The sequence below is a fragment of the Paenibacillus jamilae genome (genome assembly GCF_050482105.1).
GTDB lineage: Bacteria > Bacillota > Bacilli > Paenibacillales > Paenibacillaceae > Paenibacillus > Paenibacillus jamilae_B.
In genome coordinates, this window is record NZ_JBCNHI010000020.1 from 173,015 (window position 1) to 288,357 (window position 115,343).

The 115,343-nt window shown below is 44.7% G+C and carries 110 protein-coding genes, 2 tRNA genes and 1 pseudogene (1 of these 113 cut by a window edge); 90 read left to right on the plus strand and 23 right to left on the minus strand.

The features are described from left to right. Nucleotides 1–81: 81 nt before the first annotated feature. The 6 genes from pstC to ABEW32_RS19660 all read left to right on the plus strand — a co-directional run bounded on the left by pstC (nt 82) and on the right by ABEW32_RS19660 (nt 5,236). Nucleotides 82–1,014: a phosphate ABC transporter permease subunit PstC gene (gene pstC / locus ABEW32_RS19635; RefSeq protein WP_430190907.1), complete on the plus strand. Its 933-nt coding sequence runs from the start codon at nt 82–84 to the stop codon at nt 1,012–1,014. Further along, complete coding sequence (gene pstA, locus ABEW32_RS19640) at nt 1,014–1,910, plus strand: phosphate ABC transporter permease PstA (RefSeq protein ID WP_430191992.1); 897 nt, start codon at nt 1,014–1,016, stop codon at nt 1,908–1,910. The genes pstC and pstA overlap by 1 nt, the downstream gene beginning before the upstream one ends. A 17-nt stretch (nt 1,911–1,927) precedes the next feature. Next, on the plus strand, nt 1,928–2,770 hold the full coding sequence (gene pstB / locus ABEW32_RS19645) for a phosphate ABC transporter ATP-binding protein PstB (RefSeq protein ID WP_430190909.1): 843 nt from the start codon (nt 1,928–1,930) through the stop codon (nt 2,768–2,770). Nucleotides 2,771–2,977: 207 nt separating this feature from the next. Continuing rightward, nucleotides 2,978–4,186 carry a pectate lyase gene (pelA, locus tag ABEW32_RS19650; RefSeq protein WP_430190911.1) on the plus strand — a complete coding sequence of 403 codons (1,209 nt, stop codon included), beginning with the start codon at nt 2,978–2,980 and terminating at the stop codon, nt 4,184–4,186. A gap of 136 nt (nt 4,187–4,322) precedes the next feature. Then, the gene (locus ABEW32_RS19655; RefSeq protein ID WP_430190914.1) at nt 4,323–4,841 is read left to right on the plus strand and encodes an acyl-CoA thioesterase; all 519 of its coding nucleotides are present in this window, start codon (nt 4,323–4,325) and stop codon (nt 4,839–4,841) included. After that, nucleotides 4,838–5,236, plus strand: a complete 399-nt coding sequence (locus tag ABEW32_RS19660; protein ID WP_081276763.1) for an FxsA family protein — start codon at nt 4,838–4,840, stop codon at nt 5,234–5,236. The genes ABEW32_RS19655 and ABEW32_RS19660 overlap by 4 nt, the downstream gene beginning before the upstream one ends. A gap of 29 nt (nt 5,237–5,265) precedes the next feature. Here ABEW32_RS19660 and ytvI read toward each other — a convergent pair whose 3' ends face one another. Further along, a complete protein-coding gene (ytvI, locus tag ABEW32_RS19665; RefSeq protein ID WP_430190917.1) occupies nt 5,266–6,384 on the minus strand; it encodes a sporulation integral membrane protein YtvI in 1,119 nt (372 codons plus the stop codon). Nucleotides 6,385–6,728: 344 nt separating this feature from the next. On the opposite strand from ytvI, the gene citZ reads away from it, so the two are divergent. The 15 genes from citZ (at nt 6,729) to ABEW32_RS19740 (ending at nt 23,601) form a co-directional block, all read left to right on the plus strand. After that, complete coding sequence (citZ, locus tag ABEW32_RS19670; RefSeq protein WP_430190919.1) at nt 6,729–7,841, plus strand: citrate synthase; 1,113 nt, start codon at nt 6,729–6,731, stop codon at nt 7,839–7,841. A 147-nt stretch (nt 7,842–7,988) separates the two neighbouring features. Then, nucleotides 7,989–9,284, plus strand: coding sequence for an NADP-dependent isocitrate dehydrogenase (gene icd, locus ABEW32_RS19675; protein ID WP_016819629.1), 1,296 nt, complete (start codon nt 7,989–7,991; stop codon nt 9,282–9,284). A gap of 16 nt (nt 9,285–9,300) precedes the next feature. After that, entirely contained in the window at nt 9,301–10,242 is a 942-nt protein-coding gene (gene mdh, locus ABEW32_RS19680) for a malate dehydrogenase (RefSeq protein WP_430190922.1), read from the plus strand. Between the two features lie 404 nt (nt 10,243–10,646). Beyond that, nucleotides 10,647–11,063, plus strand: a complete 417-nt coding sequence (locus ABEW32_RS19685) for a hypothetical protein (protein ID WP_430190925.1) — start codon at nt 10,647–10,649, stop codon at nt 11,061–11,063. A 215-nt stretch (nt 11,064–11,278) separates the two neighbouring features. Beyond that, entirely contained in the window at nt 11,279–12,148 is an 870-nt protein-coding gene (locus ABEW32_RS19690; RefSeq protein WP_025364514.1) for an SDR family oxidoreductase, read from the plus strand. A gap of 120 nt (nt 12,149–12,268) precedes the next feature. Continuing rightward, entirely contained in the window at nt 12,269–14,071 is a 1,803-nt protein-coding gene (pnpS, locus tag ABEW32_RS19695; RefSeq protein WP_430190928.1) for a two-component system histidine kinase PnpS, read from the plus strand. Between the two features lie 127 nt (nt 14,072–14,198). Further along, complete coding sequence (locus tag ABEW32_RS19700) at nt 14,199–14,930, plus strand: response regulator transcription factor (protein WP_013370356.1); 732 nt, start codon at nt 14,199–14,201, stop codon at nt 14,928–14,930. Nucleotides 14,931–15,087: 157 nt separating this feature from the next. After that, nucleotides 15,088–16,212, plus strand: coding sequence for a methyl-accepting chemotaxis protein (locus ABEW32_RS19705; protein WP_430190932.1), 1,125 nt, complete (start codon nt 15,088–15,090; stop codon nt 16,210–16,212). Nucleotides 16,213–16,339: 127 nt separating this feature from the next. Further along, nucleotides 16,340–17,098 (plus strand): phosphate ABC transporter ATP-binding protein PstB, encoded by a 759-nt coding sequence (pstB, locus tag ABEW32_RS19710; RefSeq protein ID WP_013370358.1) that lies wholly within the window; start codon nt 16,340–16,342, stop codon nt 17,096–17,098. A gap of 39 nt (nt 17,099–17,137) precedes the next feature. After that, nucleotides 17,138–17,797: a phosphate signaling complex protein PhoU gene (gene phoU / locus ABEW32_RS19715; protein WP_430190935.1), complete on the plus strand. Its 660-nt coding sequence runs from the start codon at nt 17,138–17,140 to the stop codon at nt 17,795–17,797. 174 nt (nt 17,798–17,971) lie between these two features. After that, on the plus strand, nt 17,972–20,626 hold the full coding sequence (polA, locus tag ABEW32_RS19720) for a DNA polymerase I (protein ID WP_430190938.1): 2,655 nt from the start codon (nt 17,972–17,974) through the stop codon (nt 20,624–20,626). A gap of 71 nt (nt 20,627–20,697) precedes the next feature. Next, nucleotides 20,698–21,528, plus strand: a complete 831-nt coding sequence (mutM, locus tag ABEW32_RS19725) for a DNA-formamidopyrimidine glycosylase (RefSeq protein ID WP_430190940.1) — start codon at nt 20,698–20,700, stop codon at nt 21,526–21,528. A gap of 111 nt (nt 21,529–21,639) precedes the next feature. Continuing rightward, nucleotides 21,640–22,434, plus strand: coding sequence for an MntP/YtaF family protein (locus tag ABEW32_RS19730; protein ID WP_430190942.1), 795 nt, complete (start codon nt 21,640–21,642; stop codon nt 22,432–22,434). A 10-nt stretch (nt 22,435–22,444) separates the two neighbouring features. Beyond that, nucleotides 22,445–23,041 (plus strand): dephospho-CoA kinase, encoded by a 597-nt coding sequence (gene coaE / locus ABEW32_RS19735; protein ID WP_430190945.1) that lies wholly within the window; start codon nt 22,445–22,447, stop codon nt 23,039–23,041. After that, entirely contained in the window at nt 23,038–23,601 is a 564-nt protein-coding gene (locus ABEW32_RS19740) for a lytic transglycosylase domain-containing protein (RefSeq protein ID WP_430190947.1), read from the plus strand. Before coaE ends, ABEW32_RS19740 begins: the two co-directional genes overlap by 4 nt. A 119-nt stretch (nt 23,602–23,720) precedes the next feature. Here the strand turns inward: ABEW32_RS19740 and ABEW32_RS19745 are convergent, their stop codons facing one another. Beyond that, on the minus strand, nt 23,721–23,945 hold the full coding sequence (locus ABEW32_RS19745; RefSeq protein ID WP_430190950.1) for an alpha/beta-type small acid-soluble spore protein: 225 nt from the start codon (nt 23,943–23,945) through the stop codon (nt 23,721–23,723). Nucleotides 23,946–24,050: 105 nt separating this feature from the next. Here ABEW32_RS19745 and nrdR point away from each other — a divergent pair, with 105 nt between their 5' ends. The 5 genes from nrdR to ABEW32_RS19770 all read left to right on the plus strand — a co-directional run bounded on the left by nrdR (nt 24,051) and on the right by ABEW32_RS19770 (nt 26,576). Continuing rightward, nucleotides 24,051–24,518, plus strand: coding sequence for a transcriptional regulator NrdR (nrdR, locus tag ABEW32_RS19750; protein WP_430190953.1), 468 nt, complete (start codon nt 24,051–24,053; stop codon nt 24,516–24,518). 128 nt (nt 24,519–24,646) lie between these two features. Next, a tRNA-Ala gene (locus tag ABEW32_RS19755) sits at nt 24,647–24,722 on the plus strand. 12 nt (nt 24,723–24,734) lie between these two features. Then, nucleotides 24,735–24,807 (plus strand) — tRNA-Lys (locus tag ABEW32_RS19760). Nucleotides 24,808–25,229: 422 nt separating this feature from the next. Further along, entirely contained in the window at nt 25,230–25,496 is a 267-nt protein-coding gene (locus ABEW32_RS19765; RefSeq protein WP_430190956.1) for a CD3324 family protein, read from the plus strand. A 153-nt stretch (nt 25,497–25,649) separates the two neighbouring features. Beyond that, a complete protein-coding gene (locus tag ABEW32_RS19770) occupies nt 25,650–26,576 on the plus strand; it encodes a GNAT family N-acetyltransferase (RefSeq protein ID WP_430190959.1) in 927 nt (308 codons plus the stop codon). On the opposite strand, the gene ABEW32_RS19775 is transcribed toward ABEW32_RS19770, so the two are convergent. From ABEW32_RS19775 to ABEW32_RS19785, 3 genes are read right to left on the minus strand one after another with little or no spacing between them, the layout of a single operon-like run. Further along, nucleotides 26,573–27,577 carry an alpha/beta hydrolase family protein gene (locus ABEW32_RS19775; RefSeq protein WP_430190962.1) on the minus strand — a complete coding sequence of 335 codons (1,005 nt, stop codon included), beginning with the start codon at nt 27,575–27,577 and terminating at the stop codon, nt 26,573–26,575. The two genes, ABEW32_RS19770 and ABEW32_RS19775, sit on opposite strands and share 4 nt — an antisense overlap. Then, entirely contained in the window at nt 27,574–28,227 is a 654-nt protein-coding gene (locus ABEW32_RS19780) for a GNAT family N-acetyltransferase (protein WP_430190964.1), read from the minus strand. The genes ABEW32_RS19775 and ABEW32_RS19780 overlap by 4 nt, the downstream gene beginning before the upstream one ends. Then, nucleotides 28,224–29,003 carry a helix-turn-helix domain-containing protein gene (locus tag ABEW32_RS19785; protein WP_430190967.1) on the minus strand — a complete coding sequence of 260 codons (780 nt, stop codon included), beginning with the start codon at nt 29,001–29,003 and terminating at the stop codon, nt 28,224–28,226. The genes ABEW32_RS19780 and ABEW32_RS19785 overlap by 4 nt, the downstream gene beginning before the upstream one ends. A 169-nt stretch (nt 29,004–29,172) precedes the next feature. Here ABEW32_RS19785 and ABEW32_RS19790 point away from each other — a divergent pair, with 169 nt between their 5' ends. Next, a complete protein-coding gene (locus tag ABEW32_RS19790; RefSeq protein WP_430190970.1) occupies nt 29,173–30,051 on the plus strand; it encodes a radical SAM/SPASM domain-containing protein in 879 nt (292 codons plus the stop codon). Nucleotides 30,052–30,291: 240 nt separating this feature from the next. After that, a complete protein-coding gene (locus ABEW32_RS19795) occupies nt 30,292–31,986 on the plus strand; it encodes a methyl-accepting chemotaxis protein (RefSeq protein ID WP_430190972.1) in 1,695 nt (564 codons plus the stop codon). A gap of 124 nt (nt 31,987–32,110) precedes the next feature. Here ABEW32_RS19795 and ABEW32_RS19800 read toward each other — a convergent pair whose 3' ends face one another. The 4 genes from ABEW32_RS19800 to ABEW32_RS19815 form a co-directional block, all read right to left on the minus strand. Continuing rightward, entirely contained in the window at nt 32,111–32,521 is a 411-nt protein-coding gene (locus ABEW32_RS19800) for a DUF4183 domain-containing protein (protein ID WP_430190975.1), read from the minus strand. A gap of 89 nt (nt 32,522–32,610) precedes the next feature. Next, nucleotides 32,611–33,423, minus strand: a complete 813-nt coding sequence (locus ABEW32_RS19805; protein ID WP_430191994.1) for a DNA alkylation repair protein — start codon at nt 33,421–33,423, stop codon at nt 32,611–32,613. An 89-nt stretch (nt 33,424–33,512) separates the two neighbouring features. Next, nucleotides 33,513–34,163, minus strand: coding sequence for a peroxiredoxin-like family protein (locus ABEW32_RS19810; RefSeq protein ID WP_430190978.1), 651 nt, complete (start codon nt 34,161–34,163; stop codon nt 33,513–33,515). A 96-nt stretch (nt 34,164–34,259) separates the two neighbouring features. Beyond that, on the minus strand, nt 34,260–34,955 hold the full coding sequence (locus ABEW32_RS19815; protein ID WP_430190981.1) for a Crp/Fnr family transcriptional regulator: 696 nt from the start codon (nt 34,953–34,955) through the stop codon (nt 34,260–34,262). Nucleotides 34,956–35,153: 198 nt separating this feature from the next. Between ABEW32_RS19815 and ABEW32_RS19820 the strand changes: the two genes are divergently transcribed. After that, complete coding sequence (locus ABEW32_RS19820; protein ID WP_430190985.1) at nt 35,154–36,236, plus strand: ankyrin repeat domain-containing protein; 1,083 nt, start codon at nt 35,154–35,156, stop codon at nt 36,234–36,236. 88 nt (nt 36,237–36,324) lie between these two features. On the opposite strand, the pseudogene ABEW32_RS19825 reads toward ABEW32_RS19820, so the two are convergent. Next, nucleotides 36,325–37,211: pseudogene (locus tag ABEW32_RS19825) on the minus strand (LysR family transcriptional regulator). A gap of 126 nt (nt 37,212–37,337) precedes the next feature. Between ABEW32_RS19825 and ABEW32_RS19830 the strand changes: the two are divergent. The 4 genes from ABEW32_RS19830 (at nt 37,338) to ABEW32_RS19845 (ending at nt 42,024) form a co-directional block, all read left to right on the plus strand. Beyond that, nucleotides 37,338–38,009: an O-methyltransferase gene (locus ABEW32_RS19830; RefSeq protein WP_430190987.1), complete on the plus strand. Its 672-nt coding sequence runs from the start codon at nt 37,338–37,340 to the stop codon at nt 38,007–38,009. Between the two features lie 358 nt (nt 38,010–38,367). Further along, entirely contained in the window at nt 38,368–39,114 is a 747-nt protein-coding gene (locus ABEW32_RS19835; RefSeq protein WP_430190990.1) for a DeoR/GlpR family DNA-binding transcription regulator, read from the plus strand. A gap of 2 nt (nt 39,115–39,116) precedes the next feature. Then, nucleotides 39,117–40,028 (plus strand): 1-phosphofructokinase, encoded by a 912-nt coding sequence (gene pfkB, locus ABEW32_RS19840; protein ID WP_430190992.1) that lies wholly within the window; start codon nt 39,117–39,119, stop codon nt 40,026–40,028. Between the two features lie 67 nt (nt 40,029–40,095). Next, entirely contained in the window at nt 40,096–42,024 is a 1,929-nt protein-coding gene (locus ABEW32_RS19845) for a PTS fructose transporter subunit IIABC (RefSeq protein ID WP_430190995.1), read from the plus strand. Nucleotides 42,025–42,129: 105 nt separating this feature from the next. Here the strand turns inward: ABEW32_RS19845 and ABEW32_RS19850 are convergent, their stop codons facing one another. Next, on the minus strand, nt 42,130–43,038 hold the full coding sequence (locus ABEW32_RS19850) for a LysR family transcriptional regulator (RefSeq protein ID WP_430190998.1): 909 nt from the start codon (nt 43,036–43,038) through the stop codon (nt 42,130–42,132). A 112-nt stretch (nt 43,039–43,150) separates the two neighbouring features. Between ABEW32_RS19850 and ABEW32_RS19855 the strand changes: the two genes are divergently transcribed. The 8 genes from ABEW32_RS19855 (at nt 43,151) to ABEW32_RS19890 (ending at nt 51,283) form a co-directional block, all read left to right on the plus strand. Then, nucleotides 43,151–43,537, plus strand: coding sequence for a tautomerase family protein (locus ABEW32_RS19855; protein ID WP_430191001.1), 387 nt, complete (start codon nt 43,151–43,153; stop codon nt 43,535–43,537). Continuing rightward, nucleotides 43,534–43,869, plus strand: a complete 336-nt coding sequence (locus ABEW32_RS19860; protein ID WP_430191004.1) for a carboxymuconolactone decarboxylase family protein — start codon at nt 43,534–43,536, stop codon at nt 43,867–43,869. The genes ABEW32_RS19855 and ABEW32_RS19860 overlap by 4 nt, the downstream gene beginning before the upstream one ends. 244 nt (nt 43,870–44,113) lie before the next feature. Further along, nucleotides 44,114–44,971 carry a BglG family transcription antiterminator LicT gene (gene licT, locus ABEW32_RS19865; RefSeq protein WP_430191007.1) on the plus strand — a complete coding sequence of 286 codons (858 nt, stop codon included), beginning with the start codon at nt 44,114–44,116 and terminating at the stop codon, nt 44,969–44,971. A 183-nt stretch (nt 44,972–45,154) separates the two neighbouring features. Beyond that, a complete protein-coding gene (locus tag ABEW32_RS19870) occupies nt 45,155–47,035 on the plus strand; it encodes a beta-glucoside-specific PTS transporter subunit IIABC (RefSeq protein ID WP_430191010.1) in 1,881 nt (626 codons plus the stop codon). Between the two features lie 72 nt (nt 47,036–47,107). After that, nucleotides 47,108–48,517, plus strand: a complete 1,410-nt coding sequence (locus tag ABEW32_RS19875) for a glycoside hydrolase family 1 protein (protein ID WP_430191013.1) — start codon at nt 47,108–47,110, stop codon at nt 48,515–48,517. Nucleotides 48,518–48,652: 135 nt separating this feature from the next. After that, on the plus strand, nt 48,653–49,555 hold the full coding sequence (locus ABEW32_RS19880; RefSeq protein ID WP_044785462.1) for a LysR family transcriptional regulator: 903 nt from the start codon (nt 48,653–48,655) through the stop codon (nt 49,553–49,555). A 124-nt stretch (nt 49,556–49,679) separates the two neighbouring features. Next, nucleotides 49,680–50,819 (plus strand): 5-methyltetrahydropteroyltriglutamate--homocysteine S-methyltransferase, encoded by a 1,140-nt coding sequence (locus ABEW32_RS19885; protein WP_430191016.1) that lies wholly within the window; start codon nt 49,680–49,682, stop codon nt 50,817–50,819. A 194-nt stretch (nt 50,820–51,013) separates the two neighbouring features. Further along, nucleotides 51,014–51,283 (plus strand): YciI family protein, encoded by a 270-nt coding sequence (locus tag ABEW32_RS19890; RefSeq protein ID WP_430191019.1) that lies wholly within the window; start codon nt 51,014–51,016, stop codon nt 51,281–51,283. Between the two features lie 147 nt (nt 51,284–51,430). Here ABEW32_RS19890 and ABEW32_RS19895 read toward each other — a convergent pair whose 3' ends face one another. Beyond that, nucleotides 51,431–51,769, minus strand: coding sequence for a helix-turn-helix domain-containing protein (locus ABEW32_RS19895; protein WP_430191022.1), 339 nt, complete (start codon nt 51,767–51,769; stop codon nt 51,431–51,433). 145 nt (nt 51,770–51,914) lie between these two features. On the opposite strand from ABEW32_RS19895, the gene ABEW32_RS19900 reads away from it, so the two are divergent. The 3 genes from ABEW32_RS19900 to ABEW32_RS19910 all read left to right on the plus strand — a co-directional run bounded on the left by ABEW32_RS19900 (nt 51,915) and on the right by ABEW32_RS19910 (nt 53,261). Continuing rightward, nucleotides 51,915–52,313 carry a hypothetical protein gene (locus tag ABEW32_RS19900; RefSeq protein ID WP_430191025.1) on the plus strand — a complete coding sequence of 133 codons (399 nt, stop codon included), beginning with the start codon at nt 51,915–51,917 and terminating at the stop codon, nt 52,311–52,313. 175 nt (nt 52,314–52,488) lie between these two features. Further along, nucleotides 52,489–52,587 (plus strand): hypothetical protein, encoded by a 99-nt coding sequence (locus ABEW32_RS19905; RefSeq protein ID WP_014599622.1) that lies wholly within the window; start codon nt 52,489–52,491, stop codon nt 52,585–52,587. A gap of 224 nt (nt 52,588–52,811) precedes the next feature. Continuing rightward, complete coding sequence (locus ABEW32_RS19910) at nt 52,812–53,261, plus strand: DUF6386 family protein (RefSeq protein ID WP_430191028.1); 450 nt, start codon at nt 52,812–52,814, stop codon at nt 53,259–53,261. A 136-nt stretch (nt 53,262–53,397) separates the two neighbouring features. On the opposite strand, the gene ABEW32_RS19915 is transcribed toward ABEW32_RS19910, so the two are convergent. Further along, nucleotides 53,398–54,528: a phosphodiester glycosidase family protein gene (locus ABEW32_RS19915; protein WP_430191031.1), complete on the minus strand. Its 1,131-nt coding sequence runs from the start codon at nt 54,526–54,528 to the stop codon at nt 53,398–53,400. Between the two features lie 132 nt (nt 54,529–54,660). On the opposite strand from ABEW32_RS19915, the gene ABEW32_RS19920 reads away from it, so the two are divergent. The 7 genes from ABEW32_RS19920 (at nt 54,661) to nspC (ending at nt 62,307) form a co-directional block, all read left to right on the plus strand. Continuing rightward, nucleotides 54,661–55,134: a DUF7716 domain-containing protein gene (locus ABEW32_RS19920; RefSeq protein ID WP_430191034.1), complete on the plus strand. Its 474-nt coding sequence runs from the start codon at nt 54,661–54,663 to the stop codon at nt 55,132–55,134. A gap of 54 nt (nt 55,135–55,188) precedes the next feature. Next, nucleotides 55,189–56,490, plus strand: a complete 1,302-nt coding sequence (locus ABEW32_RS19925) for a WD40 repeat domain-containing protein (protein ID WP_430191037.1) — start codon at nt 55,189–55,191, stop codon at nt 56,488–56,490. 153 nt (nt 56,491–56,643) lie between these two features. Beyond that, a complete protein-coding gene (locus tag ABEW32_RS19930) occupies nt 56,644–57,267 on the plus strand; it encodes an SMI1/KNR4 family protein (RefSeq protein WP_430191040.1) in 624 nt (207 codons plus the stop codon). A gap of 181 nt (nt 57,268–57,448) precedes the next feature. Next, nucleotides 57,449–59,329, plus strand: a complete 1,881-nt coding sequence (gene htpG, locus ABEW32_RS19935; RefSeq protein ID WP_430191043.1) for a molecular chaperone HtpG — start codon at nt 57,449–57,451, stop codon at nt 59,327–59,329. A 158-nt stretch (nt 59,330–59,487) separates the two neighbouring features. Further along, a complete protein-coding gene (locus tag ABEW32_RS19940) occupies nt 59,488–59,748 on the plus strand; it encodes a bacteriocin immunity protein (protein WP_430191046.1) in 261 nt (86 codons plus the stop codon). A 211-nt stretch (nt 59,749–59,959) separates the two neighbouring features. Continuing rightward, nucleotides 59,960–61,159 carry a saccharopine dehydrogenase family protein gene (locus ABEW32_RS19945; RefSeq protein ID WP_430191048.1) on the plus strand — a complete coding sequence of 400 codons (1,200 nt, stop codon included), beginning with the start codon at nt 59,960–59,962 and terminating at the stop codon, nt 61,157–61,159. A gap of 8 nt (nt 61,160–61,167) precedes the next feature. Then, nucleotides 61,168–62,307: a carboxynorspermidine decarboxylase gene (gene nspC, locus ABEW32_RS19950; RefSeq protein WP_430191051.1), complete on the plus strand. Its 1,140-nt coding sequence runs from the start codon at nt 61,168–61,170 to the stop codon at nt 62,305–62,307. A 145-nt stretch (nt 62,308–62,452) separates the two neighbouring features. Here the strand turns inward: nspC and ABEW32_RS19955 are convergent, their stop codons facing one another. Further along, a complete protein-coding gene (locus tag ABEW32_RS19955) occupies nt 62,453–62,950 on the minus strand; it encodes a hypothetical protein (protein WP_430191054.1) in 498 nt (165 codons plus the stop codon). A gap of 325 nt (nt 62,951–63,275) precedes the next feature. Continuing rightward, a complete protein-coding gene (locus ABEW32_RS19960; protein WP_430191056.1) occupies nt 63,276–63,773 on the minus strand; it encodes a hypothetical protein in 498 nt (165 codons plus the stop codon). Between the two features lie 300 nt (nt 63,774–64,073). Between ABEW32_RS19960 and ABEW32_RS19965 the strand changes: the two genes are divergently transcribed. Together ABEW32_RS19965 and ABEW32_RS19970 are read left to right on the plus strand one after the other, a co-directional pair. Further along, nucleotides 64,074–64,589, plus strand: coding sequence for a hypothetical protein (locus ABEW32_RS19965; RefSeq protein WP_430191059.1), 516 nt, complete (start codon nt 64,074–64,076; stop codon nt 64,587–64,589). 70 nt (nt 64,590–64,659) lie between these two features. Beyond that, the gene (locus ABEW32_RS19970; protein ID WP_430191061.1) at nt 64,660–65,169 is read left to right on the plus strand and encodes a GNAT family N-acetyltransferase; all 510 of its coding nucleotides are present in this window, start codon (nt 64,660–64,662) and stop codon (nt 65,167–65,169) included. A gap of 103 nt (nt 65,170–65,272) precedes the next feature. Here ABEW32_RS19970 and ABEW32_RS19975 read toward each other — a convergent pair whose 3' ends face one another. Beyond that, nucleotides 65,273–65,707 carry an N-acetyltransferase gene (locus ABEW32_RS19975; protein ID WP_045243915.1) on the minus strand — a complete coding sequence of 145 codons (435 nt, stop codon included), beginning with the start codon at nt 65,705–65,707 and terminating at the stop codon, nt 65,273–65,275. 500 nt (nt 65,708–66,207) lie between these two features. Here ABEW32_RS19975 and ABEW32_RS19980 point away from each other — a divergent pair, with 500 nt between their 5' ends. Further along, nucleotides 66,208–67,947 (plus strand): SGNH/GDSL hydrolase family protein, encoded by a 1,740-nt coding sequence (locus ABEW32_RS19980; protein ID WP_430191063.1) that lies wholly within the window; start codon nt 66,208–66,210, stop codon nt 67,945–67,947. Here the strand turns inward: ABEW32_RS19980 and ABEW32_RS19985 are convergent. Next, nucleotides 67,944–68,249 (minus strand): AraC family transcriptional regulator, encoded by a 306-nt coding sequence (locus ABEW32_RS19985; protein ID WP_430191066.1) that lies wholly within the window; start codon nt 68,247–68,249, stop codon nt 67,944–67,946. The two genes, ABEW32_RS19980 and ABEW32_RS19985, sit on opposite strands and share 4 nt — an antisense overlap. 90 nt (nt 68,250–68,339) lie before the next feature. On the opposite strand from ABEW32_RS19985, the gene ABEW32_RS19990 reads away from it, so the two are divergent. The 9 genes from ABEW32_RS19990 (at nt 68,340) to ABEW32_RS20030 (ending at nt 82,678) form a co-directional block, all read left to right on the plus strand. After that, nucleotides 68,340–71,207: a glycosyl hydrolase 115 family protein gene (locus tag ABEW32_RS19990; RefSeq protein WP_430191069.1), complete on the plus strand. Its 2,868-nt coding sequence runs from the start codon at nt 68,340–68,342 to the stop codon at nt 71,205–71,207. A gap of 119 nt (nt 71,208–71,326) precedes the next feature. After that, entirely contained in the window at nt 71,327–72,850 is a 1,524-nt protein-coding gene (locus tag ABEW32_RS19995) for a response regulator transcription factor (protein WP_430191071.1), read from the plus strand. A gap of 34 nt (nt 72,851–72,884) precedes the next feature. Beyond that, entirely contained in the window at nt 72,885–74,723 is a 1,839-nt protein-coding gene (locus ABEW32_RS20000; RefSeq protein WP_430191074.1) for a sensor histidine kinase, read from the plus strand. Beyond that, nucleotides 74,713–76,257 (plus strand): response regulator, encoded by a 1,545-nt coding sequence (locus ABEW32_RS20005; RefSeq protein ID WP_430191077.1) that lies wholly within the window; start codon nt 74,713–74,715, stop codon nt 76,255–76,257. The genes ABEW32_RS20000 and ABEW32_RS20005 overlap by 11 nt, the downstream gene beginning before the upstream one ends. Before the next feature lie 107 nt (nt 76,258–76,364). Next, nucleotides 76,365–78,050, plus strand: coding sequence for a sugar ABC transporter substrate-binding protein (locus tag ABEW32_RS20010; RefSeq protein WP_430191080.1), 1,686 nt, complete (start codon nt 76,365–76,367; stop codon nt 78,048–78,050). A 74-nt stretch (nt 78,051–78,124) separates the two neighbouring features. Then, nucleotides 78,125–79,099 (plus strand): ABC transporter permease, encoded by a 975-nt coding sequence (locus tag ABEW32_RS20015; protein ID WP_430191083.1) that lies wholly within the window; start codon nt 78,125–78,127, stop codon nt 79,097–79,099. Between the two features lie 17 nt (nt 79,100–79,116). Continuing rightward, nucleotides 79,117–80,052: a carbohydrate ABC transporter permease gene (locus ABEW32_RS20020; protein ID WP_430191996.1), complete on the plus strand. Its 936-nt coding sequence runs from the start codon at nt 79,117–79,119 to the stop codon at nt 80,050–80,052. Beyond that, entirely contained in the window at nt 80,053–81,612 is a 1,560-nt protein-coding gene (locus tag ABEW32_RS20025) for a glycoside hydrolase family 43 protein (RefSeq protein ID WP_430191086.1), read from the plus strand. 40 nt (nt 81,613–81,652) lie between these two features. Next, nucleotides 81,653–82,678 (plus strand): endo-1,4-beta-xylanase, encoded by a 1,026-nt coding sequence (locus ABEW32_RS20030; protein ID WP_430191089.1) that lies wholly within the window; start codon nt 81,653–81,655, stop codon nt 82,676–82,678. Between the two features lie 361 nt (nt 82,679–83,039). Here the strand turns inward: ABEW32_RS20030 and xynC are convergent, their stop codons facing one another. After that, nucleotides 83,040–84,713: a glucuronoarabinoxylan endo-1,4-beta-xylanase XynC gene (xynC, locus tag ABEW32_RS20035; protein WP_430191091.1), complete on the minus strand. Its 1,674-nt coding sequence runs from the start codon at nt 84,711–84,713 to the stop codon at nt 83,040–83,042. Between the two features lie 700 nt (nt 84,714–85,413). Here xynC and fabV point away from each other — a divergent pair. Then, complete coding sequence (gene fabV / locus ABEW32_RS20040; RefSeq protein ID WP_430191094.1) at nt 85,414–86,586, plus strand: enoyl-ACP reductase FabV; 1,173 nt, start codon at nt 85,414–85,416, stop codon at nt 86,584–86,586. 104 nt (nt 86,587–86,690) lie between these two features. On the opposite strand, the gene ABEW32_RS20045 is transcribed toward fabV, so the two are convergent. Further along, nucleotides 86,691–86,894 carry a hypothetical protein gene (locus ABEW32_RS20045; protein ID WP_430191097.1) on the minus strand — a complete coding sequence of 68 codons (204 nt, stop codon included), beginning with the start codon at nt 86,892–86,894 and terminating at the stop codon, nt 86,691–86,693. A gap of 168 nt (nt 86,895–87,062) precedes the next feature. Between ABEW32_RS20045 and ABEW32_RS20050 the strand changes: the two genes are divergently transcribed. Then, nucleotides 87,063–88,214 carry a sn-glycerol-1-phosphate dehydrogenase gene (locus ABEW32_RS20050; RefSeq protein ID WP_430191099.1) on the plus strand — a complete coding sequence of 384 codons (1,152 nt, stop codon included), beginning with the start codon at nt 87,063–87,065 and terminating at the stop codon, nt 88,212–88,214. Between the two features lie 188 nt (nt 88,215–88,402). Next, the gene (locus tag ABEW32_RS20055; RefSeq protein WP_430191102.1) at nt 88,403–89,509 is read left to right on the plus strand and encodes a GntR family transcriptional regulator; all 1,107 of its coding nucleotides are present in this window, start codon (nt 88,403–88,405) and stop codon (nt 89,507–89,509) included. A gap of 702 nt (nt 89,510–90,211) precedes the next feature. Here ABEW32_RS20055 and ABEW32_RS20060 read toward each other — a convergent pair. After that, the gene (locus ABEW32_RS20060) at nt 90,212–90,796 is read right to left on the minus strand and encodes a helix-turn-helix domain-containing protein (RefSeq protein WP_013370447.1); all 585 of its coding nucleotides are present in this window, start codon (nt 90,794–90,796) and stop codon (nt 90,212–90,214) included. A 299-nt stretch (nt 90,797–91,095) separates the two neighbouring features. Between ABEW32_RS20060 and ABEW32_RS20065 the strand changes: the two genes are divergently transcribed. From ABEW32_RS20065 to ABEW32_RS20155, 19 genes are all read left to right on the plus strand, one after another. Further along, on the plus strand, nt 91,096–91,800 hold the full coding sequence (locus tag ABEW32_RS20065; protein ID WP_430191104.1) for a hypothetical protein: 705 nt from the start codon (nt 91,096–91,098) through the stop codon (nt 91,798–91,800). Continuing rightward, the gene (locus tag ABEW32_RS20070; RefSeq protein ID WP_430191998.1) at nt 91,790–93,298 is read left to right on the plus strand and encodes an RHS repeat-associated core domain-containing protein; all 1,509 of its coding nucleotides are present in this window, start codon (nt 91,790–91,792) and stop codon (nt 93,296–93,298) included. The genes ABEW32_RS20065 and ABEW32_RS20070 overlap by 11 nt, the downstream gene beginning before the upstream one ends. A gap of 148 nt (nt 93,299–93,446) precedes the next feature. Then, nucleotides 93,447–94,097, plus strand: coding sequence for a hypothetical protein (locus ABEW32_RS20075; protein ID WP_430191107.1), 651 nt, complete (start codon nt 93,447–93,449; stop codon nt 94,095–94,097). A gap of 363 nt (nt 94,098–94,460) precedes the next feature. Next, complete coding sequence (locus ABEW32_RS20080) at nt 94,461–94,715, plus strand: RHS repeat-associated core domain-containing protein (protein ID WP_430191110.1); 255 nt, start codon at nt 94,461–94,463, stop codon at nt 94,713–94,715. Nucleotides 94,716–94,783: 68 nt separating this feature from the next. Continuing rightward, nucleotides 94,784–95,638: a polymorphic toxin-type HINT domain-containing protein gene (locus tag ABEW32_RS20085; protein ID WP_430191112.1), complete on the plus strand. Its 855-nt coding sequence runs from the start codon at nt 94,784–94,786 to the stop codon at nt 95,636–95,638. 81 nt (nt 95,639–95,719) lie between these two features. Continuing rightward, nucleotides 95,720–95,953 carry a hypothetical protein gene (locus ABEW32_RS20090; protein ID WP_430191115.1) on the plus strand — a complete coding sequence of 78 codons (234 nt, stop codon included), beginning with the start codon at nt 95,720–95,722 and terminating at the stop codon, nt 95,951–95,953. 170 nt (nt 95,954–96,123) lie between these two features. Then, nucleotides 96,124–96,645: a hypothetical protein gene (locus ABEW32_RS20095; protein ID WP_430191118.1), complete on the plus strand. Its 522-nt coding sequence runs from the start codon at nt 96,124–96,126 to the stop codon at nt 96,643–96,645. A 482-nt stretch (nt 96,646–97,127) separates the two neighbouring features. Further along, complete coding sequence (locus ABEW32_RS20100; protein WP_430191120.1) at nt 97,128–98,264, plus strand: polysaccharide deacetylase family protein; 1,137 nt, start codon at nt 97,128–97,130, stop codon at nt 98,262–98,264. A 211-nt stretch (nt 98,265–98,475) separates the two neighbouring features. Further along, nucleotides 98,476–98,901, plus strand: coding sequence for a phage holin family protein (locus ABEW32_RS20105; protein ID WP_430191123.1), 426 nt, complete (start codon nt 98,476–98,478; stop codon nt 98,899–98,901). An 81-nt stretch (nt 98,902–98,982) separates the two neighbouring features. Beyond that, complete coding sequence (locus tag ABEW32_RS20110) at nt 98,983–99,270, plus strand: Dabb family protein (protein ID WP_013309679.1); 288 nt, start codon at nt 98,983–98,985, stop codon at nt 99,268–99,270. Nucleotides 99,271–99,294: 24 nt separating this feature from the next. After that, complete coding sequence (locus tag ABEW32_RS20115) at nt 99,295–99,735, plus strand: DUF86 domain-containing protein (RefSeq protein WP_430191125.1); 441 nt, start codon at nt 99,295–99,297, stop codon at nt 99,733–99,735. 8 nt (nt 99,736–99,743) lie between these two features. Next, nucleotides 99,744–100,391 (plus strand): helix-turn-helix transcriptional regulator, encoded by a 648-nt coding sequence (locus ABEW32_RS20120; RefSeq protein WP_430191127.1) that lies wholly within the window; start codon nt 99,744–99,746, stop codon nt 100,389–100,391. Between the two features lie 97 nt (nt 100,392–100,488). Then, nucleotides 100,489–100,812, plus strand: a complete 324-nt coding sequence (locus tag ABEW32_RS20125) for a YtxH domain-containing protein (protein WP_430191129.1) — start codon at nt 100,489–100,491, stop codon at nt 100,810–100,812. A 209-nt stretch (nt 100,813–101,021) separates the two neighbouring features. After that, on the plus strand, nt 101,022–101,831 hold the full coding sequence (gene racE / locus ABEW32_RS20130; protein ID WP_430191131.1) for a glutamate racemase: 810 nt from the start codon (nt 101,022–101,024) through the stop codon (nt 101,829–101,831). Between the two features lie 119 nt (nt 101,832–101,950). Continuing rightward, nucleotides 101,951–103,207 (plus strand): M14 family zinc carboxypeptidase, encoded by a 1,257-nt coding sequence (locus tag ABEW32_RS20135; RefSeq protein WP_430191133.1) that lies wholly within the window; start codon nt 101,951–101,953, stop codon nt 103,205–103,207. A gap of 136 nt (nt 103,208–103,343) precedes the next feature. Then, nucleotides 103,344–103,610 carry a hypothetical protein gene (locus ABEW32_RS20140; protein WP_058711182.1) on the plus strand — a complete coding sequence of 89 codons (267 nt, stop codon included), beginning with the start codon at nt 103,344–103,346 and terminating at the stop codon, nt 103,608–103,610. A 203-nt stretch (nt 103,611–103,813) separates the two neighbouring features. Further along, on the plus strand, nt 103,814–104,116 hold the full coding sequence (locus ABEW32_RS20145; protein WP_013370462.1) for an iron-sulfur cluster assembly accessory protein: 303 nt from the start codon (nt 103,814–103,816) through the stop codon (nt 104,114–104,116). Nucleotides 104,117–104,139: 23 nt separating this feature from the next. Continuing rightward, nucleotides 104,140–104,361 carry a YuzB family protein gene (locus ABEW32_RS20150; RefSeq protein ID WP_430191136.1) on the plus strand — a complete coding sequence of 74 codons (222 nt, stop codon included), beginning with the start codon at nt 104,140–104,142 and terminating at the stop codon, nt 104,359–104,361. 93 nt (nt 104,362–104,454) lie between these two features. Further along, on the plus strand, nt 104,455–104,724 hold the full coding sequence (locus ABEW32_RS20155; RefSeq protein WP_430191138.1) for a hypothetical protein: 270 nt from the start codon (nt 104,455–104,457) through the stop codon (nt 104,722–104,724). Nucleotides 104,725–104,848: 124 nt separating this feature from the next. Here ABEW32_RS20155 and ABEW32_RS20160 read toward each other — a convergent pair whose 3' ends face one another. After that, nucleotides 104,849–106,831, minus strand: a complete 1,983-nt coding sequence (locus ABEW32_RS20160; RefSeq protein WP_430191140.1) for an LTA synthase family protein — start codon at nt 106,829–106,831, stop codon at nt 104,849–104,851. A gap of 187 nt (nt 106,832–107,018) precedes the next feature. Then, complete coding sequence (locus ABEW32_RS20165; RefSeq protein ID WP_430191142.1) at nt 107,019–108,179, minus strand: THUMP domain-containing class I SAM-dependent RNA methyltransferase; 1,161 nt, start codon at nt 108,177–108,179, stop codon at nt 107,019–107,021. Nucleotides 108,180–108,335: 156 nt separating this feature from the next. On the opposite strand from ABEW32_RS20165, the gene ABEW32_RS20170 reads away from it, so the two are divergent. Continuing rightward, nucleotides 108,336–108,980, plus strand: coding sequence for an O-methyltransferase (locus ABEW32_RS20170; RefSeq protein WP_430191144.1), 645 nt, complete (start codon nt 108,336–108,338; stop codon nt 108,978–108,980). Nucleotides 108,981–109,086: 106 nt separating this feature from the next. On the opposite strand, the gene ABEW32_RS20175 is transcribed toward ABEW32_RS20170, so the two are convergent. Then, on the minus strand, nt 109,087–110,307 hold the full coding sequence (locus ABEW32_RS20175; protein ID WP_430191146.1) for an MFS transporter: 1,221 nt from the start codon (nt 110,305–110,307) through the stop codon (nt 109,087–109,089). A 230-nt stretch (nt 110,308–110,537) separates the two neighbouring features. On the opposite strand from ABEW32_RS20175, the gene hemE reads away from it, so the two are divergent. From hemE to ABEW32_RS20195, 4 genes are all read left to right on the plus strand, one after another. Further along, a complete protein-coding gene (hemE, locus tag ABEW32_RS20180; RefSeq protein ID WP_430191148.1) occupies nt 110,538–111,584 on the plus strand; it encodes a uroporphyrinogen decarboxylase in 1,047 nt (348 codons plus the stop codon). 30 nt (nt 111,585–111,614) lie between these two features. Next, entirely contained in the window at nt 111,615–112,556 is a 942-nt protein-coding gene (gene hemH / locus ABEW32_RS20185; protein ID WP_430191150.1) for a ferrochelatase, read from the plus strand. Between the two features lie 7 nt (nt 112,557–112,563). Continuing rightward, on the plus strand, nt 112,564–114,009 hold the full coding sequence (gene hemY, locus ABEW32_RS20190) for a protoporphyrinogen oxidase (RefSeq protein ID WP_430191151.1): 1,446 nt from the start codon (nt 112,564–112,566) through the stop codon (nt 114,007–114,009). A 137-nt stretch (nt 114,010–114,146) separates the two neighbouring features. Beyond that, nucleotides 114,147–115,343 carry the 5' portion of a CapA family protein gene (locus ABEW32_RS20195; protein WP_430191153.1) on the plus strand. 228 nt of this gene lie beyond the right edge of the window, so 1,197 of the gene's 1,425 nt are visible here — the first part of the coding sequence; it begins with the start codon at nt 114,147–114,149; its stop codon lies off the right edge, out of view.

Here is a 115,343-nt window from a genome sequence, read left to right on the forward strand (position 1 = left end):
AACGCAGCTAACGCGAGTATATTCACGAAGAAGAGGCGGACTAGCGTCCGGCCTCTATTCTTCGGTTAAAGGAGTTACAGTATGGAACCAATTGAAGGGAAGGCATACATGGAACAGAATAAACGATCCCGAGTTATGAAAGAAAGACATTACTGGGAAGAATGGACCGGCCGCATCTATACGTCGGTTTGTGTCGTTTTTTTAGTTGCAGTTATCGTCTCCATTGTATATTTTGTTGCCTCCAAAGGTGTAGCTACATTTGCGGTGAATGGAGTCAGTCTGCGAGAATTTTTCTTTGGTACCAAATGGAGCCCGGATGGCGAGCCCAATTCCTTCGGTGCGCTGCCGTTCATTACGGGGTCTTTTGCCGTAACTATTTTAGCAGCGTTAATTGCCAGTCCGCTTAGCTTGTGCGCAGCTTTGTTTATGACAGAAATCGTGCCGAAATCGGGTAAACGGATCCTTCAGCCTGCCATTGAATTGTTATCTGGCATTCCGTCGGTTGTTTATGGCTTTGTCGGCTTGACCGTAATTGTCCCGTTGCTGCGAAACGTGTTCGGGGGACAAGGCATCGGCATTCTCGCAGGTTGCCTTGTGCTGTCAGTTATGATTTTACCGACGATTACGAGTATTATGGCGGATGCGTTGTCTTCCTTGCCGGGGGGTCTGCGTGAATCCTCTTATGCGTTGGGTGCTACCCGCTGGCAGACAATTGCCCGCGTTATTATACCAACGTTGCTGCCTGCTCTTTTAACAGGAATTATTCTCGGGATGGCTCGTGCCTTTGGAGAAGCGTTGGCTGTGCAGATGGTCATCGGGAATGCTCCGCACATACCGCATTCTTTGCTGGAATCCGCTTCGACCTTGACCAGCGTTATTACACTTAGCATGGGCAATACAGCGATGGGCTCCGTTCATAACAATGCACTCTGGAGCATGGCACTTGTTCTTCTGCTCATGACATTCATTTTCGTGCTGCTGGTAAGGCTGCTTGAAAGGAGAAACCGGGTTTGATGAAAGCTAAAACGACCGACAAGATCGCTACATTTTTAATCTGTTTCTTCGCCTTGTTTATTGTTGCACTTTTGGTGGGATTACTAGGCTTCATTTTGGCTCGTGGAGTGAGTCATATTTCTTTTGATTTTCTAACCAGTGCTCCGCAAACGTTGCGTGCAGGGGGCGGTATTGGCCCGCAATTATTTAATTCGGTATTTTTGCTAATTCTAACTTTGATTATTACCATTCCAATTGGCTGGGGCGCTGGTATTTACATGGCGCAATATGCAAAGCCGGGGAAAATTACAGACTTCATACGACTTGTCGTCGAAGTATTGTCCTCATTCCCGTCGATCGTCATTGGATTGTTCGGACTATTACTTATCGTCAATACATTTAATTTTGGTTTTTCCCTCTTGTCTGGGGCTCTGGCTTTGGCCGTATTCAATCTGCCGCTGATGGTTCGTACGACTGAGCAGGCTTTCCGTGCTGTGCCAAAAGAGCAAAAGGAGGCGGGACTTGCGCTAGGGCTGTCCAAATGGAAAATCATTACCTCCATTTTGTTGCCAGCTGCGCTGCCAAGCTTGATTACAGGCACTATCTTGGCCGCAGGCCGCATTTTCGGGGAAGCCGCCGCATTGCTGTTTACAGCAGGGATGAGTACACCGCCGCTTGATTTTACCGATTGGAATCCATTGCATGCCAGATCGCCTATTAATCCGATGCGACCTGCCGAAACATTGGCTGTTCATATTTGGAAGGTCAATAGTGAAGGCATTGCTCCTGACTCCAAAGATATCGCCGCAGGCGCTTCTGCCGTATTGGTGCTGCTCGTACTGGTCTTTAACCTGAGTGCAAGATGGTTCGGAAGAGTCGTTTATCGCCGTCTGACAGCTGCCAAACGAATGGATTAGAGAGGGGATGGAGAACAATGGAACATGTGATTACACGAACGGCAAAAACCGCCGCACCAGCAACATCTGTACAATCTGCACATTCAAAACAACTTGTGGGGCAGCAGCCACACCCGTTCAGTACCGAGGATTTGAGTATTTATTACGGAAGCTTTGAGGCTGTGAAAAAAGTAAATTTAGCTTTTCCGGAACAGACCGTGACCGCCCTGATTGGGCCTTCCGGCTGTGGTAAATCAACTTTTTTACGCTCCCTTAACCGAATGAATGATGAGATTGCGTCTTCATCGACGACAGGACATATTTGGATGGATGGACAGGATTTGACTGCGCCGGAGACGGACGTGATCAAGCTTCGTCAGCAAATAGGCATGGTGTGGCAGCGGCCGAATCCTTTTTATAAATCAATTTATAATAACATCGCCTTTGGTCCCAAATATCGCGGAGTGCGCAAAAAGAAGCAGCTTGATGAAATCGTCGAAAGCAGCCTGCGCAAGGCGGCATTATGGGATGAGGTCAAGGATCGTCTTCACGATTCTGCTCTCGCTCTGTCTGGTGGGCAACAGCAACGGCTTTGTATTGCACGTGCACTTTCCGTTCAACCGAAGATTCTATTGCTTGACGAACCGGCTTCCGCGCTGGACCCTGTGTCTACAGGCAAGGTGGAAGAGCTCATTACTGAATTGAAAAAAGAGCTGCGCATCGTTATTGTGACGCACAATATGCAGCAGGCTGCACGGATTTCCGATTATACTGCCTATTTCTATGTCGGAAGTTTGGTTGAACATGGGAAAACCAACGATATATTCACGAATCCTGAAAACGAGTTGACTCAAGAGTACATCATGGGTCGCTTTGGGTAAGCCGCGCAGTTTGACGACTTGTTATAAATATAGAGCAGGGTAAAACATCTTACTAATCTAGTATTAGTAAGATGTTTTTTTATTAGTTTAGTAAACTCTTACATTTGTATATAATAAAATATATTGATTATTTGGTTATATTTTCATATAATACATGTGTTTAATAGTTCTTGTAATGCCACAATCCAATTAAAGGAGAGGTTTGGAATGAGGTTTAACGTTAAAAAATCTGTCAAATGGATTGCTTTTACTGGTATGGCTATTACCTTAACAACAGGGCTTGTCACCCCTTCATGGGCGGCAGCAGAGCAGGATATGACTGATGCGGGGGCGAGTGTAACTCAAGCTGTATACAAAGATGAAAACGTTTACAAAAATACTATTGTTCCTTTGGCTAATGTGAATGTGAGCAGTTTGCTGGACAAGTACCGTGATTTTAGTAAATTTTCTACTGGGAATACATCTAAGGACACTACGCTTGCCTTGAATATTGTATCCTGGCAATTGCCACATGGTGGATTCTTCAAAGCGATGGAAAAGAATTATAAATCCAAATGGGACGGCAAGACAGCGCGTTCTACATGGAAGAGCAAAGATGGGGTCGAACTCGGTACGTTTGATAACGAGGCTACAACAACCGAGATTCGCTTCTTAGCGGATGTATACAAAAAAACCAAAAATAAAGACATTAAGAACAGTGTACAAAAAGCAGTTGATTTCGTACTAACCTCTCAATATTCCTCAGGTGCTTGGCCGCAGGTTTACCCTAAACGTGGTAATTATTCCGATGCCGCAACCTACAACGATGATGCAATGGTTAGAGTGATGGTATTGGCAGATGACATTGTGAACAAAAAACAGCCGTTTGATAGCGATATTCTTGATAATACATATCGCTCCAGGCTTCAGCAGGCCCTTAATAAAGGGGTACAGTATACACTTAAAGCTCAAATTGTGAACAACGGCACACCAACGATCTGGGGAGCACAGCATGATCCGGTTACTTATGAATCTGTACCTGCGCGAGCCTTCGAGCTTGCTTCCAAAACAACGACGGAATCGGTAGGCATTACGGCCTTCTTGATGTCTCAACCGCAGACGGCTGAGGTGAAAAAAGCTGCTCAGAGTGCCTTGAAATGGTTTGACACGAATCGGATCGACGGTATGAAATACAATCGTCAAGGTCCAGAATTTTTCCAAAAGGATGCTTCAAGCGTGATGTGGTATCGTTTCTACAATGTGGAGGACAATAAGTATTTCTTCTCGGACCGGGATGGCAAAAAGTATACGGACATCATGAAAATTAGTGAAGAAAGACGACTTGGTTACGCCTGGGCGGGAAGTCAGGCGAAGAGCTTGCTGAAACTGGCTTCGGAAAGTGGATATTACAAACTGTCCAAGCCGTTGCCACAATAATAAAGCCATCATTAGTACATGCAATGAGAGGGAGGACCGGATGGTTCGGCCCTCTTTTTGTTCCCAGGCGGTAAATATGGTTTAATGGAGAGAGGGCAAAATAGAGATAAAGATGCACAAAGATAGGAGAGCTTGTATGACTCAAGAGGAGAAACAAACGCAACTACGATGGTATGGCGCACCTCTACGTGTCCGTTATCAGGAAAGCGACCAGATGGGGGTCGTGTATCATGCGAATTATTTAAACTGGTTTGAGATCGGGCGCACCGAAATGATTCGGCAGGCAGGCTTTAACTACCGGAGTATGGAAGATCGAGGAGTTTTGCTGCCGGTTATTGAAATCAATGCGAAATATGCGAGTCCTGCCCGATATGATGATTTAGTTACTATTTATACCGCTATTACGGACTTCTCCAGACTACGTCTAAACTATACTTATGAGGTTCGACGGGTAACGGAGGAAGAGCACCAAAGGAATATAGGTAAAGTATGGACGGAGGCTGACACGCTGCCAGGAGAACTGCTGGTCACAGGATCGACTCGACACGTGTGGCTAAATACCGATTGGAAGCCCGTCCGGCTGGATCAGGCACTTCCAGAGTTGTACACTGCGTTAAGGTCTGCTTTTACAGGCGGGGAGGGACAGAAGTCATGATGATGCGTAAACGTCTGTGGCTGTTGCTGCTGCTCATTCCTTTGGCGGAGCTGTACGGGTTTATATGGGTAAGTCACTGGATCGGGGCGGGAAAGACCATTCTGCTCATCATTCTGACGACCCTGATTGGCGCTGCCATGATGCAATTTGAAGGTCGCAAGGTGATTGCCGATGCCAAAAATGAAATGAACCGGGGGCAAATGCCCGGCCGTAAAATGCTGGATGGTTTATGCGTGTTTTTCGGTGGGAGCTTGCTGCTTATCCCCGGATTTCTAACAGATATTATTGGTTTTACGTTAGTGTTTCCTTTAACACGAGTATTGTACCGACGTTTTTTGTTGAAGTGGCTGGAGAAAAAAATGAAAAACGGCAGTATTACGTTTCGGCGGTTTTAACTGAGCTGCCGTTATTCTCTGTCCATGACTTAATGGACTCTTCCCGCAAGAATATAGTTGCGCAAGTCCTGAATGACATTTGCGCGATTCAGCGCATCAAGGACAATGAGGGATACAGGTCCAATAATTAACCCTAAAACGCCAAACAGCTTGAGCCCGATGAACATCCCGATAAGGGTGGGAAGCGGGTTCAATCCCACGCTACTGGCCAGCACCTTAGGCTCCACGATCTGCCGTCCAATCAATAGGATGGCGTATAGGATCGACAATCCAACCCCTAATGCCAAATTACCTGACATATATGCATATAGTGTCCACGGAATCATCACGATGCCAACCCCTAAATAAGGTAACAAGTCCACCAGCCCGATCATCAAACCGATGGTAAAGGCTGATTCCACACGCAAGATGAGTAGCCCAATGATGACGGTTAATGCCGTAATGGAAATGATAATAAACTGTGCACGCAAATAGCCGTACAATGCTTTACGCAGATCGTGCCATATATCTGACAATGGTTTGCGGATCGTATCAGGAACCGTATTCGAAAGTATTCGACTATGTCGGTCCCAATCCTTACTAATAAAAAAGGTCGCTAATACAATAACCATTAATACGGCTCCCATATTAGGCAGAGAGGTTAGCAAATTCAAAACCCCATTAAAAAATTGACCGACTAGCGTAGTAACGGCCGAACTGACGGTCTGAGTTGTTTTATCAATATTGCTATTAATGGTGTGTTGGTAATCCGGATTATCCCGAATAAAATGGTTGATTTCAATAATTATATTTTGAATCAAATCGCTTTGCGTCCAATCAATAAACAGGCTTTTAAAACGCTCGATATGTCCGTCAAAAGTCATGGCCAGCTTTATTACTTCTCGAACCATACGGGTGATTGCAGCAGACAAAATGATTGCGATTCCGCCTAAATATACAAATAATGAGACCGTGACAGCCGCCCAGCGTGGCATACGAGCTTTGTTACGCAAAAAAACGACCAGTGGATTCATCGCATAGGCCACAAGCCAGGCGAATAGGAAGGGATAAACGAGAGGAAACAGCACATATATGCCCAGCAACAGAGCTACAATTACGATTACGACCCATAAAGCACGGAATATGCGATTCAGGATTAACCGGCTCAAGCGCTCACGACTCCTTTCTTTGCGATGGCATCCCTTAAGATGAGTGCTCTACTATACTTATGCGGGAAGGGGGTAAGACAAGACCTGTGTAAAAAAGTGCAAATAAACTCGTATTTTTTGTAAGGGGTTTCAAAAATTTCTTTATAGTAGTGATAAAACATTTGAATGTGTTGGAATAGCCCTCAATGTTCACATAAACGACAAAATCCAGTATAGTGAAAGAAGGTTTAAATATTGACATATGGCGTTAACATTACTCAGCTATTTAAAAGGCATATCTTACTTTTGAAAATGTTTACATTGCAAGTCCGTTCACAATGTTTTTACAAAGGAGAGATGTAACGATGACAGCGACCAAAGGTCTGGAAGGGATCGTAGCGACCACTTCCTCCATAAGCTCTATCGTAGATGGCGTTCTCACGTACCGGGGTTATAACATTGATGATTTGGCTGTTAACGCCGATTTTGAAGAGGTAGCTTATTTGTTGTGGTTTGGGAAATTACCCGACCAAGAGCAATTGCAGGAACTTCGCAGCCAGTTAAGCGAATATGCTGCTATTCCCGATGAGATTATTACTCAATTAAAGTTATACCCGAAAGAATTGAGCACGATGGCTGCCTTGAGGTCGGCTGTATCGTCTCTTGCTTTGTATGACTCAGAAGCGGATGATATGTCAAGAGAGTCCAATGTGACTAAAACCGTCAAGCTTCAGGCGCAATTGCCCACAATTGTGGCAGCCATAGCACGTATACGCGAAGGCTTGGAACCAATTGCGCCTAAAAAAGGTGTTTCCATTGCTGAAAACTTTTTGTATCAGCTGACTGGCAATGATCCGGAGGAGACGGCTATAAAAGCGTTCAATCAGGCTCTCGTGCTGCATGCCGATCATGAATTGAATGCTTCGACCTTTGCTGCGCGTGTGACGGTAGCCACTTTATCAGATATCTATTCCGGGATCACGTCTGCCATTGGAGCCTTAAAGGGACCGTTGCATGGTGGAGCCAATGAGGCTGTTGCCAAAACGTTGGAGGAGATTGGCGGTTTGGATCAGGTGGACTCCTATATTCAGGCCAAACTGGATAACCGCGAAAAAATTATGGGCTTCGGACATCGTGTCTATAAAAACGGTGATCCGCGTGCCAAGCATCTGCACAAAATGTCCCGCGAGCTGGGAGAAATGAACGGCGACACTACGTTGTTTGATATGTCAGTTCGAATTGAGAGTATTGTAACAGGGCAAAAAGGCTTGAAACCGAATGTGGATTTTTATTCTGCCTCCGTATATACCCAACTGGGTATCAAAAGAGACCTGTTTACTCCTATCTTTGCTGTGAGCCGAGTATCGGGGTGGACGGCACATATTTTAGAACAGTATGAAAATAACCGTTTGATTCGTCCTCGTGCGGAATACACAGGTCCGATGGATCAAAAATATGTATCACCAGAGTTGCGTTAACCTTTGGAGGAAGATTGAGGTTGTATACCCTGAATTTAAAAAATAAGGTACAATAGAAGGGTCGGCGAGAGATATACGTTTTTGTCTGTGATAAAGATCATGTCTTTCGTCCTGTACCCATTCATATCTGAGGAGGAAAAGGAACTTATGGCGAAATTTGAAAAGTTTGAGCTCCCAACTGAAGGCGAAAAAATTACAATTGATAACGGTCAACTGCAGGTTCCAAACCATCCGGTAATTCCGTTTATCGAAGGTGACGGCACAGGTCGCGACATCTGGAAAGCTTCCAAGCGTGTACTGGACGCGGCTGTAGAAAAAGCATATAACGGCACGAAAAAGATTGCCTGGTATGAAGTATTCGCTGGTGAGAAAGCTTTCAATACATACGGCGAGTGGCTCCCTAACGATACTTTGGAAGCCATCCGTGAGTATATTGTAGCCATTAAAGGTCCACTTACGACACCTATTGGCGGTGGTATCCGTTCATTGAATGTGGCATTGCGCCAAGAACTGGACTTATACGTATGTCTGCGTCCTGTTCGTTACTTTAACGGTGTCCCATCCCCAGTAAAACGTCCTGAGTTGGTAGACATGGTCATTTTCCGTGAGAATACAGAAGATATCTACGCAGGGATCGAATATGCCGAAGGGTCTGAAGACGTGAAAAAAGTGATTCAGTTCCTTCAGCAAGAGCTGGGCGTGAATAAAATCCGTTTCCCTGAAACCTCAGGAATTGGGATTAAGCCAGTTTCCTCCGAGGGTTCAAAGCGTCTGGTACGGGCAGCTATTCAGTATGCCGTTGACCATGGACGCAAGAGTGTAACGCTCGTACACAAAGGTAACATTATGAAATTTACCGAAGGTGCCTTCAAAAACTGGGGTTATGAAGTAGCTGAGCAAGAGTTTGCAGATAAAGTATTTACGTGGGCTCAGTATGATGTCATCAAGGAAAAAGAAGGTGAGGATGCGGCAAATGCAGCTCAAAAAGCAGCTGAAGATGCAGGCAAAATCATTATCAAGGATGCGATTGCTGATATTGCACTTCAACAAGTGCTGACTCGTCCTTCTGAATTTGATGTCATTGCTACGCTGAACCTGAACGGGGACTATCTGTCCGATGCTTTGGCTGCTCAAGTTGGTGGAATTGGTATCGCGCCAGGTGCAAACATTAACTATGTAACCGGGCATGCTATCTTTGAAGCTACACATGGTACAGCTCCAAAATATGCAGACAAAGACGTAGTGAACCCTGGTTCCGTAATTCTGTCCGGCGTTATGCTACTTGAACATTTGGGCTGGAAAGAAGCAGCTGACCTGATTTACAAAGGGCTGGAGACGTCCATTAATAAAAAGATCGTAACTTATGACTTTGCCCGTCTGATGGACGGTGCTACACAGGTGAAATGCTCCGAGTTCGCGGACACTATTATTAGTAACCTGTAAGGAAGGGGAATACTACTTGACCATTCAACGCAAAAAAATATCCATTGTTGGCGCCGGTTTTACCGGTGCCACTACCGCATTGCTGCTGGCTCAAAAGGAGTTAGGTGATATCGTACTCATTGATATTCCGCAACTAGAGAATCCGACTAAAGGCAAAGCGCTTGATATTTTGGAAGCTGGTCCAGTGCAGGGATTTGACACCCAGATCATGGGCACTTCTAATTATGAGGATGCAGCCAACTCGGATATCGTCATTATTACAGCCGGAATCGCGCGCAAGCCGGGGATGAGCCGTGATGATTTGGTCAACACGAACGCAGAAATTATAAAATCCGTATGTGAGAATGTGAAGAAGTACGCGCCCAATGCTATCGTCATTATTCTGAGTAATCCGGTCGATGCTATGACCTATACGGCATACCAAACGCTTGGCTTCCCGAAAAATCGGGTTATTGGCCAATCAGGTGTGTTGGATACGGCTCGGTATTGTACCTTTATTGCCCAGGAACTGAATGTTTCGGTTGAAGACGTACGCGGCTTCGTTATGGGGGGGCACGGTGATGATATGGTACCGCTCGTACGCTATTCCAGCGTAGGAGGTATACCTATCGATAACCTGATTTCTCAGGAACGTATCGAAGCGATTGTACAACGTACACGAGTGGGTGGCGGAGAAATCGTTAACCTATTGGGTAACGGCAGCGCATATTATGCTCCGGCAGCTTCGCTTGCGCAAATGACAGAAGCGATTGTAAAAGATAAAAAGCGGATTATACCAGTCATTGCTTACCTGGAAGGAGAGTATGGCTATCAGGACCTGTTCCTCGGCGTACCTACACTTCTTGGCGGGAACGGCATCGAAAAAGTGTTCGAGTTGGAATTGACAGCTACAGAAAAAGCAGCGCTCGATCAATCCGCAGAAGCGGTTCGAAATGTGATTAAAATAGTGAACATTTAAGTGCATATATTTTGTCAAAGAGGTGTCTCAGAGCCTAATCAAGGCTGACGGACACCTCTTTTATTTTATGTTTTTTTAAAATATTTTATTTGTTTTCTCCTTTCTCTTATTTCTTTTAATAAGGTATACCCTATAAAATATATTCATATAAATTCGAAAATAACAGCGATGGTAGCAAATTTCGTTCACAGAGCACTCTTCAGCGCCCACCCAAGCTGAAAGTTTCCTCGTCGTTTTCCTTTGCTTTGACCCACTTCCCCGGTATAATAGAGTTCATATGCATTAATAGTTACATAGAAAAGCATGTCCCAAAACATTGCAAAGATGCTAGTCATTCATTGGAATATGATCGTTCTATGGAAAAAGAGATTTTTGTAAATAACAAGAATTGGAGGTTATAAAGAATGTTTTTTATTCACATTATTGGATCACTGGCGATGGGCTTTTATTTATTGCTCCCTTTCGTCGTGGGCAAAATCGACAAATTGGCTCCAAGCGCGCAGGAGGGGACACTATCGGTTGTGCAGCTATTAAATCGCCTGGCTCAATTTGCATTGATCCTTGTCCTTGTTAGCGGCATCTACATGATTTTTGTTTGGAGTTCTTATTCGGTGGCATGGATCGTTGTCGTGTTGCTGTTGTTTCTTGCCATTTCCGGTATCGCTGGTGCCATGGGTAAGCCATTACGGTTGTCACTGGAAGCGGTTCGTAACCAACAGCCGATTTCGCAATACGCTGGTAAAATGCGAATGTTCAGTACGCTACTGGCCGTCTTCATGATTCTAATTACGTTTTTAATGGTATACAGCCATATTATTTAATGAACCATCTTAAGCAGCTGTAATTAAATAATGATAAAGGCTAAAGTTAAATAAAGCGGTCTGTGCTTATTCTGCACAGACCGCTTTTTTGTGTGCTCATATAGTTGGATTTCTCCTTTTTCGTTTAACGGATAAGTTTGTGTGGTAAATCAGGAGTAGAGTGGATGCAAATGTTGCATCCTAAAAAATATCTGATTTTGAAGGGAGAATGTACAATGGCTAAAAGCAACCAACCTCAGCAAACCTTGCCCCCACAGCACCAGGAACAACAACCGGGGATTGAGTCCAAAATGACGCCTGCACCTCAATTTGAAAAACCAACTTACAAAGCGGCTGGTAAGCTCACAGGCAAAGTTGCACTGATTACTGGTGGAGACAGTGGAATTGGACGGGCTGTAGCTGTCACGTATGCCAAAGAAGGTGCAGACGTAGCCATCGTCTACTTGAATGAGCATAAGGATGCGGAAGAAACAAAACGTCAGGTCGAACAGGAGGGACGCAAATGCGTGTTGATTCCTGGCGATATTGGAGATGACCAATTTGCCAAAAAAGCGGTGCAACAGACGGTGAACGAACTGGGCAAGCTCGACATCGTCGTGAACAATGCGGCCGAGCAGCATCCACAGCAAAAGCTGGAGGATATCACGAAAGAACAATTGGAGCGCACGTTCCGCACGAATATTTTCGGTATGTTCTTCCTGACACAAGCGGCATTGCCGCATTTGAAGAAAGGGAGCGCGATTGTCAATACAACGTCGATTACCGCGTACGCCGGGAATAAGACACTGATTGATTATTCCTCCACCAAAGGGGCAATCACATCATTCACTCGTTCACTATCGCTCAATTTGGCGGATCAAGGCATTCGGGTGAACGCTGTAGCCCCCGGGCCAATCTGGACACCGTTAATCCCGTCCACATTTGATGCCAAGACGGTCAGCGAATTTGGAGGAGCACAGCCTATGAAGCGTCCGGGTCAGCCGGAGGAACTGGCGCCAGCTTATGTGTACCTGGCTTCAGACGACTCGTCTTATGTCAGCGGGCAGGTTATCCATATCAATGGCGGTGAAGTTGTAAACGGATAATAGGATAAGAAAAGGGTTGGGGCAGTATTATGCTCCAGCCTTTTTTTCTTTTCACAGTGGAACATAATGCAGGTAGCCTGTAGAATGAGACTTAACTTACATAAAGGATGGGCTCATTTTATGAAATCATTTCGTTTCAGGCTTACCCTGATTATGCTGGTTTTGATTGGCGTATCTGTCCTTGCTGCTGGAATTACTATGGGACAAATTTTCAAAAATTCGAATATGAAAGTGCTAGAGGAGAATATGGGCCGAGAGATCGACCTGCTTCGAGCTACTTTTCCTTTTGTTAATGCTGATGCCCTATCCAGCACGGATTACGTCTCCTATTATTCTAAGAAGGCGAAGGAAATTGCCCGTTTGACCGATTCGCGAGTGACCTTCATTCGCAAGGACGGAACGGTGGTGGGGGATTCGTTAAGCGATCCACGCAAGATGGAAAACCATGCATCCCGTGAGGAAATACGGCAAGCCACGTCGGGGGGAATCGGCCGGACGATACGCTACAGCGAAACTTTGCAACGAAACATGCTATACGTCGCTGAGCCTGTTGTATCGGACAAGGGCTTTGACGGATATATACGCTTGTCCATGAGTCTGAAAGCGGTGGAGGAGGGAATGCAGCGCGGCTGGACGGCCATCGGGATTGGCCTTGTGTTGCTGTTTATTGCTGCTGGACTGATGAGCTATCGAATTGCTCGCGGCCTTACCTCGCCCATTGAACATATTACAGGGGTAGCCAACCGCATTTCAGGACTGGATTATGACGCAAGGGTCGGTGTACAGCGCCGGGATGAGGTAGGACAACTGGGTGAAGCCATTAATCGCATGGCTGACAGTCTCCAGAACCAAATGAAAACGATACGTGACAATGAGGATCTCCTCCAGAGTGTCATGAGCAATATGACAGGCGGGATTCTGATGATTGATGCTCGTGAGTGTATTGCGCTTGTAAACCGTGAGTCTGAGCGAATGCTCGGTGTCGTGGGTAAGCGGGTGACAGACAAGCCGTATCATGAGCTGAAAAAGCACTATGAGCTCACAAAGCTAATTGAGGGCAGTATACAAAGCCGAGAAAGGCTGCATGGTGAAGTGCATCTGTATAATCCCGAAGAACGACTCGTTTTGCTGGATGGTGTCCCTATGTATGAGGATGAAGGGGGATACCGGGGGATGCTGTTCCTTTTGCAGGATATTACAGCTATTCGACGGTTGGAAAATATGCGAAGCGAATTTGTGGCCAACGTTTCCCATGAGTTAAAAACACCGATTGCCGCAGTCAAGGGTTTTGCCGAAACCTTGCTTGGTGGCGGGGTCAAAGATGAGGAAACAGCCCGTTCCTTTTTACAAATTATTTATGATGAAAGCGAACGACTGAATCGACTGATCGGCGATATTCTGGAGCTTTCCAAGATTGAGTCCAAGCGTTCCCCGCTGGATTGCTCCCCGATTCATATCTCGTCTTTCATAGAATCATTGGTGGAGAAACTGAACAATGTAGCTGCCAAAAAAAGAATTACGCTGCACATGGATATCCCGGATGAACTGTTTATGGAGGCAGATGAAGATAAGCTTCAGCAAATTTTCCTGAACCTTTTGTCTAATGGCATTAACTATACACTTGATGGCGGCAAGGTAAAGATCAAGGTTATAACGCTGCAGCGGGACCATGACACGGAAAAGGTCGTATTTACAGTCAGTGATACGGGTATTGGGATACCGAAGAAGGATTTGCCACGTATCTTTGAGCGCTTCTACCGGGTGGACAAAGGACGCTCGCGCAACTCGGGCGGAACGGGACTGGGATTGTCTATCGTCAAGCACTTGGTTGATCTGCATCACGGTACACTTTCGGTGGAGAGCGAACTTGGTTTGGGTACTACGTTTACAGTTGAATTACCGTTATTGCAACAGGAAGAATGAACTATAATATTTTTACATTGTGTTAACAATGCCGTGATAAAATAAACGGGTGTCGCATGAGTATGGAAAAGATTTTAGAATTTTGACCAATGTGCCTTTAACAGGTAAACAGGAGATGAAGTTATTAATGGGACAACGTTTGCTGGTTATTGAGGATGAACCCACGCTTGCCAGATTGCTATCCTACAATTTGATACAAGAAGGTTTTGAAGTGGACACGGAGGATCATGGCAGTGCTGGGTTTGAAAGAGCGTCCAGAGAATCTTACGATTTGATCCTGCTGGATTTAATGCTACCGGGGATGAACGGACTGGACATTCTGAGCAGACTTCGCCATCAGGGGCTGACAACACCTATCATTATCTTGACCGCTAAAAACGGGGAGGCCGAGGTTGTACAAGGGCTGAAGTCGGGAGCTGATGACTACATCACAAAGCCTTTTGGCGTTTCCGAGTTGTTGGCCCGCGTAACGGCTGTGCTGCGCAGAACATCCGGAGGGGATGAAGGAGTGCTGTCTGAACAGAAGGATGGCTCCAAAATTCAACTGGGCGAACTGGAAATCTACCCTGAAAAATATGAAGTCATTCTTGGAGGTCAGTCCATCAGCTTAAGACCGAAGGAATTTGAGGTACTTCTCTATTTGTCCCGCAAGCCGGGTGTGGTCCTGACTCGGGATGATTTAATGAATGCCGTGTGGGGCTTTGACTACATTGGTGGTCAACGGACGGTGGATGTACACGTCAGTTCCTTACGTAAAAAGCTGGAGCTTGATCCCGACTCGGTTCATATTGATTCGATCCGCGGAGTAGGGTACAAGCTGGTTGTAAATAAAAAAAGAAGCGCTTCTCATTTGTTATAAATGAGGAGCGCTTTTCTTTATTCAGGCACTGTCGGCGATTTTTATGTCTATTTTGTGATTTTACATTCCGTTAACAAAAATAGCCGTTAAAATCAACAAATGACCGATATGATGTTCCCGTCACTTCAAGTAGTTAAAAAAAGGGGACTTCAGAACGATGATAACGGAACCAAAGACCCAGACGAGTTCCACTGCCGTGATTGAACGTGAAACGTTCAAGCCGATTACCACCTATGTGCCATATCGGGAGGTTCCGATCATTGGCACAGACATGTCTTGCAAAGAACTGTTAGCACTCATGAAAGCACAGGAAGATATCCCCTGTGTGATCGTCGTGGATAAACATGATCTTCCATTGGGCATTATCATGAGAGATGCATACAATCGTCATTTTACGGGCAGGTTCGCTGCGGCGTTGTTCTATGATAAACCGGCTTCCCTATTTGCCGATCCCAATACATTAATTGTGGATTTGAAAAGTCCGGCAGCGGAAATTGTGGAGCAGGCTATGATGCGTGAAGATCAGCGTTTTTATGATTGTTTATTGATCAAAGAAGGGACAAGGTTACTCGGTGTACTTACAATTCGGGATATCCTGTCTGTCGTTCAGCGAATGCAAAGAGAAGCAGACGAAGATCGGGGTGACGTGATTCGGCATAGCTATGACGGAGTCCAGCGCATTCGGATGACTGTTCTGGATGCAGCGAAAGAAGCCGATGATAGTGTGCAGCTAACTCGCTCAATGAGTGAATTATCCCGCCGTGGCAAAGTGGAACTGGAGGATGTTTTGCTTTCTTATCATGCAGTGACGGAGCAAATGAAGCGTCAGCATGAGCAGATGACGGCGTTAACCCAATCGCTGAATGATATTGCGGGCATGGCCTCATCCATTCGTGCACTGGCAGATCACAGCGGGCTGCTGGCGATCAACGCATCCATTGAAGCAGCCCATGCTGGCGAACACGGGCGTGGCTTTCAGATTGTGTCTCAAGAGGTTCGAAATATGTCACTCCAGACCAAAGCTTTTTCTGTACAGATTACCGGCTTACTCACTCATATCGAGCGCATGCTGCGTGACACAGCTGAACTCACGGATACAAGTATGCAGCAGATTCATACAGGCTCTAAATTTATATCCGCTGGCACACAAACGTTTGCCAAATTATTGCAGGCAGTTGATGGAATAGAGGCTAAAAACAGCGAAATGTCCCGTTCTGCAGAAGAAGCGGCCTTGAATGCAGCCGGGATCGCACAGGAGCTTGAGCTCATGCTGAACTCTTGATCATTTTACATACCGTTAACAAATCCATCACACTGAATTTACACACAGCTTATATAATCTTCATATTGTGCAAATCAGGTGCAATGCTTGAGGACCATAACTGCAACACGAAGGAGATCATAAATCCATGAATGATTCCGTAATCCGGATTGATAAGCTGAATTTGTATTATGAAAAATTCCACGCGCTGAAACATATAAACCTGGATATTCCTGAAAAAACAGTAACAGCCTTTATCGGCCCCTCCGGCTGCGGCAAATCAACCTTGCTGCGGACGCTGAACCGGATGAATGACATGATCCCGGGAACGCGTATTGAAGGCACTGTGAGCATCGCAGGTCAGGATATATACGGCGATACCATGGAAGTAGAAATGCTGCGTAAACAAGTGGGAATGGTTTTTCAACAGCCTAATCCGTTTCCTAAATCCATTTATGATAACGTGGCCTACGGCCCGCGTCTGCACGGAATTCGGCAAAAGGACAAGTTAGATGAATTGGTGGAGCAAAGCCTGCGGCAGGCAGCACTTTGGGAAGAAGTTAAAAATTTCCTGAAGCGTTCTGCTTTGAGCTTGTCTGGCGGACAACAACAACGGCTATGCATTGCCCGGGCGCTTGCTGTGCAGCCAGACATTTTGCTTATGGACGAGGCGACATCAGCGCTGGACCCGATCTCAACGATGAAAATTGAAGAACTGGTTCAAGAATTAAGAGACACGTACACCATCGTCATGGTGACGCATAACATGCATCAGGCGGCGCGTGTGTCTGGTCGAACTGCGTTCTTTTTGAACGGGGTGGTAGTGGAGGCAGCGGATACAGAGACGATGTTTTCCACGCCACAAGATTCACGTACGGAAGATTATATTTCCGGACGTTTTGGCTAAAGCCAACCTGATGATTATGTGAGAAGGGGTGACTTCGAAATGATTCGTAGAAAAGGTTTTGATGAAGGTTTAGAAGAACTGAGAGCCATACTGCGCGAAATGGGTGCACACGTTTCGAAGGCGCTCGATCAGGCTATTGAATGTCTGCAGACCAAAAATACAGAAATGGCCCAGCAGGTGGTCAAAAATGATGCATCCCTCAATACAATGGAAGAAAATATTCTGGATATGGGCTCTAAGCTCATTATTACCCAGCAGCCGGTAGCGAAGGATTTACGCCGGATCATTGTTGCCTTCAAAATTTCCAGTGATTTGGAACGTATGGGCGATTTGGCACTTGATATTGCCAAGGTGACCCTTCGCATGGAAGGGCAGCAGATGATCAAGCCATTGGTCGATATTCCGCACATGGCTTCCATTGTTAAAGAAATGATTGACGATGCGATCAAATCCTATTTGGATGAAAATACGGATTTGGCCTACAAAATGGCTAAAGAGGATGATCGGGTGGATTCTATGTACAGCCACATGATCAGCGATCTGTATGCTTTTATGGTAGAAAAGCCGGCAGAGGCTTCACAGGCCATGTTGCAATTGCTTGTAGGACGATACATTGAACGTATTGGTGACCATGCTACGAATATCGGTGAAAGCACAGTATATCTCGTGACCGGGGAAAGACCAGATTTGAACCAGTAGAGCTTATGGTATATAGCGGTTGTTTCCAACCCAGACTTGTCTTGAGCAAAAGGCAAATTTGGCTAGGAAACAGCCGTTTTTTTCTGAAAAAGAGTCTTGTATGTTAAGATAGAAAGAGGAATGCGTAAAACGTAAGAACGTTACGAATGCATTGATGAACTTGCGAGGTGCAAAATGGATAAACTCATGCTTATAGATGGTAACAGTATCATATACCGGGCGTTTTTTGCTATGCCGCCGTTGACGAATTCGAGCGGACAGCAAACGAACGCAGTGTACGGATTTACAACAATGTTATTACGGCTATTGGAGGAGCACAAACCAACTCATATTTTGGTTGCCTTTGATGCTGGTAAAATTACGTTTCGTCATCAGGGATACGAGGATTACAAAGGTGGACGGGAGAAAACACCGCCGGAGCTGTCCCAGCAATTTCCGCTGTTGAAAGAGCTATTGACCGCTTTTGGGATTGCGCAATTTGAACTGGATGGCTATGAGGCGGACGATATTATAGGCACTCTGTCCAAAACAGCGGACGAAGCGGGTTTCAATGTGCTGGTTGTGACTGGCGACAAGGATATGCTTCAATTGGCTTCAGATCATGTCACGGTCGGCTTGACCCGCAAAGGAGTAACCGAGGTGGAAACGTATGGACCTGAGCAAATTCAAGAACGTTACGGTTTGAAGCCACTGCAAATCATAGATCTTAAGGGCCTGATGGGCGATACGTCGGACAACATTCCTGGCATTCCGGGCGTGGGTGAGAAAACAGCGCTCAAGCTGCTGCATCAATATGGTTCAGTCGAAGAGGTGCTGGCGCACACGGATGAGCTGAAGGGCAAAATGAAAGAACGTGTGGAGACACACGCTGACGATGCGCGAATGAGCAAGGAATTGGCGACAATTTATAGGAATGTAACGTTGGACAAGCAACTGGAAGATGTGGTTTTCAGCGGATTGCAGGCAGAGACGGCGGGACCTGCTCTGGCGAAGCTGGAGTTCAAGTCCCTGCTGGAGCGTTTATCCTTTTCGGGCGAGGTCAGCAGTGCTGGAGTTGGCGTAGAGGAAGCCGCAGCAGACGTGACAGTGCTGGATGAAGAGCGGATCAGCGAATTGGTAGATGTGCTGAATAACGTAGATGTGCTGCATGTTGAGACGCATGGTGATAATCCGCATCATGCTGAAATTGTAGGGTTGATATTTGCCGCAACGGGACGGCAGTTTTTTATGACACTGGATGTTCTACAAAGAGATGCAGCTACCCCTATTCGCGAGTGGCTTGCTGACCCTGAACGCAAAAAACGCGGTCATGATCTGCATCGTACAGACTTGGCTTTACACTGGCATGGAATTGAGTTTGCCGGAGCTGAGTTTGATGTGCAGCTGGCCGGATACTTGCTAGACCCGACAGACGCCAATCAAACCTTGAGCGGGCTGGCAGCCAAGTATGGCTTGTCTTCAATCCGTCCAGACGACGAAGTGTTTGGTAAAGGAGCTAAATATAAAGTTCCTGAGGTGGATGTGCTATCCGATCATGTAGCGCGTAAGGCAACGGTAATCGAAGCATTGGTACCTGTACAGCAGGCGGAGCTGGAAAAGACGGAAATGCACAAGCTGTTTCATGAGCTGGAGATGCCGTTATCCCGCATTCTGGCGGATATGGAGAAGCAGGGTATTTTGGTGAATGTAGAGGAACTGCGCGCTTTGGGTAAAGAATTTGAAGCCCAGATTGCAACGCTGGTAGGTGAGATCTACAGCATTGCGGGGGTAGAGTTCAATCTTAATTCGCCCAAGCAGTTGGGTGAAATTTTGTTTGATAGACTGGGCTTGCCTGTTATTAAAAAGACAAAAACCGGTTACTCGACCGATGCAGAGGTGCTGGAAAAGCTTGCGCCATATCATGATATTGTGCAAAACATTTTGCAATATCGCACCATTGCCAAACTTCAATCGACGTATGTCGAAGGACTGCTTAAAGAAATTTCGGAGAAGACAGGAAAAGTGCATACGTATTTCCGGCAGACGGTTGCGGCAACCGGACGCTTGAGCAGTCAATTCCCGAATTTGCAGAATATCCCGATTCGTCTTGAAGAAGGACGCAAAATCCGCAAAGTATTTGTGCCATCGGAACCAGGCTGGTCGATTTTGGCGGCAGACTATTCACAAATCGAGCTGCGGGTGCTGGCGGATATTTCGGATGATGAGCGTTTGAAAGAGGCTTTTGTCCACGATATGGACATCCACACCAAGACTGCATCCGATGTGTTCGGTGTACCAGCTGAAGATGTAGACTCCAATATGCGACGTTCCGCAAAGGCGGTTAACTTTGGTATTGTATACGGGATTAGCGACTATGGTCTGTCGCAAAATTTGAATATTACGCGTAAGGAAGCGGCTCGCTTTATTGACCAGTATTTCGATGTGTTCCAGGGTGTGCGTCGTTACATGGATGATATTGTGAAGGATGCGAAGAGGGATGGATACGTAAAAACGCTGCTGGAACGCAGACGCTATTTGCCAGAGATTAATGCCAGCAATTTCAACCAGCGCTCGTTTGCTGAGCGTACAGCGATGAATACGCCGATTCAAGGTACCGCAGCCGATATTATCAAGCTGGCGATGGTGCAGATGGACGCAGCGCTGCGTGAACGCAATCTTCGCAGCCGTATGCTGTTACAAGTACATGATGAGCTTGTATTCGAGGTTCCGCCTGAGGAAATGGAAACGATGAAAAAGCTTGTTCCCGCTACCATGGAAGCTGCATTAAAGCTGGCTGTGCCGCTTAAAGCGGAAGTAAGCTATGGCAGCAATTGGTATGAGGTCAAGTAAGATATTTCAATAAGCAGATAGTCCCAATTTTACGTTGCTTCCGTTATAATATAGGGTGAGGTGAAGACATCATGCCGGAATTACCGGAAGTAGAAACTATTAAACGAACACTAAACGAGCTTATCGTTGGTAAACATATAGATCGTGTAACCGTAAATTTGCCGCGTATTATCCAGCGCCCCGATGATATCCATGCATTTGCAATGGAATTGGCTGGCCACCGGATTACAGGAGTGGAAAGACGCGGTAAATTTCTGCGGATTTTGCTGGACGGGCTGGTGCTTGTCTCCCATCTTCGAATGGAAGGACGCTATGGATTGTATTCACAAGATGATCCTGTAGAAAAGCACACTCATGTCATCTTTCATTTTAAAGATGGTACGGAGCTGCGTTATCAGGATGTGCGTCAGTTTGGCACGATGCATTTATTTCCGGCAGGACAGGATTTGCTGGATAAGCCGCTGAACAAGCTCGGTTTGGAACCGATGGACGAAGCTTTTACACCTGAAATGCTGCGTGCTGCTGTTGGAACCCGTTCGACTTCGATCAAGGCAGCGCTGTTAAACCAGTCATATGTGGTAGGCATCGGGAATATTTATGTAGATGAATCGTTATTTAAGGCAGGGATTCATCCGGCACAGCCAGCCAAAAGCCTGACAGATAGCCAATTTCGCGTACTGCATGAAGCTATTGTCTCCACGCTGGGCGCGTCGATCCAGGTTGGTGGCTCCTCCATCAAATCATTTGTTAACGGACAGGGCAAAACGGGCGACTTCCAGCATCAGTTGCAAATCTATGGACGCAACGCGAAGCCTTGCATAAACTGTGGTACATTGATCGAAAAATCCGTCGTAGCCGGACGTGGCACACATCATTGCCCGGTCTGCCAGCCTTTGCGCTAAACAGGCATAGTCACCCCAAGCCCATCCCTCACATATAATGTTCCAAGTACCAATAATGCGAAGGAAGTCGGTTGCTGTAAGGCCCAGCCTTCGCAATGGGAGGGAATTGGAGTGGCTAATCATTGGGGAGCCCTGCTGTTACTGGCATTTGCGCTAAGTTTGGACAGTTTCGGAGTCGGTGTTACATATGGTCTGCGCAAAATGAAAATTCCATTGTTGTCGATTGCGATCATCTCCGTATGTTCAGGTTTGGTGATCGGCATTTCCATGCAGCTCGGCGCATTACTATCCCGTGTCCTGTCTCCTGTATATACGACTGTTTTCGGTGCTGTCATTCTGATCTGTATCGGCTGTTACTCTTTGATTCAAGCTCTGCAACGCAAGGAAGATTTGACGGAGGAAACAGCGGAAGTCCCTCGGGATCTGCACCTTGCGGAACAGGTTGATCCAGGGAATATATCAGCTCTTGCGGAGAAAAAAAGTGCAGAGGATACCAATACAGAGTCTCTAACCAGCTCAGAAAAAGGTCTATCGTCAGAAGCTTCATTGGAGCTACAGCAGGAGCGTACGTTATTTTCGCTGGAGTTCCGCAAATGGGGGCTTGTGATTCGGATTCTTCGAAGCCCGTCTGCAGCGGATACAGACCGTTCCGGCAGTATATCTGCTACCGAAGCGGTTTGGCTAGGCATTGCATTATCGGTCGATGCGTTCGGAGCGGGACTAGGTGCAGCCATGCTTGGTTTTCATCCTCTATCGACGGCGCTGGCTATTACGTTGTTCAGTGGTGTATTTTTGATTGCTGGTATGAAGGCAGGTTTCTTCCTGTCGGCATTTCGATTTATGAAAGCGCTCGGTGTATTGCCGGCATTATTATTGATTATGATGGGCATATTGAAGCTGTTATGAGGTGAAGAGCATGAATATCGGATTAACCGGAGGGATCGCTACCGGAAAAAGCACCGTGTCGGCTCTTTTGGTCGCCAAGGGTGCGCTGCTGATTGACGCAGATGCCATTGCCCGGGAAGTCATGCTTCCGGGGCATCCGGTGCTGGCGGCGGTCATACAGCATTTTGGACAAGCTATAGTAAATAGTGATGGAACCCTGCACCGCAAAAGGCTGGGAGAGATTGTATTTGGAGACCCTGTTCAGCGACAGGCGCTTAACGATATTACGCATCCTGCTATTCGTGAGGAAATGCGTCTGCGCATGGAAACTTATGAACGGGAGCAGCCGGACAAGCTTGTTTTGGCAGATATTCCGTTAATGTATGAGTCTGGGCTGGAGAGTCTGTACGAGGAAATCATGGTTGTATATGTACCGCGTGATGTTCAGCTCCGACGTCTGATGCTTAGAGACGGTCTTACAGAAGAGCAAGCTGGACTTCGCCTGTCTGCACAAATGGATATCGAGCAGAAAAGGAAATTGGCTGATATTGTTATCGATAATAGCGGAACACAGGCTGAGACGAAGTTGCAAATTGATCAGTTTTGGCAGCGAAAGGGACTTGCATGAACATTTTACGTAAGAAAAGAGTCCTGCTCACTTTGTTTGTCGGATTTGTCCTGATTCTGTTCCTCAACTCCAATTGGATGTCCTGGTTTTACCCGATTCAGTACAAGGATGAGATTCGGCAGTATTCACAGACCTATGAAGTGGACCCATTTTTGGTGGCGTCTATTATCCGCGTAGAAACAAATTTTAAAACCAGCAAGCAGTCACACAAAGGTGCGCTGGGGCTTATGCAAATTATGCCAAATACTGCAAATTGGATTATGGACAGTGCCCAGATTCAAAAGGTTCCGCTGGAAAGTGTCAAACACGAACCCGCCACTAACATTGAACTGGGAACCTGGTATCTGCATAACCTGTCTATGAAGTTTCAGGATAATCCTGTGGTCATTGTGGCTGCTTATAATGCTGGTCCAGGTAAAGTTCAGGAATGGCTGGATCAGGGGGTGTGGGATGGCAAAGAAGAGTCCATTAAGCAAATCCCTTTTGGGGAGACGCGGCATTATGTACAGCGAGTCATCTACTACTACAGGCAATATACAAAAATTTATGATGAGTTTTAAGCGATAAGTTAATGACAATAGGAGGCTTTTCGCTTTAAAATGAAAAAAAGCGCAGGACAGGCTGTTTTTAACAGCCTATCCATACACTTTTTCATATTACTTTTTCATTATTACCGAAATTATTGGTATTGACCTGCCAATTGTTGTTCGGCGATCGTTACGAGGCGTTTCGTGATGTAGCCCCCGATCGAACCGTTCTCATAGGAAGTCATGTTACCTTGGTATCCATCTTGAGGAATGCTGATACCCAGCTCTTGAGCGATTTCATATTTCATTTGCTCCAGAGCACCGGAGGATTTGCTGACTACCAAGTTGTTGGAGTTGCCATTGTTTCCTTGTGCCATTGTTGTTCACCTCCTCGCTACGTGGTAAACATATTATGATCCGTTTCGACAAAATTATTACAAAAAAGCTTCGGGAATTTATTGGAAAAAGGAAGTGATGAGATTATGAAGTGCCCGTATTGTGCTTACAATGGCACGAAAGTGTTGGATTCGCGACCCGCGAATGATAATAAGTCTATCCGCCGCCGCCGCGAATGTGAACAGTGTGCCAGGCGTTTTACCACCTTTGAAATGGTAGAAGAGACCCCGCTGATGGTCATCAAAAAAGATGGTAGCCGTGAAGAGTTTAGCCGGGATAAAATGTTGCGCGGTCTCATTCGAGCCTGTGAAAAGCGTCCAGTATCTGTAGAGCAGCTCGATCAGATCGTATCTCAGGTGGAAAACGCCATCCGCAACACAGCAGCCACAGAGGTGGATAGCCAGCAGATCGGTGAGCTGGTCATGGAACAGCTCTATCCTGTGGATGAAGTGGCCTACGTACGCTTTGCGTCCGTTTACCGGCAGTTCAAAGACATCAATATGTTTATGAAGGAACTGAAGACACTGTTATCCAAAGATACAGACAGCGACTGATCGCTGACTGTATCTTTTAGGGCCATAGTGAAAAAATGTTTATAATTTTTTATAAAAGTATTGACACAGGGTCAAATATTTTATATGATATAGAAGTCGCTTGAAACGTTAATTCACTTACATGTGACGGGGCCATAGCTCAGCTGGGAGAGCGCCTGCCTTGCACGCAGGAGGTCAGCGGTTCGATCCCCCTTGGCTCCACCAAAATTTTATTATGGACTCTTAGCTCAGTTGGTAGAGCAGTTGACTCTTAATCAATTGGTCCAGGGTTCGAGTCCCTGAGAGTCCATCCTTTAGAAAAAACGGCAGAGATGCCGTTTTTTTGTTGTTTATATACCTATACCTGGTCTAATCAAGGATAAGTATAGGTTGAATGAGCGCTTATCTAGTTTGAATCTGAATAGCAACCCATGGTTAGTGAGTGTAACTTCTTTGATCGTTGTTTCAACGCAGTTCATATTTTACAATAAACGTGAGTTTGAGTTCCTAATCATTGAACTGGACTATGTGAAAAGTAAGATGATGTTTGAGAGGAGGGGAAACGATGTATCCTATCATTGGTTTCGTACTCAATCAGCTCCATGCAAAGCCTGCGGAATAAACAAGGCGAAGCTTGGTATGGAGCGAATATATTTCGCCTGAAGGATTAGTTGTTTGCAGACGCAGGCTTTGCCCTTAAAATACCAATTTATTTTAAGGAGCGAGCCCGAAATGAATTATTTGAAGGCAACTGATTTGCTTCCTGATGATTTACTTAAGGAAGTTCAGCGGTATATACAAGGAGAACTCATTTATATCCCAAATCGTCCGAGTGAGCGCAGGCGATGGGGAGAAAGCTCTGGAGCAGCCCATTATTATCTCATTCGGAACGAAGAGATACGTGCAAAATTTAGTGTGGGCGTATCCATTGACGAGCTCTCAGAACAATACAGACTATCTACAGATCGCATTAAGAAAATCGTGTATTCAAAAAAATAAAGAAAATAGGTACCCACAGAGATGATCTGTGGGTTTTTGCTGTCTTCTTATTTACGTATGATGTTGCAAACACTTGATAAAAAAACTTGGCATATATTTGAACTTCTAGAATCAATACAATAGGACTATGACAGAAGAGCTGGAGGTAAAAATTTGTTGTATCATCAGGTGAAATTCGAAGTAAATGATTTTTTAAAGATTAGAGATTTTTTGAAACAGTCGCTGAAAAGCAACCCTGACCTCAAAAATTGGTTCATAGATCGCTGGAATTTCTGTAGATATTGGGGACAAATCATGCACAATACATTTGAAAAGTGGCCTGAGACGGTTGGGATTTGGGAGGATGAACATCAAGAAATTGTTGCTGTTGTTCACCCGGAAGGAGAAGATAACATAGGTGAAGCTTATTTTCAGCTTGCAGATCGTGATTTTTCAAATGAATTTCTAAATGAATTAATAGATTATGCTGAAAAGAAATTAGCTTTACATGGAGAGAGAGAGTCAACTTTAGATATAATCGTAAACGAGGATGGAGAACAACTTAAGGAGCTTTTGAAAAGAAGAGGGTACATCTTGCAAGATGGGAAAGAAATGACGTCCTGTATGAGTGTTCCGCATGATGTAAAGCTGGAATTACCCAGCGGGTTTAGAATTTCGGACGCAAATGAAGTCGGGGATTTTGAAAAAGGGTTTGCCCATGGAAGAGCATTCGGGTATTACAAGGGCGGTTATCCAGATAATGATGTCGCTGAGCGATGTTATATATCATTGAGAAATGCCCCTGATTATATACCGAAATATGATGTAGTCATCCTGGATCAAAACAATGAAGTTGCTGCTTTCACTACTCTCTGGTACGACGAGCTAAATAAAATAGGAATACTGGAGCCGGTAGGTACGATACCTAAGTACAGAAATAAGGGACTTGGAAAAGCCGTTATTTATGAAGCCATAAACAGAGTCAAGGATAAAGGGGTAGAAAGAATTTTTGTGGGTTCTGATCATTCCTTTTACCTTGCAATGGGATTCTCATTAGCATACTCCAATGAAATTTGGCAAAATAACAACATTATCGTTTAACGCTGAATGACATAATCGGCAAGAATTTTCAGATAGTCACCATCCACCAGTTGTCTGGGGGCAAATACGGCTGTTAAGAAGGTTAGGGATTTGGAGTGCGCGATTTGTTCATTCATCATGGAATGGTCAGCTTCAGGCAAATGAATGATAGATAGCAGCTCTGAAGGTATATTTTTGCGATATACTCGCTCGGTGTCTTGTACATCTACGTTGATATCTTTCCCAGCCAGAACCAAGAGTACAGGAGATTTAAAGTAGCTTAATTCTTCCGTAGAATCAGAACGAAAATTTTTGCCTATAAAGCCCCATCTTTCTTTGGAAATGATATCGTCAGGACTGGCAATGCTCAGGTATTCTTCATAGGAAGCATGACTTCTCAGCAATTGTAGAACCTCTTGGTCGTAGTCCAGTCTCTTTTTAATTTGCTGCGGACTAGCTCCTTGTTGTTCTAACTCTTTCCTGGTATTAAACTGCCCTTGTGTAATCCAATTCACGGCCGGCGATACAAGAATGCTGAATGCAATATCTTGCTCCTCTTTAACGATTTTCGGAATGACCCAGCCCGCTTGGCTGGCTCCCCATAGGCCGATTTTTTGCTTATCAATCATCGGCAAGGTTCTCGCCCAGGCCATTGCATAACGGATCTCCTGTGCCCGGTACTCCATGCTTTGCTCCAGCCAATTGCCTGGAGTACCGTTAATACCCGGCTTATTCAGGGATAAGGAGGCATATCCCTTAGAAGCAAACCTTTCCCACAATGGTTTGTACCCATCATCATATGTGTCATTGATTGGACCATCTCCATGGACAAAAACAACCAGTCCAATTTTCCCCGAGTAGTTCTTGGGCAAAGCCAGTGTACCTGTTAATACTCCTTTGGGAGTCGTAATTTGTATTTTTTCTTCCGTCATCTTGTAGGAATTTTGATATAACACAATGAGTATCAAGGCAACAGCGAGCCCTGCCATCATACCAAGTGTAAGCTTGAAAGTTTTTTTCAACAATGTTCTCTCCTCGAATGCAGTTTCGTTCCTCTCCAACTCATTAGATGCCATACAGGTTCTTTGAACCAAAAATGCCGTAAAAAATTATATTGGGTCTGCTCTATTTCGAATGCTAGATTGCGGTACAAGCGGATAGCCTGCTGGTTCTGATGTGCTACATGAAGTGTCAACGCATGGAAACCGGATGCAACCGTAAACTGCTGTGCGAAAGCTAGAAGACGTCGCCCGATCCCTTGATTACGATGACTTGAGCAAATCGCCACATGATCAATGTAACACTCATCTGCGGCAGGCTTATACTCCAGTGCATACATACCTGCCAAAAATGTGAATACATTGAAGCAACCGAACTGTTTTATGAGCGGAGCCAAAGAAATGAGATTTGTTTTAGGAAATGAAGAGGCGGGGGCCTTCCATTTGAGCGAAAGCACACCAACTACATCTTCGTTCTCTTTGACCACAAATTGCTTCCCAGATGTAGAATTAGGCTGTTGAACCCAAACCTGCATTAATAAATTCTGTATATCCTGATCCTCCAAAGTAACAAGAGCTTGAAATTTTGCCTTAAACGATTCCACTAAGAGCTTACATACAGCAGCATAGTCTTGCCCTTCATAAGCAACAATGTCAAAGGGGGGTGAACTCATATACTGTCCTCCTGCACATCAGAAATTTGTACCTGAATTTCATATTGCAGCTTGTTGCTGTCGAACAGGGATAGGTAGGATTTTTCGATCACAATGATATTGCTTAGGCATTCATATTGGTGCTGGGTCGCATAATGCTCCAGTTGTTGGACTTCATGTTCGATCTCAGCGTCTTCAGTGGCGGAGAATGGCTTATAGAGATAATTACCTTCTTTTAGAATATAGTCACCTGTTCCTGAGGGCGTTTCATAATATAGCTTCACCTGTCCAGAATCAGATAGATAATGTAGATCATTTTCAAATAATTGTGGTGGGGCAGGCCGCTGCTCAAACAGATTTCTGGCCGTAAGTTCTTGATTACTTTCCAATGCAAACCATTGCTTTAAATGTCGGGAGCCCAGTAGCTTGGTCCGATACTCATTCTCCTGCCGGGTGAAGTTATGATGTTCTTGCAATACCTTGTGAATAAACTGTTCGAGCAGCTTTAAGTTAGCAATGTCATCCTGTACTTTCTGCAATGAATGTTCTAAAAGCTGGTTGTAATCATCGGCATTGTAGGAGTTCATGCATTCTTCAATTTGACCGACAGGGATATTTAATTTACGTAACATTAAAATTTGGGAAAGTTGATAAATTTCATGAAGCCCGTACATTCGGTATTGATTTTCATCTGTGTATAACGGATAAAGGATCCCCTTTTCTTCAAAATACCGTAGCTGATGTACAGATACATTCATGAGCTGAGCAAGCTGGCTGATCGTAATGTGTTTTTTCAATGACAAGTCTCCTTACTGATAATTGAATAACTTCACTTTAAACCTTAGGTCAGACCTAAGGTCAATAGAAAATATCCACAGAGTTTACCTCTCGTTCATAACCCGTTATAATCATAAGATTAGTGAGCATAAACCAAATGTTCAGGATGAAGGTTAGAATGGGGAAATTATGTTGAAGACATTTAAGAAGGTATACATTGAGATCACAAGCATTTGCAATCTCGCCTGCAGTTTTTGCCCTCAGACACAGCGTGTCAAAAAGTTTATTGATCCGGAAGTCTTTCGGAATGTCCTTGATCAGGTCAAGCCACATACGGATTACATTTATCTACATGTCAAAGGAGAGCCTTTGCTCCATCCCAAAATTGATCTTTTGCTGGAGAGCGCGCATGAGAAAGGCTTAAAGGTCAACATTACCACCAATGGTACTTTGCTGCCGAAGACCGGACATAAGCTGCTTGGTCAGCCGGCATTACGGCAGATGAACTTTTCTCTTCATAGTTTTGACGGGCATGAAGGTTCTGTGGATCGAGAAGGCTATTTGAGTCATATTTTCACGTTTGTCAGAGAAGCAGTGAAGCACAATGTCATTATTTCATTCCGTCTCTGGAACCTGGCTCAAGATAATCTGACTAATGTGCAGCGTCAGCGCAACCGCGAGACACTGGAGCAATTGGAGCAAGAGTTTGGACTGGACTATCGAATTGAGGAAAAAGTAATACCGGGCAGTGGGGTTAAAATTGCTCCTAATGTTTATTTAAATCAGGACTACGAATTTGAATGGCCTAGCCTAAATGCACCGGAAGATGACGGAAAAGGCTTTTGCCATGCGCTTCGAAGTCAGGCGGCGGTATTGGTGGATGGAACAGTGGTCCCTTGCTGTCTTGATGGGGAAGGCGTCATTAATTTAGGGAATGTACATGAGCAAACTTTTTCCGAAATCGTGGAAGGTGAGCGTGCAAACCGTCTGTACTTTGGATTCTCCAGGAGAGAAGCAGTGGAAGAGCTGTGTCGAAAGTGCGGGTATCGCCAACGATTTGGAACCTAATTATAGAGGTGGAACTTTAAGCACAATAGAATGGTTCACAAGAAAGAAAGCCCTTTTACAGGGCTTTTTCTTATATTTGCGGTATAAGTGTTTACAAAAAACAGCGACAAATCTCACATAAAACGACATATTCCGACACTGGAATGCCATATTATTAGTAAGTATTGATAGGCTATAATCGTAGCAGTGAAAGCTGATGGTCACAAAAATTTATTAGAGTCAGGATTGGTGGTTCAAATAATGAAGCTGGCAACAAAATTAACCTGGATGATGCTCATCATGTTCCTCCTCGTAGGTACCTCCATTGGATATTTCGGATATCGTACCGCTTTCCATCAAGTGGATGAAGCTGCAGGGATCGAGTTGGTGGGCTGCGCCAATATTACGACAGGCCTCATAGAGCCTGCGGATATATCGGCACTGGTCAGTGGAGATAAGAGTAAACTTGCTGCCATTGAAGACCGGATTGGCTGGATCGTGGCACATAAGCCTATTTTTAAAGAGGCTTTCATTATGTCTTTAGACGGGAAAATTTTGGCCGCCGACGCCAACCTCAAGCAAAGAGGCTATCAAGCTGGCGATTCCTTCTATTTCACGGATGAAGACAAAGAAATGATAACTACGATGAAGCATTCAGCATATTCCAAGGTTTATACATATGAAGGAACCTCGCTCAAAACTGGATATGGCCCCATTTATCAGGATCATGATCCCACCAAGCCCATTGTTGCACTGATGGTCATCAATTTTGACGGCTCATTAATTCAGGAACGGACGCTGGATATCATTGTTCACCCCTTTATTATTGGCGGCTCTATTTTCATCGTGGCTATCCTTGTTGCTTACCTGCTGATTCGCCATATGGTAAGTCCGCTCACCAAGCTGTCAGCCTCTGTGAACACCATTACTAAGGGCGATCTGACCCATGAACCGCTTCTCTTCAAAAGCAAGGACGAAATCGGGACTCTGGCTCGCGACTTCAATGATATGACGATGAACTTGCGCAATTTGATCACTCAGGTCAACGACACCTCTATACTGGTCGCTTCTTCCTCTCAGGAGTTGTCAGCCAGCGCACAGGCAACGAACCGTGCTGGGGAGCATAGCATGAATGTTACGATTGAGCTGGCAGATGGCGTGCATACCCAACTGCAGAATCTAGAAGAAAGCTATCAGGCGGTTCAGGATATATCACGCTTCATCAGCGATATTGCTGGCAATGCAGACAACGCAAGGAATAAGGCGGCGGATAATGTCCAGAAAGCACGTCTTGGCAGGGAATCAATGGATTCTACTACCTCCCAAATGGGAGTTGTGAGTGATAGCATTGGCGATCTCTCAAGCATTATTAATGCGCTTGGCAGTCATTCCAAGGAGATTGAGAACATTGTTGGCACCATCGCCAGTATTGCTGAGGAGACTAACCTGCTGTCTCTCAATGCAGCGATAGAAGCTGCCCGCGCTGGCGAAGAAGGCAGGGGCTTTGTCGTTGTCGCCGACTCTGTCCGCAAATTGGCCGAACGTTCTGCCACATCCGCCACACAAATCAGCGAGCTGATCAGTCTGATTATCGTCCAAATGGACAAGGCGGGACACACTATGAAGCGTTCCACGGACGAAATGCTGCAAGGGAAAGAGTTGATCATATCCGCCGGACGCTCCTTCTCCGAAATCGAAGCCTCCGTCTCTGATGTCTCTTCCCAAAGCGAACAAATATCAGCTACAGTTCGGGATTTGGCACAGATCTCTGAAGGGCTCGTTCAAGCCATTCAGAATACCGTGCTCGTCTCTAACCATACGGCTAAAGGGGCAAAATCCCTATCGGCTTCTTCAGAGCAGCAGCTTGTTGCTATGCAAGAGGTGGAATCCTCCGCAGAGCTTCTCTCATCACTGGCCGAGAAGCTTCAGGTACTTGTGGAGAACTTCAAGATTTAAATATTTGTTCTATAATATATACTATGAGTCAATGGGTTCATAGAGAAATAAACCACCAATGATGAGGATAAGCCCTGCTTTTGGTGGTTTATTTCTAGGGATATTTATGATAGTTAGTTTTGCCTCAGTCGCTTATTGTAGTCGTCACGGAGACGTTGTTGACAGAAGTTGAGGAAGCGCTGGTGTTAAAATTGATCACCTCAATAACTATGGTAGCTCCAACTAACAAGCCAGTATTTATGATTAGATTAGTAGGAGAAAGTGTTGTTAACCCGCCTCGCTGCAACGTTCCACTCACAAATACATTGTAGTATCCGCTACTGGTTGGAACAACCAGGCCGTTCGCTGCAACTGAAGTTCCACTATCATTCGTAAAATTTTGTGCTGGGATGGTGGTCACTCCCCCTATGATGTTGCCAAGCACAACAACGGCTGTGTAACGATTGACAATTGGAGTGACATTTATATTCGTGGTGATAGCAATGTTCCCAGAAACAACACTATCTGCTTCCAGATAGATTCGGATAATAGACATAGGAATTCCTCCACTCCTAATACTCCAGATGTATCTCTTAGTTTATGTGAATATTCTAGATATGGATTGGATGGGAGGAGTCTTTACAATTATTTCATTTTGTTCAAGCTTCTTTGAGCTCGTGTTACTATTCGCTTCGTTTCCTTCGTATTAGAAGTCATAAGCCATGTATCACAAACTTGAATTACCCAATCCGGTTTGGTCTTGCTGGCATCGTTCAACCAATTGCCCACTGAGTCTTGAACATATTTGGCTGGGTCGGATTGAACAGCCTCCAACAGAGGAAGAGCCAGCTCGGGATGTACTTTTAATTCCGGGATGTGCTTAGCCCAAACGCCTTGTGGTCGGGTTAATTCAATAGCAAAACGACGTATGTTAGCATTCTCATCTCGCACCCAGCTGTGTAACAGTGCAAGTCCTTCAAGCAGTTGCAAGGAGATGGATTCCCTCACCGCCATCCAGGCAATTTCACGTACTCCGAAATGGGAATCTGCTGCAAAGGGGCGAATGCCAACTAATTTTTCTTCTAGGCTTAAATGGGGATCAATCCCCACGATATAGGCAGCCCAGCAACGAATACTGTCTGAACGATGAGTGGCCATCGCATCAAAAAGTCGAGTGCGTTCTTGAGGTGTTTGTGGTTTCAATAAGTTCAGCCATGCTCGCGCAATTGCAGGGATAATTTTCATCATTTTCTTTTCCTTCAAATGATCCAACTCGGACAGGAAGACATCGGATGATCGCTGCAAGCCAAATTCAGTAAGAGCATAGTCTAGCAGAACAACATGATCAATTGCCAGCCATTCGGTGAGATTCACTGTTTCAAGCTGACCCTGTTGGAGTAGCTGAAGTACATTCTTAGGAATATCTGTTCCTTTGCGAGCTCCTTTGCGTTGCAATATCGTATCTGGCATTAAGAATTGTTTTTTGGAATCCACATATTTCCTCCTTTTTATGTATAATTCAGCAAGCATTATTTTTTATGGTCATTTTAGAGAGAACGCAAAACTTGTAATACCTCGGCAGGTTCCATTCGTTTTTGATAGTCAGCATCAACCAATCCTGCCCGAATCATACCTTCTGAATCAATGATAAATGTAGCGGGTACAGGAAGCTCCCAAGTGCTGTCGCCATTAAATGTATCCAGGGATATGCCTAATGATTTGTAAATTTCATGTGCGTATTCAGGAAGTCTAAATTTGAGGTTGTATTTTTCTGCTGTTTGATTATGAATATCACTTAATACATGAAAGCTCAATTCATTCTTTTGCTGCATGTTCATTGAATGTTCGGACGTCTGTGGACTTATGGCAATCAGTTGGGCATTGAGCGACGTTATCTCATCCATGTATTGTTGGTAGACTTTGAGCTGCAAATTGCAGAACGGACACCAATGTCCCCTGTAAAAGATAAGAACAACTGGCCCCTTGGTCGTTTCTTCAGAAAGGGTTATAGCGCGGCCTGTATAGTCGGGTAGGCTAAAATCAGGCGCTCGGGTTCCGAGACTGAGTCCACTAGCCATATTTGAATCACTAATTTCTCGAATCGTTGTCTCAAATGTATCGAGTATCTCTTGGGGGAGCATTTTTTTCATATCAGTTCTGGCTGAATCCAGTTCAATTTGCAATCTTGAATTGTTCATCTCATTCACTCCATATCGTATATTTTGGGGTAGGTATACGATACTTCTTTTCTTCGAAATATAGATGTAATGTAGCTTACAACTTCTGTATCTGCTTTATAGGTCCCATACATTTCTAGTATCAGACAATAGTTTTTCACGATGAATGTAAATGGTCTTAAAGCCGGTTTTAATGACCTTTTCTTTGACAAGCTCCTGAAGAGCAGTTGTTACAGCTTCACGGGTGGCCCCGACCAGATTGGCAATTTCTTGATGGGAGAGGGGGAAATTGATTTTGTAATATTCATCATGGCTATGCAAGACGAACTGATCGGACAATTTCAGCAAAATATATACGATTTTATCCTGTAAATTTCCCAAAGCCAGATGCTGGGCTAAGCTGCTCATTCCTGAGATTCGGTCACTTAATACCTGGATCATGTTCATCATAAATCGGGGATGCTGGATTAAAAAATGCTCAAATCGGTCTGTATCCATCAAGCAGATATCGCATTCTTCTATCGTTTCTATATACATGTCCCGTGTCCCCAGTGAAATTATGTCCATTTCACCGAATACATTTCCCTCACTGAGAATATCCAAAGTAAACTGCTTCCCATCGGCATTCAGCTTGTAGAGACGTACTTTTCCTCTTTTTACAAAGTAAAGCCCCATGGAGAAAGTATCCGGGGTTTGAATAAATGTATTTTTCGGTATAGTCGTAATGGAGGTCATTTGATCCATTTCAATTAAATCTTCTCTTGAGAGACTATGTAGCAAATTAAATTGGGATAAGTATTGAATGCTATTCATATATTCTCCTTTTCGGTGCACTAAGTATACAGAATCATAATACAATTATAGCTTGTCTAAGGCATTTTAACTGCTATCACTTCATTGGTTGCAGTAGGTGAATAAATGCATTTTGGGGAATCAGGTGGATTTATGTAAAGACAGCAATGGTATAAAATATATATAAATAATAGATACATATTATAGTGAGGGAATGCGATGATCCAATTAAAAAATATCGGCAAATTTGACGCTCTTCCAGAAATTGCAATGCATATTGTGGAAGGTAATGTATTGGCTTTACGCCAAGCGCTGACCGAAGGCTGGGATATAGAACAAGAAATTAAACTCAGCAAAAATACGGTGCTAAGTCCATTAGACCTTGCGCTAATTTCTCAGCAAAAGGACGTGCTAAAGCTGCTGGTGGAGCAGGGGGTTCAACTCAATGCGAAAGATCGTCCCGCATTTTTAACAGCTGTTCGCTACTGCTCAGAAGAGATTGTCCGCTATGTGGTTACCCATGGTGCCAAGCTGGACGGAAAAAATCAGGTTAAATCCGGTGCCTATGAGCAAGCCTATTATGGCAATAAAAAGAATATCCCGTTAATCCACGAGCTTGGACTCGATATAAAGGAGCATGGTGGAGCAACGCTACGCAACGCAGTTAGTAAACATGATCTGAACACTGTAACACTGCTGTTGAAGCATGGTGCAGATATTAATTACAATGTTCCTAATATGGTATACCCCTACAAAGCAACTCCTTTAACTGTGGCAGCACGAAATGATGATTTTGCGATGGTTAAGCACTTGGTAGAGCTTGGGGCTGACGTGACGTTGGCAGAAAAGGATGGGGAACGCGCATATACGATTGCTATTCGTAATCAGAACGAGGCAATGGCTGAGTATTTGAAGTCTGTGGAACCGCCGGCGTTCCATAACCTGGAGAATAAACGACATGCTTTAAAAAGCTACAAGCTTCCGAAGGATCTTATAGCTTTTCTAATGGGGGATCGGCTCCGTGTAAATCTGCATGGAAATGATTTAGGTATACAATTTGTAGAGTTCTTTTCCTTTATAGATACAGTTGAGATGAAGGTAGGTCGGCAAAAGCTGTTGCGTTTGTCTCTAAACGTAGATAATTATTCGGATATTATTTTGGTGTGGAATCCGAAGCAGAAGTGTCTGGGCTATTATGACGAGGAGCATCAGGAATATGCGGATGTATGTAGTTTTGCCGAGTTTATTGCGCAGCCGGAAGATTATCTGGAGAAGATTATTGAGGGCGAATACTTATCATAACGAGGTGAGCCATGAATGCGGTATGCACGCAGTCATGGCTTTTGTTATCTAAAAGACGGAGCGAATGTACACGCGTGCCCCATGCCGATCAGGCATGATTGCGGATGAGCTGGATTAGATTCTGGGTAGCGGCGGATAGTGGCTCATTCTTGCGGGTACAGATGGCGATTGAATTGAGAAGCTGGATACCCTCCACATATACGCGGCATAGCTCACCGCGTTCTACATATTCACGCACGACCAGTGAGGATACAAAGTTCGCACCATAACCGGCAATAACTGCGGTAATCGCTTCATGCAGCCCTGTGAAGTTTAGGGTGACTCTGGGGGAGGGGGCATTGTAGGTTCGACATAAGGAAAACAGTCTCTCCCGTGTTGAGCTTCCCTTCTCACGCATAACAAATGGCTCATGCATCATTTCCAGCAATGAAACCTGCTGATTCGCATATCGATGATCCGGCGCTACTACAAACCATAGCTCATCACGAAATAATTCTTCGGTCTGAATCGTATCGGGGTACTGTTCAGGCAGTCCTCCGTAGATCGCCAAATCCACTTCTATATTCAATAGCTGCTGCAAGGCATCATTGGAGTTCGTGGTATTAATCGTCATTTCAACATGTTCATATTGTTGTTTGAATTTTGCGATCCAGGCCGGAATGAGGAAATGAGCTGGTAAATAAGTAGCAGCCAGCCGAATATGGCCATGGGTTCCGTCACGATAATCCTGTGAAAATTGTTCGATTTGCTGTTCGACGGCAAAAAGCCGTTTGGCTAAAACAGCAAGCTTTTCACCGGCATCGGTTAAGGTTACCCTCTTCCCATAGGTATAAGAAGTGTGAGGGATATTTCTTTTTCGAATTTTTTAATCTGGGCTGTTATCGCAGGCTGGCTAATATTTAATAGCTCAGAGGCACGGGTCACACTCCCTGTAGAGGCGACCACGTGAAATAAGCGGAATGCATGCAGATTCAAGTGCAGACTCCCTTTCCGATCAATTCATACATTAAAATTATGAATAGAGTAAAAACATATATTATTTTTATAATAATAATTCATTTACAATCAAATTGTAAGTTAATCCAAAGGAGAGTGGAGCGAATGTATCAAATAAACACATGGGAACAAGTAGATCAGTATATCTCGGATCGCCTCATTCCGCATGATGCTGTCTTGGAAAAGGTGTTAGCTACTAACCAACAGGCAGGATTACCTCCGCATGATGTGTCGCCTAACCAGGGAAAGCTATTAAATATCTTTGCTCAAATGCAAGGCGCACGACGTGTGCTGGAGATGGGTACCTTGGGAGGCTACAGCACCATTTGGTTAGGAAGAGGGCTGCCTGCGGATGGAAAAATAGTTACGCTGGAAGCCCATCCGGTTCATGCTAAAATCGCCCGATCGAATATATCGTTGGCTCAGTTGGATGGAATGGTGGAACTTCGAGAGGGAGACGCATTGGAGCAGTTGACACAAATGAAGGAGGAGGGCGTTGCACCCTTTGATCTCATTTTTATTGATGCGGATAAACCTAATAATCCATTATATCTAGAATGGGCACTTCGTTTTTCACATCCCGGCACCGTGATTATTGGTGACAATGTTGTCCGTGAAGGGGAGGTCATCCAAGCTTACAGCACAGACCCTCGCGTGCAGGGCGTAAGAAAATTTTATGATTTGTTAGCTGAGGAATCGAGAATTACAGCTACAGCAATCCAGACTGTGGGGAACAAGGGATACGATGGTTTTGTTATTGGAATCGTTAAGGACTAAATGTTTGGGGCGTTAAGCGTCACAAAGAGCTAAACATTGAGGACGAAGTCCTAGTGATTAGCTCTTTTCTGACTAAATAAGGTTGGGACGAATGGCACCTGGAATGGTAAAATAGTGCTGATTGAAGTGTCAGAACGTTTTTGAACGTTTACTGCTGAATTTCCATGTAAGAAGAATGAATTTACATAAAAGCAGATGAAACTTCTTTAAAATGTAAACGCAATCATGCTTATTGGATCAGGAATTCACCATTTTGTAAAAAAATGAAGTCGGAATGAATTTTTTTGAATCTTTTTGAAGAAAAATGATTGTTTTTTGCTAGGTTTGTGGTACGATAAGAACAGTTGGGGGAATGAAGATGCTGACGGAAGAAAGATACAAGTTAATAATACAGCGCTTACAAGAGCGTGGTGTTGTAAAGTTGCAGGAATTGGCTGATCTCTTGGGAGCTTCTGAGTCAACGATTCGGCGTGATTTGATAGATCTTGAAGGCCGTCAGCTGTTAAAGCGGATTCATGGCGGGGCAACCTTGCTGAATCAGAAAAGTCAGGAACCTGGCATGGAAGAAAAAACATTCAAAAACGTTCAACAAAAAAACGCAGTCGCCCGTATGGCAGCCAAAGAAATTTTGGATGGTGAATGTATTTATCTGGATGCGGGAACAACAACGATGGCGATGATTCCTTACATTGAAGCTAAAGACGTGACGGTCGTGACGAATGGTCTCTCCCACGTAGAAGCACTGGTAAGCAAACGAATTAGAAGCTATCTACTGGGAGGGATGATGAAAATTCATACCAAAGCCGTAATCGGGAGTATTGCCCTACAGAATCTGGACAATTTTCGATTCGACAAGTGCTTTCTGGGAACGAACGGGGTAGATGTGGAGATGGGGTTTACCACTCCTGATCCTGAAGAGGCGCTGATCAAGCGGCGTGCTCACCAGCTGTCCGGCAAAACATATGTGTTGGCCGATTCCAGCAAAATTGGAGAAGTAACCTTCGCCAAGCTATTCGAACTTAAGGAAGCTATCCTTATTACTGAATCGGTGCCGGAACGTTCACGCCGATCCATTGCTCAGAAAACTAAGATAATCGAGGGATAACAATGATATATACAGTAACGCTGAACCCTTCCATTGATTATATCGTGGAAGTTGACGATTTGAAGCTCGGTGACTTAAACCGAATGAAACGTGATTTAAAACTGCCAGGCGGTAAGGGAATTAATGTATCGCGTGTACTGAACCAGTTGGGCGCAGACAGCACGGCGATTGGGTTTCTCGGAGGCTTCACAGGCAGGTTTATCGACGATACATTGCGGGAAGAATCCATTAAAACTGATTTTGTAATGATCAAAGATGATACACGGATCAATATTAAGCTCAAGCATGGTGATGAAACAGAAATTAACGGTTTGGGACCTGCGATTCGTGAGCAAGAGGCCGATGCCTTGGTGCAAAAGCTGGCGGGTCTTCAGAAAAATGACATTGTCGTCTTGTCGGGCAGCATCCCGCCATCCCTTGGAGGAGACTTCTACGAACGACTGATTCGCGTGTGTCAGCAAACCGGGGCTGAATTCGTCATCGACACCACAGGTGAGGCGCTGATGAAGGCTTTGGTTCATAAGCCGCTGCTCATTAAGCCGAATCACCATGAGCTGGCTGAGTTGTTTGGCGTAACTATTCATTCAGAGGAGGAGATCGTCACTTACGGTCGTAAACTGCTGGAGGCAGGTGCAAAAAATGTACTTATTTCCATGGCAGGAGAAGGGGCTTTGTTCATTACGGCAGATGAAGTATATCACGCAAATGTACCAGCAGGAACGGTGAAAAATTCTGTAGGCGCAGGTGATTCTATGATTGCTGGATTCGTGGGTACGCTGGCTCTTCAAGGCGATCCGATCGAAGCCTTCCGTGCAGGAGTGGCATCCGGAAGCGCAACTGCGTTCTCCGATGATCTGGCTACGAGAGAGAAAATTGAACAATTACGGCCGCAAGTCACGATTTCAAAACGGTAATCCGGCTGCAGCATGAGCTTATTATGCGTGTGTCTACACGCTGATCGAACTTAGGAGAGTGTGAACAATGAGAATAACAGACCTGATGATTAAAGAAACGATGATCATGGACCTGCAGGCAACGACAAAAGATGGGGCGATTGAGGAGCTCATCGCCAGTCTCGAAGCAAGTGGACGTATTAATGACCGGGCCTTGTTCAAAGAAATGATTTACAAACGCGAAGCCGAATCCAGTACTGGAATCGGTGGCGGTATTGCGATGCCGCATGCCAAGACCAAGGCTGTGAACGAAGCAACCGTTGTTTTTGCCAAAAGCAGTAAAGGTGTAGAATTCGAATCGCTGGATGGTGAACCAGCAAAAGTATTCTTTATGATTGCAGCTCCAGAGGGAGCAGCAAATACACATCTTCGCACACTGGCTGCTCTTTCTCGGTTGCTCATTGATACCGATTTCATCGACAAGCTGATGAATACACAAACACCGGATGAAGTAACAGTGTTATTTGATACCAAGCAGGCGGAAGAAGAAGCTGCCAAGAAAGCAAAAGAGGCTAAGAAAGAGGCAGCCAAAGCACAGCAAACGCCGGACGTTATCGTCGGCAACCCGGATTCCGACGAGTTTGTAGTTGCGGTGACCGCTTGTCCTACAGGCATTGCACACACGTTTATGGCTGAAGACGCTCTCATTAAGAAAGCGAAAGAAATGGGAGTCAATATCCGGGTAGAAACGAACGGCTCGGAAGGCGCACAAAACGTACTGACAGCAGATGAAATCCGTCGTGCCAAAGGCGTCATTGTTGCAGCTGACAAAAAGGTTGAAATGGCCAGATTTGACGGTAAGCCTGTATTGCAAAGACCGGTAAGTGACGGTATCCGTAAATCTGAAGAATTGATTCGCAAAGCGCTGAACGGCGATGCGCCAATATACCGTAGTGAAGGTAAAGGCAACGCTGAAGAGTCAAAAGCCGAGAAGACCAGCGTAGGCAGTAAAATTTACAAGGATTTAATGAACGGGATTTCTCATATGTTGCCATTCGTTGTCGGCGGGGGGATATTGTTAGCGATTTCCTTCTTGATCGAACAAGTGGCTGGAGAAGATAATGTACTCTTCCAACTGCTGCAAACGATTGGCGGAGGAACTGGTGCGTTTCACTTCCTGATTCCGATACTGGCCGGATTTATCGCAATGAGTATTGGAGACCGTCCGGCACTGATGCCAGGTATGGTCGGTGGTCTAATGGCTGTAAACTCCAACGCAGGATTTCTTGGCGGTCTGGCAGCCGGTTTCATGGCCGGTTATGTAGTTATCTTCCTGCGTAAAGCTCTGGCAGGTCTGCCAAAAGCTCTAGACGGTTTAAAACCAATCTTATTGTACCCTGTATTTGGACTCCTAATTTCAGGCGCGATTATGTTCTACCTGTTCGATCCGATTTTCGGTGGTATTAATACGTGGCTTGTCAATGTTCTGAACAATTTGGGAACAGGTAATGCAGTTATTTTAGGTCTCATTCTGGGCGGAATGATGTCGATCGATATGGGTGGTCCTTTCAACAAAGCAGCTTACGCATTTTCGATCGGTGTCTTTACTTCCAGTGGTAACACAAACGGGGCTATGATGGCAGCCGTTATGGCTGGCGGTATGGTACCTCCATTGGCAATTGCACTGGCTTCTACGTTCTTCAAAAATAAGTTTACTGAGCAAGAGCGCAAGTCTGGCTTAACGAACTATGTACTCGGATTGTCCTTCATTACGGAAGGAGCCATTCCATTCGCGGCTGCTGACCCTCTGCGTGTCCTGACCTCTTGTATTGTAGGTTCGGCGATCGCTGGCGGTCTGACGCAGTTCTGGAAAATCAATCTTCCAGCTCCACATGGCGGGATTTTTGTAGCAGCTCTGGCCAATCATGCATTGCTGTTCTTGCTTGCAGTGGCGATCGGCTCCGTGATTTCCGCACTCATTCTGGGACTGTGGAAAAAAACAGTTGAAACGAAATAACGAGTATCACAAGAGTATACAAATTAAAAGGGGAACCCAATTCCTCTTGGTCTTATCATAGGAAAACCGCTAAACACTCGTATACCGAGGTGTTTAGCGGTTTTTTTATGGGCTCGTAATATTTTCAGCTTCCATGGAAGTCATTCCCCACTGTTCCCTAACCAACTGCATAAACAGTTTTCGAGCTGAAGTCAGGTATTGTGTTTGTTGAATGTTTTGTAATAGTCCGATGGGGATATTCGGGTCTGTTAACTGGAGAGGGATGGTGACCAGTTCCTTCTGCAAAGGCATTGACGACAGAACCACTCCAACCGAAGGAATCGTATGTACGAATGAGGGTATAGACGAAATTTGACTGACGGTATAAAAAAAAGGTATTGCCGGGAAGTTCGAAAGCTCCTTCTCCAGTCGTATATGGTACAAGCAGTTCTTACCTCCGACGATAAGGGGATACTCATACAGATCTTCTAGCTGAAGCTCACTTCTTGCCGCGAAGGGATGACTACGGGATACGATAAAAGCAATTTGTTCGTGATACAAAGGTTCGAAATGTAGGGAAGGAATGGAGTGAGGTTCCCCGGAGATTGCAAAATCCAGTGTACCGTCCACCAAGGCTTTTGAGAGTGCATCTGTGTTTCCCACTGTAAAATGGCATGTAATTTTCGGTTTATGCTCACGAAACTGTCGTAGAATCAAAGGCAGGGCGGTAGTAGCTACCGTTTCAAGTACGCCGATGTGGAGCATGCCAATCTCTTCTTTTTTCAGCGACTTCGCCTGGTCCGTTACAAAATTCCAATGCCGAATAAGGCCGTCAACCTCTTTGGCATACATTTTTCCTGAGGAGGTTAATTCCGCATCCCAGCCTCTTTTAAAAAGCTGAAATCCCAGCTCTTTCTCTAGCCTTTGGATTTGGTTCGTGACTGTAGATTGTGCGTAGTTTAATTTGGCGGCAGCTTTCGAGAAGGTTCCTTCTTCAATAATAGTGCGAAACGTAGTTAACTCTTTCAGATCCATACAAACTCATCTCCATCGATAAAGTTGAATATATTTATGATTATTTTCAATTATACAGATGAAGATAAGGAGAGTACAATCATCTTATCCCAACGGATAGGAGAGAATGCATATGCCCTTTGTACGAGTAGGCTATATGGAGCAGCAATACACAGAGCAGGAGCTGCCTGGCATTAGCCGCTGTATCATGAATGCTTTGATCGAACATTTCCAGGTCCCGCTCAAGGATTATTTTCAGGTTTTTCATGCTCATAAGCAGAGCGAGTTTTATTATAGTCCCGATTATTTGAATGTACCCAGAACAGACAAGCTGTTGTACATCCAAATTACGATGGGATCGGGTAGAACTACGGAACAAAAAAAGAGTTTTTACCAAAGGTTAGCCGCACTCATATCTATTGAATGTAAGACTAGACCAGAGGATGTATTTGTGACACTGGTGGAGACTGAATTAGAGGATTGGTCCTTTGGCAACGGACTTGCCCAGATGATTTTATGAAGCATAAATTAATCAGATCGAGTGTTCGGGAAACGATTGGTGATTTGGCACCCGCTTTTGTAAGCTATACGGAGGAAGTTCTTTTTGGAGATGTATGGAGAAGAAGTGAGCTATCTCTTAGGGAACGGAGTCTCATTACAGTTGCTGCTTTGGTAACGGGTGAGCATGTGAATCAACTTCCTTATCATTTGAACCTGGCCAAAGAGAACGGAATTTCGGAGGAAGAATTGATTGAGGTTATTACACAACTAGCCTTTTACGTAGGATGGCCGCGAGCAGCCTCAGCTGTTCAGGTAGCCAAAGATGTATTTTGCAAAGAAAAAGAACGTTAAGCATGAACTTAAATTACCGCTAAGCACAAGGATTTCGAGTGTTTGGCGGTTTTTTGGCATGATTGTATTGTTATTCTGCTTTGAAAGCGGTATAGTAAGAGTAATTGAATGAGGGGCATTGTGCCCTTCGGGATTGTTACTGGTAAGCAGGCGATACCCAAATAATGACTAATGGACTTAGTCGTTATTTGGTTTTTTTTGTTATTACAAACTTTGTCATTACATCAATGAGGTGAGCAGCTAGATGATCATCCGGCAAATATTTAACAACAATGTCATTCGGGCCGAAAATCAGGTAGGCCATGAGTTTGTTGTCATAGGGAACGGTCTGGGTTTTAAAAAGAAAAATGGACAAAGGGTCGATGAAGAAAAGATAGAAAAAACTTTTGTATTAAAGTCCGATAAAATTCCGCAAAAATTAATTGATCTCATTGGGGAAACCTCTGTAGAGTATTTAAAGGTGGCGGATGAAATTGTAGGCAGCGCCAAAAAAGAAATGGGAGATATTTTTAGTGATAATATCTATATTTCGTTGATTGACCATATCCAATTTGCCATCTCTCGATATAGAAAATCCGTGGGACTTAAAAATTCACTGTTATGGCAAATCAAAAAATTTTACAAAAAAGAATTTATGATCGGTATGAATGCATTGGACATCATTCATGCTCAATTTGGCATTCAAATGGATGAGCATGAAGCAAGCTTTATTGCCATGCATTTTGTTAATGCAAGACAAGACGGACAGGGAATGAAACAAACAGTTGAGATTACAGAGGTCATTGATGATATTTTCAATATTGTAACCGATTACTATCAGATTACCCTAGATGAAACCTCATTTAATTATTCGCGATTTATTACACATTTGCAGTACTTTGCCCAACGCTTGCTGAGCAATGAACAAGAGCAATTAGCATCAGGGGATAACTTCTTGTATGACCAAGTCAAAGAGAAATGCGAGAGGGCTTTTCAGTGCACCCAATTAATTAATCAATACTTGGAATTGAAGCATGAAAGTGCGATGTCGATTGACGAAAAAGTGTATTTGACGATTCATATACAGCGTGTAACCTCCAGAAACGATATGGCTGATGCTTAGAAAAAAAAGCTTGCAAACGATTTCGGAGTGTTTTATAGTAGGCTCACAACTTAAATTTAAGGATTGTTACTGATAAGCAGGCGATACCTAAATGAATGGCAGTGATCATTTTCTATGATCATACAGGCCTTTCGTTTAGGTATTTTTTTGTTTTCAGGCAATCTGCCCTAGAGGAGAATGAACATGGACCATAAGAAAATGGGCGAGGATATCGTACGTCTCGTTGGTGGAGAAGAAAATATCAATGGGCTAGTCCATTGTGCTACACGGCTCCGATTTGACCTGAAGGATTCACGAAAAGCCGAGAGAGAAGCGCTTGAGAAGCACGAGGGAGTCATTACTGTTGTTGAAAGCGGAGGACAATTTCAAGTCGTGATTGGCAGCCATGTTGCCTATGTATATACAGAGATTATGAAAAACAGAGATTTTGGATCAGACAGCTCAGCGACTAACGAATCCGGCGGAAAGAAGACATCGGTCATATCCACAATCTTTGAAGTCATTTCCGGCAGCTTCTCCCCGTTGATTCCGGCGATGGCAGGCTCGGGGATGCTGAAAGCTCTCTTGACGGTTTTGACCTTGCTAGGCTGGATGTCTGCAACAAGTGATACCTATCTGATCCTGTCTGCTGCCGGGAATGCTGTATTTTACTTCTTGCCGATTTTACTGGGAATTACGCTCGGTATAAAGCTAAAAGCGAATCCTTATGTAGCTGGTGTGATCGGTGCAGCTCTACTGGAACCCAACTTTACGGGACTGATGGACAAAGGCTCTGATGTATCATTTTTAGGAATACCAGTGGTCATGATGAACTACTCAGCGAGTGTTTTTCCGATTTTTATATCTATCAGCATCTATGCGTTGGTGGACAAGTTTTTGAAAAAGATCATTCTTAAGGATTTGCAGCTGTTTTTAGTTCCGATGTTGGCTTTAATGATTATGGTTCCTTTATCTGCAATAGCATTTGGACCGTTTGGTACAACAGTAGGAGATTGGATTTCTTCGGGTGTGACATGGTTAATCGGTGTAAGCGGCATTTTGTCAGGGATTGTGCTTGGCGGTTTTATGACCTTTATGGTCGTCTTCGGACTCCACTGGGGCTTTACCCCAATCACGATTCAAAACATCGGTGTTGGAGGTGATCCAATTGAGGCGATGGCAGCTGCCGCTGTATTTGCTCAAATTGGTGTCGCATTCGGTATCTTCCTGAAGGCGAAAAAAGATAAAACGCTTAGAACCCTCGCTGGTTCCACCAGTATTACAGGCTTGCTGGCGGGTGTGACAGAGCCGATTGTGTATGGTCTGGTGCTTCGCTTTAAACGAGTTATTCCGATTGTCATTATTGCAGGGGCGATAGGCGGTGCCATCAACGGACATTTTGGAGTGAAAATGACAGCTTATGTGTTTCACAACATTTTTGCGATTCCAGTCTATACGCCGACCTTGGTTTACGTAATTGCCATCGCATGCTCGTTCGCGGTAGCCACGATGCTGACTCTTATTTTTGGGTATGAAAGCAAGGTGAAGGGGGAGTCCGCGGCAACTGTTGAGGGCGTTAAGACGGAAGAACCTCTACCAGATGTTACAGCAACTAAGGCTGTTGACATCAAGAAAGAAACGATATACAGCCCGATCACAGGCAAGACTACACCCCTGAGCCAAGTGAATGATTCGGCATTTTCTACAGGGGCGATGGGAAAAGGCTTAGCCATTGAACCATCTGTCGGTGAGGTCGTAGCGCCTATCGATGGAGTTGTAACCTCGCTGTTCCCTACAGGACATGCCATCGGCTTGACTTCCAAGGCGGGTACGGAGATATTAATTCATATTGGAATTAACACCGTCGCGCTGAAAGGACAACATTTTAATCCGGTCGTTCAAGAGGGAGATATCGTAAAACAAGGGGACTTGTTAATCCAATTTGACAGAGAGCAGATTATAGAAGCAGGGTACGAAATCGTAACGCCTGTCATTGTCACACTGACGAAAAACAAAGTGGACGTATTTGAGACCAATCAGGAGCAGATTCAGAAAAATGAAGTATTGCTAACTTTGGTGGTGTAATACAGGAAAGCTCATCATCACGTACATGAAGCGAAATTAGAAGGATATAACGATAACTGGAGGGACTATAGCATGAAACATAATCAATTGAAGGCATTTCCTGAAAACTTTTTCTGGGGAGGTTCAACTTCCGCATATCAGGTAGAGGGTGCATGGAACGAAGATGGAAAAGGACCCTCTGTCATTGACATGGCTAACCACGTCGAAGGAGTTACTGATTTTAAAGTAACCAGTGATCATTACCATATGTTCAAAGAGGACGTAGCTCTGATGGCTGAAATGGGCTTTAAGGCGTATCGCTTCTCGATCGCCTGGACACGCATCTATCCACAAGGCGCGGGTGAAGTCAATCCGAAGGGAATTGCATTTTACAGCTCATTGATTGACGAATTAATTAAATATGGTATTGAACCCATTGTTACTATGTATCATTTTGATCTGCCCTATGCGCTTGAACAACAAGGCGGATGGTCCAAAAGGGAAACGATTGATGCCTTTGAGCAGTATGCCAAAACGTTGTTTGAGAACTTTGGGGACAGGGTGAAATACTGGCTAACCATTAATGAGCAGAACATGCTGATTCTCCATCCCGGTTCTATTGGTACATTGGATACTAGCCTGGAAAATCCGCAAAAGGTACTGTATCAGCAAAATCATCATATGTTAGTCGCGCAGGCGAAGGCGATGGTACTGTGCCATGACATGCTGCCTAATGCGAAAATTGGACCAGCACCGAATATTGGGGTCATTTATCCAGCCAGTTCCAAACCGGAAGATACGCTGGCGGCTGACAACTATGCAGCCATTCGCAACTGGCTCTACCTGGATATGGCTGTATTTGGCCGCTACAACCACATTGCCTGGAGCTATTTGGTCGAGAAGGGTTATGAGCCTGTTATTGAAGAAGGGGATATGGATATATTAGCGAAAGGTAATCCAGATTTTATCGCCTTTAACTACTATACCTCCCAAACTGTAGGGGAAAGTTTGGATGATGGAAATGATTTTTCACATACAGGCGATCAGCATGAAATTGTGGGTGAACCTGGAGCATATCGGGGCTCTGTGAACCCCAACCTGCAAAAGACAGAGTTTGGTTGGGAGATTGATCCGGTCGGTTTTAGAAGTACATTACGTCAAATATATTCTCGCTACCACTTGCCTTTGATCGTCACAGAGAACGGCTTGGGTGCATTTGACAAGCTGGAAGAAGGGGATGTAATAAACGATCCTTATCGTATTGACTTCTTCAAGAAGCATATCGAGCAGATTCAATTGGCCATTACAGACGGCGTAGACGTATTCGGCTTCTGTCCGTGGTCTGCGATTGACCTTGTGAGTACCCATCAGGGCTCCAGTAAGCGTTACGGATTCATCTATGTGGATCGTGAGGAATTTGATCTCAAAGATCTGCGCCGCATTCGTAAACAAAGCTTCTACTGGTATCAAAAGCTGATCGCTACAAACGGTGAAATTCGCTAACTAAAGAAGCAGTGAAAAGCACCTCCTTGAAATGGATGTTACCATTTTGAGGAGGTGTTTCTATTATCCCTTTGCCCAGAAGCGTGATTATGTATTATATAATAGAAGAAACACAAGCGGAAAGGACATCATGCATTGACCCTACAACAATTAAAATATGTCATCGAGGTTGCCAATCGTGGCTCCATGAATGAGGCGGCGAAGCGATTGTTCATTTCCCAGCCCAGTCTGTCGAACGCGATTCGCGATCTGGAGGAAGAAATTCATATCACCATTTTTGAACGTACCAATAAAGGCATTTCTTTGTCCAAAGAAGGCGTGGAATTCCTCGGTTATGCACGTCAGGTCGTTGAGCAGGCGGAGCTGCTGGAAAATCGCTATCTGGATGCCAAGCCTTCACCACAGCATTTTGCGGTGTCCACGCAGCATTATGCATTTGCAGTAAATGCATTCGTAAATCTGGTGAATCAATATGGACAGGATGAATATGAACTGGCTTTGCGAGAGACCAAAACCCATGAAATCATACAGGATGTCAAAAGCCTGCGCAGTGAGATCGGAATCCTGTATCTGAATGAATTTAACGCCAAGGTCATCAACAAGCTGCTAAAAGATGCAAATCTGCAATTCAACAGCCTGTTTACGGCCAAGCCGCACATTTTTATCAGTGCCAATAATCCGCTATCCCGGCAGTCTAGTGTGACCATTGACCAGTTGCATCCTTATCCATACTTGTCCTTTGAACAAGGGGAGTACAACTCCTTTCACTTCTCCGAGGAAATTCTGAGTACGTTGTCGCATCCCAAAAGCATTCATGTTAATGACCGGGCGACCCTTTTTAATCTGCTCATTGGCTTGAACGGCTATACCATTTCTACTGGGGTAATTAGTGCGGATCTGAACGGTAACGAGATAATTTCCGTCCCTCTGGAGTGTGATGAGTCTATTAACGTGGGCTGGATTTGCCATAAAAACGTCGCTCTCTCCAAGCTGGCCACTGTCTATGTAGAAGCCTTGCATGAGGCGATAGGGGAATAAAAAAGTTTGATATAGCCTTAGGCTATAACTAGCTATAGTTTATTGGAGTTACCCTATAGCTGAAAATGTATGTTATCTTTCTTACAACAACTTCACTACTGAAGCGAAAAAGGAGATAACCCTAATGAGCAGCATCCTTGACAATGCATCCCAACGTAAAGTGACCCCTTTCAGACATGACATGGTCGGCAGCTTTTTACGCCCGCAAGCGATCAAAGACGCCAGAATTCAATTTCAAAATAATGAAATCTCTGCGGACGAGCTGAGAAAGATTGAAGATGAAGAAATTATCAAGCTGGTCGAAAAGCAAAAATCCGTAGGACTTCAAGCTGTGACGGATGGTGAATTCAGACGGTCCTGGTGGCATCTTGATTTTATGTGGGGACTGGACGGCGTGGAAAAGGTACAGCTTGCAAACGGCTACCAATTCCAAGGTGTGGAAACAAGAGCGGAAACCGCACGCTTGTCCGGTAAAATCGGACATTCTCATCATCCTTTCATTGAAGATTTCAAATTCCTGAAGCAAGTCGCAGGAGAGGATGCTATCGCCCGCCAAACGATTCCGGCACCTGCGCAGTTCCTGGCTGAGCTGCTGCGCGGAGAAAATAAAGAAACAACCGATACGTATTACAGCAATCTGGATGAACTGGTGACGGACATAGCCAAAGCCTACAAATCTGTGATCCAAGCGCTATATAATGAAGGCTGCCGCAGCCTGCAACTGGATGATTGCACATGGGGCATGCTCTGTGATAAAAACTATTGGCAAGCTAGACAGCATGCGGGTGAAAATGTGGAAGATACCAAAAAGCTATTCGCTCGCGTGAATCAGGAAACCGTGAAGGGGCTTCCAGCCGATTTGGTCGTTACAACCCACGTATGCCGTGGTAACTACCACTCCACCTGGGCATCTTCTGGCGGCTATGAGCCTGTAGCCGAAACTCTGTTTGGCATCGACAACATCGACGGCTACTACCTCGAATTCGATACCGACCGTGCAGGTGATTTCACCCCACTTAAGCATCTGAAAGATGAAAAACAGGTCGTATTGGGCCTCGTTTCCTCCAAAACAGGTGAGCTGGAAGACAAGCAGACGGTTATTAACCGCATTAAGGAAGCGACTCAATTCGTGGACATCAACCACATCTGCCTCAGCCCACAATGCGGCTTTGCTTCGACAGAAGAAGGTAATATTCTGACCGAAGAGCAACAGTGGAAAAAGCTTGCTTTCATTAAAGAGATTGCGGACGAAATTTGGAAGTAAGGTTTGGTTTAGGGGAATAATATTGGAGAGAATCAAAACACGCCTTTTTTGTGGGCGTGTTTTAGTTTGAGAATCCGTTAAATTGACCCAATTCCCTTATAGTTGCATTTCATCTTTGAGGGCTTTAATTATAATAGCTAACGCTGTAATATCTTCTTAAAGAAACGCTAGATATTTTTTATGACAAGGGAAATATGGAGGGGAAATCAGTGAATTACTTTTTATTAATTACTACACGAACAAACAAGTTCAATGCAGATGATATCGAAGGGCACTATGACCATCTGGAAAAGTTGGAGAAAGAGGGACTTCTTGAAAAATATGGTCCATTTAGTGATGGAACGGGAGGCGCTTATTTAATAAAAGCAGCGTCACCTGAGGAGGCGACAAAGATTGGGAATTTAGATCCGCTCATTCAAAATGGCTCTTCTACATTGACAATAAAGGAATGGCTGTTGCGTTAAATTCCATCCAAGAAGGTCACGATACAAAAAACTGATGTACCTTTTTGGTATTAAATAGAAAATAAGGACTATGATTTTCTGAAAATGAAAAGTATAGTCCTTTTTTTATTTCCCATGAGAGTGCTCTCACAATTTTTGAGAATCTTCTTAGTTGATAATCTCTCGTATCACATTCCCCGCCAAACGTACCTTTTCCGGACTCGACTTTTGAAGTATATTTACGATTTCTTGTATACCGTCTTCATGCTTCGTAACCTTAATATCTTCATTTACATAAGCGAAAAGCTGAATTAAATTAACATCTAGTGCGTCAGCAATTTTAGCTACGTTTATTAAAGATACGTTTTTTTCTCCACGTTCAATCTGCCCTATGTATGAAAAATGGAACCCACCTTTTTCTCCAAGCGACTCCTGAGACAATCCTTTTTCTTTCCGCAAAGCACGTATTCTGGCACCCACTAATTTGAGAACTTCTTTGTCTTCCATCGTCTACACCTCACTATTCTAAAAGTGTAGACAAGAAATCTAAATGAAAACATTGAATATTAGATATAATAAATAATTTTGATATCTATAAGTATTATTCTGGAGTATAATAAGACCATTCTTGAAATTCTCTGGAGGAATAGATATGAAAGAAGCTCCTTCTACCTATATTCCAAGTCCCACTCAACGATCCAGACCCGTACAACACCTACATCATTCAATAACCGATTTCCACACCTTAGCCCAATACCATATGAAACTAGCTCAAATTCTTTACAAGCATAACCAACTCCAATGCTGCATTATCCTCTGCGACTGGGCGTTAACCTCCATGGTAAAAGCTCTATATATGAAAGAAACTAACAGCATTGTTCCTCCGAGACTATTGTCCATGGCGGATTTGCTGCACTTATTACATACTGACACCAACCCGGGATTGGATGTTATTGTATTTATAGGCACCACTCAATTTCTTTCATCCCAGCTAGAAACCCCGCTCCTTCAAAAAATGAAGCAAAAAGATGTGAGCAGGCTGCTGCGCTGAACCGACGACATTCTTCGCCTGTTGTCATCCCGAGTCGCTACTGATCCATCCGAAACGTACCAGTCCATTTTCTAAGGAGCCCCTCCATAGCAAATAAACTTGCCGATTCGCCCTGTCGTTATCCGCTTTTCTACATACAATAAGAGTAAGCTTTAACGCAAGGAGGGATTTAGACATGGGTGAAGTAGGTTACGGTGGAGCATGGACATCCACAGGTGCGATTTTGGTATTGTTCATTTTGTTGGTGATTATTACCAAATCCTTTCTGATCTAACAGCAGGTTAGCATCGCTCAAAATTACAAAGCGGCCCTCTTTCACGACAGCGTGAGGGAGGGCTTTTTTAACTCAGAATGGAAGGTGGCTGTAGTATGTTGTCTGGTTCTACAAGCATTGTTATACTTTACATACAGGGATAATTTACCTCAAACCAATAGCAATTACGGATAGCGGAAGACGTGGAGAAACGGACATTCGCTGACCATGATCGGGAGGATCGTATGATGAACATGACAAGCAGTCCATTTCAGTTTACGACAGATACGGCGACTCTTTGCCTATTTGACACGCAAGCTCTGAAGCATCGCTTGAACGATGCGCCGGATTGGTGGTCCATCGAAGCGGACGAGCTGGGGGAGTTGAATGCGGGAAACGCTGCTTTTTTGAATCTGGGAGCGGACGGGACGTATGAGGTTGTGATAACAGATCATATTGAGCAGCCCACGGTGCGACTGTTTTTGAAGGTTCCCTCAGGGAACATATTTATCGGCGCAGGAGAGGAAGCCACAGGTGGTGAGTTGGAACCTGATTGTGTATGGGGAGGGTCATTTCTGTCTGTGCAACCTGGACTTTATGAATGCTTGGCCAGCAGAGAAAATAACCGTATTTACCTTTCTTTTAAAAAAGGGAGCGAAGGCAGCAACAGCTTTACCAGCCTGATTCGATTGTAGATTGTAGATTGTAGGATCAAACTGTAACGGATCAGGCAAACCGCTCGAACACAGGGAATCTATAATAACCGTGACTGGGAAAATGAAAAAGGCTATCCCCACGGCTTGTATATCCGTGAGAACAGCCCTTTACCTTCTATTGATATTTTACAATAATGGCGTTGCTGATTTGACGGCCAGGTGTGGTGAGATACGAGCCGTTGTAATACAGTCCGCTGGAAGCACCGCCATCCAGATTCATGGCCTGATAAGCGCCAGCCTGCTTCATCATCTGGGCGAGCTGCGGAATAGTCGCTCCGCTTGTGGTCAGAAGGATCAGCTTATGGTCCCTCGTAATTCCAAGTGCGCTGCGGGCGCCGCCGCCTGTTAATATTTTAGGGTCCTTGAAGCCTTCGGCTTTGACATTCAGGGAAACCTGACCGTTCGTGACCAGACGAGGTCCAGCTTGAAGGGCGCCTTCGACGCGACCTTGGGCTAACCGTTGTTCAAAGGCAGAGCCCGACATGAGCTCGGCTAAGTGGTTAGCATCGTAGGTGAAGACAGTACGTTGATCGCCGGAGCTTTTTTTCAACATCTTGCCATGACTGACCAGATAGCCGTAAGGCGTTTTGTAGGAGCTTTTAGTGTAGGCGTCAAAGAATGTGCCATTAATGGCTACAACTGCTTGATTGCGTTTGGCGAGACTGCTTAAGTCCTCCACTTTACCAAGGGTATTGCCCGCCAGTGCTACGTCCAAACTCACCTTGGGATGGAGCATGGAGATGGTGACCACCTTAGCAGAGAAGGTACGAGATCCAACCTTGAAGCCCTTATGGGCTGTCGTGATCGGGGGAGTATTTCCGGGTAGTTTGCCGGTAAGTACCGGAAGCGTAACAGACGTTGTACCTTGCGTAATACGCACAGCGGAGGTTTCTTTTTGCCACAAAACTTGCAAATTTAGCTGTTGGCTGATGAACTGCAAGGGTACATAGGTAGCGCCGTTATCGGTAAAAGATGCATTTTGCATACGAACTGTTTGATCATTTACTTTAGCAGCAGCTTGTCCCGTAAATAAGGTAAGCCGGGTATTGCCTTGCGCTATTTCTATTTTTTTGTCTGCTGGATTGCTGTGAAGCGTGATCCCTTCATAGCTGTTCAGGAGGCGAAGCGGGATGAAGGAGTGGTTACTCTGATCCACATAAACCAGCATAGGTGCTGGTGCAGCAGCGTAAATCGGGGTTACAAGTAATAGCATGGACAGGATCATAAGTGCGGTAATTCTTTTCATAAATAGATCAATCTCCTTATGTCATCTTAACTATGGACGAGGTGCTTGTACTTATATCGGGTTTTATAAGCTGTAAATGTATGTTACGCGAATTTTAGGGGTTGGGACGATACAGAAACGGGGTGGCTTGAGATGAGCAGGTATGAGACAAGACTTGAAGATTACCGTCGCAGGGAGCGCCCGCCTTATCGTATATTTGAAGGATTGCAGCAATTGGTGCACAGCGTAGGGCAACTGCATAATAACTGGTTATATGTGAATGTGGATCAATGGGATCAGGACCCTGTGTACACACCCATTTATTATTTGGATGAGCATTGGCTGGAGGAATGTGCGGAAAATGGTACAGCCGCAACGAACGAGCAGGATGAGTATATTCCCGTATGGATATCAGATCGTCAGGTTCAAACCTGGTTTGAGCTGGCCACCTTTGAAAGTGTTGTAGAAGTTCTTAAGGCTGCTGGACAGCCAGTGACGCTTCAGATGGTGATTATGGCGGTCAAACATTATGAAAGACATGATACCTATCTGGACTATGAGGAGGTTAAAGCAGTGACAGACCTGTGGTCTGTGTTGACGAAGGTGAGGAACCACCTAGCAGAATGAATAAAGCCTGTGGACCAAACAGGGCATACATAGGCGATTGAATGGGGGCGCAGAATGAATTGGTTGAATCATGAGCTGGCAGCACAGTGGCGACAGGAAGGCAAAAGGTATGCCGCAGATGTGAACGAATTTGTCAGAATCAGTATGGAAAGCCAATGGCAACAGGAGCAGTCAGAGCCGAAGCAGGACGAACGCCCCAAGCTGGCCGAAGATATTTTTCGTATGATCCAGGAGGCGAATCAGACTGGGGAAATAGAACAGTTACGTCGGGAGATTCCGGCTGCATCCTGGCCGCTTACACCGGCATTCGAGGAGGCTTTGCAAGCCGTTAGGCCGATGGCTTTGATGAGTGAAGGCAATGAAGTCCTTCTACATGCAGGCAATCCTCGGGAACGTGGAAAGATTTATGTGACGGGAAAAGATGGAATCAGGCAAATACCCGGATTGTATCGTGTAGGTTGTTCGCCGGACGGGAGTTATTTTGCGCTGGTGGATAGACAAGGAATTCGGATTATTCGTCAGCCGGACCAGAATCTGGAAGGCGAAGAGACAGCGCATTTTCAATGGACGGATATACAGGCCGCTATTCCTGACTTGGAATGCCTGGCAGATGAGGAGCATCCTGAGGATATGTTAGATGAAGTGATTCCGTTTGGCGATGGACAGCGCCTGTTGCTGGTGTGTGGTTACGGTGTTTATTTGCTGGCTGGTGATCAGGTGGATTTGATTCATCCCATGGCGTCTGAACGAAGGGAATTGGGGCTGGAAGACACGATAGTGGATATGGCGCATGGAGCTGTGTCGAAGGATGGACGCTGGATCGCTTATGGAAGCCAGATGAGTGAGCATTTGCTCATGGACTTAACCGATAAGACGATGCACACATTCGAGCCGAGCTCCAGCTATCCGCATTATGCCCTATTTTCCAAGGATGATCTGGATGTTTGGTACAATGCCTGTCATTTTTACAACGGTGCCACCATTCAGGTGCCAATTGCCGAAGTGGAGCAGGGATGTGCCCAGAATACGGAAGAATGGCCGATAATGAATGAAGAAATGCGAGTATACGCTGCAGTAGCGCTGACGCAAGGAGCTATTCTAGGTGATGCCTACGGATATCTCCGTCTTGTGGATCGAGAGGGACGGGAACTTTGGCGCTATTTTGTCGGCAGTACGATATCCGGGCTGGCAGTTACACCTGATGAAGGCTTATTGGCGGTTGGAACGTATGGCGGTATGCTTCATTTGATTGATTTGCAGAGTGGCTCAAAGGATGAATATAGCATTGGCACCGCTCCAATTCACGAGACAGAGCGTTGGTTGCTCTGGCGTAACTATGAGCCATTGCGCTGGTAATACTAATATTCCGCAAATGGTGAAAAAAGCAAGTTCTGATAAGCTGAACATAAAAGTGTAGTGGCATATGATTGCCTTGCTATTTTCATATAGATTCGCATGGGCATAACCTATGATGCAAAATGCGAATAAAAAGAAAAGAGGTGTGAGAGCATGGACAAGAAAGCAGATATTCGCGCATCCATGAAGGAGTTATTTGCGCAGTTGGATGAGGCCTTTTTTATGGATGTGGAAGAAAATGTACCGTTCGAAATGCGTGATGGGAATGTCGATGAGGAGGGATGGATCAAGTGGAAGCCTATTCCTTCACAGATTACAGAACAGGAAATTCGGGAGATGGAAGAAAAATACCATTTTGAACTGCCGCCTTTGCTGAAGAATTTTATCATGTCCTACCATTATGTATCTTTACAGTTCGATAATGAATCTATCCCAGGAGTGTACTGGAGTGATTGTACGTTTGTAGAGTTTCCACGTTTGCCAGCAGGTCAAGGCTTAAAGGCATTTTATGATTTGATCGATCAATGGTCACCTTTGCTGTCAGCAGGCTATATTCCATTTGCAATTGCCGAGGACGATCAAGGTCCTGTATGTTTAAATGTGGGCAGCAGACATAAGGACGGGGATTATCCTATTGTCTGGTTCTTTCATGAGGATCTCCGACATTTGGATGAGGATGAGCTGCGGAACAGGAGTAATCTGCTTCCCCATGTGCAAGGGCTGTTTCCTTCCTCTGCCGAATTATTTAACGTTATGTTTAAGCAAATCAGACACTAGTGATTTCCTGAAATGGAATTTTACTATGTAGGTTAATCAAGATATTGACATAAAAAATGAGGAATGTTATAAAAAAGGTAGGCTGGCACTCAAATGGTGGGAGTGCTAACAAAGATAAATCGTTTGTATAGCTCTTATCCGCTGGCCTTACATAGGTTTATATTTGAAAGGAGATATCCGAATGGAGAAAAAACAGTTTCAGGCTGAGTCCAAGCGTCTGCTCGAAATGATGATTAACTCGATTTACACGCAAAAGGAAATTTTCCTAAGAGAGCTCATCTCCAATGCAAGTGATGCGATTGACAAAATTTATTACAAAGCGCTGACAGACGACCAATTGGTTTTTGACAAAGATAATTATTATATTAAAGCAACTGCCGATAAGGATCATAGAACGCTAACTCTGCGTGATACCGGGATTGGGATGACCAAGGAAGAATTGGAAAATAACCTGGGTATCATTGCTAAAAGTGGTTCACTGGCATTCAAAAATGAAAATGAGTCCAAGGATGGTCATGACATCATCGGTCAATTTGGCGTCGGCTTCTATTCAGCCTTCATGGTAGCAGATGTGGTTACTGTAACGACCAAGGCTTTGGGCAGTGATACTGCTTACAAGTGGGAATCCACAGGTGCTGACGGGTACACTATTGAGGCCGCTGAGAAGGACGAGGTCGGAACCGAGATTGTGCTGAAAATCAAGGCAAACACCGAGGATGAGTCCTACGACGAATATTTGGACGAGTACCGTCTAAAAGCACTTATTAAAAAATACTCCGATTTTATCCGCTACCCGATTAAAATGGACGTTACAGGCAAGCGTCTGAAAGAGGGAAGCGACAACGAGTTCGAGGACTATAAAGAAGAACAGCGTATTAACAGCATGGTGCCCATCTGGCGAAAAAATAAAAGCGAGCTAACCGACGAGGATTATCAAAATTTCTATGCGGAAAAACGCTACGGCTATGACAAGCCGCTCCAGCACATCCACATCAGTGCAGACGGTGCGGTAGTGTACCAAGCAATTTTGTTTATTCCTGAAAATATTCCGTTTGATTTCTATTCCAAGGAATATGAAAAAGGGCTGGAGCTGTATGCTAATGGTGTGCTGATCATGGAGAAATCTCCTGACCTGCTGCCGGATTACTTTAGCTTTGTGAAAGGTATGGTTGACTCCGAAAGCCTGTCACTCAACATTTCAAGAGAAATGCTGCAGCATGACCGTCAGCTGAAGCTGATTGCCAAAAATATCGAAAGTAAAATCAAAGGCCAGCTGTTGACTCTGCTCAAAAATGATCGGGAGAAATATGATCAATTCTACAAATCCTTTGGCAGACAATTGAAATTTGGTGTCTACAACGATTACGGCAGACATAAAGAAACTCTCCAGGATCTGCTTATGTTTTACTCCTCTACAGAGAAAAAGCAGGTTACTTTGGATGAATACGTATCCCGTATGCCAGAGGATCAAAAGTATATTTATTATGCTTCCGGGGAGTCCAACGAGCGTATTGAAAAGCTGCCGCAGACCGAATTGGTGGCCGATAAAGGCTACGAAATCTTGTACTTCACTGATGATATTGATGAGTTCGCTATTAAAATGCTCTTAAGCTATAAAGAGAAAGAATTCAAATCCGTATCGAGTGGCGATCTGGGCATTGAGTCTGAAGAAAATGAGAAAGAAACAGAAGCGGAACAGAACGACAACAAGGAGTTGTTCGAGTACATGAAGGGCTTGCTGGAAGGCAAAGTATCCAGTGTTAAAGCCTCCAAGCGCTTGAAGACACATCCGGTCTGTCTGTCCGCTGACGGCGAAGTGACCATTGAGATGGAGAAAATTTTGAACGCCATGCCGAATAACGCCGATGTCAAAGCGAATAAAGTGCTGGAAATCAACGTGAACCATGCGGTGTTCAACTCTTTGAAAGAAGCCTTTGCCGAGGATAAGGAGAAAGTGAACCTCTACACGGCATTGCTGTATAATCAGGCTTTGCTGATCGAGGGCTTGCCGCTGCAAGATCCGGTTGAATTCACGAACGATATTTGCAAAATTATGGTTTAATACGCTTTATTATGATATAGAGCCGTTCCCGTACCGGGGGCGGCTTTATTTATTGTGATACTTTCTTAAAGCTCTATAATAGACCATATAACGCTTACAGAAGAATTTTAAGACGAAATCCTTATGCCGACTATATCGATACCCAGGAGGGCCCTTTTATGAGTCTGGATCGAGATCCATTGAAACGCCAAAATTTAAACCGAAGCGAGCTTATACAGTTGGTGGACAAAATCATTAAAGGTGAAGGAACAGAGGAGGAGCTTGACAGCATGCTGAGCGTAGTCATGCAGAATACATCCCATCCGAGCATTAGCAATTTGATCTACTGGGATGACCGTAATTTGAGTGCGACCGAAATTGTTGATGAAGCATTAGCCTACGAGCCCATTATTTTGCCATTCCATGAATCTTCTTCATAAGACGCAAGGGGTAGGCTTTGTTTGTTTTTGGCTCATTTCACAGAAAAATTATCCCTAATTTTGGAATTTGTAAAGTTTTTGTGACATGTTCCTGTGAATTTTAACATAGCAAATTGTCGTTTTTCTTGATTATTTGGTGGGATGTCTTTATAATCATTTTGTTTGCAAGAATGAATAGCGATTAGCGTATGGAATAAGGAGGTTATTTATTTTGGGAAAAGCATTGATTATTGGCGCCGGTGGCGTGGCCAGCGTTGTGGTGCATAAATGTTGCCAAAACCCAGATGTATTTGAAGAAATTTGTATCGCAAGCAGAACTGTTGAGAAATGCGATGCGCTTAAAGAGAAGCTGGGTGGAGGTCGTACGAAGATCCAAACGGCTCAGCTTGATGCTGACAACACCGACATGGTCATTGACTTGATTAGAAGCTTTCAACCGGATGTAGTTATCAATGTGGCTCTCCCTTATCAGGATTTGACGATAATGGATGCTTGCCTTGAGACAGGTGTTCATTACGTTGATACGGCGAACTATGAACCGCCGGATACGCCGAAGTTTGAATACAGCTGGCAATGGGCCTACAAAGAAAGATTCGAAAAAGCAGGAATTACAGCTCTGCTGGGCAGCGGTTTTGATCCAGGCGTGACTGGAGTATTTACGGCCTATGCTCAAAAGCACTACTTTGATGAAATTCATACGATTGATATTGTGGATGCAAATGCAGGGGACCACGGATATCCTTTTGCAACTAACTTTAATCCGGAAATCAACATTCGCGAAATTACGGCGAAAGGCCGTTACTTTGAAAACGGAGAATGGATTGAAACTGAGCCACTTTCTGAGAAAAAGGTATACGACCTTCCTGAAATTGGACCGAAAAATATATATCTTTTATACCATGAAGAACTGGAATCTCTTGCAGTGAATATTAAAGGCGTGAAAAAAATCCGCTTCTGGATGACGTTCTCGGATAATTATCTGAATCATTTGAACGTACTTCAAAACGTAGGCATGACTTCGATCGAGCCTATTAATTATGAAGGCCAGCAAATCATTCCACTGCAATTCCTGAAAGCTATTTTGCCGGACCCTGCTTCTCTGGGACCAAGAACAAAAGGCAAAACAAACATTGGCTGCATCATCCAGGGCGTGAAAGATGGAAAGCCAAAAACTTATTATGTTTATAACGTTTGTGATCATGAGGAATGTTATGCAGAGGTTGGTTCCCAAGCCATTTCTTACACAACAGGTGTTCCTGCCATGATCGGTGCAATGCTTATTATCAAAGGTCTCTGGAAAAAACCAGGCGTTTACAACGTTGAGGAATTCGATCCAGATCCATTCATGGAAGCACTAAATAAACACGGATTGCCATGGCAAGAGAACTTTGCGCCAACGTTGCTTGATTGAGGTCTGCGATGAATATTGATATTACCGGACTCCCATCACCTTGTTATCTTGTTGACGAAAGACTTCTTGTCAAAAACCTTGAGGTTTTGAATTCCGTACAAGAGCGGACAGGTTGCAGTATTCTGCTCGCTCTTAAGGGATTTTCGATGTTTTCGACCTTTCCTCTGGTTGGCAAATATTTAAAAGGCGTAACCTCCAGCTCGTTGTTCGAGGCAAGACTCGGTCGCGAAAAAATGGATAAGGAGGTTCACGTATACGCACCTGCTTATGTTGACAGTGAATTTGATGAGCTATTGGAGTATGTTGACCACATTGTTTTCAACTCCTTTGATCAACTGAAACGCTTCAAAAGCAGAGTGCAAGGCGTAACATCCAAAAAAATCGACATCGGCATTCGAGTGAATCCGGAATATTCGGAAATCGAAACACCGCTGTATGATCCTTGCTACAACAACTCCAGAATGGGTGTGACTCTGGCTAACTTTAGACCTGAGGATCTGGATGGCGTGGACGGTATTCATTTTCATACGATGTGTGAACAGAATTCTGATACGCTTGAGCGCACCATTAAAGTCGTGGATGAGAAATTCGGGCCATATATTAAGCAAATGAAATGGCTCAATTTCGGCGGCGGTCACCATATTACCAGAGAAGACTATGACCTGGACACGCTGGTGCGTTGTATTCAATACTTTCAGGATAAATACGGTGTGCAAGTTTATCTTGAGCCAGGCGAAGCCATCGCCTTGAACACCGGATATCTGGTTGCGACTGTATTGGATACAATGAAGAACGGAATGGACATTGCCATTCTGGATACTTCGGCTGAATGTCATATGCCTGATGTACTGGCTATGCCTTACCGTCCGAACATCATTGGCGCAGGCAAGCCTGGTGAGCATGCACATACTTACAGACTCGGTGGGCTTACTTGCTTGGCCGGAGATGTCATTGGTGACTATTCCTTTAAAGAACCATTGAAGCTAGGAGACAAGCTTGTATTCTGCGACATGGCCCATTATACGATGGTCAAAAACCACATGTTCAACGGAGTCAACCTGCCAGCCATCGCCAGCTACAATGACGAAGAAGGCATCAAGGTAATTCGTCAGTTCTCCTACGAGGACTTTAGCTCGCGTTTGTCGTAAGACTTACACAGGGGCAAGAGAACTGAGTGTACCGAATAGAATGACTCAACTACACCAAAAAGCCTCTCCCCTTTAGAAAGGGGAAAGGCTTTTTGGTGTAGTAAGGATTTATTGATTCTCTAAACTACTAAGTAAGTACATAATTTTAGTTAGGTTGAGTAGAGACTTTATAAAAGAACGTTCTACCTGTGTAAGGTTCAAGTCCTGGTGCTTCGACGACTAGGTAGTATTCCTTACCCTTTTCAAATTCTACATCTAAAAAATATTGATCGTCTCTTGAACGTTTCAATTTATGACGATTACTATCATAAACAGTCATTTGCAACCAGGAATCAGCATATCTGTCTCCCTGAATTGTAAAATGAACATTTTGAGATTCATAAGCCTTAAATTTAAATACATCATAGGCTTCCCAAACGCCAGGAACCCCTTCTTTACCAAGAGTTCCAATGATAGAATCTCCAACAAAAAAAGGGTTAGCTTGTTCGAAGGTGCCATTTGGTTCCTGTTCATTTCCAGTAAGGGTTGGAACAACAATTAGTTGTTTGTTTGATGCAGGATTTGTTTCTTCGGCTGCCGCTATACCAGCAGTAGTACTCAGCATAAGTGTAAGACCTAATGAAACTATCAATGTTTTTTTCATGAATAAGGTCCTCTCTTTTTAGGATTTATATGAATATACTGGTAATGGTTTCTGGATTATTTATATATACCGCTCAATAGATAAAGGATATATATAAAATAAGTAATATAAGTGTATATAATGATTTTTTTACAAATTGATAAATTCCATCATGCAGAGGTACAAACGAGCTATAAGACGAAGAAGATATGAATGAAAACCGTCAGTTCTTCTACGACGATATAGCTACATTTTTCATAATACCAATAAGTGTCCCTAAATGTAAAACATGATCCTTATAAAAAAAGGACCACGTTTTTTGTTATGCTCTAATTTAGCTTTTAAACTATTTAATCGAAGAAGTGATCTTATAGCTGAATAATTGACCTTGCTCAGCACCGGGTGTCTCTACTACTAGGTAGTACCATTTGCCAGCTTCAAGATTTTTCCCTAAAGAGTATTGACGATCTTCTGCGTATCTAATGAAATGTCCGTTACTGTCAGCCAAACCAAGTCTCAGCCATGTATTAGGATATATCTCCCCTTGAATATTAAATTGATACCAACCAGACTGAAAAGCTTTAAACTTATAATAATCGCTAGTATCATAATATCCTGCATATCCTCCATTAATATGCTTTCCAATTTCCCCATAAATGTCAACTCCTGCTAGTATTTCACTAGCTTCATCAAACCAGTTATTAGGCTCTCTATCAGTCCCATTTCCATAAAGTTGAATATTTTCCTTTTGTAATGCGGGTGCTGCTTCTTGAGCAGATGCAACAGCGGTGGATGTACTTAATAGAAGTGCAAGACCTAGTGTAGAAATAATTGCCTTTTTCATTTAATAACCTCTTCCCTTCTTTTGTTTTGTGAGATTTATATGATATATATTGCTAATCCCATCCATTATTATATAGTGTATTCCAATAAATTGGAATAAAAATGGAACAATAAACAAAAATATATATATTTTTGTCACAATTATGCGTTTTTACAAATTTATTCACTAATCTTCGACATGAGAATGGAACAATTTACTATATACTATAAAATTGCGTCTTAATATGCTTTGATGAAAAGGGGGATCCTATCTTAGAAGTGTACAGAAGCTATGTTATACTCAATAATTGGAGGTGAAAAAATGTTCGACCCGACCGTTTTTGATAATTTAAAAGTAGCTATAGAAAATGCGGTTTACGATCTGGATAATCTGGATTCTCGTATTAACATTACACAGCGGACTGATAGGTTGGAGATGTCGGTAATGTCGCGTGAATTTGGCGTACAGTTCAGCTTGAGAGAACAACCGAGTGTGACTGCAGAGCTTCAACTAAAGATGGATTTAAACAACCTGGCTGCAGAAATTTTGGAAATGGAGGATCAAACTCCGGGATGTAGCTTGTTGCTGTATTTTGATATGAAGATTCGAGAGATTGAGACACAATGCAGCCGGATTGAAAATATACTGACCGACATTTGGAAGCCCGAACTTCGACCAGTACAAACGTTAAGTCAGACTTACGGAGAGAAGACGTCTACATACCAAAACAGGATTGAACTCCGATTTTCCAGGCAAATTAACGAAGAGCAGATGGAGGATATTTCAGAGTTGTTGGAACACGTGTTGCTGACGCTTATGGAATTAAACAAGGTCTAACCCCCTCTTTCTCTTAATGAAAGACAGACTGTTGTCGTTGGGGATGTAGAGGTAAAGGAGCTAGGGATATATGATAAATGAACACGATTTTTCTGAAATATATGCGATTATGGAGTCTTCTTTTCCAGCATCAGAATGCAGGACGTCTGAGGCTCAAAAGGCTTTATTGAAGCATCCTAGCTATCGTATTATCACTGAAAAAAATGAGCAGGGTAACATAGTGGCTTTTTTGGCAGGGTGGGAGTTCGCGTATTTTCGGTTTGTAGAGCATATTGCGGTAGATTCCCGTATACGAGGTGGCGGATTAGGCCAAAAGCTTATGGGTAGATTTATCTCACAGTCTAACCAACCGGTAGTGCTGGAAGTTGAGCCTCCAGTGGATGAATGGTCACGGAGAAGAATTGGTTTTTACGAACGAATGGGATTTCATCTGAACCATTTTGAATATGTACAGCCCCCTCTAAGAGAAGGGCAGGCGGATCTGCGGCTTCAAATTATGAGCTATCCAGGCGCGCTGTCTGAACAGGAATTTACTCCGCTTAAAGAGATTTTATATACCGAGGTTTATGGGCTTAAATAAGAGACTAGACAGTTAGTAAACAAAAGTAAAAGGCTCTGCTTGTGCCGTATGGATACGGAAGCGGAGCCTTTGTTCTAAAATGCTTAAGTTGCCTTCATTGTTGTTAATGTTTTGTCCATACCATCACAAATTCCTTCTCACCAGTCTCGGCATCCACTGACTCTGCTTGAATGGTAAATCCATTTTTAGTATAAAAGTTAAATGCTTTGGTGTTTGACTGATACACCTTTAATTGAATTTCCTCATGCTGTTGCTTAACCCCATCTAATAGTAACTTGCCATAGCCTTTTCTTTGAGAGTCAACACGTATAAACAGAGCAGCCAAGTATCCATCCAACATGGAAACAAAGCCGCCAATCGTATGATCATCTTGTATGATAACGTAGTTTTGAGCGAGGGGAAGGTATTTGTTCTCCATCTCGGCAGCTTGAGATGTCCAATACTGCGGAGCAATAAAATGATGGGCTTCTATAGAAGCATCCAACCAAATGGCTACGAGTTCCTTCAACTCTTCTACTTTTGCTGGTCTAATTGACACTATAGCACCTCTTTCCGCAATATGTAGGCGCATTCATAACAGGGTATGGTACTGCAATACAAAAGGCCGTCCATGGACGGTCTTTCCTAATGTACACATTTTACCATGTCATCGTTTGTGATTTCCAGTGATATCTTGCATTTATAGAAATGCTTCATAGCTATTATAATATAAAATTGGATTGTTATGTAAATTTAAGCTGAAGAATTTTTTTCAACCTGTTGTGCCTCCTTTTTCTACAAATATTTAATTTTTACAAAGACGAAAAAGGGGAAATATGCCATACTATGGATGAACAAGGTGGAATCTAAAAGATTGCAGGTAACCGTTATCCGAAGAGGCGAGGTTATTGTTTAGAAAATTCAAAGGACCTGTTTAATGATGCTGGAAATTTGCAAATAAGCGACTTGGAAACAGTAGAACAGTCGGAGAATGCCTTAGTTTATTTTGAAAGCGCTTGCGAATTTGCCACTGATAACAAGTAAAAAGGAGACATTCCCATGAATAACAGTTTTTCAGGATTTACACAGCAGAATGAGATGGAAGGCCCAAAGGCGCCTAAAGACCCGGTGACAAGACGAAGTGGATTTTCTGTTATGTATGAAACTATGATCGAAGGAACGGCTCGGCCAGACGGAAGCTTTTCCCAGGAGATTTATTTGGAGGGGAGGCTGGCTGATAAGGCCAGATATACGGGAGGAGTTGAGGATGAGGACATACTCAGGCTACTGACCCATTGCGAAGGCTTGCGCCGATTGGTTCATAGCATCGGGATTACCGTGAAGACGCATAATCCGGAAGTAGCTGACGTTCGGTTTGTGTACCAGAGCTGGGGGAAAGCCAGCAAGTACGAATCCGGCACCCGCCTGGAGCTTGTTTGTCCGGCAGATGGCTCTGAAACAATGCTGATTCTGGAGGAATATGACTGGTCTTTGGATGATGATGTGCCAGGAAGCTTCGTCTTTCTCTTTGATCGGGTGGGAGAATTGGCTACTGTCAACATTACGTTCTACCTGCACGACGGGTTCTATGTTCCCGAAGTTTCCATGGAGGAACCGGTGTATTTCGATTCACAGGCCTATCGCGAGATGATCGCTAAATCGCTTTTGAATAAAGGCAATAATAAAAGGCTCAAGGCTGCAATTGAAAAAGCCAAAAGAGGAGAAGAGGTGACTGTGGCCTATATTGGAGGCTCCATTACACAAGGGGCAGGGGCCGTTCCGATTCATGAAAATTGCTATGCATACCAGTCCTATGCTCTTTTTAAGCAAAAATTCGGCAAAGACGGCGGGGAATCGGTTCAACTGGTCAAAGCAGGCGTAGGCGGTACTCCATCGGAATTGGGGGTTGTCCGCTATGACCGGGACGTGCTTCGGGAAGGAACGGTAGAGCCGGACATTGTGGTAATCGAATTTGCCGTGAATGATGCGGGTGATGAGACAAAGGGAAATTGTTATGAAAGCCTGACATTGAAGGCGTTGAATGCATCCAATAAACCTGCGGTAATTTTACTGTTCAGTGTGTTTGTCGATGACTGGAATCTGCAGGAACGCTTGTCACCTGTGGGCTGGCATTATGATCTTCCTATGGTTAGCGTAAAGGATGCTGTAAAGGAACAGTTCCGGCTTTCCAAGTCAGAGAAAAATGTGATTTCCAAACGACAGTTTTTCTTTGACATTTACCATCCGTCCAATGCTGGACACCGGGTAATGGCAGATTGTTTGGGATGGCTGTTTGACATCACAGATGAGGCATCACCCGATCAGACGGATGTGAATACCAGTAAGCCTCCTGTTATTGGTTGTGATTTTGTCCAAACAAAGCTGCTTGATCGCAGTAATTGGGAGCATATTGCCACAATCAATACGGGTAGTTTCAGCGAAACTGATACAGACCTGCAAATGGTGGAAATGGATGATCATCCGTACAGCTCTCCGCAGTTTCCTTGTAACTGGATGCATCATCCAGAAAATGGTGTATCTGAATTTAAAATAACTATTTGTAGCAAGCGCCTTATTCTGGTGTTCAAGGACTCGGGGAACAGCGATTTTGGAAGCGCGGATATTTGGGTGGATAAAAAATATATCAAGACAGCCGATCCCCATGAGAACAATTGGACACATTGCAATGCCGTAATATTGTACAACGAGCAGGTGTCCAAGGAACATACGGTGGTGATCCGCATGGCTCCCGGACATGAAACAAAACACTTTACTATACTTGGATTCGGATATATTTAAGATTTTTTATATTTCAAAGTTCGTTTTTTTCTTACTGAGGATGGAGAGTAGCCCCTTATCGTTTTAAACAGATTGCTGAAATAAGAAATATCGTGAAAGCCACAGCGCTCGGCTGTTTCCGAAACGTTGAAGTCGCCTAGGATCTCTTTAGTAATCATTTTCTTGCTCACGTATTCGAATGGCAGATGGACGTCATTATACGGAGCAGCCCAATGAAAGTTAAAGGGATAGCAATGCATGGACAACTCCTTGAGGTTATGGGCTTCCCGGGTGCAGTCTTCCGGAAATAATCTCCTCCTCATATGATGAAAGCGGTATCTTTTTATAGCGTGTCAGAAGCGCAAAACCTAGATTGATTATGAACTAGAAAATGAGAAGAAGGTGCTGTAATTATGAACAATAAAAAGCAATACTCAAGGGAAGCGACTGTTCTCGTACAGAAGGGCAAGGCAATCCCCATATACATTGATGCGAAGGGAAAGGACTATGACGGTATTTGGCGCGTCTCGTTATCACTAGCCAAGGACATTGAGCTGGTTACCGCCGTTTTGCCTGAGCTGATTACAGACAAAGCGCACTTAAGCGGGATTGCGGTCATCGTCGGCTCCGTCGGAAATAATGATATCATTGATTCCCTGATTGCGGAATACAGGCTTGATGTTTCAGATTTGCGGAATCGCCGGGAAGCTTATATGATCCGGGTTTTAGAGCGTCCATGCCCGGAACTGGATAAAGCCATTGTTATTGTGGGCAGTGATAAGCGGGGAACGCTGTATGGGCTGTATCATATTTCGGAACTGATTGGAGTCAGTCCCTGGGTGTATTGGGCCGATGTACATCCCCCAAGGCGGCAGGAACTGGTCTTTGCCAAAGAACAATTGGAATACACTTCTAAAGAGCCCTCCATTCGTTACCGAGGCTTTTTCCTGAACGACGAATGGCCTTCGCTGGGATCATGGTCGAGGAATCATTACGGGGGGTTTAACGAAGGGATGTACGAAAAAATATTCGAACTCCTGCTGCGGCTGAAGGGCAATTATCTATGGCCGGCCATGTGGAGCGCTGTTTTCAGCGAGGACGGGAAAAGTCATCCACTGGCTAATGCCGAGCTAGCTGAGGCATACGGCATTGTAATGGGTACCTCCCACCATGAGCCGATGTTTCGAGCTGGCGAGGAATGGAGAAAGATTAATCAACATTATGGAGATAGCGGCTTGTGGGATTATTGGGCTAATACAGAGGCCATTACGAAATTTTGGGAGGATGGTGTCATCCGTAATAAGCATTTGTCCAATATCATTACGCTGGGCATGCGGGGCGAACAGGATTCGGCTTTGGGTGGCACCCTGGAGCAGAATATTCAGCGGCTGAAGGACATCATTTTGACCCAGAAGGCCTTATTGCACAAGCATGGCCTGGACAATGCACCCCAAGCATTGACGATCTACAAGGAGGTGGAGACATTCTGGCATGGGACAGATACAGTTCAGGGTCTGAAGCATTGGGAGGTGCTGGATGATGTGACCATCATTTTGTCTGATGATAACTTTGGCAATATGCGGAAGCTTCCCGAAGCCCCGGAACGGACCCGGAAAGCTGGCTGGGGGATGTACTACCATTTTGATTATCATGGGGGTCCCCGGTCTTATGAATGGGTTAATACGGTTCCGCTTGAGAAAACATGGGAGCAGATGTCTCTGGCCTATGACTATGGAATCCGAGACCTGTGGATTGTGAATGTTGGCGACTTGAAGCCGATGGAACTGCCTATTTCCTATTTCATGGAGCTTGCCTATGATTTCGAAACCTGGGGAACAGGAAATCCTAATCGCACGGAAGAATTTTTGCAGACATGGACGGAGCGACAGTTTGGTCATGCTGCTGATGAAGAGACCACAGAGGGTATTGCCCGGGTTTTGGCGGACTATACAAAAATGAACGGGTGCCGCAAGCCGGAAGTGACCTATGCCGACACATACAGCTTGCTTCACTACAACGAAGCGCAGCGGGTGCTGGAGAAAGCGATCAGGCTGGAGAAGGACGCCCAGACATATTATGAGCTTGTGCAAAAAGAGCAGAAGGATGCTTACTATCAGCTTGTGTATTATCCGGCCGTGGCATCGGCCAATGTGACCAAAATGCAAATATACGCGAGTTTAAATCACAAATACAGTGGCTTCCAACCTCAGAGCGTACTTGCCAATCATTTTGCTGCTTTGGTGGAGGAATCCATTGCCAAAGATATACAAATGCAAGAGGACTACAATAACAAAATTTCCTGTGGTAAATGGGAAGGAATGATGTCCTCTGCACATATCGGCTATGTAAACTGGAATGACGAGGGCTGGCAGTATCCAGAGTTCAAGTATATCGAGCCTAAGGAAAAAGCGATGATGATTGTTGATGTGGAAGGGACGGACGGAGGGTTTACCGCTGGAACAGTAGCACTTCCGCCATTCACTAGTTTGCAAAAGGAATGCTACCGTATAACCGTCAGCAATGCCGGAAAACAGGCGTTTGCTTTTCATTTGGAGACTGACGCCGACTGGATCAAAACGGATCCAACGCATGGAAGCGTTTTGACCGGGGAAACCATTGAGGTGCAGGTCGATTGGGGACGGCTTAACGTATCGGCAACGGGGAGAATTATAATTGTCTGCGGCGATCAGACGGTAAAGGTAACGGTTATCGCAGAGGTGGTACACACCGATAATTTGCCCGTTCTGACCTTTGCTGAAGCACACGGTGTGATTGCCATTGAAGCAGAACACACTTGTGGCCGGGAAGTTGCTGGGGAGGTTCATTGGGAAATAATCAAGGGATATGGACGCTCCTTGTCTTCCATAAAGCTGTTCCCGACAACAGCTCTTTTTGAGCGAATCGAAGATGCTCCATATCTGGAATATCGTATCTGCACTGCGGAAGAACAGATCTACACGTTAACGGTTTATACCGCCCCGACTAATCCTCTGGGGGAGGGGAGACGGCTGAAATATGCGGTGGCTTTTGATGGTCATCAACCGGTTTTGGCAGATATGCTGCCTTTGGAGTTTGCTGCTGGCGAATCCCGACATTGGTCAGAGTCTGTTATGAATAATATCCATACTTCCACAACGCAGCATCCATTGGCTGCCGGCATGCACACCCTGCGATTGTATGTGCTGGATGCAGGTCTGGTGTTACAGAAGCTGGTCTTGTCGCACGAGCCGCTTCTCTGCTCCTATTTTGGTCCCGAGGAGAGCTTCTGTAAGGAAGATTAGAAGCTAGACCGGGAACACATATACCCGCGGGGCAAATTTGATATCCGAACCGTAAACGTAATGGCGCTTTCATGAATATAACAATGCAAGGTTCATTTAACGAAGGGGGCGAAGGATAGATGATGAATGTGCTGTTGGTAGACGATGAACCGTGGGTTCTTGAGGATTTGCGCACAATTGTGAATTGGGACAAATACGGCTTCAGGGTCTGTGGGGAGGCCTCGAACGGCAGCTCCGCTTGGTCTCTGATTGAGCGGCTTCAGCCCGAACTAGTGTTTACCGATATTCAAATACCTTCTGTAAGCGGGCTAGAGCTTATCGGTCGCTCACAGCACAAGCTGGCCAAGCCACCGCGGTTTGTTGTATTGAGCGGGTACAATAACTTCGAGTATGCAGTGTCGGCGATTGATCAACGGGTCGATGATTATTTGCTTAAGCCGATTAACAAGGATGAGATTGAGGCGGTGTTAGACCAGGTGAGCCGCAAAATCCGGGAAGAGACGGCCCAGGGGAAGCTCCACCGCCACAACCGTGCTCTGTACGTCAATAGTTTGCTTAATCGGCTGATTCAGGGCGAGGTGGGCATTGAGCTTGAAAATGAAGTTGCGACTTTGTTAAATATCAGGAGTGGTGAGGAGATTAGCTGCCTGCTGATTGAAACGAAAATGAACGAAGAAGAGTTGAAGCGGCAGATCACGGAGTTTGCCGGTCTGAAACGGCCGGAGCTGTTCACGGATCCTGAAGGAAGAATGGTGATGATTGCTTCCGGGAAGCCACCTGCTACAGCTCAGCTTGAAGCACTTGGACGCCGGCTATGTGAAGAATGGCCGAGCGAGGCTCCAGTTCCCGTAATTGCGGCGTTGGGTTTTGGGCAGAGAGGGGTGTCTGCACTTCGGTCTATTTATGAAAAAGCACTGGTAGCGCTCAAATGGAGGCGCTATTGGAATGAGGGAGGTATTATCGCCTGCAACGAGCTTCCACGGAGCGAATGCATGAAGGAAGTAAACAAAGCAGCCCTGAATTCCTTGATCGAACGTCTCTCCTCGAACCGTGCCGAAGAGATTGAGGCTGCGGCGGATGTCCTGCTGGCTGCACCGTCCGGGCTACCGGATATCGAATATGTGCGGATTCAGCTGTCCGCCCTCGAAATGGGTATCTCCAAGAAGCTGAAGGAACTGGGCGGAGATGGAGATGCCTTTATGCGGTCAATACAAGCAGCATTCGGTACACTGACGGAGACAACCTCTTTTCCGGCTTTTCGCCGGTATGCCCTGGCGTTATGCCTGAGCGGAGCGGCGGCCCTTTGCGAGCAGCGTGAACGTAGCGAGTGCCGCACGATCTTTCGGGTAGTGCAGCATGTGGACCAGAAGTTCCGGGAAAAGCTACAACTTCAGGAGCTTGCCCAACTGTTCCATATAAATCCTATCTATATGGGACAGTTGTTCAAGCAGCAGACCGGCAAATCATTTCGGGAGTATCTGAATGAGAAGCGGATTGAAGAGGCAAAGCGACTTCTGCGACAAGGACAGCTGAGCATAGCCGAGGTGGCGGCGAATTCCGGCTATCCCAACACTGATTATTTTAAAAGCCAATTCAAACGGATAACAGGGATGGCGCCGTCTGCCTACAGACGACGGGAATAGAAACGGCTCAGGTCAAAAGAGTGTTCAATGGGAGATGGTGGTTGAAGCCGTGATTAGAAAATTCAAATTTCGCAGTATAGTGAACGATATCCCGCTTAATTACAAATTTATGCTGATTTATGTAATTGCAATTTTACTGCCTATTGTCATAATCAATTATTTATTTATGGACCGGATGTCCTGGCTGATCAAGGAGCGGGAAGAGCAGAATTTGCAGATTTCGTTGGAGCGGGCGAGAAAGGATATCCACGGTATGATTGATGGCGGAGTTGCGGTCAGTCATGCCGTGATTACAGATAAGCTCCTGTACGAGACTCTGGATCGTGATTATAAAGATTCGCTGGATTTCTATAATACGTTCAACGAGCAGCTCCGTCATCGGGTTACATCCTATATTCCGGTAAACAATCAGATCAAGCGAATTGGTATTTACACGGACAATCCGACCATTGTGCCAGGGAGTGACTACTATTACTTAAATAAACCGGTTTTAGCTAGTTCCTGGTATCAACAGTGGAAGTCATTCCACGGTGCTGTGCTGGTATCTGCGTATCTGGACATGGGAGCTAAAACCTCTGGACCCGCCACTCCTTATCTCAGTGTCTTTGAGAAGATGGATGATTACAACGTCAATAATTCTTACCAGAAGCTGGTGCGGATTGATTTCGATCTCAGCCGTTTTTACGATGTCATCGCCCGCGAGCGGAATTATCTAGATCTCTATTTGGTTAACGACCGGAACGAGGTCATCGTATCTATAAATAGCGGGTACTTGCCCGAAAATATCTCCAGTTTCCCTTTGTTCAAAATGGATAATGAGACGGACAACGATCTGCACACCTTGCCCATCGGTAACGCCAGCTATGTGCGAGGCTGGAAGTTGATTGGTGTGCCTCAGGGGACACGTGTTAGCAAGGCTATGATGGATATGCGGATTTATTTCAGTATACTGGTCGGCCTGATTACATTGTTCACCTCGGTGTTCATTTACGTCATGCTGCGCTCATATAACCACCGGGTCAAGCGCCTGGCCCGGCATATGCAAAGGGTAAGAAACGAGAAGTTTGACTTGATCAACATGGATGAGGGACGTGACGAAATCGGGCATCTGATCCGTAATTTTAATATGATGACCTCTCAGATCCATTCCTTGATCAATAATGTGTATAAACTGGAAATTCAGCAAAAAAGCCAGGAAGCCGAGCGCATCCGAGCTGAGCTCAATCTGCTGCAAAGTCAGATGAATCCTCATTTCCTATTCAACACGCTGAATGCGCTTCTCGTAGTCAGTACGAAAAACAATTACACAGATGTCAAGAACATCATCAAGGACCTATCGAAGTTACTCCGCCGTCTGCTGAACTGGAAGGACGATCTAGTGCTGCTGGAGGAAGAGATCAATTTTACTGTGATGTATCTTGATATCGAAAAATTTCGATTCCGGGACAAATTTGATTATTCCATCGAGATCACCGAAGAAGTGCGTCACTACAAGATACCGAAGATGAGTATTCAACAACTCGTGGAGAACGCCTGCAAGTATGGCATACAGGCTATTGAGGGGCTTGGAGTTGTCAAAATACGCGCCGAAGTAGTCGATGAGCGGTTGCGTGTGGTTGTATCGGATAATGGCAAAGGTATTGGCGAGGAGCGGTTAAAGGAGGTTTTGTACAACATGCGGAGCGAAAAGGAGACAATAGGGGGGAATATTGGTATCCGCAATGTATACCGACGGCTGGAGTTGTACTACAACGACAGGGTTAGTTTTAACCTGACCAGCAAGGAGGGAGAAGGTACCGAGGTGTCTTTCGAAATTCCGATGCAATTGTTGCAATGTCAGAATGGAGAAGGAGGGAAGGGAAATGGGGTTTAAAGTGCTGCTGATTGATGATGAGCCTTGGGCACTGGAGGGCATGCAGATTTGTATTGATTGGGGAGAGATGGGCTTTGAGGTGTGTGGGATCTGCGGCAACGGAATGGACGGTTTGAGGCTAATGGAGGAATTAAGCCCAGACCTGGTGATGGTGGATATCCATATGCCAATAATGGATGGCTTGGAAATGATAAAGCAATGGCGGGAACGAGGGAATGTCTCCACGAAATTCATCATTCTTACCGGGTACAGCGAATTTGATTACGCTCGAAAGGCTCTCAAATACAGAGTCTCCCGTTATTTGCTGAAGCCTTTGGATGAGGAGCAGACTGAATTGGAGATTCGGGCAATCCAGCGCGAATTGTTGGAGGAGCAGGAGCTTATTTACATAGGCCAGATTGCTCGTCGGGAAGAGGTGCTGCAAATGATCAAGGAGGCACTACTAGGCAAATGTATGTCTACAGAGGGTAACGATTTCATGGAATCTGTCTCCCAATCCACTGATTTATGGAATGTATGTCTGGTGCAAGTGCATCGAGACCAGTCCGCACGACTGGGCGAGTTTGCACTTGAACTGCTCGATGGCCTAGAGACAGCTTATTTGGTGCATCTGTCCATGGAACATTTCGTCATTGTGTTCGGCGACTCGGCGTATCCAAGTGATGGAGCCAGTGCTGAGAAGACCATAGAAGCACTGGCCTGTCGCTTGGCGGGGTTTCGTGTCTTCATGGCTGTTGGTGCCTCGGTAGGTTCACTAACTGAAATTGGAGCCGCCTACAAGACGGCGTCCAAGGCGCTGCTGCATGCATTTTATAATTCGGAAAATAATGGAATTATTCATTATGACATGATTAAAGACAGTGCGTTTCAACATTGCAACAATCAGGTGGAGCTTTTGGAACGCATTTTGGAGACATTTGAAATCGTCGACTATACTGGCTATCAATCCATTGTTGATTCTATGGAGCAAGTGTTTCGGGAGACGCGGGTGTATCCTGATGAGGTCCAAAAGTTTGTCGTCTTTATCCTTCACGAAATCAGGGCTTATATGAGTGTGCATTTTGCTGATGACAGGGAGCCTTCCGACTATCTGTTCGATATTCCCAATATGGATGAGGCAATGCTGACTTTTGACGATATGATGGGGATACTGCGTTCTTGTGGACAGGTTTGCTTTGAACTTCTTCTCAAACAGAGCATGATGGAGCCTCAGGGGATCGTGCAGGATATCAATGATTACATCCGCAGCTATTTCCGGGAAAGTCTGACCATTAAACAACTGGCAGAGCAATTTTTTCTGCATCCTACCTATTTGGGACAATTGTTGATACGCAAAAACGGAATCGGGTTCAATGAATTGCTTCATGATTTGAGGATTGAAGAGGCAAGTCGCCTGCTTCGTATGAACCAATATAAAAATAGTGAGCTATCAGAAATGGTAGGATATACCAACTATAATTATTTTTTGAAGCAATTTGAGAAGCGCTTGGGTATGTCACCAAACGAATATAAGAAATCAAAGCTTTTCATGTGAAAAGCTTTAATTCGAATATAGTTTCCGATCAGATATAAATTTAAACTGAAATCAACAAATTGTAAGGGCTTACATTCTTGATATGACAAAACTTTCGGAGGTGTCTTATGGGGGACAGAAAAAAATCGTTACTTCGTATTGGAGCGGTGGCACTTTTGTCACTGAGCGTTATTCTATCCGGCTGCTCAATCAGTGGCAGCAGCAAAGATGGAAATTCCAAAGCGGACAGTGTCAACAGCGGAGAGGTTGGAGCAGCAAATCCAATTGAAATCTCAGTCTTTCTGAATGAAGCAGGACAGCAGCCGACAGCGGACAACAAGATGTACAAATTGTTGAAGGATGAGCTTGGCGTTACCTTCAAATTTGAATTTCTTGCGGGTGACAAGAACCAGAAGCTCGGTGTTATGATTGCTGGCGGGGACTACCCGGACCTGATCTCGGCAGACACAAAGCTGACCGCTGCGGGAAGCGTCATCCCGTTGGAAGATCTGATTGAGAAATATGCGCCTAATCTGAAAAAACACTATGAGAAGTATTGGAACCAAATGAAGGACCCTAATGATGGACATATTTACTATTTGCCAAACTATGGTGCCTACAATGGTGAAGTTGCTGATACCTATTACGGTGGTCCTGCTTTCTGGGTTCAAAAGGCTGTTCTCAAGGAATTCAACTATCCAACTATTAAAACATTGGATGAATACTTCGATCTACTTAAAAAGTACAAAGAGAAATATCCAACGATTGATGGAAGCCCAACTATTGGTTTTGAAATCCTGAACTATGACTGGAAAACCTGGGGATTGCTGAATCCTCCACAACATTTGATTGGTCATCCAAACGATGGCGGTGTAGTTGTAAACAAAGGTGTGGCAGAGATTTTTGCCGATAAAGATTACGCTAAGAAATACTACAAGAAGCTGAATGAAATTAATGCTCAAGACTTGCTCGATAAGGAAGCGTTTACACAGAACTATGATCAGTACTTGGCGAAGTTGTCTAACGGTAATGTACTGGGGATGTTCGATCAGCACTGGAACTTTCTCAAAGCCGAGGATTCACTGAAGGTACAAAAGAAGCTGGAGCGGACATATGTAGGTTTCCCTCTGGTATATGATACCAAAATTAAGGATTACTATCGGGACCGTCCAGCGCTTAATCTGAATAATGGTTTTGGTATTACTGTTAACGCTAAGGATCCAGTAAAAATCATCAAAGTACTCGATAAACTTATGGATGAAAAATGGCAAAAACGATTTACTTGGGGTATCGAAGGCGAGGATTATTATGTTAATAAGAAAGGCCGCTTCATGAAAACACCAGAGCAGCGTACTAACTCAGATGATGCTACGTGGAAGCTCGCCAATAAAGCAGAAGCTTTATATAGTACCGCACCGAAGCTGGAGGGTTATTTTAGCGATGGAAACGCCACCACGGCAACCAACCAGCCCGAAGAGTATCAAGCAAGCTTGAAGCCTTACGATAAGGAAGTTTTAAAGGCATACGGGTTCAATAGCTACGTTGACTTCTTCAGTGCTCCTCCTGAGAACCCGGTCTACTACCCGGCTTGGTCCGCCGATATCGTGGATGGTTCTCCGGCCAAGATTGCCAGCACAAAGCTGAATGACCTTTCTACAAAGTATCTGCCTAAAGCAATCCTGTCAAGTCCGTCTAGCTTCGACTCCGTGTGGAGCGAATACACCTCCGAGATTCATAAGCTTGACATCAAGGCCTATGAAGACAAAATAAACGAAGTGTTGAAGTGGAGAATTGAGAATTGGACTGCTAAATAGAACTATTTCTAAACCGAAAAGGGAGTACTCCTCCCTTTCCCAAAAATATAAGAATGGATAGGGAGTTTGATACTATGGAGGAGATTGCAATTGGCGCCAAGCCAGTTAAACAGGCAAACCCGAAGAAGAAACGCAGCGACAAACGCGTGACCTGGGCTATGATCAAGGATCAGAGACAACTTATCTATATGTCAGTTCCTCTGCTTGCTTATATAGTTTTATTTGCTTATGTGCCGATCTGGGGTTGGTCGATGGCATTTCAAGATTACAAGCCCGCACGAAGCTTTGGTGATCAAACCTGGGTTGGCTTCAAGCATTTTAAGTTCCTGTTTACAGACGATAATTTTTTACGTGTCCTTCGTAATACACTTGCTATGAGTATGATCAACCTGATTTTTGGGTTTGTTACTGCCATTATTTTGGCATTGTTGCTTAATGAAATTAAAAAGATTTTCTGGAAGAGAGCCGTTCAGACTATTTCGTATTTGCCACACTTTTTGTCATGGATTATCGTTACGGGAATTGTTGCCACTTCTCTTGCCTCTGACGGCATTGTCAACGAAATGTTGATGAAGCTGCATTTGATTGATAAACCAATTTTATGGTTGAGTGAAGGAAAGTATTTTTGGGGAGTAGTGGGAGCCTCACACGTTTGGAAAGAAGTTGGATGGAATACCATTATTTATTTGGCCGCCATAGCCTCTATTGATCCGGCTTTGTATGAAGCCGCTGATATTGACGGGGCCAACAGATACCAAAAAATGTGGAGTGTTACTTTGCCAGGCATTAAGCCAACTATTGTTATTCTGTTGATTATGTCAATTGGCCATATTTTAGAAGCTGGTTTTGAAGTACAGTATTTGCTAGGCAACGGACTTGTTGTGGATTGGTCAGAAACGATTGATATTTTCGTTCTCAAATATGGTATTGCGCAAAGTAACTATTCCTTGGCCACCGCGGGAGGTATATTCAAAACTATTGTCAGTATCACAATGTTGCTGCTCGCAAACTGGACAGCAAAGCGGCTTGGGGAAGAGAGGTTATTATAATGATGAAGAAAACTCAGATGCCAGGCTCAGAGAGTACATTTGCAATCTCCAGACGCCGCCCAGGAAGCAGGGGATTAGAGCCGTTTGTTTTCAATACACTTAATACAATATTTATGATTATCCTGGTCATTGTTACCTTGTATCCGTTCCTTAATACAATTGTAGTGTCGTTTAATGCGGGGAACGACACGATCAGGGGCGGTCTCTATCTGTGGCCGCGGGAGCCCACATTGCAGAATTATAAAGCGGTATTCGTTTCGGGTACTATTTATAATGCATTCCTGATTTCGGTAGCACGTACCGTGCTTTCGACCGTGCTGAATATTTTCTTGACCACAATGCTGGCTTATGCGCTGAGTCGGCGGGATTTTGTGTTCCGCAAGCCTATTACTACCGTTTTTGTCCTGACTATGTATTTTAATGCAGGTTTGATTCCTGGCTACTTCTTGATGAAAGACCTGAATTTAATTAATAGTTTTTTCGTATATGTACTGCCGTCCATGATCAGCGCATTTAACTTAATTGTTATCCGCACCTATATCTATACAATTCCAGAAAGCTTGGTGGAATCGGCTAGAATAGATGGGGCAGGAGATTTCAAGATTTTTTGGAGAATTATTTTACCGCTCTGTAAGCCTGTGCTGGCTACTATTGCGCTGTTTGTTGCAGTAGGTGCCTGGAACTCTTGGTTCGACGCTTTTTTGTATACCTCGTCCCAACAGGAACTGAGCACACTGCAATACGAGTTAATGAAGTTGCTTTCCTCTAGTATGAATGCCAACAGTAATCCATCAGTGGCCAATGGTGTTGGAATGCAGAATGCTACCCAGGTTACACCTATTTCAATTCGCGCTGCTGTCACTGTAGTTGCTTCTATTCCAATCCTGATCGTGTATCCGTTCATGCAAAAATATTTTGTTGTTGGGCTTAACGTTGGGAGTGTGAAGGAATAAATGAATAAACAATTGGTGTCGCAAACCATTCACTACTCCAATCCCATACTTCCCGGCTTTTATCCTGATCCTAGCATTACTAGAGCGGGAGAGTACTTTTATCTGATTTGCAGTTCGTTTGAATATTTCCCCGGTGTTCCTATTTTCCGGAGTCAGGATCTGATTCAATGGGAACAAGTGGGTCACGTGCTGAACCGGTCCAATCAGCTTGATTTGACGGATCGCAAGAGCTCTGACGGCATTTATGCACCATCCATTCGTTATTTTGAGGGAACCTTCTACATGATTACAACCGATGTTGGAGGGATCGGGAATTTTTATGTTACAACGACCGATCCGGCCGGACCTTGGTCGAATCCGATCCCTGTTCCTTACGGTGGTATTGATCCTTCACTGTTTTTTGACGATGACGGCAAGGTGTACGTTACAGCGCAGCAGGGCGCGGACTACGACTCCCATGCCATCCAGTATGAAATTAATATTGTGACTGGAGAAGCTCTTTCTGAACCGCAGGTGGTTTGGTACGGTGATGGAGGCCCATGGACTGAAGGTCCTCATCTATACAAGATTAACGGAATGTATTATATGATGTCTGCCTCTGGCGGAACAGCGCAGGAACACAGGGAGATTATCGGACGGAGCGACAATCCTTATGGTCCGTTTGAACGTTATCTGGAGCCGATCCTGACCCATCGGGGGCTTGATCATCCGATTCAATATTTGGGTCATGCCGACCTGGTAGAAGATGTAAAAGGAGATTGGTGGGCTGTTTTTCTCGGCGTTCGGTTGACTGAGGATGGTTATAGCGTGCTTGGTCGTGAAACCTTTCTGGCTCCGGTCATCTGGAAGGACGAATGGCCGTATATCGACAATAACGAGGGCTGTGTCAAGCTGGAAATGTCGATTGCACGCCCGCAGGCAGCGACACCCAACGCTACGGGCGTCACTGTGAGTGAAAAGCGAGACGATTTTGCCGCAGACACTCTCGGACCCGAGTGGATTTTTGTACGAAATCCGGCTGAGGGTAGTTATTCGCTAGATGAAGTTCCCGGGTCTTTGACATTGTATGGACAGCCGGCAGGACTCGGGGATGTCGGCCAGATTGCTTTTGCAGGCAAAAGACAGCAGCATAAGCAAGCAAGTTTCACCACTTGCCTGTCGTTTGCGCCAACCGCTGAAGGTGAAGAGGCCGGATTGTGTGCACGCCGGGATGAGGATGCCCATTATGAGATCGGGGTGTTGCGTTCTGGAAACTGCAACCGTGTTATGGCCCGTCTGACGATTCGCGGAGAATCCCAAATCGTCTATGGGGCTGAGACAGAATCGGAGCGAGTTTTGCTAAAGATTGAATCGACTGAGGATGAATATGCTCTTTTATATTCGGAGGATGGCGAGAACTGGTCGAGTATAGCTACAGGTCCGGCACGGGCGTTGTCCCCGGAGGATTTCGTGAATAAAATGTGCTTCACTGGGGTAGTCATTGGACTGTATGCAACAGGAAATGGCCGCTTAAGTGGGGTACCTGCACACTTCAATTGGCTTAAGTATCAGGCTAAATAGCAGTAAGAGTTTGCCGATGGCCTGCACAAGGAGGATAAGGATGAATTTATCGACACGGCAAGAAGCTTCACTAAAAGAATTATACAAAGACGATTTCCAGATCGGAGCGGCGGTCAACCCTCTAACTATTGAGGTACAGAAATCGTTGCTTGCTTACCACTTTAACAGTATTACAGCAGAAAATGAAATGAAGTTCTCAAGCTTGCATCCGAAGGAGGAGGTGTATACCTTCGAGAATGCCGACCGATTAGCTGCATTTGCCAAGGAGCATGGGATGGCAATGCGCGGTCATACCCTGGTTTGGCATAATCAAACGCCGGATTGGCTGTTTGAGAATGAACAAGGCGGTCCGGCGGATCGTGCCTTGGTGCTGGAACGGCTCCGCTCGCATATCCAAACGGTGGTTGGTCGGTATAAGGATACTGTATACTGCTGGGATGTGGCAAATGAGGTCATCTCGGACGAGGAGTCAGACAAGGAGGAGTTTCTTCGCCCGTCGAAATGGCTGGATATCGTCGGACCTGATTTTATCGCCAAGGCTTTTGAATATGCCCATGAAGCAGATCCTAAGGCTCTGCTGTTCTACAACGACTATAATGAATCCCATCCTTATAAGCGGGATCGTATCTATCGGCTGGTTAGGTCGCTACTGGACCAGGGAGTGCCGATTCACGGCGTCGGTCTTCAGGCTCATTGGAATCTGTTCGATCCTTCCCTAAGCGACATCCGCGCAGCTATCGAAAAATATGCAGAGCTGGGACTTCAGCTCCAGCTAACGGAACTGGATTTGTCAGTTTTTCGATTTGATGACAGACGTACCGACCTGCTTCATCCTTCCGAGGAAATGCTGGAACGGCAAGCGGAGATTTACGAAGCGGTTTTCCATCTCCTGCGGGAATACCGCGACTGCATCAGTGCAGTCACATTCTGGGGGGCTGCCGACGATTATACCTGGCTGGACGGCTTTCCAGTCAGAGACCGGAAAAACTGGCCTTTGTTATTCGATCAATCGCACCGTCCGAAGCTGGCTTATGAACGTGTTGCTGCGCTGGTCGTTCAACCATAGTCGAGCTACGCCAATAGATGTACAGATTTAATGAAATAGCTCCTGAATTTGTCCTTGTGGCGATCAGGGGCTTTTTTGATATAATCGGAATTTACATTGTATTACTCCTCACCTTAGCACTTGGCGCGGGTCATTTTCCCGAAGTCCTCCTCATACGAGAGGTGGAGTGGTTGTACCGTTCTGGCTGTCCTACCTCTTGTTGCAGTTGTAGTAAACAGTTCTATTTAAATTGGAAGAGGAATTAAGCCGTAGAACAATGTAGAAACAAGGGTTTGAGTTTTGATGGACAATATCCTTTTGGGAAAAAGAGAACCCGAATCTTGGAAAAGACCCAGGTTCTCGAATTTTCGCCTGCATGCACCTATTCGGCTGAGACGTTTATACTTTCTATATTCGGTCCTTCTGTACCGGTAGTTACTACTTTTAAAGTATTGTTTCCGCTATTCATAGGTACCTGAATTGTTTTTTCGCCCCAGGTTGCCCAGCTACCCGTTGCTGTAAAGTCTGCATTGCTGATTACTTTTGTTCCGTTAACATAAACATCCAGATTTCGAGTCCCTGATTCCAAGGCATAGCGGAATTTCACATTTTTAGTTCCAGGAACAGCGCAGTAGATACTATTCCATTGTACGGTTGCATTTGTTGCAGCATTAAAGTTGACATACTGGATAGTGTCGTCACCTGCATAGGTGGCTTCTACTACGGAGTGGGTCAATGTTGCATCTGCCTGAGCTCCATAAGTCGTGTTGCTGGTGCTCTTGCCACCCAATTCACCAACAAAAGTTGTCACACTTTGGGCAGGGAGCTGGGCTGTAAAGGCACCGCCAGACAAATTGATGGGTGATCCAGCTGCCAGATTTCTACTGCCGTCCGTTACCCATGAAGATACTCTCGATGCTGTCCCGTTCTGTAGGGCGAATCTTTGGCTTACTGCTGAATCACCTCTATTAATTGCAACAATAACTACCTTGTTATCACCTTTATATGCCGAGGTGTAAACGTTTGTACTTGGATTCTTCGTTGCATCTACTCGTACATATCCGGGGCGAATAAATTTCGAGAACTGAGCCATATTATAACCACGCTTGCTTATTGTACCATCCTCATTCATAGGACCGTATTGTCTACGAATGTACCACCAAACATATGTTTGAAAATCTCCCTCTACCATAGCATTGTGCATATGATATGAAACATCCAATGCTTCAGGCCAGCGATTTGCCGAGTTATTGTCACTATTTGGATAGTAAACTTCTGTCATCCAAAGCTCTTTTCCCGCTCCTTTTTGTTTGAAAAGAGGATAGGAGAAATCACTGAATTTAGTACCATAAGTATGGGTTCCAAGAATATCCATATTAGAAAGAGCCTGTGGATCGTTTAAAATAGGGTCTGACATATTTTTTAAGTATGAAAAGGATTCAGGTGCTATAACTCTGCACTTAATAGACCCAGCATTTTCTTTCATAAAACGAAGCATTTCTTGTGGAGTCCACCATGTCCAAGTATGTGCATAATCAGGTTCATTTTGGACGGAGATAGCATACAAATCCACGCCATTATTTTTCATGTAGGAGACGAAATCGTTAAGATGCTGCGCATAAGCAGCGTACTTATCATATCTAAGGCGCTTTGCTTTTGTATCACCATCATGATTAAAGGTCTCAGTCATGTCACTTGGAGGATTCCATGGTGAAGCAAAAACGATTGCTCCGCTTTGAATTGCACGTTTTGCAGTTGGTATTTCTTTGTACCAATTATTTTTGTTGTCGTCTATATAAATTCTTAACACTGAAAAACCTAACTGATTATTTCCATTACCAAAAGCTGTTTCTCTTTGAGATGCTGTCAAATCTCCGATCCAAGCCGGAAGGTTTATTCCTCCAAAACCGCGAATCACTTGTTTTTCCGCCGATAAGTTAATGGTTACATCACTTGCTGCTGAGACTTCGGCAGGTGCTGCCAGGCTAAATATGAGCGGCAGTGCAGTTACAAATGCCAATACTACGCAAACTGTTTTTTTTACACGTGAAATCATTCTTTCATCTCCTAATAAAATAATAATTTCCTAACCCTGTAACGTGAAATACAATTTCCAATTTATGATCTATCTATACTGATAACCTCCTTTCGTATTGTGGAGCACAGATCCACCTGTTTCTTTCCTTGTTTCATCACAGCTTCCCCCCCCATAAATGAGGTTTCGCTCGTAATGTTATCCTACAAGGTCAGCCCCCAAAGGACAGGTTCAGACCAAGGTAGCGAATCATAATGGCTATATTAGCTAAAAAAGCACTTTAATTACAAATTCATCTGGATGTTGAATATTGAAGGGGGTGATATTAATGTCCGAAAGTAAGCGTTTATTCGGTCGGTCTGATGCGTAAAATTTTTGGGGCTTTACATTAAGGAGGATGGCTACTATTCTGGCTGTGTTGCCCGAGATAATGTTCCAGTTCTTAAACACGAGTGATGAGACATTGAATACAATCTGTTAAAAAGATAGTAAACGGTTATTTCATTTTATTTATAACATGCCTTTGTTTTTTTGTGAAATTTTTTTATTCATCTAAAATAGTGACTAAACATACTATTTCGTTTTTTTGTTAGGATTATAAAGAGCTACTTCAAAATCCGCTGTTATCTAGGTTGAGCCGCAAACTGATTTGTAATATAGTTATGACTGGACAACCATTCCATCAATATTAAATGAATGCCAAAGTAGGGGGACCCTTGCAATGATTATTAAACCGAAAATTCGTGGTTTCATATGTACGACTGCGCATCCTGCAGGATGTGCGGCTCACGTTAATCGTCAAATCGACTACATCAAAGACAGTACGGCATTACAAGGAGCTAAAAAGGTACTTGTGATCGGAGCATCCACAGGCTATGGACTGGCTTCCCGCATTGCTGCGAGCTTCGGTATGGGAGCTGACACTGTAGGAGTATCCTTTGAACGTCCTGCTTCAGAGGGACGCACGGCTTCGGCAGGCTGGTACAATACAGTGGCCTTTGAAAGAGCAGCCAGAGCGGCTGGCTACATAGCAGAAAGCATTAATGGTGATGCTTTTTCCCATGAAATTAAGCAGGAGACGTTGAAGCTGGTTAAGGAAAAGCTCGGTAAGGTAGACCTGATCGTGTATAGTGTGGCTTCACCACGGCGGACCCACCCAGATACAGGAGAAACCTTTAATTCTGTTCTCAAGCCCATCGGACAGCCGTTTACGAATAAAACGGTGAATACGAACACGGGCGTCGTATCAGAAATTACGTTGGAACCAGCTACTCAGGAGGAGATTGATAACACCATCACGGTCATGGGTGGTGAGGATTGGTCCTTATGGTTAAAAGCGTTGGAAGAAGCCGACCTGCTGGCTGAAGGGGTTACCACACTGGCTTACTCGTATATTGGTCCTGAGATTACGGAGGCTATCTATCGTAAAGGAACCATTGGTCAAGCTAAAAACGATCTGGAAGCTACTGCGCATACTTTAACAAAGCAACTGGAGCCTTATCATGGGAAGGCATACGTTTCAGTGAACAAAGCTTTGGTTACACAATCCAGTTCAGCTATTCCCGTAGTGCCTCTGTATATTTCCTTACTGTTTAAGGTCATGAAAGAAAAGGGACTGCACGAGGGTTGTATTGAGCAGGCGCAGCGTCTGTTCGAGACACTATATAGTGGGTCCACTGTGGAAACGGACGAAGAAGGACGCATTCGTCTGGACAACTGGGAAATGAGAGAGGATGTGCAGCAAGCTGTTAAAACAGCTTGGTCTGAGATTACTACCGAAAACGTGTCCGAACTGGGTGATCTTGAACAATACCGTCTCGATTTCCTTCAATTGTTTGGATTCGGTTTTGATGAAATTGATTATGATTTGGACGTTGATCCAGAAGTTAAGTAAATAGTTTCCAAATCAAAAACGGGCACTCACAAGCTGCACATGGTTTGTGAGACCCGTTTTTTTATGTATGCAATTCAATTGAACTGGGCTGGTATCTACAAAATTTATCGAGAATTGGACGTAGAAAGCGACTTACGGTGCAGTAAGCGAAAAACGACAATAGTAATAATAATCCCTGCAACGCCAAAGACCGTGACAGAAGCCAGAGCACGATAAGCTTGCCAGCCGAACAAAAAAGCAATACCACTACCAAATGTTGTACCTGCCAGTAACCCGAGTGCGCAGGCAATGTCTGTTCCAAATTTCATCAGCATGTTCCTTTCGAATAGTTGGATTGAATAGTAACTTGTACGTTTTTTCTGGACTTGGACCTACACTTGTGCGTACAATTAAATAGTAATCGTTTTCAAACGGAATCTATTGATTAGTATGGATCGTTTTTGTACAAATTATTCCTTTTTCAGGAGGCTGATGAAATGGATATGAATGAGCAGATCAAGCTGTGGAACGAAGAAGCGCAGGCTAGTAACGCTGATCATCCTCACCGAAAGGTCGAATTATTTATCGAGGTACGGGATGGAGCGCTTGAATCCATTGCTCCTTATCTGAATCAACAAAATTATCGGCGTGTCACTCTGGTAGAAGATGAGCATACTTCAGCGGCAGCGGGAAAAAAAGTAGCTGAATTAATCTATAAAGCAGGTTTGACAGTTGATGTAGTTCGGCTGCCTCCAAATGCTGTAGGGGACGTCATTGCTGATGAAACTTATATTATGAAGGTCCTACTGGGTGTGACGGATCAAAGTCAGGCTGTACTTGCTGTAGGGTCTGGCACAATTCACGATCTGGTTCGCTTTGTATGCTATAAAATGAATCGTCCATTCTTGTCAGTCCCAACGGCTGCCTCCGTGGATGGTTTTACCTCAGCCGGTGCCCCGTTAATTGTGGATGGTAGCAAGCAGACGTTCCAAGCTGTTCCGCCAGAGGCGATCTTCGCTGACTTGTCCGTACTGGCGAGTGCTCCTCAAGCGATGACCGCTGCGGGTTTTGGCGATATGCTCGGTAAGTTCACCTCATTAGCGGACTGGCATGTGTCCAGAGATTTGGGGAACGAGCCATATTCACCTGTGGCTGACCGAATTACCGAGGAGGCCTTACGTGCTTGTGTAGAGCATGTCGATGAGATTGCGGCAGGCAGCAAGGCAGGTGTCGAGGTGTTGATGAATGCGCTGATTGCATCCGGTATTTCGATGTTGATGATTGATCATTCCCGTCCTGCCTCAGGTGGAGAGCATCATATTTCTCATCGAATTGAGATGGATTTTATTGCAGAAGGGCGCAAGCAGGTTTTGCATGGTGCCAAAGTAGGTGTTGCCTCCGCTTTGCTGTCTGACATGTATAGGAAATTGGCTACCACTCAGGATGTGGAGGCATTTGTAGTATATCGGACTTTGCCTACATCGGAACAGATGCGTGCATGGCTAGCTCTGGTTGGAGGTCCGTCTACCATTGCCGAGCTGGGGGTTACGCAGGAGCAGCTTGACCGTGCTTTGCGTACGGCACATACTTTGCGTGATCGCTATACCGGACTCAAGTATATGAATGAACGTCAGTTGCTTCGTTCGTAATGTACTGCATCACATCTGAGTTCTTTATACATTCAGTCTAAGCATGAGAAAGGGATTGGTGAATGAGTTTACGCCTCCGGTAGCTATACAACAATAACCTGCTCCTGTTACATTTGTATGTACAAATGGACGATATGCTATAATCGGAATACGAATAGGTACATGATATGGCAAGTACGGAGGACATTATGGCGCCCAAATATATACAAGTTAAACAGGAGATTTTATCATGGATTCATTCATCCAGACTGGAGCCGCAAAGCCAGCTGCCATCTGAACATGAAATGTCTGAACAATTTACAGTTAGTCGGCAAACGGTGCGTCAGGCGCTGGGTGAGCTGGTACAGGAAGGTTGGCTGCTTCGCATACAGGGCAAGGGAACCTTTGTCGCGATACGGGATCATAAGCAGCCTGAAAATCCAAGGACGATTGGAGTCGTTACAACCTATATATCGGATTATATTTTTCCATCCATTGTACAGGGAATTGAGTCCAAGCTAAGCCGCCAAGGCTACAAACTGCTATTATCAAGCACAGGTAATGATCCTGAGCAAGAGCGTCAATGCCTGGAAATGCTGCTGAGCCAACCACTGAGCGGAATTATTGTTGAGCCGACCAAAAGCGGGGAACGTAATCCCAATTTGAACTATTATTTGACTGTGGAAAATCGCCGCATCCCTTATTTAATGATCAATGCGCGTTATGAAGAGATGGATGCGCCTTGCCTGCGTTTGGATGATGAAAAGGGTGGTTTTTTGGCGGCAGAGCATTTGATCAAGCTGGGGCACCGACAATTGGCCGGGTTTTTCAAAACCGATGATATGCAAGGAATTCTGCGGATGAAGGGATTTGTATCAGCTCACCGTAAATATGGAGTGACGTTACATCCGAACGCAATAACGACGTACCGGACAGAAGAAAAAAATGAGCTTCCGTTACAACGCGCATCACAGCTGTTGGCGATGGAGGCGGGGGAACGTCCGACCGGATGGGTGACCTATAATGATGAGCTGGCGGTGCGGCTGTTGGACATTGTACGTTCGGCGGACCTAAGTATTCCACACGACCTATCACTGGTTGGATTTGATGATTCATTTTTGGCGACAGCAACGGAAATCAAACTGACAACCATTCGGCACCCCAAGGAAGAATTGGGGTTACGTGCCGCCGATACCATACTATCGATGATTGAAGAGAAGGGGTACCGTGAAGAAGATCGTCAGTGGATTATATCGCCAGAGTTAATTGTACGCGAATCCACGGGGCCAGTTCAGGAAATGTCTAAAAAATTTTAAGCTGATGGTTTACTACTCGCTATACGGAGCAGCCTGTTTTCTGGATTGCAGAAAATGGGCTGTTTTTTGCTGTACAATTCAAAAATTGTGTACATAAATCTATCGAAAGATACATAAAAAAGGTTGGTTGAGTTGTACGTACAAGTGTACGGTGAGGGTAGTGCCAGAAATGAAAGTAAGAAGAGTGACCTATATATATTATAAACATTAAATAAGGACGTTTGGGAGGTCAACTGGCAGCCATGGTTGCGGGAGCTGAAGTTGGGGCGGAGGCTACGACAATATCGCCGAAGCAGCGCGTCATATGGCACGTATACGTGATGAGAGCTTCAAGCCAATCCCTGATAACGTGGACATCTATCATAAGCTCTATGAGGAATATAGCCGTCTGCACGCGACTTTGGGTGTGGAGGCAACCCGGTGATGAACAAGCTAGAGGCCACCAAAGCAGACGCTGGACGTGTTCAACTGAAGTGGCAAGCACCCATTCCTAAAGAGTATACTAATGATAAGCAAGAAGCAATTGAACTTTTTGCTATCTAAAAAGCACAGTGCGCCGAGGAATCGGCAGACTGTGCTTTTTTTGCTTTTTTATATTCTGTGAATTACATGGTGTGAAAGTCTCATTAAATGAAAGATGGTAATGCGTTCCTTTCAAATACTTTCATGAAAATTTCAATCATTTCGTTTTAAAGGACATTGTTACTTTTTCAGCATGGCATCAGCAAACAAAATGGATTTTGGAATACGGAAAAACTGTTCCGCCTGATCCTGGAAGGTTTGTGAAGGAACGGTACCCTGATGCAACCATTTCCGAAATGTACCCGGGTGAACGCCAATCCAATGACTGACATCGGTCACCGAAATATCATGTACCATGCACAAACCCGCCAAAATCCGATTTTTAACCGGAGAACGAGTTACAGTCCGTTTCATAAAACGGGACGGCGATGGTTGACAAATGAGCGGTGAACGCCGGACAACCTCTTCATTAAATAGAATATGGTGCGGGTAACCCAGTGTATTACACGTCTTTTCCAGATTAGTGTTGCCGGGAATACGACCTTCATATACCCACGCGCTGACGCTGCGAGAGGAAATGGAAAGCTCCTCGGCAAGTTGGGACAGTTTAATGTCATTAGCCATCAAAACGGCAAGTAAAACGCGATTGCGTACTTGACAGCGTGTTGGTTTGCGAAAACGTTTGACACGCACGCCTTTTCCCAAATATTTGCGATTGATCAGAGACCACGCCTGAATGGAATGTTTGTCTTGTTGTTTAGGCATATACCCTCCGATTTTTTTTAAACACATACTACTATACCCGAAGGGGGCTTTGCAAGTGACTCCTCTCCTGATTTTCTTTTAATCCCATGGGCTTAACCGGTTTATGGAAAATTGGGTCCATTTGACCTATAAAAATGGAAGTTTAAGGTGCCAATATATTAAAATATGTATTTATTTATGGAAATGGAGGTAATATGTTCTTTTCTTATGATTGTAAGGATGTAGAGAGAGAAAAGTGGGTTTTTTTACAGCCCGACATGCAATTTTTTTGACGAGAGAAAGGGAGGTTATACAGCTAAATGATTTGTAAAAAGGTAATGGTATGGTTTCTGACGGCACTTTTGGCAACAAACACTTTGCTGTGCTTGCCTAATGTGGCAGGAGCGGAAAAACAAAATTTAAGTGATGGAGTGCAGCAAGCTCAAGCAGATTCAGAACAGAAGGAACAGGAACTCACGAATGAAACAGCTTCTTTCGAACCGCCAACTTCTGCAACAAACAGCGTTTATAACGCACTCATGATGAGCTTGGCAGCGGTAGAGTATACGTCGATCATAATTGATCCCGGAGAAAGTTATGAATTTCAGAATACAGATACAGTTAGCAAATCTATATACAGCAACGCTTCTCAATCTAAAGGCATTCTGTACGATAGTGTAAGCTACAAAGAGGACGGAGATATCAGCACTGTCCATATGGACTACGGCATTAGCCCTATTGGTGTTCCTGGGGGAGGCACAGCGTTTATTACGAATACGGGAACAGCAGCATTAACCGTAAAAGTAACGGACGTCTTCACCTACAGTACATCGGAGGACCCAGCATTAGAGCGAGTTACGCTCTCTAAGAATGAAAGCTACCGAGTTGTGAATGAAGGATGGACAGCCCGTTCCATTCAGCATGATGGGTCAAATACAGACAATCGCCGTTTTGATTACGCAAAATACAAGGCAGACGGAACTTTATCCGCTTCCGCCCTTAACATTGGATCATATGACGTTTGAGTATGCTCCGAATGGGTTGCTGAAAAGTCAGTCTCCAAGCAGAGGATTGAGTACGCGATTCAGCTACAACGGACTGGATTTGTCCGGGGTTACGGTAGAACAAGGCGGTACGGCGCTGCACCAATTTGGTTATGAGCGGGATGGGAATAAAAACATCGTCGGACGTACACAAAACGGAACCACGGATCAATTTGGATATGATCCGTCCAGCCGAATCGCCAGCGAAGCCACAGGTGAGAAGAATAAGACATACGGCTACGATCCGAATGGAAGCCGAAGCACCGAAGGCAGCGGCAAAGTGTTTGGTATGACAAACGCCAGTTATGACTATGATTCCGTCAGTCGTCTGACCCATGTGAGCGGTGAAGGCAAAGAGGTCAGATACAGCTATAACGGAGACGGTCTACTGTACGAGCGTACGGAGGATGGCAAAACGACTCGGTACTACTACGACGAGGAAGCGAAGCTGATTGCAGAAGCCGAGGTCGAAGGTGGAACAGCGAAGATCACCTACGCTTACGTATATGACTTGTCCGGTCAACTGTGGGCTAGACAGGACAAGGCAAGCGGACAGTTGCAATATTATCAGCTGAACGGTCACGGTGATGTGGTAGGTCTAAGTGATAGTTCGGGTAAGGAACTGAACAGTTACAGCTACGATATTTGGGGCGGCCCAGAGAAGGTCAAAGAGACCGTTCCGAACGTGCTGCGTTATGCTGGCGAGTATTGGGATGATACGACAGGGCTACAATACCTACGGGCTCGCTGGTATGATCCGGGTACAGCCCGTTTTATGGGCGAGGATACGTATCAGGGCGAGATGAGCAATCCTCAAAGCTTGAACTGGTATACGTATGCAAGCAATAATCCGTTAAAGTATATTGATCCAAGTGGACATAAAGTTTGGCTAATTCATGGTACTTTTGGCAAACCGAGTACATGGGATAATAGTAAAAAGTATATTAAAAAGGAACTTTTCAATGAGCCGGTGCAGGCTCTACGCTGGAGCGGGAGGAATAAAACTGAAGCCCGAGAAACTGCAGCAAGGCGTATAGCAGACGAAATTTATAGTTATCAGATGAATAATCCAAAAGAACCTATACGTTTAATGGGACATAGTCATGGAGGGAATGTGTCTATAATGGTAACTAATTTTCTTGCAGAACGCGGCTTGCATGTAGACACCCTTATCACGATAGCTACTCCGATAAGAGAATACAGGCTTAAAACGAAGGTGGGACAACATATTAATGTTTACAATGTTAATGATATTGTTCAAGTCAATGGTGGAAGTATGTGGCTATTAGCAAGTGCCAAACGCGAATATCCTGGTGCTGAAAATATTCGAGTAAAATTGTCATCTACTTATTTAAATAAACCATTTGAGGCACATTCTGTAATGCCCAATAACCCTAATGTTTTGGACAAATATGTAAAGCCACATTTAGTAAGGCATAATTTTGAAAAAGCCAGATTCAAAAATTTTATAAATAAATAAATAAATCTAATTATTATATTAGAATATTTGATTATTTCTTAGTCGATAGAGTCTTTGGATTAGATGAATTATTGTTGTTAAGTAGTATTGATTTAGAATTTGATTTGTATAGATTTTTTCGCTTTGGAAGAAAGATGGAGGGAAGAAGATGAAAATGCCTATTTGGTTTAAAATCATATGGATAATTCCTATTCTTATAAATATAGCTGCGTTAATATGGTTTGTTGTTGGATCAACAGGCGGTTTTCAACGTGGTCATGACATAGTAGCGAGCGTTACATTGATCGTGTTCGGAGTTCCCTCTATCATCATATTGTTAATATCATTAACTCATATACAACAAGGGTGGGCTCCATTTAAGGGAGTAAAATATTTGGTGTCAGCAATGATGATGGTGGCGTTACTATTTCTTTCTTATTATTTGGTTGATAGCACTCCCACGCAAGGGTGGCTATACGAAGATGTAGATAGTGATCCTTTGAGATTAACATCGGATAAAAAATATGAATATCGTATTGATTTAATCAACCCTTTTCAAAGAAATAGTCGGGAGCAATTACATTTGAAAAATAGATCAACAGGAGTAGAAGTGGACATTCCTATCGTTATAAGAGCAGAAAGGGATATCTACTCTACTGGAGGTAGCGAGGGGTGGGCTTGGGGCATTCTAAAACCGACAAAAGTACCGGATCAATACGAATTGTCTACATTGGATGAAAATAACAACGGTAGGTATGGTATGGATCCTAGAGTTTTTTTAATTGATGTAAAAGCTGGAACTGCACAAAGATTGAAGTAGAATTTGAATTATTAACCACGATACGAGATAGTTTCGTATTGTGGTCTTTTTTCATTTTTAGTTCTGAATTATTAATAAATCTCTAAATAACCTTAATACAAAAGAAAATACCAACTGCTTACTAGGGTTAGTTACTGAACCTACAGGACAAAGAATAAGATCTACGTCTACGATCAAAACGGCAACCGAAGTGTCAGGTCCGGTTTTTTGTGGTCAAGAAAAAGCAAGCGGGCAGTTGCAATATTATCAGCTCAACGGTCACGGTGATGTGGTAGGCCTAAGTGATAGTTCGGTAAGGAACTGAATAGCTACAGCTACGATATCTGGGGCGGCCCGGAGAAGGTCAAAGAGACCGTTCCGAATGTGCTGCGTTATGCTGGTGAGTATTGGGATGATACGACCGGGCTACAGTACCTACGGGCTCGCTGGTATGATCCGGGTACAGCCCGTTTTATGGGCGAGGATACGTATCAGGGCGAGATAAACGAGCCGTTAAGTTTGAATGGATTTACGTATGTGCATAATAATCCGTTGACAAATAGTGACCAACCGGGAACTGGTGCACAGCAACGGTTAGGGGGAAATATTATTCCCACCCTGGATATTGCAGTGGCTTAGGTAAAAATGCAGACTATATTCCAGATTCCATTTCTATTAATTTTGGTCGGTCTATTTACGCTGCCGGGGTGAAACAGGGGACATGGTATCCTAAAGGCGCGGCTCGTGTTAAATGGGATAAATCAGGTATATCTGATGCAGTAATGGGTTGCTACTATGATGTACAGTGTGCGAGTTTTGTAAGTGGCTCCCTTGTAGAAGGGCCTGCAATAGCTAAAGTAACTAAAGGTAAAAGTGCCAGTACGGGCAAAACAGTAAAAGAAGTTATAAGTAAATGTAATTGCTTTACAGCAGGTACGAAGGTTCAAACAAACGAAGAGGAGAAGAATATCGAAGACATTGAGGTCGGAGATAGGGTTCTTTCCAAAGATGAGGCAACGGGTAAGGTAGCTTATAAAGAGGTTACGGCTACGTTCAACCATGAGACAAATGAGATTTATCAAATCCATGTAGGAGACCAAGTCATAGAATCCACCTATAATCATTCGTTTTGGGTAGAAGGCAAAGGATGGACGTTTGCTAAAGATCTCAAGGTTGGAGACTTGCTTGTTCAGAATGACGGAAATACACTCAAAATAGACAGTATTGAACTGTTGCACAAGCAGGCAATGGTTTACAACATGACGGTCGAAGAGTTTCATACGTATTTTGTAAGCGACCTTAGTATTTGGGTGCATAATATAGGTGCGTGTGGATACACCAGTATTAAAAGTAAAGGATTTAACAAATCGTACGATAAACTTTCTAAAAATATACAAGAAACGGCAGATGCGGCTTTTAAACAATTCAAGCAGAATCCGGACCATCCAAGTCTGGATTTTGAGTACCTAAATGGTGCTCCAAGTGGTAGAAAGTATGTGTCTGCCCGAGTTGATGGTTCTTATCGGGCTTATGGAATTATTTCGAGAAAACAGTGTAATTGAGTGGTTTGGAATAAACAACCACGACTACAAGGCCGTCATTAGGGAACTAAATGCTGCTTTTTGAGTGTAAGGAGGATTTTTATGGGATGGAAACATATCGTTTTAGAGGCAAATTGTTTCTATGAAGACAATGAAGAGAATCGTGATTCAAAATGTTGTAAGGGAAATATAGGTGTTCATTGTTTAACTTACAACCAGGATGGTCATCAAATTTGTCCTAATTTGGTTTCGGTAAAAGTAGGACATCTGTTATTGCAACCGATAAAGATGGTAATGCTGTGGACTCTTCTACGTTCTGGACCGACGAAAAATTAAGTCCTGAAGAATGGGTGAGAAGAGAAGATGAATGGTTAGATGAGAAGAGAAGGGTAATGAATATGGATGGTAATTGATAGAAGTTAATGAAAAGTAATTGATAGAATTTAAATGAAAATTTTTAGCAATAGGAAGACCTTGAGAGTATATATTATTTCGAGATGAATAGGATGATGAATTTGGAAATAAATCTTAAGCGGCCTTATGGTGTGATTAAGCATAATATGTCAGCAGAGAATATTGCTGATTTGATAAGGTTATTCATTGAAAAGGACTCAATTATATTATTTTCCTTTTACGAAAGGAACTTGCATTTATTTGATGTTAGTACACAGAATTTTATCTCAGAAAGGTGTGTTTTTGTGAATTCCGAGTGGGTGTTGCCATGGAAGGAATCTATACCTCATTGGAATGAATCGAATCAGACACCGCCGAAAATAATGTGGTTTTCGGCAATGCAAAAGGAAGATATTATTAAAGCAATTGACATTGATCATTTTTTTAGATGTATTGTCATTAAAAAAGGTTCAGATTTTAAACAATATTTCAATGTTTTATTTCATCAGGAATATTATTCATCTGTTGATGAGAAAGACTATGAATATTATTTAGGTTTTACAAATAAGGATTTGTTTTTTGACAATTATCTGGATGAAGTTAATAAGAGGTTCGAGGTATCATTAATAGAATAGACAAATGGAAAGATCTTTGGAAGCAGCAGTCCCCAAAGTCTTTCTTTTCTTTATATCAACACTTAATACCAAGTAAACGGGTTAAAGGATACTCCCCTATGACATTCCATAGTCTATTATAAGCCTAGAATTTTCAGTCAGATACCACAGTTCTATCCCCAAGTACTTACCTTCATATTTCTTTAGGTAGTCTCTAGTTCTATCAAATTTTATTCACAACTTTGTAACTTATTTGGTAAGATGGATTGCGAGATTGTTTTCAAATTGTTTTACTATATTTACCTACTATAGTCTGGTAATCTATTAATATGTATAGGGGGCCAAAAAGACGTCCGGTTCAGTCGGTTGAGATGCGTTTATGTTCTATATGTTGAGTGAATGTCTATATTGCCATGTCTATATCGTCATGTCTGTATAACTTCATAGACAAGCTAGAGATAGCTCCCGCACATTATAAAATACAGCACAGGATGGTGTAATGAATGAAGCTTTTACAAGTAAAATGGATGGCTGTATGCTTGATGGCAATCTGTTGTTTGGGTCTGCTGGGCATACATACGAATACAGCGAGTGCACAAGCGAAGGCTCCTTTGCTTGGGGTCAATGATGTGTTGCTAGATTCGAATACGATTCAGCCCGTAATGGAAAATGATAAGCTATACGTTCCTGTCGTTACGTTGGGGCAAAAGATGGGCATTTCTACTTCGGCCAACGGAAATACATTGGTGCTGACTGGACATAATCGCAGCTTCACGCTGGAATTAAACAAGGGTGATGTGTTTGAGCGCGGGGGACGTACGATGGTGCCAATTCGCACTTTGACCGATGCGTTCGGCTTCACTATTACGATTCCTTCTAGTAATGTGTATCGAATTCAGAATGCAAACGCTAGTTTGTCTGATGCTCAGTTCTTGAATACATTCGCGGCGGAAATTAAGCAATACGAATCTGTAAAGCCAGGCAAAACTAGCAATACAGGCAATACGGGAAATGCCAAGCCTAACAGCCGCACCATTTATTTGAGCTTTGACGATGGTCCTACAGCGCATACGTCGCAGCTGCTGGATATTCTGGACAAATATAATGCCAAGGCTACGTTCTTCATGCTAGGGCCTGAAATTCGCCAACATAGCGCAGTGATGAAGAGAATGGTAGACGCAGGGCATGGCTTGGGCCTACATGGGATGACACACCAGGTGAAAAAGATCTATGCATCCCCGGCAGCAGCACTGGCAGAGATGAATCAGGATAATGAGATTTTGTTTAAGGCCACAGGAAAACGCACTTCTTTGATTCGTACACCTTATGGCAGCAAACCGTATTTGAAGAAAGCATACCGCGATCAACTGACGGGTGCAGGCTATCATATTTGGGACTGGAACATAGATTCCAATGATTGGCGTTATACCAAAAATCCAGAGCATTTTGTACAGACGGTCCTCAGTGATATTAAGAGACTGAAAAAGCAAGGCAGAACACCAGTTGTTCTGATGCATGATAAGCCATCTACGATCAAGGTGCTTCCGCAAATCATGGCAGCCTTGCAGAAAGAAGGATATTCGTTCGAGCCGTTGAATGATAATCTGACTCCGCTTAATTTTTGGAATGATCACCGTTAATTAAATTAGCTTGAAAAGAAAGTAAGGCATCTTTATAACCATTTTGTGTGGTTATGAAGGTGCCTTTTGCTGTATTTGCTTGGACATGATTAAATTCACAGCTTGTTTTATATGAATCTATGAATTCATATCTACGTACAGGTCATATGACTTTACGGGTTACCACGTCGCTGCATATATTACAGTAACCGCCCCGAGAGGAGGACTAGGTATGAATATAAATCCGAGTATGTTTAGTATGATTTGTGCCACCGCAGGAGCCATTATTACGTTTGCCTTTGGCGGCTGGAATCAGCTTATGGTGCTATTTACAGTTGCAATGGCTGTTGATTATGTGACGGGTGTCGCTGCCGCTGTTAAGACTGGGCAAGGGTTAAGCAGTAAAGCCGGCTTTTGGGGGTTGGCGAGAAAGGCTTTAATGCTGATGGTGATTTCTTTGGCTCATCATATGGATCTCCTGATGGGTACGGAAATCATGAAAGGGGCGGCAACGTATTTTTATTTATCCAACGAATTGATCTCGATTACGGAAAACTGTTCACGAATGGGTCTGCCGCTTCCACCGAAGCTCAAGAATTTTTTTGCCCTATTAAAGGACAAGGACTCTGATGGTAAAAATGGTGGAAAAGATCGTTAAGATTACAAAGTTTCTTCCCGTATGTGGGGTGTTATGATAAAATTTTCAAGAGAACATTTTTAAGATAAGGAGCCTATACGCATGATTAAACATATTGTTTTGTTCAAATTGAAAGACCGCTCCCCTGAAAGCATTGAACATACGGCATCCATTTTACGCAGCATGAATGGTAAAATCAAAGAGCTGCTGTCACTTGAAGTAGGTACGGATGTGATTCGTTCAGAACGTTCTTATGATATTTCCCTTACCGCTGTGGTCGAAACACTGGAAGATTTGCAAACGTATCAGGTACACCCTGTGCACCAGGAAATTATTGTACACATGAATGAAGTGAAGGATGTATCTATCGCAGTTGATTATGAAATCTAAAGCGGTTACTGGAGGTGCAGGACTTTGTATTATGTCAACCGGGAACAAATTGAGCTTCGACTAAGGGCTGTTCCTGACATTGTCGCCGGACTTCGCCAGACATCCGCCGCCTGGAATGGCGATTTGTTGCAGGGGTTAGTGCAGGAGCGTTGCCTTCATCTGGCCATTGAGACGGTAACGGACGTAGGAAGCTATATCATCGACGGTTTTATTATGCGTGACGCCAGTAGCTATGAGGACATTATCGGTATCATTCATGAGGAAGGTGTTTTGGATGATGCTGTATTTCATTCACTATTAGAGCTGGTAGCCTTGCGCAAACCCTTAGTACAGGAGTATTTCCATTGGGACCGGACAAGTCTTCACCCACTTACACCTAAGCTGCCTGGGTTGCTGGAGCTTTTTGTATCTAGCGTGCACGATTATTTAAATAAGGAATTGGGTCCTCAGCCCGAGGGAGTGTAAAGGCAAAAGTGACGGATAAGTATATCGTACCCGAAATGCCCACTAGGCGCATGATCTTGACACTATTGAAAACCCAGGGACCTGTGGGCGTCGGAAGCTTGGCAGCTCAATTGGGCATTACCGAAATGGGGGTGCGCAGGCATCTCAAATTAATGGAGCAGGATGGTCTGATCGTGGCTACGATCGTGAGACAGGCGATGGGACGCCCGACGTTTTTGTACAGCCTGAGCGATCAGGGAAGCGAGCAGTTTCCTCGTAATTATGATCATCTGTTACTGGAACTGCTAGAGGAACTGGATGAAGAGCAGGGAATGGAAGCTGTTCACTCGTTGTTTGACGGTAGAAAACGTAAAATGATGAAGCGCTACGCCCCTCACATAAAGAGTGAATCTACATTGGCTTCACGTGTGGAAAAGCTCTCGGGCATCCAGAACGCTTCGGGTTATATGGCAGAGTGGCGTGAGGAGAAAGATGGTAGTTACTCTATTATGGAGTACAATTGTCCTATCTCTCAGATAGCCAATCGTTATCGCAAGGCTTGTGAATGCGAACAGCAAATGTTTGAGGAACTGCTCGATGCCGAGGTTGTCCGTGAGGATTGTTTGGCGGATGGAGGCCGTTGCTGCCTGTATCGTATCCGCTCCAAAGATAAGTAGAAATTTTCCTAGCTTGTTCTCTGTATCATGACAAGCTCTCCATGCTTATAATGCATTAACAGATGGGCATTCGCCCGGGCACAAGGGAGAGATGAATATGAAGGAGAACTACAAAAGCTTTATCCGTGGCGCGTTGGCAGGCAGCATTGCTGGTTCGATTGCTGCATTGTTATTTGCTCCTAAGTCAGGTCGCGAGCTACGTCAGGATATTACAGATCGGGCGCGTCACGTGAGTGACAAGGGGCAAGAGCTTGCGGAGAAAATTTCAGACACCTCCATGGAGTATACTGACAAAATTAAGGAGACAGCTTCAGCCGTTATTCATGAGATAGGTCAATGGCGTAAAAAGAGTGATATAGCTTCAACGGTTAGTGTTTCAGCCGTGTCTGTTCAAGAGAATACGGGAGAGGATGCTCTGTAACTGTCTGTATAGTGTAGGTGAAACAACCGACTATAATCTGAGCTTAAGGCTTCCCCCGTTAGGGTGAAGCCTTTTTGTTGATCGCTTCCTCGTTTTAGGGTAATCTTTGGGGGTACCTTTTACGCGAATACGACATAAGTTATGTAGCAACGGATAGCTTTCCGAGATGAAACAACTCATATTTAAACAAAAAAGGAAGCGGTGTGTACGTGCAGCAAGCGATTGCAATATTGGACTCCGGTGTAGGAGGTTTGACGGTTGTAAAAGAAGTCATGCGTCAGCTTCCCCGGGAAAAAATCATTTATTTTGGAGACACTGCGCGCACCCCGTATGGTCCCCGACCATCGGAAGAGGTCAAAAAATTTACAGAGCAAATGGTTGATTTTCTGATTCAATTTAATCCGAAAGTCATTATTATTGCTTGTAACACAGCAACAGCTGCGGCATTGGAGTATATAAGCCAAAAGGTATCCATTCCGGTGATCGGAGTTATCCACCCTGGGGCTCGTGCTGCAATCAGTGCGACCGCTACCGGGTATGTCGGGGTGATTGGAACTGTCGGTACGATTCGAAGCGGAGCATACACAGCTGCGCTCAAGCAGTTGTCTCCCTATGTAGACGTGGTGAGCCACGCTTGCCCTGCACTTGTGCCTTTGGTGGAACAAGGGTTGTTCCGTTCTAAGACGACATCGCAGGTTGTGGAGGAATCATTGAAACCTATTCAAACGTATCCGATTGATTGTCTGATTCTTGGGTGTACGCATTATCCTTTTTTGAAGGAAACGATTCAGGAAGTCATGGGTCCGGCAGTGAAGCTTATTAGCTCAGCAGATGAAACTGCACGAGAGACGAGTACCATTTTGTATAACAAGGGCAAGTTGGAGGCCGGGGATGAAACGCCGGTGCATCAGCTTTTTTGTTCCGGCGATCCAGAGTTGTTCCAGCGCATTGCCGCGCAGTGGCTTGGAGAGCAAATTCGACAAACGCCTGTTGTTTGGCAGGTCACCCATCTAGATTAACGAGACAACCAACTTTTTTGTCATTGGACAAATGAAGTTGGTTGTTTTGCTTTTCGCTACATCAAGACACGCAGCGTCAGCATAACATGCATTAAGGCAGATGGAAGGGGCGTAGTAAGATGAGGGAATATATCGTTCAAAAAGGAGATACATTGCACCGGGTCGCCTCGGCTTTTAGAATATCGGCGGATACTTTGATCGCAGATAATCCGTGGGCCGCCACGCAACCCTATCTGATTTGTGGTCAATTGCTATATATTCGTCCGTCTACGGAGCGTAAATACGTTATTCAGCCTGGGGAGAACGCACGACAGATTGCCAAACAATTCGGTATACAGCTTGGTAAACTACGGCTCGCCAATTCCAGGCTTGCAGAGCATGATTTTGTAGAAGGAAAGACAATTATCATTCCTGAAGATCATCAGGATCAGATTGTACGGTTACGTGGAGAGTATAGTTATGACGATTTGAAGGAAGACCTGAAGGCATTGGCCCGCAGATATCCGTTTATTGAAGTTGGCAGCATTGGCACCAGTGTCATGGGGAAAGATATCCCTTATATACGAATCGGGCAGGGAACGCGGAAAATTCATGCCAACGCTTCTGTACATGCTAACGAATGGCTGACCACACCTTGTCTGCTGCGTTTTATAGAACAATATGCACAAGGAATTGATGGAAGTGGAGAACAAGACGCTGGGCAGCTTCACGGTGAACAGAGGGAACTGACGGAGAATCTTCAATGGGTGTATGGGGGCTCTCCGCTAGATTTGATGGAGCATACATCCTTATGGGTCGTACCGATGGTCAATCCGGATGGAGTGGAACTGGTGCAACAGGGCGTACTCCCAACTCATCCGCTGTATCATCAACTCAGAAAATGGAATGAAGGACGTGCTGATTATCGTGGCTGGAAGGCCAATATTCGCGGTGTCGACCTTAACGATCAGTTTCCGGCGTATTGGGAAGAAGAGGTACGCAGACGCGGTAAGACAGGTCCGTCTCGACGAGACTATGCAGGGCCCGCGCCTTTGTCTGAGCCAGAGTCCAAGGCCCTTGCCGCTCTAACGGAGCGCGAACAATTCGACATGGTATTATCCATACACAGCCAGGGACAGGAAATCTATTGGAATTATCGGGATCTGGAGCCTAAGGAGAGTCGAGATTGGGCATTACAGCTGGCTGCCGCAACAGGGTATCGGGCGGTAAAGCTAGGGGGAAGTGATGCAGGGTATAAAGATTGGTTTATACAGCGGTTTGGTAAACCGGGATTTACCGTTGAAGTCGGTCTAGGCGTAAATCCGCTGCCTATGCATGATTATGATGATATTGCAGCAGAGGTTGGCATGTTAATGGCGACGGTGCTGTCATGGTAACAGATCGGGCCTGCTGAAACGTATTGCACCCTTTGCGCGTATTAGGAGGAGCACGTTTTTAACAAGTGTTCCTCTTTACACGTCCCTTCAATAGGGTATATATACTTAGGAGCATTGGAAATGGAGTGAACAACCTATGAAGTGGAAAAGATTACTATCTCTCCGTCAGTGGTCACATGTATTTCGTCGTATTCCGCGCCTAATTACCTCTTCGAGGATTCCTTTGGGTGAAAAATTACTTTTTGCGGTGCCTGTATTGCTTTATTGGATACTGCCAGATGTCATGCCATTTATGCCCATCGATGACATTGGCGTGACGTTATTGCTTATGAATTGGTTTGTTACTCGTGCTGAACGAAAATATCCCGATATGCTTGAAAAACAGCACGTACGTGTCCGATAGATGAAAGCTTATGAATTTCGTGATTGCGATTTTTTGCGATTTTCTTTATAATAGGAATATTGCCTTGTGCTATGCTGCACACCTTCTTTTTATCAAGAAGAGGCTAATTATTGGAATTTTTGATTTTACTCGCTAGGTTGTGTGGAGTAGATGGTATCCATCAAACCACATTTCATTAATGAATATGAAGGAGATGAAGCTGAATGAACTGCAAAATTACTCGTAACGCAGCTAAAGTATTGAAGCTTGAACTGGATAAGGAAGAGAACCAAGGAAAGAGCTTGCGTGTTGTCATTACTCATGCTCATGGAGACCATGCTCATTACGGGCTGGATTTGGACACGCCTAAGGAAACAGATACTGTTGTATCTACGGATAAAGGCATTGATGTAATTTTGGAAAGCGGTCAGCCGTTGCTGGATGGTGTGAAAATTGATTACTTGTATTTCCCCGAAGAAGGATTTGTCATTACTAACCCTTCCCAAGGTAATCACGGCGACCACTAAGCCGGAGCTCGGAGGGATGACAGATGGCTAATGATATTCGCGTATGTGATGAGTGCAATCATATCCGCTTAAAAACGATCTTGCCTAAGTTGAAAAAGATGGCACCCGATGCTGACATCAAAATCGGTTGCAAATCGTATTGCGGTCCATGTGGAAAACGGGCATTTGTGTATGTGAACGGACGTTATGTGAGTGCGGCTACAGAGGATGAAGTATTAGAGAAGGCAGCACGCTTTATAAAATAGTTTGAGTGCGTATCGTTGGCACCTCTTGAATAGTTTCCCTCCTTCTGATCCATGCTAATCGATGTAGACCATGCCTAGAAGGAGGAGTGACTCATGGCCCAATATGATTCCAAGCTCGACAACCACAGTGTCGAGGCTCAAACACAAAACTCGGTGGACAAGCTTCACAATGCTGTCTCTCAGGCGCTGTCTCATCCGGCTGAGCAGCTAATTGAGCAGGCGGAGCAATCGCAAACTCATGCGGAGCATGCCATACAGCAGGCCAAGGATAGCCTTGGTGACGATGCAGTAGAAGTTGCTGAGGAAATGCTTGGTGAAGAGGTACAACGGCTTCAACAGGCTAAAAAAACGTTGCGCTCCTGAGCCTGGTTAATAGTAAAGAGCGCAGTCAAATGACTGTTAATACAAAAATCCCGATCCACAGCCCTAACAAGCTGCTGGATCGGGATTTTTTGTATTATATCAGGGAGTTATGCAAACATCCTTGTTACTTCTTTGCTTCAGTCTCCCAGTTGCGAATAAGATCATATGTGATGACCTGATCGGATATGTTCAATCGATTGAGAGCCTCGGTATAGCCCGGCCCGCAGGCGTTCACATCGGTAGGTTGGCCTGAACTCAGATTGTAACAGGTTCCCTTGGAGAATGTACCGTCCTCAGATGGAATGTAGTACACTCGTCCATCCGTGAAAGCACCAGTACGCAGCACAACCATACGAGGTTTTCCGCTAAACAGATCGTTACCCATAAAATGATATGGTTTTGTAGAAATCCCAAGTAGATGCATTACAGACGGCGTCAAGTCCAGCTGTCCCGCTGGCTCTGTGTACGTGCCTGCCTGACTTCCGTCAGGAAGATGCACAAGTAAAGGCACCTGATTCATAATTTTCTGCATGTCTAAATCTGTCAGCGGCTTGCCTAAAAACTTTTCATACAGTGCCTTGTCTTTAATGGAATTGTCATGATCTCCATAGAACATCAGGATCGTATTATCCCACAATCCGTCTTTCTTCATCTGATCTACCAATTCACCCAAAGCTTCATCCACATAATGAACGGATTTCAGGTAGTCTCCGAACATCGTACCTTCAAATTCCCCAACATCCAAATCTACAGCGTCAGGTGACAGGTTGTACGGATGATGGCTCGAAATGCCTACCATATAGGCGTAAAACGGTTGCTTAACTTCAGTTGTGAGATCGTTGAGCGTTTGTCTAAAAAAGGATTTGTCTCCCAGGGACCAGCCGAGGGGCTCATCTATTTTAAAATCTTTTTTACTATAGAACTTGTCATAGTTCATTGCCTTATACATCGTGTAACGGTTCCAGAAGCTGCTGTCGTACACGTGAAACGCATTGGGGCTATAACCGGTATCCTTCAAAATGGAAGGCAACGTATCGAATTTATGGTCCGCGTAACGGATAAATACTGAACCCGTAGGAAGCGGATGCAACGAAGCATGTGTAGAGAAGTCTGCATCCGAAGTACGACCTTGTGCAGTTTGATGGAAATAATTATTAAAATACATACTTTCCTTCGTCAATTTGTCAAAGTTAGGCGTGATTGCTTGACCGTTGATCTGTTTGCCGATGAAAAAGTTCATAAATGCTTCAGCTTGAATGACCATCACATTTTTGCCCTTATACTTGCCGTACAGGTCATTTTTTACCTGAAGTAAATTCTGGTGTTGGTTAAACCATTCTTTATCTTTATCGGATTCCGCCTGGGCCAATGTAGGCTGGGGTCCAAGATGATCTTGACTGTAGCGATAGATATCATATCCGTGAAATCCGATCAATCCAGTTACGTTGTATAAGGCCATCGACCACCAGTTGCCAACAAATATGCCGGTTGCCCAAGTAGAGGTATAGATTTTGATCGGCCCAAATGTCAAAACATAGCCAATCAGGAAAGCCAATGCCCCCTTGGAGAAGCGAAGCAAAAATCTTTTAGTAAAAGAGCTTCGTGATGCTGCTAAGTAATTATCATTCGTTGTATACCGACGCCGCAAGGAAGCTACGAATATGACGTACGGAATGAATAAAATCCAGTCTGCAAAAAATAAAATATCCCACCAGTACATAAGAGACGCGATACTTCCACCCAGAGAATCAACTTGTCCAGCTTGAAGCAAAACGGGAATCGTAATGAAATCCTGGAAATACCGATAATAAACCATGTCGGAATAAATGAGTGCGGTGAGCAATATATCGAGCACTACAAGAGCAATCAAACGTCCGCGACGTGGTAGCCACAAGGTCCAGAAGCTTACAAGCAACAAGGAACCAATAGCAATGACATAATCCAGCGGATTCATGTCAATATTTTGGGCATGCAGGTTATAGTGAATCAGTACGAGCTTGCCAATCATGAGTACAAAAAACAGAACTAATCCGAAATATTGAGACAGCAGTAGTCTGCTGAACATGTTACCAGTGCGTCTTGCACTGGTCGTGCGAATAACCAACACTTTACCCCCTCCGGCAGAAATGTTCGGCTAGTATAAACTACATATTAACGTAATGTTAAAACCGAAATGCCTTTAATTATTATAGCGCTCATCCTGCGCTTTTCAATGATTAAGTACAGGAAATACAGCACAAATCAGGCCAGAACAACGAACGAGGGGTTCGTTTCCTGGCCTGTAGCTCGATCATTTAGGACTGCAACGGCGAAGAATCTTTGCGACGTGGAGGCAGGGGGCCCAGATACTGATAGTATTGGCATTCGATTCGACCGTTAAACAGCTTACGGCGCTTGTCGGCTTTACGGCCCCAATAATGCTCAAATTGCTTGGTGGAACTAATGGCAAAGAAGGACCAAGTCTTCATTTCGGCTGCTGTGCGTGCGAGTGTACGAATGAGCTTTTCCACCTCGGCTTGCTCGCTCAATCTTTCGCCATAAGGTGGATTTGTAATCATCACACCATACTGGCCCTCAAGTCTAACCTTGCTGGCAGGCAGCACTTTTAGTGAGATATCTTTAGCAAAGCCAGCTGCTTTGACGGCTGCTTCAGCAACTTGTATGGCATTAGGGTCGATATCGCTGCCTGCAATCTCAAAAGGAATGTCATCACGGGTCAGATCCATCGCCTCGTCACGAGCCTCATTCCATAATTCTCTGCCAATGACAGGCCAGTCTTCCGAGTTAAAGGTGCGTCTCAGACCTGGCGCAATGTTCCAGGCTTGCATAGCTGCTTCAACCAATAGAGTACCAGAACCGCAGCATGGATCATAGAATGGTCGATCCGGGCTCCAGCGACTAAGCTGAATAAGAGCGGAGGCCATCGTTTCTTTGAGAGGCGCCTCTGTAACAAGCTTGCGATAGCCTCGTTTGTGCAGTCCTGGACCAGTTGTGTCCAGCGTTATCAGTGCACGGTCATTCAGTAGAATGACCTCAATGACATAACGAGGACCATCCTCGGCAAACCAATCTGTATGGTAGGTTTCCTTGAGCTTTTCTACAATCGCCTTCTTGACGATTCCCTGACTGGCTGGTACGCTACTAAGCTGTGATTTGTGTGAACGTCCTTCTACGGGAAATTCACCGTCTACAGGAATCCAATCCTGCCAAGGCAATGCTTTGGTACCCTCGAATAGCTCGTCAAAGGTAGTGGCAGCAAACTCGCCCATTTTAATAAGAACGCGATCTGATGTGCGAAGCCACAGGTTGCACCGGCATATATCCTTATAATCTCCGGAAAAAACGACGCGGCCATTCTCGACGGTCAGATCCGTGTACCCCAATTCTCTAAGTTCTCGGGCTACAACGGCCTCCAGTCCCATCGGCGCAGTTGCAATTAGTTGCAGTTGAGTCATTAAACGTATTCACTCCGTCCCATAATCATGTAAGCTTGGTTCAATCCCTATAGTATAGGTCATTGTACTCGAAGAGACAAATCATTAAGGCAAATAATTTGCGAAGGACACCGCGCCCAACCTGCGTTATGATAAAGCTAGAAGGAGAGATGAAACGTGGAAATTACACCCAATATGACACCTGAACAATATGTAGACCAGCTGGTACAGGAAGATGAGGCGCTGCGCAGTATTAGGGAGGCTATCGTTAAAGAAGGGATGCCGGAGGTATCGGTTGCTCATCCCTATGGAAAGCTGTTGACTTTTCTAATTGAAGTCTCAGGTGCACAGCAGGTACTGGAGATTGGAGCATTAGGAGGATACAGTGGATTGTGCCTGGCCCGTGGGCTGGGAGAGAAAGGTCGCATCGTGTCCCTGGAACTGAAAGAGGCGTACGCAGCGCTGGCTCATCAACATATGAAAAACAATGGCTATGGTGATCGTGTCGAATATCTTATCGGACCCGCAGTGGACGGCCTGAAGAAGCTCCAGGAAGAAGGAAAGACTTTTGATTTTTTCTTCATTGATGCGGACAAGGAAAATTACCCAGTGTATCTGGAATATGCGATTGCACTGGCCAATCCAGGCGCTATAATTGCCGGGGATAACTGTTTTCTTCGGGGACGGACCCTGAATGTAGACAAGAACGGCCCTGCCGTACAGGCTGTGAGACGTTTTAACGAAACGATAGCAACGGACCCGCGGCTGGTCAGCACGCTTTTGCCAGCTTATGATGGGTTGGCATTGGCACGAGTGAAGTAACAGATACCCTTAAGTGTAGCTATATATACCAAAAGAACCTCCTATCCACAGCAACGTGGAGCGGAGGTTCTTGTCTGTTAGGCAGGCTTTCCTACCGAAGATTGTCTTACCTGAAATCAGGCGCAGCCTTACGATCATAAAGCTTCATGCGTACCCAGATGATATTGACAATCAGCAGAACACCAGACATGATGAACAGTCCTTCGATGCCGATAAATCCGGAAAGCACTCCGCCAATGACCGCACCCAGCATATTACCGAGCGCCAGTGAACTGGTGTTGAATCCGAAAGAGCGGCTTTCCATTCCTTCCGGTGTATAGGTGCGAATCAGCGCATTTACACTGGGTAGCAGACCGCCCATAAACACACCCATAAAAAAACGGATAATGACAAGCTGCCATACTTCATTGACAAAAGCCTGCGGAATGAGCATAACCGCCGTTCCGAGCAGTGAGATTGTCAAGATCTTGTGTGCTCCTATTTTGTCACTTAATCGTCCAAGGAGCGGTGCGGCTACCATATTGGATACGCCTGTAATAGCGGTAACGAACCCGGCAACTAGGGCAATTCCTTCTGCTGAGCCATACAGCTTTTGCACATATAAAGGTAGCAGAGAGACTGTGCTGATCATGGCAAACTGAAGTAAGAATGTCACGGTGAACAAAGCCGGAAGCTGGGGGGTATGGCTTAGCTCCTTTAATCCGGCAAGAACCGAAATTTGTGGAGTTCGTGCGGCTTCCGCTTTGCTGAAATTTTCCTTAACCAAAAACATCGCCATCAGAGAGGCTAGGAAAATAAGAGCTCCTGTAATGTAAAAGATCGGTCTGAATCCGACCCAGTCAGCCAAAAATCCGCCAAGCAAAGGGCCGAGAATCGTGCCAGCCATTTGACCGGATTGCATAATTCCCATAGCAAATCCGGTTCGCTCTTTGGGAGTGGTACCCGACACTAGGGAAATAGAAGCCGGGTTGAAACCCGAAATTGTACCGTTTAGCAGGCGAAGCGCCAGCAGCTGCCATGGGTGGGTGACCAAACCCATACACCCGATGACCAAAGCCATTCCGAAGCCAGAGCGAAGCAGCATGACTTTACGTCCATACCGGTCGGCCAGCTTGCCCCATAATGGCTGAAATATAAACGAGGTCAAAAAGTTAGCTGCAAAAATAACTCCTGCCCACAGACCTATATCGTGCTCGCCCTTCACATGGAGGTCTTGAGCCAGATACAGGGCAAGGAACGGAGTGATCATTGTAATGCCTGCATTGACCAGAAACTGACCGAACCAAAGCACAATGAGATTGATTTTCCACGTCTCCCACGTTTTCAATGTGCTTTCACTTCCTTTCTGCCATTCTCATCCTGTTGTAAAGGTGCTTATTAATGGATAACTTCCCGGAGCTTTAAAAAAGCCATTTCTCTAGTATAGCACACTTCATTGAAACTTTATCCAAATGTCATGGGTTTGTCATGGTTTGTTTGAGAGCGGCGGTTGTTACGACTCTTGAAAAAGGGCATAATAAAATATAGTATTTATGATTCGAACTGGAGGCTGAAGTCATGACCTACAATGATACTTTTATCCGCGCTTGCCGCAAGCAAGCTGTGGATCATATTCCCGTATGGTACATGCGGCAGGCCGGAAGGTATGACCCTGAGTATCGCAAAATAAAAGAAAAATACACGCTGCTTGAAATCTGTCGCCAGCCCGAGTTGGCCGCAGAAGTGACGTTGATGCCCGTGCGCAAGCTTGGGGTGGACGCTGCAATTTTATATTCTGATATTATGAATCCGGTAGCCTCGCTAGGGGTTGATTTTGATATTGTCAAAAATATTGGCCCGGTTATTGATAATCCAATCCGTACCGCTGCAGACGTGGACAACTTGCGTCCGATTGATGTAGAAGGTGATTTGGGTCATATTTTGGAGACCATCCGTATTTTAGACCGTGAACTGAACGTGCCATTGATCACGTTTGCTGGAGCGCCTTTTACTATTGCAAGCTATTTAATAGAAGGAAGACCCTCTAAGGGATATATTCGCACCAAAGCGATGATGTATGGGGAGCCTGAACTGTGGCATCGTCTAATGGATAAGCTAGGGGATATGGTTATTACATACGTGCGGGCCCATATCGCTAACGGTGGTAAGGCTTTTCAATTGTTTGATAGCTGGGTAGGTGCACTCTCGCCTTATGATTTTCAAACGTTTGTGTTGCCGACCATTGTACGTATTTTCCATGAGTTATCCGATCTGAATGTGCCTAAAATTTATTTTCCGGGCGTAAGCTCCGGTGAATTGCTTCCGCATTTGAGCGGGGTAAAAGCCGATGTGATTGGACTAGACTGGCGGGTAAGTATACCTGAAGGACGTCGTCGCTTGGGGAACAGTTTTGGTGTTCAGGGGAATCTGGACCCGTATGTGCTTACTGCGCCAATGAATGTGATCAAGCAGTACGCAAAAACCATCATAGATGAAGGCATTCTGGAGCCGGGCTATATTTTTAATCTCGGTCACGGCTTATTTCCTGAAGCCTCGCTAGATAAGCTAAGAGAGCTTACTGATTATGTACACGAGTATTCTCGCTCTGTTTTGTCAAACAATTAACACACTAGAAAAGATAAGAGGGATCAGCTAATGAAAACCAAAGTGGGTGTACTGGTCATGTCCTACGGGACGCCGGAGAGTCTGGACCAGGTTGAAGCGTATTATACACATATTCGCCGTGGTCATGCTCCCTCACCGGAGCAGTTAAAGGAATTAAAAGATCGCTACGAAGCCATTGTGGGCGGCGTGTTTCCGTTGCGTCAGAATACAGATCGACAGGTTCACAACCTACAGGAAACCTTAAATCGGGAAAATCGCAACCCGGACATCGAATTTGTTTGTTATCAAGGGCTCAAGCACGCCAAGCCGTTTATTGAGGATGGTATCGAAGCGATGGTGCAAGATGGCATTCGTAAGGCGGTGGGTGTCGTGCTGGCTCCGCATTATTCCGTTATGAGTGTAGGTACTTATATCAAGCGCGCACAGGCTAAGGCACAGGAACTGGATCTGGCTATCTCATTTGTGGAGAGCTATTATCTGCATCCAAAGCTGATCAAGACGCTGACTGAGCGTGTGAACGCAAAGCTGGCGCTGTTCGAAGAAGCTGGAGCCAAGCGGGACGAGGTTCGTGTTCTGTTCAGTGCACATAGCTTGCCTGAGCGGATTTTGGCTATGGGTGATCCTTATGTGGAGCAATTAATGGCTACTTCGCAGGCTGTTGCGGATAAGGCAGGAATTACCAATTGGCAGTTTACGTGGCAAAGTGCCGGCCGTACAGCAGAGCCATGGCTGGGACCTGATATTTTGGATACCATGCATAGCCTTAAGGAAGAGCAAGTGGAGTATGTGCTGGCTGCGCCAGTCGGTTTTGTTTCCGATCATTTAGAGGTGTTATACGATTTGGATATTGAAGCACAGGCTTTGGCGAAGGAATTGGATATGCGTTTTCAGCGTATTGATTCACTCAACAGTGACCCGCTGTATATGGAGACGCTTAGTGATGTCATCATAGACCAATGGAAAAAGGGATGAGGGCATAATGGAGCAAAAGGTACGTAATATTGTAATTGTAGGCGGAGGCTTGACCGGGCTTAGCACTGCTTTTTATACACGGAAAATGTACAAAGAAGCTGGCTACACGCCTAAGATTACACTGGTGGAAAAGGCTCCCGTGTTGGGCGGGAAAATTGAAACGTTGCACAAAGATGGTTTTGTCATTGAAAAGGGGCCAGATTCCTTTCTGGCTCGTAAAACGGCCATGATCGACCTGGCAAAAGAGCTGGAGCTGGATCATGAGCTGGTAAGCACGAACCCTGAGGCTAAAAAGACATATATTTTGCATGCAGGGCAGCTTCATCCGATGCCTCCTGGGCTGGTGCTGGGCATTCCAACGGAGCTCAAACCATTTTTACGTAGTGGCTTGATCTCTTTAGGTGGAAAAATGCGGGCTATGATGGATTTTGTCATTCCACCTCGTCGTGAACCGGGAGACGAGGCGCTGGGTGATTTTATTGAACGCCGACTGGGCAAAGAAGTGCTAGAGAATGTAACCGAGCCACTGCTGGCGGGAATCTATGCTGCCAACATGAAGACGCTAAGCTTGCAGGCAACCTTTCCACAGTTTGCTGAGGTAGAGCAGCAATACGGAAGCCTCATTCACGGGATGATGACAGGGCGGAAGCCAGCTGAAACACACACAGGTACGAAGAAAAGCGCTTTTTTGACCTTCCGTCAAGGCTTGCAAAGTTTGGTACACGCATTACTGAATGATTTGTATGACTGTGATCTACGCACCGGAATCGCTGTTACCGAATTCACAAAGATCACGGAAACAGAAGGAAGTTCCTATCGCGTGATGTTGGACAATGGAGAGACGCTAGAGGCGGACGATATTTTTGTAACGACTCCTAACTTCGCTGCTGCGCCGCTATTGCGAGAGCATGTGAATGTGACTGCACTGGAAGCGGTAAATTATGTATCCGTAGCGAACGTAGTCATGGCCTTTGATAAAACAGATATTGAGAACGTCTTTGACGGCTCCGGCTTCCTGGTTCCTCGCAAGGAAGGACGTAGCGTAACTGCATGTACGTGGACGTCCGCCAAGTGGCTACATACCAGCCCGGATGATAAGGTACTGTTACGTTGCTATGTTGGGCGAGCAGGAGCTGAAGAAACAGTAGAATTACCGGATAATGAGCTGATTGCGGTAGTCCGTAAGGATTTGAAAGAGATGATGGGAGTTACAGCAACTCCGTTGTTCACGGAAATTACACGTCTTCGCAATTCCATGCCGCAATACCCGGTAGGGCATCCACAAGCTATTGCTAATCTGCGGGAAGAGCTACGCAGTGCGATGCCAGGAGTGTACGTTTTAGGCGCTGGCTATGATGCAATCGGTTTGCCGGACTGTATCCGTCAGGCCAAGGAATGGGCCTCCAATGCTGTCCAAGCAGCACAACAGGAAGCGGTCAAGGTACAGGTATAAACGTTCGATAATGAACCCTTCGCGATATAGGCGAGGGGTTCTATTTATATAGAAATTTGATATATAATGGAGAAGGTGTAAAATTCGCCAGCTAATAAGGAATTCATGCATATGTAGTAGCATAGAAGGAGTGAAGAATGTACCCTCCCAGGTCACAGAGAAACGAAGGTCGAAAGAGAGCAAGAAATCCAAAAATAGGTAAGGCATGGATCATTACGAATCTGGTCCTGCTGTTCATGATTGTAGGTCTTTTCGGTTATTATTACATATTTGAACGCAATAGTAGTGGTTCTCTTGCGGAAAACGCCAAGTATTCGCAAACTGAAAAGAACATCCAAACGGAATCTGCTAAAGATGATGAGCACTCTACTCCCTCAGGGAGTGAAAATGTTAATGAAACGAAGCAATCTACGGTTCCAGACACAGGCAATCGTCCTGTGACATCGCCCGACACGAATGTCTCCAAAGGCAGCTCTTCAGGAGCAAAATCTTCCTCAGAGAAAGACGGGCAAGCACAGGAGGAGTCATCCAATAAGGATGTAGACAACGATGATGCATCCACCGAGAAGAGGGAAACGGAGGACGTCAGAAAATTAGATACGGATGATGAAAATTCGCCAGCAGTTACACTACACTTCATAGGGGATGTGCAATTTTCCGGTAAAGTTGAGCAGAGGCTGGAACAGAATGGATTTGATTTTCCATACCAATATCTCGGAAGCTTGTTCCATAAAGACGATCTGACGATTGCCAATCTGGAAACGCCAGTGACTACTAAGGGCGTCGGTGCGTTAAATAAAACGTATGTGTATAAATCTTCGCCCAAGGCGCTAACTGCAATGGCAGCGGCAGGGATCGATGCTGTAAATTTGGCCAACAATCATATTTTGGATCAGGGGACAAGCGGATTACTGGATACCCTGAAATATTTGGATGAAAAGGGTATAGCTCATGCTGGAGCCGGGCGTAATGCAAAAGAAGCGTATGCACCGCATTATTTTGAACGTAACGGGATTAAGATTGCGTTGCTGGGGGCTACACGTGTCATGCCTGAAGCCAACTGGAATGCGGGTGCCACACAGCCTGGTGTAGCGGGGGCTTATGACTCGACCGCGATCGTAAAGTCCATTCGTGAGGCACGAAATCAGGCTGATTTGGTGATTGTGATTGCCCATTGGGGCAAGGAGCGGGCGACTGCACTTGAACCCCATCAAACCGAGTTGTCCCACGCTTTTATTGACGCCGGGGCTGATCTTGTCGTTGGCGGTCATCCTCATGTACTGCAAGGAATGGAACAATATAAAGGCAAATGGATTGCATACAGCACAGGCAAT

Bases quoted from the DNA above. Each gene is read 5' to 3' on its own strand.
- ABEW32_RS20000 (WP_430191074.1), top strand. From the start codon at position 72,885: ATGGTGGTTGAAGCCGTGATTAGAAAATTCAAATTTCGCAGTATAGTG.
- ABEW32_RS19820 (WP_430190985.1), top strand. From the start codon at position 35,154: ATGATCCAATTAAAAAATATCGGCAAATTTGACGCTCTTCCAGAAATT.
- ABEW32_RS20105 (WP_430191123.1), top strand. From the start codon at position 98,476: ATGAATATAAATCCGAGTATGTTTAGTATGATTTGTGCCACCGCAGGA.
- ABEW32_RS19920 (WP_430191034.1), top strand. From the start codon at position 54,661: ATGAGCAGGTATGAGACAAGACTTGAAGATTACCGTCGCAGGGAGCGC.
- ABEW32_RS19845 (WP_430190995.1), top strand. From the start codon at position 40,096: ATGAGAATAACAGACCTGATGATTAAAGAAACGATGATCATGGACCTG.
- hemY (WP_430191151.1), top strand. From the start codon at position 112,564: ATGGAGCAAAAGGTACGTAATATTGTAATTGTAGGCGGAGGCTTGACC.
- pstB (WP_013370358.1), top strand. From the start codon at position 16,340: ATGAATGATTCCGTAATCCGGATTGATAAGCTGAATTTGTATTATGAA.
- ABEW32_RS19965 (WP_430191059.1), top strand. From the start codon at position 64,074: ATGTTCGACCCGACCGTTTTTGATAATTTAAAAGTAGCTATAGAAAAT.
- ABEW32_RS19870 (WP_430191010.1), top strand. From the start codon at position 45,155: ATGGACCATAAGAAAATGGGCGAGGATATCGTACGTCTCGTTGGTGGA.
- ABEW32_RS19995 (WP_430191071.1), top strand. From the start codon at position 71,327: ATGATGAATGTGCTGTTGGTAGACGATGAACCGTGGGTTCTTGAGGAT.
- ABEW32_RS19790 (WP_430190970.1), top strand. From the start codon at position 29,173: ATGTTGAAGACATTTAAGAAGGTATACATTGAGATCACAAGCATTTGC.
- ABEW32_RS19970 (WP_430191061.1), top strand. From the start codon at position 64,660: ATGATAAATGAACACGATTTTTCTGAAATATATGCGATTATGGAGTCT.
- ABEW32_RS19700 (WP_013370356.1), top strand. From the start codon at position 14,199: ATGGGACAACGTTTGCTGGTTATTGAGGATGAACCCACGCTTGCCAGA.
- ABEW32_RS20055 (WP_430191102.1), top strand. From the start codon at position 88,403: ATGGCGCCCAAATATATACAAGTTAAACAGGAGATTTTATCATGGATT.
- ABEW32_RS19705 (WP_430190932.1), top strand. From the start codon at position 15,088: ATGATAACGGAACCAAAGACCCAGACGAGTTCCACTGCCGTGATTGAA.
- ABEW32_RS20020 (WP_430191996.1), top strand. From the start codon at position 79,117: ATGCCAGGCTCAGAGAGTACATTTGCAATCTCCAGACGCCGCCCAGGA.
- ABEW32_RS19895 (WP_430191022.1), bottom strand. From the start codon at position 51,769: ATGGAAGACAAAGAAGTTCTCAAATTAGTGGGTGCCAGAATACGTGCT.
- nspC (WP_430191051.1), top strand. From the start codon at position 61,168: ATGAATATTGATATTACCGGACTCCCATCACCTTGTTATCTTGTTGAC.
- ABEW32_RS19925 (WP_430191037.1), top strand. From the start codon at position 55,189: ATGAATTGGTTGAATCATGAGCTGGCAGCACAGTGGCGACAGGAAGGC.
- ABEW32_RS19835 (WP_430190990.1), top strand. From the start codon at position 38,368: ATGCTGACGGAAGAAAGATACAAGTTAATAATACAGCGCTTACAAGAG.
- ABEW32_RS19690 (WP_025364514.1), top strand. From the start codon at position 11,279: ATGGCTAAAAGCAACCAACCTCAGCAAACCTTGCCCCCACAGCACCAG.
- ABEW32_RS19795 (WP_430190972.1), top strand. From the start codon at position 30,292: ATGAAGCTGGCAACAAAATTAACCTGGATGATGCTCATCATGTTCCTC.
- ABEW32_RS19780 (WP_430190964.1), bottom strand. From the start codon at position 28,227: ATGAGTTCACCCCCCTTTGACATTGTTGCTTATGAAGGGCAAGACTAT.
- ABEW32_RS20005 (WP_430191077.1), top strand. From the start codon at position 74,713: ATGGGGTTTAAAGTGCTGCTGATTGATGATGAGCCTTGGGCACTGGAG.
- ABEW32_RS20095 (WP_430191118.1), top strand. From the start codon at position 96,124: ATGATGAATTTGGAAATAAATCTTAAGCGGCCTTATGGTGTGATTAAG.
- ABEW32_RS19910 (WP_430191028.1), top strand. From the start codon at position 52,812: ATGATGAACATGACAAGCAGTCCATTTCAGTTTACGACAGATACGGCG.
- citZ (WP_430190919.1), top strand. From the start codon at position 6,729: ATGACAGCGACCAAAGGTCTGGAAGGGATCGTAGCGACCACTTCCTCC.
- ABEW32_RS20065 (WP_430191104.1), top strand. From the start codon at position 91,096: ATGATTTGTAAAAAGGTAATGGTATGGTTTCTGACGGCACTTTTGGCA.
- pstB (WP_430190909.1), top strand. From the start codon at position 1,928: ATGGAACATGTGATTACACGAACGGCAAAAACCGCCGCACCAGCAACA.
- htpG (WP_430191043.1), top strand. From the start codon at position 57,449: ATGGAGAAAAAACAGTTTCAGGCTGAGTCCAAGCGTCTGCTCGAAATG.
- ABEW32_RS19890 (WP_430191019.1), top strand. From the start codon at position 51,014: ATGGAGGGGAAATCAGTGAATTACTTTTTATTAATTACTACACGAACA.
- ABEW32_RS19930 (WP_430191040.1), top strand. From the start codon at position 56,644: ATGGACAAGAAAGCAGATATTCGCGCATCCATGAAGGAGTTATTTGCG.
- ABEW32_RS19855 (WP_430191001.1), top strand. From the start codon at position 43,151: ATGCCCTTTGTACGAGTAGGCTATATGGAGCAGCAATACACAGAGCAG.
- pstC (WP_430190907.1), top strand. From the start codon at position 82: ATGGAACCAATTGAAGGGAAGGCATACATGGAACAGAATAAACGATCC.
- ABEW32_RS19940 (WP_430191046.1), top strand. From the start codon at position 59,488: ATGAGTCTGGATCGAGATCCATTGAAACGCCAAAATTTAAACCGAAGC.
- ABEW32_RS19655 (WP_430190914.1), top strand. From the start codon at position 4,323: ATGACTCAAGAGGAGAAACAAACGCAACTACGATGGTATGGCGCACCT.
- ABEW32_RS20010 (WP_430191080.1), top strand. From the start codon at position 76,365: ATGGGGGACAGAAAAAAATCGTTACTTCGTATTGGAGCGGTGGCACTT.
- ABEW32_RS19685 (WP_430190925.1), top strand. From the start codon at position 10,647: ATGTTTTTTATTCACATTATTGGATCACTGGCGATGGGCTTTTATTTA.
- ABEW32_RS20100 (WP_430191120.1), top strand. From the start codon at position 97,128: ATGAAGCTTTTACAAGTAAAATGGATGGCTGTATGCTTGATGGCAATC.
- coaE (WP_430190945.1), top strand. From the start codon at position 22,445: ATGAATATCGGATTAACCGGAGGGATCGCTACCGGAAAAAGCACCGTG.
- ABEW32_RS19745 (WP_430190950.1), bottom strand. From the start codon at position 23,945: ATGGCACAAGGAAACAATGGCAACTCCAACAACTTGGTAGTCAGCAAA.
- ABEW32_RS19905 (WP_014599622.1), top strand. From the start codon at position 52,489: ATGGGTGAAGTAGGTTACGGTGGAGCATGGACATCCACAGGTGCGATT.
- ABEW32_RS19985 (WP_430191066.1), bottom strand. From the start codon at position 68,249: ATGAGGAGGAGATTATTTCCGGAAGACTGCACCCGGGAAGCCCATAAC.
- ABEW32_RS20110 (WP_013309679.1), top strand. From the start codon at position 98,983: ATGATTAAACATATTGTTTTGTTCAAATTGAAAGACCGCTCCCCTGAA.
- ABEW32_RS19960 (WP_430191056.1), bottom strand. From the start codon at position 63,773: ATGAAAAAGGCAATTATTTCTACACTAGGTCTTGCACTTCTATTAAGT.
- nrdR (WP_430190953.1), top strand. From the start codon at position 24,051: ATGAAGTGCCCGTATTGTGCTTACAATGGCACGAAAGTGTTGGATTCG.
- ABEW32_RS20015 (WP_430191083.1), top strand. From the start codon at position 78,125: ATGGAGGAGATTGCAATTGGCGCCAAGCCAGTTAAACAGGCAAACCCG.
- pstA (WP_430191992.1), top strand. From the start codon at position 1,014: ATGAAAGCTAAAACGACCGACAAGATCGCTACATTTTTAATCTGTTTC.
- ABEW32_RS19875 (WP_430191013.1), top strand. From the start codon at position 47,108: ATGAAACATAATCAATTGAAGGCATTTCCTGAAAACTTTTTCTGGGGA.
- ABEW32_RS19900 (WP_430191025.1), top strand. From the start codon at position 51,915: ATGAAAGAAGCTCCTTCTACCTATATTCCAAGTCCCACTCAACGATCC.
- mutM (WP_430190940.1), top strand. From the start codon at position 20,698: ATGCCGGAATTACCGGAAGTAGAAACTATTAAACGAACACTAAACGAG.
- ABEW32_RS20140 (WP_058711182.1), top strand. From the start codon at position 103,344: ATGAAGTGGAAAAGATTACTATCTCTCCGTCAGTGGTCACATGTATTT.
- ABEW32_RS19810 (WP_430190978.1), bottom strand. From the start codon at position 34,163: ATGAACAATTCAAGATTGCAAATTGAACTGGATTCAGCCAGAACTGAT.
- pfkB (WP_430190992.1), top strand. From the start codon at position 39,117: ATGATATATACAGTAACGCTGAACCCTTCCATTGATTATATCGTGGAA.
- ABEW32_RS20165 (WP_430191142.1), bottom strand. From the start codon at position 108,179: ATGACTCAACTGCAACTAATTGCAACTGCGCCGATGGGACTGGAGGCC.
- icd (WP_016819629.1), top strand. From the start codon at position 7,989: ATGGCGAAATTTGAAAAGTTTGAGCTCCCAACTGAAGGCGAAAAAATT.
- ABEW32_RS19860 (WP_430191004.1), top strand. From the start codon at position 43,534: ATGAAGCATAAATTAATCAGATCGAGTGTTCGGGAAACGATTGGTGAT.
- ABEW32_RS20075 (WP_430191107.1), top strand. From the start codon at position 93,447: ATGAAAATGCCTATTTGGTTTAAAATCATATGGATAATTCCTATTCTT.
- ABEW32_RS19660 (WP_081276763.1), top strand. From the start codon at position 4,838: ATGATGATGCGTAAACGTCTGTGGCTGTTGCTGCTGCTCATTCCTTTG.
- ABEW32_RS19915 (WP_430191031.1), bottom strand. From the start codon at position 54,528: ATGAAAAGAATTACCGCACTTATGATCCTGTCCATGCTATTACTTGTA.
- phoU (WP_430190935.1), top strand. From the start codon at position 17,138: ATGATTCGTAGAAAAGGTTTTGATGAAGGTTTAGAAGAACTGAGAGCC.
- ABEW32_RS20155 (WP_430191138.1), top strand. From the start codon at position 104,455: ATGGCCCAATATGATTCCAAGCTCGACAACCACAGTGTCGAGGCTCAA.
- hemH (WP_430191150.1), top strand. From the start codon at position 111,615: ATGAAAACCAAAGTGGGTGTACTGGTCATGTCCTACGGGACGCCGGAG.
- ABEW32_RS20070 (WP_430191998.1), top strand. From the start codon at position 91,790: ATGACGTTTGAGTATGCTCCGAATGGGTTGCTGAAAAGTCAGTCTCCA.
- ABEW32_RS20125 (WP_430191129.1), top strand. From the start codon at position 100,489: ATGAAGGAGAACTACAAAAGCTTTATCCGTGGCGCGTTGGCAGGCAGC.
- ABEW32_RS19885 (WP_430191016.1), top strand. From the start codon at position 49,680: ATGAGCAGCATCCTTGACAATGCATCCCAACGTAAAGTGACCCCTTTC.
- ABEW32_RS20150 (WP_430191136.1), top strand. From the start codon at position 104,140: ATGGCTAATGATATTCGCGTATGTGATGAGTGCAATCATATCCGCTTA.
- ABEW32_RS20060 (WP_013370447.1), bottom strand. From the start codon at position 90,796: ATGCCTAAACAACAAGACAAACATTCCATTCAGGCGTGGTCTCTGATC.
- ABEW32_RS20135 (WP_430191133.1), top strand. From the start codon at position 101,951: ATGAGGGAATATATCGTTCAAAAAGGAGATACATTGCACCGGGTCGCC.
- ABEW32_RS19980 (WP_430191063.1), top strand. From the start codon at position 66,208: ATGAATAACAGTTTTTCAGGATTTACACAGCAGAATGAGATGGAAGGC.
- pnpS (WP_430190928.1), top strand. From the start codon at position 12,269: ATGAAATCATTTCGTTTCAGGCTTACCCTGATTATGCTGGTTTTGATT.
- ABEW32_RS19990 (WP_430191069.1), top strand. From the start codon at position 68,340: ATGAACAATAAAAAGCAATACTCAAGGGAAGCGACTGTTCTCGTACAG.
- ABEW32_RS20030 (WP_430191089.1), top strand. From the start codon at position 81,653: ATGAATTTATCGACACGGCAAGAAGCTTCACTAAAAGAATTATACAAA.
- ABEW32_RS20050 (WP_430191099.1), top strand. From the start codon at position 87,063: ATGGATATGAATGAGCAGATCAAGCTGTGGAACGAAGAAGCGCAGGCT.
- ABEW32_RS19955 (WP_430191054.1), bottom strand. From the start codon at position 62,950: ATGAAAAAAACATTGATAGTTTCATTAGGTCTTACACTTATGCTGAGT.
- ABEW32_RS19800 (WP_430190975.1), bottom strand. From the start codon at position 32,521: ATGTCTATTATCCGAATCTATCTGGAAGCAGATAGTGTTGTTTCTGGG.
- ABEW32_RS20090 (WP_430191115.1), top strand. From the start codon at position 95,720: ATGGGATGGAAACATATCGTTTTAGAGGCAAATTGTTTCTATGAAGAC.
- ABEW32_RS20145 (WP_013370462.1), top strand. From the start codon at position 103,814: ATGAACTGCAAAATTACTCGTAACGCAGCTAAAGTATTGAAGCTTGAA.
- ABEW32_RS19765 (WP_430190956.1), top strand. From the start codon at position 25,230: ATGAATTATTTGAAGGCAACTGATTTGCTTCCTGATGATTTACTTAAG.
- ABEW32_RS20025 (WP_430191086.1), top strand. From the start codon at position 80,053: ATGAATAAACAATTGGTGTCGCAAACCATTCACTACTCCAATCCCATA.
- xynC (WP_430191091.1), bottom strand. From the start codon at position 84,713: ATGATTTCACGTGTAAAAAAAACAGTTTGCGTAGTATTGGCATTTGTA.
- polA (WP_430190938.1), top strand. From the start codon at position 17,972: ATGGATAAACTCATGCTTATAGATGGTAACAGTATCATATACCGGGCG.
- pelA (WP_430190911.1), top strand. From the start codon at position 2,978: ATGAGGTTTAACGTTAAAAAATCTGTCAAATGGATTGCTTTTACTGGT.
- ABEW32_RS19830 (WP_430190987.1), top strand. From the start codon at position 37,338: ATGTATCAAATAAACACATGGGAACAAGTAGATCAGTATATCTCGGAT.
- ABEW32_RS19850 (WP_430190998.1), bottom strand. From the start codon at position 43,038: ATGGATCTGAAAGAGTTAACTACGTTTCGCACTATTATTGAAGAAGGA.
- fabV (WP_430191094.1), top strand. From the start codon at position 85,414: ATGATTATTAAACCGAAAATTCGTGGTTTCATATGTACGACTGCGCAT.
- ABEW32_RS20045 (WP_430191097.1), bottom strand. From the start codon at position 86,894: ATGAAATTTGGAACAGACATTGCCTGCGCACTCGGGTTACTGGCAGGT.
- licT (WP_430191007.1), top strand. From the start codon at position 44,114: ATGATCATCCGGCAAATATTTAACAACAATGTCATTCGGGCCGAAAAT.
- ABEW32_RS19815 (WP_430190981.1), bottom strand. From the start codon at position 34,955: ATGAATAGCATTCAATACTTATCCCAATTTAATTTGCTACATAGTCTC.
- ABEW32_RS19740 (WP_430190947.1), top strand. From the start codon at position 23,038: ATGAACATTTTACGTAAGAAAAGAGTCCTGCTCACTTTGTTTGTCGGA.
- hemE (WP_430191148.1), top strand. From the start codon at position 110,538: ATGACCTACAATGATACTTTTATCCGCGCTTGCCGCAAGCAAGCTGTG.